Consider the following 115,343-nt stretch of genomic DNA (forward strand, 5'->3'; position numbering starts at 1 on the left):
GGGGGGGGGAGAGAGAGAGAGAGAGAGTTGGGTTAGCGGCGGATGTCGTCGAGGTGCTCCGCGATGCGGCCGATCGCCTCCGTGAGGACGTCCTCGTCCGGCAGGCACACGAGCCGGAAGTGGTCCGGCTCGAACCAGTTGAATCCCGTGCCATGCGTCACGAGGATGTGCTTGCGGCGCAGCAGGTCGAGGACGAATTCCTGGTCGTCCGTGATCCCGAACATCTCCGTGTCGAGCTTCGGGAAGCAGTAGAGCGCACCCTGCGGCCGCACGTTCGTCACGCCGTCGATCTCGTTGAGCAGCGTGTCCGCGAGCATCATCTGGTCGTAGAAGCGTCCCCCGGGGACGATGAGCTCGTTGATTGACTGGTAGCCGCCGAGCGCGGTCTGGATCGCGTGCTGCGCCGGCACGTTTGCGCACATGCGCATGTTCGCCATGAGGGTGAGACCCTCGAGGAAGTCCGTCGCGAGGTGCGTTGGGCCGGAGATCATGAGCCAGCCCGCCCGGTACCCGCACACGCGGTACGCCTTCGACAAGCCCGAGAACGTCAGGCACAGGACGTCGTCGCCCGCGAACGTCGCCGCATGGTGGTGCTTCGCCTCGTCGAAGAGGATCTTCTCGTAGATCTCGTCGGAGAAGATCACGAGGTCGTGGCGCCGCGCGATGTCGACGATGCCCTTGACGATCTCCTCCGAGTACACCGCGCCCGTCGGGTTGTTCGGGTTGATGAGGACGATCGCGTGCGTGTTCGCCGTGATCTTCGACTCGATGTCCTCAAGATCCGGGTTCCAGCCGTTCGACTCGTCGCAGCGGTAGTGCACGGGCGTGCCGCCCGAGAGCGTCACCGCGCCCGTCCACAGCGGGTAGTCGGGCGCCGGCACGAGGATCTCGTTGCCGTCGTCGACGAACGTCTGGAGCACCATCGTGATGAGCTCGGAGACGCCGTTGCCGATGAAGATGTCCTCGACGTGCGTGTCGACGAGCCCGCGCGACTGGTAGTACTGCGCGACGGCCGTGCGCGCCGAGTAGATGCCGCGCGAGTCCGAGTACCCCTGGGCCTCGGGCAGGTGCTGGATCATGTCCGCGAGGATCGTCGGCGGCGCCTCGAAGCCGAACGGCGCGGTGTTGCCGATGTTGAGCTTGAGGACCTTGTGGCCGAGCGACTCGAGGCGCTGCGCCTCGACGAGGATCGGTCCCCGCACGTCGTAGCGGACGTTCTTGAGCTTCTTGGACTGCGTGATCTGGCGCACCCCGCCATGGTGGCACAACGACGGCACGTCGTGGCAGGTCGCAGCGTCAGGTGCTGTGGACGTCCGTGCGGATCGCGTGGAGGTGAAACCTCAGCCGTCGAGCGGCTCGCAGCGCACGCCCGTCGCATGGACGGGGCAGTAGCCGTGCGGCACCTTGTGGAGGTACTGCTGGTGGTCCGCCTCCGCGAGGTAGAACGGCCCCGCGTCCGCGGCCGTCCGCACCTCCGTCGTGATCTCCTCGAAGCCCCGCTCCGCGAGGCTCGCCCCGAACGCCGCGCGCGTCCGCTCGGCGAGGTCCGCCTGCGCGGGCGTCGTCGTGAAGATCGCCGAGCGGTACTGGGTGCCGACGTCGTTGCCCTGCCTGAAGCCCTGCGTCGGGTCGTGGTTCTCCCAGAACGTCCGCAGCACGTCCTCGTCGCTCACAACCGCCGGGTCGAACACGACCCGCACCGTCTCGGTGTGCCCCGTCATGCCCGTGCACGCCTCCTCGTACGTCGGGTGCGGCGTCGTGCCGCCCATGTACCCGACGGAGGTCGAGATGACGCCCGGCAGCTGCCAGAAGAGCTTCTCCGCGCCCCAGAAGCAGCCGAGGCCGAGGAAGATCTCGTGCGCACCGTCGGGCAGCGGGTCCTCGAGCGGGGTTCCGAGGACCGCGTGCGTCGGAGGCACGTGGAACGCGCGGGCGGGCCGCCCCGGGAGGGCGTCGGCGGGGCTGACGACGGTCGTCGGGACGCGACGGCCGAAGAGGTTTTCGAGCACGGTGACCTCCGGTGGGGGCAGGAACGCCGGAGCGGTCGTGAACGCTCCGTGAAAAGGTGCAACGTCGCGCGTCCACCGAGTGTTCCACCGGCGCGCGCGAGCGCGCGCCGGTGCCGGTCGTCGTAGTCTGGCACGCGGGGCCGACCGCCCCGACACGGGCGTCCGACCTGCGCGGACGTGGGGGCTGGAAGGACGACGATGACGAGCCACGACATCACCCGGGACGACGCCGGGACCGCGACGACCGAGGCCGTGGGCGCTGACGCGCTCCACGGCGACTACGTCGCCTCCCGTTCCATCCCGCCGTCCGTCCAGGCCGCCGCAGCCTGGTCGTGGCGCCTGCTCATCATCGGCATCTGCGCAGGAGCCGTCATCTGGGTGCTGCGGCCCCTCGGCGAGCTCTTCGTTGCCGTCGCCGCCGCGCTGCTCTTCACCGTCCTCCTCGCGCCCCTCCACGGCTGGCTCGTCCGCACCCTGCGGTTCCCGCGCGCGCTCGCCGCCGTGACGTCCGTGCTCCTCCTGCTCGCCGCCGCGATCGGCCTCATCGTCATCGCGGGGCAGCAGATCGTCACCGGCATCGCCTCCCTCTCGACGCAGGCCCGCGAGGGCCTCGACCAGACGGTCGACTGGCTCTCGACCGGACCGCTCGGCATCGACACCGAGCGGCTCGAAGGCATGCTCAGCGATATCTCGACGACGATCGAGCAGAACCTCGGCACCGTCGTCTCCGGAGCTATGTCCGTCGGCTCGACCGTGACGAGCCTTGCGGCAGGCTTCGTCATCGCGCTGTTCTGCACGATCTTCTTCCTCTACGACGGCCGCACCATCTGGACGTGGATCGTCGGGCTCCTGCCGCGCGCCGCGCGCGACGACGTCCATCAGGCCGGCCGTCGCGGGCTCGTCACCCTCGCCGCCTACACCCGCACGCAGATCCTCGTCGCCGCGATCGACGCGACCGGCATCGCGATCGGCGCCGCAGCCCTCCAGCTGCCGCTCGTCGTGCCGCTCGGCATCCTCGTCTTCATCGGCTCGTTCATCCCGTTCGTCGGCGCGATCATCACGGGCGCGATCGCCGTGCTCGTCGCGCTCGTCGTCAAGGGCTGGGTGTGGGCGCTCGTCATGCTCGGCATCGTCCTGCTCGTCCAGCAGATCGAGGGGCACCTCCTCCAGCCCTTCCTCATGGGCCACGCCGTGTCGATGCACCCCGTCGCCGTCCTCCTCACCGTCTCGGGCGGCACGATGGTCGCCGGGATCGTCGGCGCCCTCTTCGCCGTGCCCATCGCGTCGGTCATCAATACCGTCGTCCTCTACCTCTCAGGTCACGACAAGTTCCCCGACCTCGGCATCGGCGACCGACTCACCTTCCGGCCCGAGGCGGAGGCCGAGGTGCGACGCCGCGCCATGGCGCTGCGCCGCGGTACGCAGGACGCCGACACGGACGTCGTTGTCGTCGAGGTCGGTGAGGGAGCGGTCCTCGTGGCCCCCGCCGACAGCCCTGCTGTCGAGACCGAGGCAGAGACCGCAGCCGAGACCGCAGCCGAGACCGCGGCCGACGAGCCGCCGTACGACGGTCCCGGCACGCAGCGTCGCACGCAGTCCGGCGACGACGCGTGACCGGCCTGCCTCTCGACCCCGCGGACCTCGCCGACGCCCGACGCCTCCTCGGGGGCATCGCCGCGACGACGCCCGTCGAGCACTCGCGCGCGCTCGCCGAGCTCACCGGCACCGCGGTCCACCTCAAGTGCGAGAACCTCCAGCGCACCGGATCTTTCAAGCTGCGCGGCGCGTACGTCCGCCTCGCCCGCCTCACCGCCGACGAGCGCGCGGCCGGGGTCGTCGCGGCGAGCGCCGGCAACCATGCGCAGGGCGTCGCCCTCGCGGCCCGCGAGCTCGGCATCCACGCGGTCGTCTACATGCCGTCCGACGCTGCTCTGCCGAAGATCGCCGCGACACGCGCCTACGGCGCCGAGGTGCGGCTCGTCGGGCACAGTGTCGAGGACGCGCTCGCGGCCGCGTACGAGCATGCGCGCGTCACGGGCGCCGTGCTCATCCACCCGTTCGACCACGCCGACGTCGTCGCGGGGCAGGCGACGATCGCCCTCGAGATCCTCGAGCAGGTCCCCGACGTCCGTACGGTCGTCGTCCCCGTCGGCGGAGGCGGCCTCGCCGCCGGGATGGTCGCCGCATTCTCGCAGTTCGCACCGCACGTCCACGTCGTCGGCGTGCAGGCCGAACGCATGGCCGCCTACCCCGGATCGCTGCGCACTGGGACGGCCGAGACCGTGCCGGTGCGCTCGACGATGGCCGACGGCATCGCTGTCGCGCGTCCCGGCGAGGTTCCTCTCGAACTCCTCCGCCACGGCAACGCCGAGGTCGTCACCGTGAGCGAGGACGAGATCTCCCGCGCGCTCCTCCTCGTCGCGGAGCGCGCCAAGCTCCTCGTCGAACCCGCTGGCGCGACCGGTGTCGCCGCTCTCATGGCCGAGCCCGACGGTTTCGACGGACCCATCGTCGTCGTCCTCTCGGGCGGCAACGTCGATCCCGTCGTCCTCCTGCGCGTTGTCCGCCACGGCCTCGCGTCCGCCGGCCGCTACCTCCAGGTGCGGGCCCTCCTCACCGACCGGCCCGGGATGCTCGCCGACCTCCTTCTCGCGATCGCGCGCGAGGGCGGGAACGTCATGCACATCGAGCACGTCCGCACCGGGCCGCACCTCGCGATCGACGAGGTCGAGGTCGTCCTCCAGGTCGAGACCAAGGGTGCCGAGCACCAGGACGCGCTCCTCACGCACCTCTGGGGAGAGGGCTACCGGCTCGCCCCCGGCGCCTGAACACCAGGCGCCCGAGCCGGTGAGCGACGCAGCCGTCGAGCGACGCAGCCGGTGAACGCCCGAGCGCAGCGAGCCCGAGCGCAGCGAGCCCGACGGCGCAGTGCCGGGGCCCGCAGGAACGACGGAGCGGGCCACCCCGCATGGGGTGGCCCGCTCCTCAGCATGTCGTGCGCGCGCTCAGCCGTCGTAGGGCACGGCCTTGAGGACCTTGACGAGACGCTCAGCACCGGTCGGCGTCGTGAACGTCACCTCGTCGCCCACCGAGCGGCCGAGGATCGACGCGCCGAGGGGCGACGCCTCCGAGAAGACGTCGAGCTCCGTCGTGCCGGCGATCTCGCGCGAACCCAGGAGGAACGTCATCTCCTCGCCCGCGAAGTCGAGCGTGACGATCATGCCCGGCTCGACGAGGCCGTCGTCCGGAGGCGTGCCGACCTGCGCGTTCTCGAGCTTCGCCTTGAGCTCGCGGACACGGGCCTCCTGCTTCGCGTGCTCCTCGCGGGCGGCGTGATAGCCGGAGTTCTCCTTGAGATCGCCCTCGTCACGCGCCTGCGCGACCCTCGCGACGATCTCGTCCCGGCCGGCGCCGGTGAGGTACTCGTACTCGGCCTTGAGCCTGTCGTACGCCTCCTGCGTCAGCCACGTGGTGGTCCCGGTCATTGTCGCTCCTTTCGGTCCACGTAGGACAGCGGCGCACGGTGGGAACCGTGCGCCGAGATGTGATGAAGAAGATGTGCCCCTGCCCGCCGGTGCGGCGCCCCCTCGCGTGTCACGCCGTCGACCACCCGTCTGAGGGGCCCGGCCGGGAGCGTGAACGAGAACGCGCTGCACGGTCGCCGAGCAGTGGTCGAAACACCCAGTATAGCCGCACAGGCCGCGAGGACGCGGACCCGTGACCTGCGACGCGCCGCCCGACCCGTCGTCGTGCGCGCCGGCCTCAGTCGTCGAGGCGCTCGCAGGACTCGACCATGCCCGTCGTCGCCAGCTCCGACGTCCGCACCTCGACCGTGAACGACTCCCGCTCGCCCGAGCTCGCCGGGATGACGACGTCGCGGTAGCCGACCTGGGCGTAGTTCTCGGCAAGCGCGACGACCTTGCAACGCAGCGTGAGGTCTGCGCGCTTCGTCACGTGGAACGTCACCTCGGTGAGCTCGGGGCCCTTGACCGAGTAGCCGACGGGCTTCGTCGTCCACGGCTCGCCGGCGACCATGCTCCAGCCCGCCCAGCCGGCGCCGACCGTCCCGAGCGCGATCGCCGCGGCCGCGGCTGCCTTGAGGCGGCGCGAACGGCGGGCGTCGGGCGTGAACCTGCCGTACCTGTCGTCAAGGTCCGTCCGCGCGGCAGGGACGGCGGGCGACGACGACGCCCCGTGGGCGGCGGGCGAGCCAGGAGCGGCGGGCCCCTCGGGAGTCTCGGGAGTCTCGGAGGAGGACATGCCCCCAGTGTCCCAGGCTCGTGCGGTCGCGGGAACCGGAGCGTGCGCGTCGTCGAACCTGCGCCGCCCGCACCTGACGGTCCTCGCGTGCCGTGCGGCCCCGCACGGGCGATACGGTGAGGGGTGGAGCCCAGCCCTGGGCCCGTGCACCGAGAGGACCACCGACGTGACGACGCCCCTGCGCCTCATGGCCGTCCACGCCCACCCCGACGACGAGTCGAGCAAGGGCGCCGCGACGACCGCCCGCTACGCCGCCGCCGGCGTCGAGGTCCTCGTCGTCACGTGCACCGGAGGCGAGCGCGGCTCCGTCCTCAACCCCAGCTACGGCCGAGAGCTCGCCGAGGGCGACGAGATCGCCGCCGTCCGCCGCAAGGAGATGGCCGCCGCGGCCGCTGCGCTCGGCGTGCGCCAGCACTGGCTCGGGTTCGTCGACTCGGGACTGCCCGAGGGAGACCCGCTGCCGCCGCTCCCCGAGGGCTGCTTCGCGCTCGTCCCGCTCGAGGAGTCCGCCGAGGCCCTCGTCCGCGTCGTGCGCGAGTTCCGGCCCCACGTCATCACGACATACGACCCGTCGGGCGGGTACCCGCACCCCGACCACATCCGCACGCACGAGGTGACGGCCGCGGCTTGGGAGGCCGCGGGCGACCCGGGTCGGTTCCCCGGCGCGGGCGCACCGTGGACCCCGCTCAAGCTCTACTACAACCACGACTTCTCGATGCGCCGCATCCGCACGGTCCACGAGGCGATGGTCGACGCAGGCCTCGAGTCGCCCTTCGGCGAGTGGGTCGAGACGCGCGCCGCGCGCGAGATCGTCGAGCGACCCGTGACGACACGCATCGAGGTCGCCGACCACTTCGACGCCCGCGACGCCGCACTGCGCGCGCACGCGACCCAGATCGACCCCGACGGCTTCTTCTTCGGCACCCCGCGCGACCTCGAGACCGAGGTCTGGCCGTGGGAGGAGTACGAACTCGCCGATGCCCGCATCGCCACCACGCTGCCCGAGGACGACCTGTTCGCGGGACTCACCGAGGAGCACCTGTGACTCTCTCCCTCGCCGCGCTCGCGGCGCTGCTGCCCGCAGAGACGCTCACGCCGTCGCCGTCGCCGTCGGACGTGCTGCGACCCGGCCTCGACCCCTACGACGTGTCACCCGGGCTCCTCGGCTTCCTCGCGATCTTCGCGGTCGCATCCGTGTGCGTGCTCGGCTGGTTGTCGCTCAACCGCAAGGTCCGGCGCATGCGCTTCGCCGAGCGGGCGGAGGGCGTGGAGACGGACGGCGCTGAGCCAGGTGGTGAGCCGGGCACGACCGCATCGGGCACGACCGCATCGGGCGGGACGGCGTCGGGCGTGGCCGAGCCGGACGGCGAGGCCGGGCACGCCGCGCCCGACGCCGCGGGCGACGACGCCCGGGGCTGACCGTGCGCGTCGGGCTCGCGCAGGTCGCCACCCCGCGTGACGCGGCGGCCGCTGTGCGCGTCGCGGCCGACGCCGTCGAGGCGTGCGCCGACGACGGCGCGCACCTCGTCGTCTTGCCCGAGTACGCGAGCGCGTTCGACCCGCGCGGCACCGGCCCCGGCGACGCCCAGGAGCTCGACGGCCCCTTCCTCACCGGCCTGCGGCGGGTCGCGCGCGACCGCGGCGTCGACGTCCTCGCGGGGGTGACGCTCACCGTCCCGGACGAGCAGCGGGCGAGCAACGCGGTCGTCCACGTCCGCGCCGACGGCATCCTCGGCGGCGACTACCGCAAGGTCCACCTCTTCGACGCGTTCGGGCAGCGCGAGTCGGACAGGCTCGCCCCCGGCGACCCGGCCGCGCCGCCGCTCGTCGTCGACGTCGGCGGGCTGCGCCTCGGCGTGCTCACGTGCTTCGACCTGCGCTTCCCTGAGTCCGCGCGACGCCTCGTCGACGCGGGCGCCGAGGTGATCGTCGTGCCCGCCGCATGGGCAGTCGGACCGGGCAAGGTCGAGCAGTGGACCGTCCTCGCCCGCGCCCGCGCGCTCGAGAACGTCGCGTGGCTCGTCGCCGTCGGCATGGCCGGGCGCGGCGTGTGCGGGACGAGCCTCGTCGTCGACCCCGTGGGGACCGTCGTCGAGCGTCTCGGGCCCGGGCCCGCGCACGTCGTCGTCGACCTCGATCCGGCGCGCGTCGCCGACGCGCGTCGCCGCAACCCTGCGCTCGAGCTCCGGCGCTACGAGGTCCGGCCCCGCTGACAGCGCGGCCCGGCCCGCCCGGGTCAGGAGATCTGCGCGACCGCGACCGCGACGGCCGCGAAGTGGCACCAGAAGCCGATGACGGTGCCGACGTGGAAGATCTCGTGGAAGCCGAACCACCGCGGGCTGGGGTTGGGGCGCTTGAGGGCGTAAACGATCGCGCCGCCCGTGTAGGCGAGGCCGCCGAGCGCGACGAGCCAGACGACGGCGGGGCCGCCCGCGTCCCAGAACTGCTTCATGAAGCCGACAGCGACCCATCCGAGCGCGATGTAGACGGGCGTGTAGACCCAGCGTGGTGCGCCGAGCCAGAGCATGCGTGCGGCGAGCCCGAGGAGGGCCCCGCTCCAGACGACGACGAGGAGGATCGTCGCGGTGCGCTTGTCGAGGAGGAGGATCGCCAGCGGCGTGTACGTGCCGGCGATGATGAGGAAGATGTTGGCGTGGTCCGCGCGCCGTAGTGCCGCCTGGGCGGTCGGGCCCCACGTGCCGCGGTGGTAGACGGCGCTCGTGCCGAAGAGGAGCACGGCGGTGATCGCGAAGATGAGGACGGCGACGCGCGGTGCGGTCGCGGGGGTGAGCGCCGTGAGGATCGTGCCGCCGATGACGGCGAGGGGCGCGGTGCCCGCGTGGATCCAGCCTCGGAGTCGTGGCTTGACGGCCTCGACGACGGCCTCCGTGGCAGCGTCGACGGTCTCTCCCACGGTGCGCGGGGGGGTGGTGCGCGACATGTGTCGCTCCTCGGGTGCGTCGGTGTGCGTGGCGGGGCGCGGCTGCGGCCGTCGTGTCTGACCAGCGTAACCTACGGGACCGTAGGTTACGGAACCGTAGGTTGTGGAGATCGGGTGTCGGGCCACGGCGATGACGAGGCTGCCCACGGTTCGACCCCCGCAGCGTCCCACGCGTCCGGTAGGTTGGCGACGTCGACGAAGTCCAGGTCACCCGAACGAGGTCGCAGTGCGCATCCCCACCCCCTTCTACGGGCTCTACGAACGCCAGCTCGCGCGCTCCCTCCCCGCCGACGCCCTGCCCCGCCACATCGGCGTCATCCTCGACGGCAACCGCCGCTGGGCCCGCTCCTTCGGCGAGTCGACCGCCGCCGGCCACCAGCGCGGCGCCGAGAAGATCCTCGAATTCCTCGGCTGGACCGAGGACCTCGGCATCGAGGTCGTCACGTTGTGGATGCTCTCGACCGACAACCTCTCGCGGCCCACCGCCGAGCTCGAGCCGCTCCTCGCGATCATCGTCCGCGCCGTCGAGGACCTCGCCGCCGCACGCCGGTGGCGCCTGCGCGTCATGGGTCGCCTCGACCTCCTGCCCGACGCCTCCGCAGCCGCGCTCCGCGCCGCCGAGGAGTCGACCGCCGACGTCGACGGGCTCTCCGTCAACGTCGCCATCGGCTACGGCGGACGCCACGAGATCGCCGACGCCGTCCGCGCCTACCTGCGCGAGCAGGACGCCCAGGGTCGCACGCTCGCCGAGGTCGCCGAGTGCATCGACGTCGAGGAGATCGGGGAGCACCTCTACACGCGCGGCCAGCCTGACCCCGACCTCGTTATCCGCACCTCGGGCGAGCAGCGGCTCTCCGGTTTCCTCCTGTGGCAGTCCGCACAGGCCGAGTACTACTTCTGCGAGGCCTACTGGCCGAGCTTCCGCCGCGTCGACTACCTCCGCGCCCTGCGCTCCTTCGTGACGCGCGACAGGCGCCTGGGGCGGTAACGCCACGCGGGGACCCTGCCGCACGGCCACGGTCACGGCGACGGACGACCGCCCACCCGCGCGACCGGGGACCGTGGGCGAGACGACGGTCCCTGTCCGTCATCTCGTCCACGGACCCCCGCCGCGTCGGTGGTCCCGCGTCAGTCCGTCACGTGGATCTTGCCCGTCGCGCCCTTCTCCGCGTCGCTCATGACGTGCGAGACGAACGGGTATGTGCCGGCCTCCGGCATGACGAGCTCGACGAACCCGCCCTGCGCGACGCTCAGCCCGAGCGCCTGCGACCCGCCGTGGGCCGCGTTGCCCGGCCGCAGCCGGTACGCGCCCTCGTGGAACACGGTGTCGAACTGTCCGCCGACGACGTGGAATGACGTCCCGACGTTCGGCCCCGCCGCGAGCACCCAGAAGCGCAGGCGGTCGCCCGTGCGGGCCTCGATCGGGTCGTACGCGTACTGGTGCGCGTAGCCGTTGAACGCGACGAGGTCGGGCAGCTGCGTCGCGATCTTGTCGACGTCGACCTCGCCGCCCTGCGCGCCGAGGTAGAACTCGCTCTGGACGAGCACGTAGCTCGCGTCGACCTCCGGCAGGTCCGGCGGTTCGATGACGACCGCGCCGAACATGCCGTTCGCGATGTGCGCGCTCATCGGCATCGTCGAGCAGTGGTACATCCAGATGCCGCTCATCGTCGCCGTGAACCGGTACGTGAGGGTCTCCCCGGGTGCGATCGTCCGCATCGGCTGGTCCGGGGCGAGCATGCCCGCGTGGAAGTCGATCGAGTGGCCGATCGTCCCGTCGTTGACGAGCGTCACGACGAATGTGTCGCCCACCCGTCCGTGGAGGGTGGGGCCGGGCGCCGAGCCGCCGAACGTCCACAGCTTCTGGCTCACGCCCGGCGCGACGTCCGCCGTGAGCTCGGAGACCGTGAGCGTCACCTCGCGCACCGTGCGGTCGTCGAGCGGGGGTAGGGAGGCGTCGCGTGCCTCGAAGCCCGCGGGCGGAGCTTGGTGGAGGTCGATGTCGTCGGCCGCGGACGGCCCCGTGGCCGAGCCGTGGCCCATCTCGCCGTGGCCCATGTCGCCGTGGTCCGTGCCGTCCGACGGCGCGTCGGTCGCGCCAGGGGCGGCGTCGCCCGACGCGGCGAGCCCCGTCGGCACAATGTCGAGCGTCATGCCCGACTGCCGGTGCCCGACGATCGTGCACCAGCCCTCGATCGCGCGGCCGACGACGCCGACGTCGAGCGTGGCCGACGCCCCGACCGCGAGCCGGCCCGTGAACGCACCCGTGTCGAGCGCGAGGTCGTGGACCGTCGTCGGGTCCGTGTTCCGCACGACGAGCACGAGCCGGTCGCCCGCGGGCACCTCGATGCGTGACGGCGTGAACCGCATGTCGCGCGCCTCGACCTCGACGGTCGTCGTGCGGCCCGTCGGCGTGACGGCCGCGCCCGCGGCGCCTCCCGCAACGTCGCCGCCGGGCATCGCCGCGAGGCGGAGGCCCGACGGGTCGAGCGCAGCCGCGCCCGCGACGACGAGCGCGAGCACAGCGACACCGGCCGCGAGCTGCGTCGCCCGCGCAGGGCCTCGCACGGCCTCGACCTGCGGTCCCTGAGGCGTGCCGGGCACGGGCGGCTCGGGCGCCTCGACCGTCGCCATGCGCCCCAGCCGTGCACGGCGGTGGTCCCACAGCGCGAGCGCGAGCAGCACGAGGAACGACACCCCCGCGCCGAGCGCCGCGATCGACGAGAGCGCGCGCAGCGCGCTCGAGCCCGGCAGGACGAAGACGAGGAGAGCACCGTTCGCGACAACGATGCGCGTGAGGGCACCACGCTCGAGCCGCGCCGCCGTCGTCCGCACGCCCGCCGGACCGCCGCCGAGCACGACCGGCACGAGGTACGTGAGCGCACCGAGCAGCACCTGCGCGGCGAACCCGCCGACGAGCGGCACCGTGAGCGCGCCCAGGCGCGCCTCGAGAGCCGTCCACGACGGCGTGACGACGAGCAGCACGACGACCGTGACGAGCGTCCCGAGCCACCACACGACCGCCGACGCGGCCGAGAGCGTCGCGAACGACGCGGGCGGCCGGCGTCGCGCCGCGCCCGCCATCGGCACGAGCGCACAGAAGACCCCCACGACGTACGCGACGACGCCCGCCGCCGCGAGCAGCCGCACGCCCGTGAGTGCGCCCACGACGCCGATTCCGAGCCCGCCGAGGGTCCACGCGAGCGTCGGCGTCACCGCGCGCACCGCGCGCGGGTCCATCGTCGTGCGCAGCATCGTCGGCCACAGCGTCACGAGCGTTCCGAGCACCGTGAGCCCCACAAAACCCAGGACGTTGAGCCCCGTGTGCGCAAGGACGAGCCGCGCGTGCCAGCCCGGCCCCGCGCCGCGCGCGAGCAGGACGCCCGCCGCCGCGCCGAACGGCAGCAGCCACGCCGCCGCGACGTAGAACCGCACGCACACCGCGAGCGGACCCGTGAGCGCCCCGCGCGTCGAACGCGCGAGCGCGGCCCCGTGCCACGCGACCGCGAGCCCCACGACGGCAGCGCCCGCGAGGGTGACGGGCCAGCGCGACGTCACCATGCCGACGACCGTCGTGAGCACCCCGACGTTGAGCACGACGAGCCGCACCGCCTGCCCGCGTCGCGCGCGACCGTCCGTGCGGCGGCGCAGCAGCGCGTCAGCGAAGTGCGCCGACCACACGAGGATCGCGTTCGTCACCGCACCGAGCAGCGTGAGGTGGACGAGCAGCCACGCCGACACCGCGACCTCGCGGTGGACGAGCGAGACGCCGAACGTCGCGAGCAGCCAGACGACGACCGGTGCGTTCGCGGCGAGGTGCCACGACGAGCGGGCGGACAGCGGCCGCGGCGCGCCCGAGGGCTGCGTCGGGCGCGGGGAGAGCGAGGTCATCGGGCGGAGGCTTCCTGGACGGGGGAGGGGAGTGCAGGCTCGGGGTCGCGCGTGCCGCGCGCGGCTCGCGCCGTCGGGGCCTTCCGCGACGCGACGACGCCGACGACGACGTTCGTCACGACGAACCCGAGCAGCGCGACGACATTGCCGACGCCGCCGATCGTCACGAGCGCCGGGACGTCGCGCGCGTCACCGACGGCGACGCGTAGGACGAGGGTCACGTGGAGGAGCGCCGCCGGGCCGTACATCGCCGGGTGGTAGGGGAGCGGGACCCGGAGCACCGCGGGCAGGATGATCGGGGCGTGGGCCATGATCATCGAGATCGTGAAGCCGAGGAACACGCTGTGGAGCACGGCGTCGTAGCCACGGCCCGCCAGCTGCGGGCCGCCGAGCAGCCAGATCCCCCCGGCGACCGCGAGCCACGCGTACGCCGCGAGAAGGCACGCGGCCGTGAAGCGCGGCAGGCCGCGCGAACGCACCGTGCGTCGGGCGACATCGTTGCCCGCGAGCCACGCGCACAGCGCAAGCAGCGCCGCACCGAGGACCGCGTGCCCGGGTCCCGGCCACGCCGTCGCAGCGGCCGCACCGAGGACGGTCGCGACGCACACGGCGAGGATCGCCGAGTCCGCGCGCGTGCGGTCGCCGGGCCGCAGGCCCGACATCGCGACGCGCGCGAGTTCGAGCCGTTCGCCCGCGATCGTCGTGACGACGAACGCGGTGAGCCACGGCACCGTCGCGGGCATCGGGGCCCCCGCCCACCACAGGAGCGCGCCGCACGCGGCGGCGACCGCGCCGAGCTGCTGGACGAGCACCGCGGTGTCGTGCGAGCGCCGGAAGAGCGGCACGTAGACGACGACGAGCACGACTGTGCCCGCCGTCAGCAGTCCCCGCCCGACGGTGAGGGGCAGCGGCGAGAGCAGCGCGAGCGCGCCGAGGCCGAGGAGGACTGGTGCGCCGAAGCCCCACCACCGGCGCAGAGCGACCGCGCGTTCGAGCGCGATGAGCGTGCCGACGAAGCCGAGGACCATGAGCATGCCGTGGACGTCGGGCAGCCGGTCCGTCGTCACGGGTGCGGGCAGGCCGAGCAGGAGGAGCGCGGCGTCGAGGCCCGCGAGGAGGCTGAGGCCGGCGAGCAGGAGGAGGGGGAGGCGGCGCAGCGCGCTCGCGGGGGCGGCCACGTTCACGCCTCCGGCGCGTCGAGGTGGAGGAGGCACGCGCCGGGCAGCGCGAAGGCCTCGAGCGTCGTGCGGTCCGTCGGGGCGCCGAGCGCGTCGAGCGCGCCGCGGGCGAGGCCCAGGTGGACCGCGCACACGACCTCGGGCGTGCGCAGCGCGGCGTCGAGGAGGGGGCAGCGGCGCAGCTCGATCGCGTTGTCCGTCGCGTCCGGGTTGGGGCCGAAGCCGAGGCGGTCGAGGAGGCGCACGACGGTGCGGCGTGCCTGCGGCGCGCCGTCGTGCCGCTCGTGCGCGACGAGGTCGCGGCCCCAGCGGGCGCCCGCAGCGAGCGCGTCGGCGCGTGGGTCGGGGCTCGTCCGGGCGATCTGGTCGGCGAGGACCGAGGCGAGGGCCGCGTACTCGCGGGCGCCGGGGTCGGTCGTGCTCGCGGGCAGTGCCTCGTAGAGGGTCCCGGGGCGGCCGCGGCCGGCGGGGCGGGCGGTCGAGCGGTCGGCGAGCCCAGCGTCCGCGAGGCCTTCGAGGTGCTCGCGGACCGTGTTCGTGTGCTGCCCGAGCTCGGCGGCGACGGTCGCGACGCTCGTCGGGACACCGCGGACGACGAGGAGGTCGAGGACCTGGCGGCGGGCGCGCGAGAGGTCCGCGGCGGGCGAAGGGCGCGGGACGACGGCGGCGGGGCCGTAGCCGGGACGCGGAGTTATTTCCACGGAGCCAAGTGTACTATTCTCGGGCGCAGCCGGACCGGACCTCGGTCCCGACCACGACCGGAGAACCCGATGGACGACCTGCTCCTCGCCTCGAACCTCGACGACGCCCGCGCGGCTGAGGACCTCGCCGGCGACCACACCGCGATGCGCGGCACGCTCCACGTGCTCGTCGACCAGCTCTCCCGCGCCGTCACCGGAGCCGACGCCCAGCTCGCGGGCGTCGCCCGCGAACGCCTCGCCCTGTGGGCGACCGAACGTCTCGTCCCGCACCTCGAGGCCGAGGAAGCGCACCTCCTCCCCGCCGTCCGCACCGTCACCGACGGCGGGCCCGCCGCCGCCATCGTCGTCCGCCTTCACACCGCCGTCCGCACGGCCGCGTCCGACCTCGCGACGACGACCCATCCCCTCGAGGCCGTCGGCGCCGCCCACGTCCTCGCGGCGCTCCTCGCCGTCCACGCCGACACCCTCGACCACGACCTCGTGCCGCTCGTCGCCCGCGACGCGCGCACCCCGCTCACCGGCCCGGCCGAGGAGGTCCGGGAGGTCCTCCGTGCCCCGGCACCCACGGGTCACGCGTGCGGCTGCGGTGGCGGAGGCTGCGGCGGGGGCGGCGCAGCCGCCGAGGTCACGCCGACGGAGGGTGCGCCAGCGTCGGACGCTCGAGCAGCGGACGCTGCGTCGGACGCAGGGACCGACACCTCGCCCGACACCCCGGCCGACACCAGTGCAGACGCCCGCGGCGACATGCCTGTCCTCGACGCGACCGTCATCCCGCACGCCGTGCGCCACGCGACGATCTTCGGCGCGCTCGACGCCGTCGAGGAGGGCGGCGGCCTCGTCCTCGTCGCCCCGCACGACCCGCTGCCCCTCCTCGCCCAGATCGAGGGCCGCCACCCGGGCCGCTTCACCGTCGAGTACCTCCAGCGCGGCCCCGAGACCTGGCACCTCGCGTTCACGCGCTGAGCGCGGGGCCGCGCAAGGTCCGGCCCTCGGGTGCACGTCGGGGGCCGACCCTGACGTCCCGGGGACGCACCGCGACCCCGGGACGTCGGTGGCCGTCGCTAGGCTCGCGGCATGATTCGCACGCTCGCCGTCTCGGGCTACCGCAGCCTCGTCGACCTCACGCTCGAGCTCGACCGGCTCACGGTCGTCACAGGCCCCAACGGGTCCGGTAAGTCCTCCCTCTACCGCGCGCTGCGGCTCCTCGCGGCGTGCGGGTCCGGGCAGGTCGTCGGAGCGCTCGCGCGCGAGGGAGGGCTCGGCTCCGCGCTCTGGGCCGGCACGTCGCAGGCTCCCGGCCCGCAGGGCCGCGTCGCCCTGAGGCTCGGCTTCGAGGGCGACGGCCTCGGCTACGCGGTCGACTTGGGCCTGCCCCAGCTGCCCGGCTCCTCACCGTTCGCGCTCGACCCCGAGATCAAGTCGGAGACCGTGTGGAGCGGCGGACCGCTCCGCGCCGGCTCGGTCCAGGCGCAGCGCAAGGGACCGCACCTGCGCGTGCGCGACGCGTCCGGCGCGTGGCGTGACGACCCCCGCGTGCTCGCGACGTACGAGTCGATCGTCGACGAGGTCGCCGACCCCGAGGGCGCTCCCGAGGTCGGGCTCGTCCGGCGGACGCTGCGCGGCTGGCGCTTCCACGACGATGTCCGCACCGACGCGGGCGCACCCGCACGCACCCCGCACGTCGGAACGCGCACCCAGGTGCTCGGGCACGACGGCGCCGACCTCGCGGCGGCGCTGGCGACGATCATCGACGCGGGTGGCGCGGACCTGCTCGATGCTGCGGTCGACGACGCGTTCCCCGGGTCCCGCATCCGCATCGACGCGGCGGCGGGGCTCTTCACGCTCCTCCTCGAGCAGCCCGGCCTGCGCCGACCCGTCACCGCGGCCGAGCTCTCCGACGGGACGCTGCGCTACCTCGTCCACGTCGCCGCGCTGCTCAGCGTGCGACCAGCAGGGCTCCTCGTGCTCGACGAGCCGGAGACGGGCCTCCACCCGGACCTTGCCCGTCCGCTCGGACGCCTCGTCCGGCGCGCGTCGGAGCGTGGGCAGGTGCTCGTCGTCACCCATTACCGTCCCCTCGCGGAGGGGCTCGCCGACGACGGCGCGGCGCACGTCCGGCTCACGGGCGGCGGCGGCAGAGAGACCAGCGTCCTCGACGGGCGCGAGGGCGCGCTCGACGGACCCGCGTGGGCGTGGCCGGGGCGGTGAGGGAACCTCTCAGGTGGTGCCGCGGACGACGAGCCGCGGCGGGAGGACGATCGACGTCACGCGCTCGTCGCCCGGCTCGGAGTCGATGAGCCGCAGGAGCTGATGGACGGCCGTCGCCGCAAGCTCGACGACCGGGTTGTGGAGCGTTGTGAGCGGGGGAGTCGAGGCCTGGGCCGCGTCGAGGTCGTCGTAGCCCACAATCGCGACGTCACCGGGGACGGAACGCCCGGCCGCCGCGAGGGCGCGCAGCGCGCCGACCGCGATCGTGTCCGACGCCGCGAAGATCCCGTCGACGTCCGGGTGCGCCGCAAGGAGTTCGGCCGCAGCGGTCTCGCCCGACGCCGTCGTGAACTGGGCGTGGACGAGCGCGTCCGCGGGAAGGCCGTGGTCGCTCAGCGCGTCGCGCCATCCCTTGACACGGTCGACGCCCGCCGTCATGTCCAGCGGGCCGGCGATGTGCGCGATGCGCGTCCGACCGCGCGCGACGAGATGCTCGACCGCGAGGCGGGCACCCGCGACGTTGTCGACGTCCGTGTAGATGAGCTCCCGCGGTGCGTCGAACGGCCGCCCGACGAACACCGCCGGGATCGACGACGCGGCGACGACGCGCTCGAGCTCGTCCCCCTCGTGGTGGGACGTGATGACGGCGCCGTCGACGTGCCCGCCCCGCAGGTAGCGCGCGATCCGATCCGCGGCCTCATTCTTGCGCGAGAGCAGCAGGACGAGCTGGAGGTCCGTGCGCGCGAGCGCTTCCCCGACACCCCGCAGCGTGCCGCCGATGAACGCGTCCGAGAGCAGCCGCTCGTCCGGCTCCGGGATGATGAGCGCGATCGAGTCGGTGCGCCGCGTGACGAGGGACCGTGCCGCACGGTTCGGCACGTAGCCCAGGCGGAGCGCCGCGTCGTCGACCGCAGCCTGGGCCGCCGGCGACACGCGCAGGCCGCCGTTGAGGGCTCGTGAGGCCGTCGAGCGCGAGACTCCGGCGGCCGCAGCCACCTCGTCGAGCGTCGGGGCCGCGGCATCCGTGCGCGGGGTGGTCTCGGGCATCGTCGGTCGTCTTTCGTCAGGGCAGCGGTCGGTGGCGGACCGCTCGTGAGATGAGAGTAGGCGAATCCGACACGCGGAGTGCGTTGTGGCACGCGATATGCCCGGACGGACGCCGTGGGCCCCGCCCTCGTCGGACGGGGCCCACGGGTGGCCGACGGGCAGGTAACGCGCCCGTGGCTGCCACCATCGACCTCGGGCCTCGACCTCCCGAGGCCCGGCGGCCCTCCGCAGAGGGCCGCCGGGTGGCAGACGGGGGACGGGTCAGCCCTTGACGGCGCCCGCCATGATGCCAGCGACGAGCTGCTTGCCGGCGAGGACGAAAATGATGAGCAGCGGGACGATGGACAGCAGCGCACCCGTGAGGATGAGCGGGTAGTCCGTGTAGTACTGCGACTGGAGGCCCTGGAGCGCGACCGGCAGGGTGCCGCTCGCGCGGTCGAGGATGACGTACGGCCACATGAAGTTCGTCCACGAGCCGACGAACGTGAAGAGGAAGAGCATCGCGGCGGCCGGGCGCGCGGCCGGCATGGCCACGTGCCAGAACGTGCGGATGAGGTTGCAGCCGTCGACGCGTGCGGCGTCGATGAGCTCGTCGGGCAGGGCATCCTGGAGGTACTGCGTCATCCAGAACACCCCGAACGCGGTGACGAGCCCGGGCAGGATGATCGCGAGGAGGTTGCCCTGGAGGTTGAGCTTCGTCACGACGAGGTAGAGCGGCACGATGCCGAGCTGCGTCGGGACCGCCATCGTCGCGATGACCGACACGAGCAGGCCCCGGCGACCCTTGAACCGCAGCTTGGCGAACGAGAAGCCCGCGAGCGTCGAGAGGAGGACGACGGAGACGGACGTCGACGTCGCCGCGACGAGCGAGTTGAGGGTCGCGCCCCAGAAGTTGATGTCGGACTCGAGCACCCGCCTGACGTTGTCGAGGAAGTTTGGGCCCGGCACGAGGTTGAGCGATCCCGAGAAGACGAAGTCGTTGTCCTTCGACCCGATGAGGAACGACCAGCGATCCCATGACTTTAAAACCGCAGGTCAGAGGTTCAGACGAGAGGAGCCCGTTGCGGAGTCGTTATGGGCTGTGACGGCGCGCCCGGGACGCGCTCGAGCGGGCCCGGGCCCGCCGACGCACTCAGGCAGGCGTGCCGTGCACGTCGACCCAGGCTTGCACGCGCAGCTCCTCCGCGGCGAGCGTCACCCGGACAGCCTCGGCCGCCGAGCGCTCGACCGCCGGGCCGAACAGCGGGATCGACGCCCGCACGTCACCGTCGTACCGGAGGATCGCGCCGTCGCCCGAGGGCACGAGCCCGACAGTGCCGGTCATGCGCACCGGCGTCCCCGTGATCTCGAGCGCAACCGTCCCGTGCCACGCACCGCCGCGCTCGCCCTCCCACGCCTCGACCTGGCGGATCTCGAGCTCCGACCCCACGAACGACCGCACCTGCGGGGGGATCTGCGCGGCCGAGACCGACCGCCGCACCGTCACCGTGAACGACTCGCCGTCCGCAGGCGTCACGATGACGTCGTCGACCCGCGCGCCCGGCACGGCTGTGCGGAAGCGCACGAACGTCTCGTCGCGCACGAGCGTCGCGTACGCAGCGGCAGAGAGCGGGACGGGGACGTCGATCGTCACGTGCATGCTCTGAGCCTAGCCGCGCAGCCGCGCGACGTCCCGGCCCGACGCACCCCGGTCCGCGTGCGACATGTCCCACACGCGGCGCAGCGGCCGCGCCGCCCGTGCGGTGCGGGCGCGGCCGGTGCCGCCACGTACCCTGGAGGCGTGTCCGTCATGAGCGAGCTCATCTCCCGCCACTCGAACCTCGACGCCGTCGACGCCGACTGGCTCCACCTCCTCGCAGGCGACTGGCAGGTGATCTCCGACCTCGCGTTCGCCGACCTCGTCCTCTGGCTCCCGACAGACGACGGCGAGCTCGTCGCGATCGCCCACTGCCGCCCGTCGACCGGTGCGACCGTCCACTACGACGACATCGTCGGCACCGTCGCGCCCACGGGACGACGTGCACAGCTGCTCCAGGCCTTCGACGACCGCCGCGTCCACCGTGAGCGCGAACCTCGCTGGCTCGGCGCCTACGCCGTGCGCGAGGAGTTCGTCCCCGTCGTCCGCGCAGGCCGGGCGATCGCCGTCCTCGTCCGCCAGACGTACCTCGGCTCGGGCCGCACCCCGAGCCGCCTCGAACTCAACTACGTCGAGGCCGCCGACGGCCTGCTCGGCATGATCTCGCGCGGCGAGTTCCCCCAGCCCGACTCGGCGACCGGGCCGCGGCGCGGCGCGCCCCGCGTCGGCGACGGCCTCCTGCGGCTCAACGCCGAGGGCGAGGTCCTCTACGCGAGCCCCAACGCCCTCTCGTGCTTCCACCGGCTCGGTGTCTACGGCCCGCTCGTCGGAGAGTCGCTCGTCGAGATCACCGCGGACCTCCTCGTCCAGCAGGCGCCCGTCGACGAGTCCCTGCCGGTCGTCATGATGGGCCGCGCCCCGTGGCGCACCGAGCTCGAGTCCGACCGCGTCTCGCTGTCGGTACGCTCGCTGCCCATCACCGAGGACGGCCGACGCATGGGTGCGGTGCTCCTGTGCCGCGACGTCACCGAGGTGCGCAGGCGCGAGCGCGAGCTCATCACGAAGGACGCGACGATCCGCGAGATCCACCACCGGGTGAAGAACAACCTCCAGACCGTCGCCGCGCTCCTGCGGCTCCAGGCCCGGCGCATGCAGATCCCCGAGGCGCGCGGCGCACTCGAGGAAGCCATGCGTCGCGTCGACACGATCGCGCTCGTCCACCAGGCGCTCTCGCAGACCCTCGAGGAGGAGGTCGAGTTCGACGACATGGTCGGCCGCGTCCTGCGGCTCGCCGCCGACATCGCGTCGGCCGACACAAGCGTGAGGACGATCTCCGAGGGGACGTTCGGCCTCGTCCACGCCGAGGATGCGACACCGCTCGCGCTCGTCCTCACGGAGCTCGTGACGAACGCGGTCGAGCACGGCTTCCCCGACCGCGCGACTGGCACGGTCCGCATCACGACGACGCGGGACGGGCACGACCTCACCGTCCACATCGTGGACGACGGCATCGGTCTGGCACCCGACGCCGGCCCGGGCGCGGGCCTCGGCACGCAGATCGTCCGCACGCTCGTCGAGAACGAACTCCACGGTTCGATCGACTGGGGCACGTCCGCCGACGGCGGGACCGACGTCACCGTCCGCGTCGTACTGCGCGACGCCCGCGGGCACCGCGCGGCGACCTGACCGCGGCCGCACGCGACGGGCCGGACGCGAGCGGCCGCACGCGACGGGCCGGACGCGAGCGGCCGGACGCGAAGGGACAGGCCGGATGCGACGAGGGCCGGCACCCGTGACGGGTGCCGGCCCTCGGCCGTACGTGGTGGTGCGTCAGCCGGCGCGGCGCGCACGAGCCGTGCGGCGCTTGAGCGCGCGACGCTCGTCCTCGGACATGCCGCCCCAGACGCCCGCGTCCTGGCCGGACTCAAGCGCCCACTTGAGGCACGTGTCGACGACGTCGCAGCGACGGCACACAGCCTTGGCGTCCTCAATCTGCAGGATCGCCGGGCCAGTGTTCCCGATGGGGAAGAACAGCTCGGGGTCCTCGGTGAGGCATGCGGCGCGGTGACGCCAGTCCATGGAAGTGCTCCTCGGTGGTCGAACATGACGGTTCCGCGCGCAGCGCGACGCGGCCGTTCAAGAAGGGGGGACTGTCCCTGAGGGACCACACAAGGTTCACACCTCACGGCCGGTTCCACAAGAGGTCACGAGAAGGTTTCGGCGCGGTGGCCCTGAGGTGATAGTCACAAGGGTGCAACCTTGACATCGCACGGCCGCCCGAAGGTCCTGCCGCAGGTCCCGTAGTCTCGGTGCGTGCCTCTCGATCTTCTCCGCCGTCCCGGTGTCGCGGCTCCGGGCCCCGGTCGCACCGTGCTCCTCGTCGTGTGCGGGCTCGTCGCGCTCGAGGCCGTCGGCCTCGTCGTTGCCGGCGGGTTCGCGCTCGCCGACGTCGTCCGCGGCGTCGGCTCGGGAGCTGCGGGCGTCCTCGCCGCGTTCGCCTGGGGTCTCGCTGCGCTGCTCGTCGGTGCGGCGCGCGGCCTCCTCGACGGCCGGCGTTGGGCGCGCTCGCCCGTCGTCACGTGGCAGCTGTTCCAGGTCGTCATCGCGGTGACGTGGCTCCAGGAGGGTGCGCACCCCGTGCCCGTGGTGCTCCTCGTCGTCGCGGTGCTCGTCGTCGCAGGCGTCGTCTCACCGTCCGTCGTCGCCCGCACGACCGCAGGCCGCCCCACGGGGGACTGACACCCCTGGCCACGGCTGCTCACGCCTCGGCACCGTTGACGTCGCTCCGCCGTGCGAGTCGGGCGGACGGCACTGAATGAGCTCGGCCCGCCCGTCGACGACGAGGGCGCCGCGGCCCGGCGCGCACGGCCCGGGTTCGACGACGTGAGCGACCTCGGTCGCGAGGACGTCCGCCGCACCCGGCCTGCCCGGGTCGAGCACGACACCGTGACGCGCCGCGCGCACCCGCGCCAGGAGGCCGCGGGACGCGAGCGTCGCCGAGGCGGTCGTCGCGGCGACGAGGCACCTCGCGACGCCCGGGAGCGTCGCGAGCCGGTCGTGCTCGACGGGCAGCAGCCGGGCGAGCACGTCGGCGTCGTCGACGATGAGCGTCCACCCGCCGCCGGCGACGAGGTCGGGGACACGGGCGAGTCCTTCGGGCGTCATCGGCACGACGACGGTGGCGTCGTCGGTGCCGCTGCTGCACCTGAGGGCGTCGCCGTCCTCATCCGCGGCCGGCCGACCTGCGGTGGGTGGAGGGCAGCTCCCGACGACGAGCACGGGCCCGAGCCGCGCTGCGTGGCGCGCGAGGATCCCGAGGACGGTCGACCGACCCGACCCCGGCGGTCCGACGACGAGCGTGTCGCGTGCGACGTCGAGCAGCCGAGGCCCCGCATCGTCACCGCCGTGGCCGGGCGGGGCGAGCCACGCGTGAGGAGCCTCGCGGGCCGCACTGTCGAGCTCCCGCAGCGCACGGTCGTCCGGAACCGTCGGCAGGGGCACGAGCCGCGGCGACGCCTCCGGACCGACCGGCACCTCGGAGGGCCGGGCATGCGTCGGAAGGAACGCCTGCGCGAGCCGCGCGGGACCGGCCCCCGTCCAGACGCCGCGGCCCGGCGGTCCCCCCAGTCCCGCGAGCACCGAGGGAACACCCCGGCCGAGGTCGGACGCGCGGTCGGTGCTCGTGAGGACGAGCCGCGGACCGACCGTCGACGCGAGCGGGCCCGTGAGCGAGCGGGCGCTCGCGAGCGCGAGCGCGACGCCGTGGGCCGCGGACTGCCGGGCGAGCGCGGCGAGCGTGTCGACGCCTCCACCGCGTGCGACGCGTCCGAGCGCCGCGAAAACCTCCTCGACGCCGTCGACGAGGACGAGCGTCGGCGACGGCGGGGGTGCGGCGAGGAGCCGTGCGAGCAGCTCGTGGACGCGGCGTGGATCCGTCGCCGGGGCGTGCGTCCCGAGCCACCGGGGGACAGGGGTGGGCCTCGTGCCGTGCCCCGCAGCCGCGACGAGCCCGTTGTGCTCGTCGTGCTCGACGAGCGCGTCGTGCCCGTCGTGCTCGACCAACGGGACGTGTGGATCGCGCGCGCCGTGCTCGACCAGAGGGTCGTCCGCGTCGTGCACGACGAGCGGGTCGGGGCCGAGCACGTGGACGTGCCAGCCGCGTCGGGCCGCCTCGAGGGCGACCGCGTGGAGGACGGTCGACCGGCCCGACCCCGGAGCGCCCTCGACGTGAAGGTGTCCGCGTGCGGGATCCCACGCGGCGATCGAGCGTCGCCGCTCGTCGGGCTCGTCGAGGAGCGCGACCGGGAGCGCGTCGGCCGCCGCGTGCTCCGGCACGCGCCCTGGCCAGGGCTCCGCGACGTCAGCCGTCGTGCACCGCAGCGGGAGCGGAGGCGCCCAGAGAGGGTGGGCACGCGCGGCCCCCGCGGCCGCGTCGGCCGCCGCGACGAGGCGGGCCGCGACGTCCTCGCCCCACACGGGCGCGGGCGTGCGTGCCGGTCCGGGCGTCCGTGGGACGCGCCGGACGCGTGCCGTCGCAGGCGTCGCCGGGGCGGACGCGAGCGCGCACCGCACCGTCCGGTGCGACGAGCCGCTCGTGAGGACGACCGCGAGCCCGGGGGACGACGCGGGTAGGGCGGCCGCGTCCGGGACGTCGACGACGTCGCGCGACTCGGCGTCCGACGCGACGCGGAGCGCGACCCGCAGCCCGACGTTCGCGCGCACGTCCGCGCTCACGGCTCCCGCGGGGCGTTGCGTCGCGAGGACGAGGTGGAGCCCGAGCGACCTGCCCTGCGCGGCGATCCGCAGGAACGACGGCACGAGGTCCGGGTCGTCGTCCGCGAGCGCTCGCAGCTCGTCGACGACGACGACGAGGCGTGGCGGGCACGCGTCCGGGTCCCGGGCGAGGAGCGCCCCGACGTCGGGGACGCCGTGGTGGGCGAGCAGCTCCTCGCGCGAGCGCAGCTCGGCGCGGAGTGCGGCGAGCGCCCTTCGGGCGGAGCCGGGCTCGAGGTCCGTCGCGACGCCCGCGACGTGCGGGAGGGTGAGGCACGGCCCGAAGCCCGCACCGCCCTTGTGGTCGAGCAGGACGAACGTCAGGCGCGCGGGCGGGTGCGTGAGGGCGAGGGAGAGGACGAGGGTCTGGAGGAGCTCGGACTTGCCGGCGCCCGTCGTGCCGGCGACGAGGCCGTGAGGTCCGTCGCGCACGAGGTCGAGGACGAACGGCGCCCCCGAGCCGTCGGCAAGCCTGCCGACGGGCGCGAGCGGACGCGTCGGCGCGGCGGCCCACCGAGCCGTCACCGCGTCTGCGACGGACGCCAGCGGGAGGGCCGGGTCGAGGCCGAGCAGATCGGCGAGCGGCACGGTCGCAGCACGGGCGAGGCCCCTGCTGCGCGCGACGGCAGGGGCGAGGGCACGCGCGAGCGACTCTGCGAGCCGGGGGTCGACGCCCGGCCCGTCGACGTCCGCCTCGCACCAGGCGGGTGCGTCGGCCAGGGGCGGGACGAGGAGCACGTGGGTGCCCGCGGGGGCGTGGGCCCACCACTCGCTCGTGCGACGCAGGGCGTCGGCGTCGTCGGGCGTGACGACGACGAGGCGCGGGGCGTCGTCCCCGGAGGTGGGGAGCGGGCCGGGGCGGGCGCCGAGCCACCGGACCCACTCCCACGCGCGAACGTCACCGCCGACGAGCGTCACGGGCGCACCCGGGCGGAGCGCCGCGAACGCGAGGACCGTCGCGCGCGCCCGGGCGTCGGCGGAGGGCCCCGCCGCGACGAGGGCGCGAGGGCCGGCGTCGCTCTGTCCCGCGTCCGAGGGCCCGTCCGCGGCCGTGCCTACGGGACCGGGCGCGGCCGTGCTCGCGGGCGTCAGGTCGAACCTGGACGGTCCCGCGAGGTCCGTCGCGACCCGTGTCATGAGCTCGACGGGCGACCGCGCGAGACCGTGCCACGTCGTCGGAGCCCCGACCTGGGCGGGCGGCGTGCGGCGCAGGCGCCGGATGAGCGCGGTCACCCCGAGCACGACGGGCCCGACGAGCCCGACGAGCGCGAACGCGGGACGGTTCGTCACGAGCGCGAGGGTCGCCGCGGAGACGAGCGGGACGACGAGCGTCGTCGCCGAGAGCCCCGGCCCGAGGCCGCGCGCCCGGGAGGGGGCGCGGGTGGCGTCGGCGGCGAGCGTGGCGCGCTCGTCCGCGACCCCGACGACGACGCGGCGCAGGGTCGTCGGCCCGATGTGGAGGACGTCGCCGTCGCGGACCCGGCGGCCGCGCAGCCCGAGCCTCACGGGGCGCCGTTGCGCGTGGTCACGGGCGAGCCGTGCCCGCACGCGCGGCGCACGGTCGTCGGTGCGCCGCTGCCGCGCCCGCCGGACGCGGACCGCCCGCGGGACGTCCGCGTCGCTCGCCGACGCGCGACGCGGACGCACCTCGACGACACGCCCGCGCGTCGCACGTCCGAGATCGACCTCGACCCGGCCAGCTCCCGGACCTGCGACGACCTCCCAGCGTGCGACCGCGCCGAACGCGTCACGTGCGCGTCCGACGGGGTCGTCGGGGAGGTCCGGGGCGCGGCGTCGCGGCACGTGCACGCGCACGTCCGCGCCCGGGACGAGCGGGCCGAAGCCCACGAGCGCGTCGTCGTCGAGCACGCGCGGGCCGACCGCGAGCGGCACTGCGAGCAGCTCGGAGCGGCCGAGGACCTCGGCGAGCCGGGGGCGCAGCGCGCCGAGCCGGGCCCCTCGCTCGATCTCGACGTCCTCGCCCGCGAGCGTGAGCCGGACGTGGCCGCCCGACGGGGCCGAGGAGGGGGTCGTGGGACGCATGCCCCGACGATGCCGCGTCATCGGCCCGCACGCGCGGGACGGCCCTGCGGCCGGGGAGAAGCTCCCCGTCCACAGGGCCGTCCGTCAGGTCGGCGCCGAGGGCGTCAGTCGACCGCGAGCGCCTCGACGGGCGAGGTGCGCACCGCGCGCCGCGCCGGCAGGACCGACGCGAGCAGGCCCGCGACGACCGAGACGACGAGCGCGAGCGCGATGTCGCGCCACGGCACTGCGTACGACACGTCGCCGAACGATCCGAGCACCGTCGCCGCGCCAGACCAGCCGTAGACGAGCCCGAGCACGACGCCGAGGAGCGTGCCGACGATCGCTATGAGCAGACCCTCGATCGCGAGGGTGCCGCGCAGCTGCTTCCGCGACAGTCCGATCGCGCGCAGCGTCGCGTTTTCCCGCTGCCGCTCGAGGACCGAGAGCGAGAGCGTGTTCGTCACGCCGATGAGGGCGATGACGACCGCGACCGCGAGCAGACCCACGACGACCGCGAGGAGGACGTTGATGACCTGCTCGAACATCGCGCGCTCCGCGACGGCGCCCGTGACCCACGCACCGAGGTCCTGGACCTGCGTCCGGATGTCGTCGACCGTGCGGACGGGGTTGTCGGAGTCGAGCCGCACGAAGAGCGTCGACGCGGTCGCGTCGGGCGCGATCTGCTTCATCGTCGTCGCCGTCACCATGTGCGTGCCGAGGCCGCCGGCGATGACCTTGACGCGCAGGTCGAGCGTCGTGCCGTCGGCACGCGTGACGACCGCGCCCGTCGCAGCGAGGTGGAGCTCTCGCGACGAGTCGACGAGGAGGACGCCGTCCTCGAGCCCGTCGACCTTGCGGGGGTCGTGGAGGACCGTGCGTGCTGCGGTTGGGTCGATGCCGCTCACCTCGGTGCTCCCGAGCGGGACCGGACCGTCGGGGAGCGTGAGCTCGATCTTGTCGACGTACGTCGACGTCACGGGCACGGTCGCGGCGACGCCGGGCACGGCGGCGACCTTCTCGCGCACCGTGTCGAGATTGCTGCTGCCGTCGCTCGAGCCGCTGGCCTCGACGAGGACGTCGACCGCGAATTGCGAGTCGAGCTGGTCGTTGAACGTGGCGCGCGCGCTCGCGGCACCGGTCGACATCATCGCGACGAGCGTCACGCCGATGAGCAGCGCCGTGCTCGTCGCGGCCGTGCGGCGCGGGTTGCGCAGCGTGTTGGCCGACGCGAGGCGCGCCGAGGCTCCCGTGCGGGACAGGAGCGCCCCGATGCCGGCCGCGACCGCGGGGATCCAGAACACGGACCCGACGATGAGCCCGACGAACGACAGCGCACCGCCCGGGATACCGAGGAGGAGGCCGATCTCCGGCTGCGGCTCCTCGCCGACGTTCGCGACGGCGATCCCGCCCGCGAGCATCGCCCCACCGACGACGGTGAGGACGACCGCGAGGACAAGCCGTGCCGTCGAGCCGCCGCGCACCGAGGGTGCGTCGGCGGGGCGCAGCGCTGCGAGCGGCGCGACGCGCGTCGCTCCGCGGGCCGGTGCGAATGCCGCGAGGACCGTGACGACGACGCCTGCGATGAGCGGCACGAGGACGACAGCGGGCGTCACCTCGATCGTTCGGGGGAGCGGCACACCGAGGTCGCGCGTGCCGAGGACGGCGAGGAGCGTCTGGACGCCGATCGCGCCGACGAGGATGCCGGTGAGCGACGCGAGCGTCCCGAGCACTCCTGCCTCGAGGAGGACGGACGCGCGCAGCTGCTTCTTCGTCGCTCCGACGCAGCGCAGGAGCGCGAGCGTGCGTGTGCGCTGCGCGACGAGCACCTGGAACGTGTTGGCGATGACGAGCCCCGCGACGATGAGCGCGAGGGCACCGAAGGCGAGGACGACGTACATGACGGTGTTGGTGTCGCCGCTCAGTTGGGCGATGCGTTCGTCGGCGTACTGCTGCTTCGTGAGCGCCCGGACCTGCGCGGCGTCCTCGTCCGACGTGCCTGCGGCGACGAGCTCCGCGCGTGCCGCGTCGGCGAGCGCCGGGAGGACCGTCGCCGGGTCGGCGCCGGCGTCGAGCATGACGAGCGCGCTCGTGACGAGCGAGCCGCCGTTCCACGCGAGCACGTCGGCGACCTGACCGACGAGAGCGCCGTCGAACGAGACGTACGCGCCGGACGGGTCGTCGAGGAGACCCGTGACGGTGACCGTCGTCGTCGTCTCCTCGCTCTCGCCCTTCGCCTCGTCGAAGGTGTACCCGACGATGTCGACGGTCCCGCCGACGGTCGCGCCGAGCCTCTCGGCGACGGCCGCGGGGAGGGCAACCTCGTTCGTCGCGGCGGGCCAGGCGCCGCTCGTGAGCTTCTGGGCCTCGAGGCGAGGGTCGGCGGCGGCGGAGACGGCGAGCGTCCCGACCTCGCGCTCACCGCGACGGACGTTGATGTAGGTCTGCACCTGCGGACTCACGACGGCGACACCGGCGGTCGCGTCGAGCGAGGTGATCGCTTCCGGGGAGAGTCCCACCGTCCCGACCAGGTCGAGGTGGGCGTCCGCGTCGGCGAGGGTCGCTGCGACCGAGTCGGTCGACGTCGACGTCATGATGTTGCCCGCGAGGAGCGTCGCGGCGACGAACGCCGTGCCGATCGCGATCGCGATGCCGGCCGAGACGAGCTTCCCGACCGACTTGCGCATCTGCGCGAAGGTGAGCCGGAACATCAGGCCTGCCCCCCGACCGGCGCCGTGACGGGCGTCGTCTCGAGCGTGCGGAGCGCGTCGAGACCGGCGAGGACCGACTCGGGCGTCGGGTCGGAGATGTCGCCCGCGATGCGACCGTCGGCGATGAGCACGACGCGGTCGGCGTATGCGGCGGCCGCGGGGTCGTGGGTCACCATGATGATCGTGCGGCCGAGCTCGCGCACGGAACGGCGCAGGAAGCTCAGGACCTCGGCGCCCGAGCGCGAGTCGAGGTTGCCCGTGGGCTCGTCCGCGAAGACGACGTCGGGCTTCGTGATGAGGGCGCGTGCGATCGCGACGCGCTGCTGCTGGCCGCCCGAGAGCTCGGCCGGACGGTGCGTGAGGCGCTCACCGAGACCGAGGGTCTGCACGAGCGTCGCGAACCACTCCTTGTCGACCTTGTTCCCGCCGAGGTCGAGGGGCAGGAGGATGTTCTGCTCGGCCGTGAACATCGGCAGAAGGTTGAACGACTGGAAGACGAAGCCGATGCGCGTGCGGCGCAGCTCGGTGAGGGCGTCGTCGCCGAGCGCCGTGATCTCGGTGTCGCCGATGCGCGACGAGCCGCTCGTCGCGGAGTCGAGGCCCGCGAGCAGGTGCATGAGCGTCGACTTGCCCGAGCCCGAGGGGCCCATGATCGCGGTGAAGCGGCCGGGTGCGAAGTCGACGTCGACGTGGTCGAGTGCGACGACCTGGCCAGCTCCCTTGCCGTAGACCTTCGTGAGGTCGCGGGCGCTGACCGCGCCCGTCGAACCGGGGGCGACGGTGGTGTTCATGGAGGTGCTCCTCGTACGTTCCGGGGGAGAGGCGGGCGGGGGCCCGCCGGCTCCTCCGACGCTACCGACGGCACCGTGTGCGGGTCGTCGTGCCCCGGTGGGGTCCGTGCGTCGCGCGAGGTCATCCCACGGTCGTACGCGCGTCAGCTCCCGGGGGTGACGAGACCCGTCTCGTACGACGTGACGACCGCCTGGACGCGGTCCCGCGCGCCGAGCTTCGCGAGGATCCGGCCGACGTGCGTCTTCACCGTCGCCTCGGCGACGAAGAGTTCCGCGCCGATCTCCGTGTTCGAGCGCCCCCGGGCCATGAGGACGAGGACCTCACGCTCACGCTCCGTGAGTGACGCGATGCGTGGGTCGGCGCCCGGGTCAGAGGCAGCGGGGGCGGGCAGCGCGCCCGCCATGTGCTCGATGAGGCGACGGGTGCTCGATGGCGCGATGACCGCGTCCCCGCGGTGGACGGTGCGGATTGCGGCGAGCATCTCCTCGGGCGGGGCGTCCTTGAGGAGGAAGCCGCTCGCGCCTGCGCGGATGGCCTCCATGACGTACTCGTCGAGGTCGAACGTCGTGAGGACGATGATGCGGGGCTGCCGGTCCGCGGGCAGCTGCGCCTGCCATGCCTCGGTGAGGCGCGCGGTCGCCGAGAGCCCGTCGAGCTCGGGCATGCGGACGTCCATGAGGACGACGTCGACGGGGTGGTCGACGAGGAGGCGGACCGCCTGCGCGCCGTCACCTGCCTCGAGCGTCACCGTGAGGTCCGGCTGGGAGTCGATGACCATGCGGAAGCCCGCTCGGACGAGCTGCTGGTCGTCGACGAGGGCGACGCGGATCGCGTCGGGCGCGGGCTCGAGGGTCACGCGGGCTCCTGAGGGGGTGGGGGCTGGACGGGCGAGGTCGCAGCGAGCGGGACGGGCGGTTGCGGGGAGCCCACGCCCGGCTGGGCGCTCCCGCCGGGAACCGCGCGCGTGCCGGGCAGCGGGATCTCGAGGTGGACGCGGAACCCGCCGCCGGGACGCGGGCCCGCCGTGAGGCTCCCGCCGAACATCGTGGCACGTTCCGTCATGCCGAGAAGACCCTGGCCCGCGCCGTCGCTCCCGGCGGACGCGCCGCGCCCGTCGTCGGAGACGTCGAGCGTGAGCGTCGTCGTCCCCCACGTCATGAGGACCGTGACCCGCGGGCCGGGGCCCGCATGCTTGAGGACGTTCGTGAGGGACTCCTGGCACACGCGGTACACCGCGAGCCCGACCCCTGGAGGGAGGGGACGGGGCGAGCCCATGCGGACGAACGACACGTCGAGACCGGTCGCGCGCACCTGCGCGACGAGCTGCTCGAGGTCGCCCGCGGCGGGCTGCGGGGCCGCATCCGCGCTCGCGACGGTCGGCGCGACGCCGACCGACCCGCCCGGAAGCGGGGCCGTCGGGCGCGCGGACTCCGGCTCGCGCAGCACCCCGAGCAAGCGGCGCATGTCGGCGAGCGCGTCACGGCCCGTCTCCGCGATCGTGCCGAGCACGCGCTCGCCCGCCGCAGGGTCCTGACGCACGACGTACCGGCCGCCGTCGGCCTGCGCGATGATGACGGAGAGCGAGTGCGCGACGATGTCGTGCATCTCGCGCGCGATGCGCGTGCGCTCCGCGGCGGTCGCGATGCGTGCCTGCTGGTCGCGCTCGCGCTCGAGCCGCTCGGCGCGGTCGATGAGGGTCGCGACCATGTCCTTGCGGGCGCGGCGGGTGAGCGCGAACGCCCACACCGCGAGCTCGGCGAGCACCATGAGCGTGAACGTGATGAACGCGCCGGAGAGCCCGTCGGGGCCGTAGCCGGTGTAGTTCGCCCACGCGACCGCCGACCAGAGCGCGGCTCCCGCCGCTCCCGCGACCATCGCGGTGCGGTAGGCCCAAGGTGGCCCGTGGACGGTCACCGAGTACAGAGCGGCGAGGACGGCGACCATCCCGGGGTTGCCGGTGTCTGTCCAGGCGCTCAACGTGTAGAGGAGCCCCACCGAGTAGACCGTGACGACGGACGTCACGGGGAAGCGGCGACGCACCGCGAGCGGTGCGATGAAGAGGGTCGCCCAGAAGCCGTACTCGGAGCTTGCGCCGCCGGCTACCCACATGAGGAAGAGGGCGAGCACCGTCCACGCGACGTCGATCTTCAGCGCGTTGCGCTCCCACGACTGCTGGAGGCGCTGCCACCAGGAGGTGGGGGGATCGAGGTCGGACACCCCGCAAGCGTAGGTGGTGGCATTCGGGGGCCGCGTCATCCTGCGGGACGAGCGGGCGGGTGCCGGGTCCGCCGGACGGCTGACGTCATGACGCGGCGACGTGACGCTCATGACACTCGACGGGTGGGAACCGCGAGTGGGCACGAACTTGGCAAGTCCATGACCTAGCATGGGGGAATGACGAACGTGCTTCTTGCCGAGGACGACCCGGCGATCAGCGAGCCGCTCGCTCGCGCGCTCACCCGAGAGGGCTACCACGTCATCGTCCAGGGGACGGGGCAGGGGGCTCTGGCGAGCGCGACCGACGTCGACCTCGTCGTCCTCGACCTCGGGCTCCCCGACATGGACGGTCTCGACGTCGCCCGCGCGATCCGCGCCCAGGGCCTCACGACGCCGGTCCTCGTGCTCACCGCACGGGCCGACGAGGTCGATCTCGTCGTGGGCCTCGATGCGGGCGCCGACGACTACGTGACGAAGCCGTTCCGTCTCGCCGAGCTCCTCGCCCGCGTCCGCGCGCTCCTGCGCCGCACGCACGGCGAGGTCGAGGCCGAAGACGAGATCCGCGCGCAGGACGTCCGGGTCGACGTCGCGGCGCACCGTGCGTTCCAGGCGGACCGCGAGCTTCACCTCACGACGAAGGAGTTCGACCTCCTGCGCGTGCTCGTCGCGAACGTCGGCACCGTCGTCGTGCGGGACACGCTCATGCGTGAGGTCTGGGGCTCCGAGCTCGTCGGCTCGACGAAGACCCTCGACATGCACGTCTCGTGGCTGCGCCGCAAGCTCGGTGACGACGCGAACTCCCCGCGCTACATCTCGACCGTGCGCGGCATGGGCTTCCGGTTCGAGACCGGCGCCCGCTGACGCGTCCTCGCTGACCGCCACCTGCTGAGAGAGCCTCCGGATGCGCCGCCGCCTCATCCTCGCGACCCTCTCCGCGGTCGCGGTCGCGGTGCTGCTCCTCGGCTTCCCGCTCGCATTCCTCGGCGCCCAGCTCGTCAAGGACAACGAGGTGCGCGAGCTGCAGATCCGCGCTCAGAACATCGCGCGCGCTGTCGACGGGCGAGTCGCGCGTGACGCCGAGCTCTCCGCGGACATGCTCGACGGCTACGTCGGCGGCAACGGCCGGCTCTCGGCCTACATCCACGTCATCGGCCCGGCGGGGGAGATCATCGACGCGGGCGAGCCCGTCACCGGCCGCGTGACGAAGACGCTCGCACTGTCCGACGCCAAGGCCATCGTCGAGGTCCGCGTCTCGTCGTGGGACCTCTACGTGCGCTCCGCGCAGATCATCGTCCTCGTCGGCGTCGCCGCCGTCGTCGCTGTCGGCGCGGGGATCGTCGTCGCGATCTGGCAGGCCAACCGGCTCGCCGCGCCTCTGCTCTACCTCTCCGCGTCCGCCGAGCAGATCGGCTCCGGGCAGACGCGCCCGCGCCTCGAACCGTCGGGCATCGAGGAGATCGACCTTGTCGCCGCCGAGCTGGCCCGCTCGTCGGACCGGCTCGCGAAACGGCTCGCCGTCGAGCGACAGTTCGCGTCCGACGCCTCCCACCAGCTGCGCACGCCGCTCACCGCCCTGACGATGCGCATCGAGGAGATGGCGCTTTCCGCGCCGGACAACGACGTCGTCCAGGAGGAGGCGCGCGTCTCGCTCGAGCAGATCGAACGCCTCGTCACCGTCGTCGACGACCTGCTCTCCCGGTCGCGCCGCTCGCTCGGGGGCAACAACGAGGCTGTCGTCCTCGCGGACGTCGTCGCCCAGCAGGTCGAGGAGTGGAGCCCCACGTACACGGCGCTCGGGCGTCGGCTCGTCGTCGACGTCGACGACGCGACGACCGTCCTCGCGACGCCGGGGAGCCTTGCGCAGATCATCGCGACCCTCGTCGAGAACTCGATCAAGCACGGCGGCGGCACGACGACCGTGCGGGCGCGTCCCGGCACGAGCGGCGCCGTCGTCGTCGAGGTGAGCGACGAGGGCCCGGGTGTGCCCGACGATCTTGCGCCCCACGTCTTCGAGCGCGAGGTGACCTCGGGCGCCGGCACGGGACTCGGGCTCGCGCTCGCACGCGACCTCGCGGCGGCCGACGGTGCACGGCTCGAGCTCTCCCAGCGGCGCCCGCCCGTCTTCTCGCTCTTCCTCGTCGGCGTGCCCAAGTCGCTCGACCCCGAGGTCGTCCTGCCCGTCGGGTCGGTCGTCTCCTCGGGCTGGAGCAGGCGGCGCAGACCACCGACGTGAGATGCGAGGTGACATGAGGGATCTCCCGCACTCCTCGCTCCACGCACGACGATAGGCTCACCGCATGCCAACGACCGTCACGTCCGTTTTCAGGACCCTGCGCGAGTTCGTCGTCTCCCGGTTCTGGGAGCTCCTGCGCTTCGGGTCGGTCGGGGGCGTGGCGTTCTTCGTCGACATGGGCGTCTTCAACCTGCTCGTCCACGGGCCCGGCGAGATCCTCGGGCACAAGCCGCTCGTTTCGCGCGGCATCGCGGTCGGCATCGCGACCATCGTCGCCTGGATCGGCAACCGGTACTGGACGTTCACGGCGCGCAAGACCTCCAACCGCGTGCGGGAGTTCGCCGGGTTCGCCGTCGTCAACGTCGGTGGCCTGCTCATCTCGGTCGGCTGCCTCGGCTTCTCGCGGTACGTCCTCGGGCTCTCGACCGTCGTCGCCGACAACGTGGCCAACCTTGTCGGCCTCGTTCTCGGCATGATCTTCCGGTACTTCGCGTACCGCACGTTCGTCTTCACGGAGGGCGCAGCAGCCGAGGCTGCAGCAGATGCGAGCGCGCCACCTCCTCCGGTCGACGCCGAGGCCCTCGCGTCCCGTGAGACGGTCACGCCCGGAACACCTTCCTAGCCTCGCGTACCCTTGGGGACCGTGAGCGCACCGGTAGTCGCAGTCGTGGGTGGGGGCCAGCTGGCCCGGATGATGGCTCCGGCCGCGGCCGAGCTGGGGGTGCACCTGCGCGTCCTCGTCGAGGCCTCGGACGGCTCGGCGGCGCAGGTCCTCGCCGACGCCCCTGTGGGGGCCGCGTCGGACGCCGACGCCGTGCGCGCGCTCGTCGCCGGCACGTCAGGGGCGCTCGCGACCGACGCGGGCCGGGCCCGCGCAGCCGTCCTGACGTTCGAGCACGAGCACGTGCCGTTCGCCCTCCTCGACGAGATCGCCGCGGACGGCGTGCCCGTCCACCCCGGCCCTGCGGCGCTCGTCCACGCGCAGGACAAGATCGTCATGCGCGAGCGCCTCACCGCGCTCGGCGTCCCGTGCCCCCGCTGGGCGCCGCTGCCGACCGAGCTCGCAGCGGGCCGCTCCGCGCTCGCCACGTTCCTCGCCGACGGCGACGGCACGGCCGTCGTCAAGACGAGCCGCGGCGGCTACGACGGCAAGGGCGTGCGTGTCGTTCGCTCCGCCGACGAGGTCGACGACTGGTTCGAGGCCGTGGTCGCGGGCGGGCCCGCGCTCCTCGTCGAGGAGCGCGTCCCGTTCGCGCGCGAGCTCGCCGCGCTCGTCGCACGACGCCCGTCGGGCGACGTCGCGACGTACCCCGTCGTCGAGTCCGTCCAGCGCGACGGCGTGTGCTCCGAGGTCATCGCCCCCGCACCGGGCCTGTCCGCCGAGCTCGAGGCCGAGGCCCGCCGCATCGCTGAGACCGTCGTCACGGGTCTCGGCGTCACGGGCGTCCTCGCCGTCGAGATGTTCGAGGTCGACGGCCGCGTGCTCGTCAACGAGCTCGCGATGCGCCCCCACAACTCCGGCCACTGGACGATCGACGGCGCCGTGACGAGCCAGTTCGAGCAGCACCTGCGCGCCGTGCTCGACCTGCCGCTCGGCGACACCTCGCCCCGCGCGCCCTGGACCGTCATGGCGAACGTCCTCGGGTCCTCGCTCGACGAGCTCACCGACGCCCTGCCCGCGATCCTCGCCGCCGACCCCGGCGCTCGCGTCAACCTCTACGGCAAGGCCGTGCGCCCCGGCCGCAAGCTCGGCCACGTCAACGTCTCGGGCGACGATCTCGACGACGTCCGTCGTCGCGCCGTCGCCGCAGCCGCGCTGCTGCGCGGCGAGTGAACCCGCCCGCCCCGTCCNCGCGCGTAAGGATTCGTCGGCAGCGTCAGATGTGTATAAGCGCCCGCTTCAGGAGACCCGCATGAGCACCACGCCCGCCCCCGTCGTTGGCATCGTCATGGGGTCCGACTCCGACTGGCCCGTCATGCGCGCGGCCGCCGAGGCCCTCGCCGAGTTCGACGTGCCCGTCGAGGTCGACGTCGTCTCCGCGCACCGCATGCCCACCGAGATGATCGACTACGGGCGCGAGGCCTCCGCGCGCGGCCTGCGCGTCATCATCGCGGGCGCCGGGGGAGCGGCCCACCTGCCCGGCATGCTCGCCGCCGTCACCGAGCTCCCCGTCATCGGCGTGCCCGTTCCCCTCAAGCACCTCGACGGCATGGACTCGCTGCTCGCGATCGTCCAGATGCCCGCAGGCGTGCCCGTCGCGACCGTCTCCGTCGCCGGCGCCCGCAACGCCGGGCTGCTCGCTGCGCGCATCCTCGGCGCGGGCACCGACGAGGCCTCCGAGGTCCTGCGTGCCCGCATGCGGGGCTTCCAGGAGGAGCTCCGCGACGTCGCCCAGGCCAAGGGCTCCGCGCTCCGCGAGGCGTACGCGCGCGGGGAGTAGCACCTCGACCGTCCCCGCTCTGCTCTGCACGGCCCGCCGAGCCGGCCTGCTCGGCGTGACCGCCGGGCCTGCAGGCCCGGCCTGCGCGGCTCGTCGCGCGGGTGCTGACAGCGCGATCTCAAAGGTCGGACGAATCCTGGACGGCCCTAGCCGGCGTGGTGCTGCCGCCGTATGGTCGATCCATGCTCCACGACACCCAGCACCGAATGTGCGACCTCGGCCGGCCCGCGCGCCGCGCCGAGGAGTGTCGACGCTTCGAGCGCTGTTGCCGTAGCACTCGCTGACGTCCCCGGCGCGCACGCGCCGGCCTGAGTCCGCGACGCGGAACGGTCCGCCCAAGGCGGTGTGCGTCGCCCACCGACGCGACCTGCTCACCCGCTCCTCTGCCGACGGTCCCAGGACCGACCCGCGACGACCCTCGCACCTGCCGGCCCTGATGACCGTCGCGCGAGGTGCCGGGCAGGCATGGCGTCGTCCGACCTACGGGTGAGCCCGCACGTACCAAGCCCTCGCCCCGGGACCGCGCAGCAGCGCGACCACCTGCGATCGGCCCCACCCGCACGTCCACCTTCGTCACGCCGTCGCACCCCGTGCCCGGCGTCGCGCCCTCGCGTCCGTACATCCCCAAGGAGAGATCATGACCACCACCCCTGACACGTCGCCCGAGACCGCGGCGCCCGACAAGCGCCGACGCGCCACGCTGCTCACCGCGATCGTCGTCGTCGTCCTCGCCGTCGCCGCCGTCGGCGGCTGGCTGCTCTTCGGCGGCTCGAAGGCCGAAACCACAGGGGCACGCACCGTCGCTCAGATCAAGGACTCCGGCAAGGTCCGCATCGGCGTCTTCTCCGACAAGGCGCCGTTCGGCTCGGTCGACTCCTCGGGCACCTACGTCGGCTACGACATCGAGTATGCGAAGCGCGTCGCGAAGGACCTCGGTGTCACGCTCGAGCTCGTCCCCGTCGAAGCGGCCGCGCGGGTCGAGTTCCTCACGAGCGGCAAGGTCGACATCATCCTTGCCAACTTCACGGTGACCGACGAGCGTGCGCAGAAGGTCGACTTCGCCAAGCCGTACCTCAAGGTCTCGCTCGGCGTCGTCAGCCCCGACGACGCCCCTGTCACCGACATCGCCCAGCTCGACGGCAAGGACGTCCTCGTCGTCCGTGGCACGACCGCCGAGACCTACCTCGAGGCCAACCACCCCGAGGTGAAGATCCAGAAGTACGAGCAGTACACCGAGGTCACCAACGCCCTGCTCGACGGCCGCGGCGCTGCCTGGGTGACCGACAACACCGAGGCGCTCGCCTGGGCGAAGAACAACGACGGCTTCTCGACCTCGATCGCGTCGCTCGGCCCGCAGGACACGATCGCGGCCGCCGTCCAGAAGGGGAACACAGACCTTCGCACCTGGCTCGACGACCAACTCGTGACGCTCGGCACGGAGAACTTCTTCCACGCCGCGTACACAACGACGCTCGAACCGGTCTACGGCACGGACGTCTCGGCCGACGAGCTCGTCGTCGAGGGCGGCGTCGTCAGGTGACCCCACGCCCCGCCGTCGGCGCGGCCCGCCCCCACGGGCCGCGCCAACGGCGCGTCCGCGTCCGGGAGCCTCGCCCGTGAGCCCCGACGTCCTGCTCGAGCACGCGCCGCTGTTCGCGCGCGCGGCCGTCGTCACCGTCCGCATCGCGGCTCTCGGGATCCTCGGGGCTCTCGCCGTCGGTCTCGTGTGCGCGGCCGTCGAGCACTTCCGCGTGCCCGTCGGCCGACAGGCCGTGCGCGCCTACGTCGAGCTCGCACGCAACACCCCGCTCGTTGTGCAACTGTTCTTCCTCTACTTCGCGCTGCCCAAGGTCGGCGTCGTGTGGTCGGGGGAGGCGTGCGCGATCATCGGGCTCACCTTCCTCGGCGGCGGCTACATGGCCGAGGCGCTGCGCTCGGGCCTCGACGCCGTCGACGCGAGCCAGGTCGACGGGGCGCTGAGCCTCGGCATGTCTCGCGGCGCCGCACTGCGGCACGTCGTCCTGCCGCAGGGCGTCGCGGTCGCCGTCCCCGCGCTCACCGCGAACGTCATCTTCCTCGTCAAGGAGACCTCGGTCGTCTCTGTCGTCGCGCTGCCCGACCTCATGTACGTCGCCAAGGACATCATCGGTTCGAGCTACGACACCCGCGAGGCGCTTACCCTCCTCGTCGTCGCCTATCTCGTGATCCTCCTGCCCGTCGCGCTCGGTGCCCGGGCCCTCGAGGGGAGGTGGCGCCGTGCCGGTCTCGGGTCTTGAGGTCCTCCTCGAAGGACGCAACCTCGCGCGGCTGCTCGAAGGACTCGGCACGACCGTCGGGATCGCGCTCGCCTCCCTCGCGGTCGCGCTCGTCTGCGGCGTCCCGCTCGGCCTCGCGATGACGCGCCGCGGCGCGCTCGTCCAGGTTCTCACGCGGGGCTACGTCGAGACGATGCGCATCGTCCCGCAGCTCGTGCTGCTCTTCGTCGTCTACTTCGACCTCGCCCGCCAAGGGCTCGTCTCGCTGTCCGGGGCGGCGACCTCGATCCTCGTCCTCGGAGCCTGGGGCGCGGCCGAGATGGGCGACCTCGTCCGCGGCGCCGTGACGTCGATCCCCGCCCACCAGGTCGACAGCGCCCGAGCGCTCGGGCTCGCGCCCGCTCAGGTCCAGCGGCTCGTCGTCCTGCCGCAGACGCTGCGGCGCCTCGCGCCGCTCACCGTCAACCTCACGACGCGCCTCGTCAAGACGACGTCGCTCGTCGTGCTCATCGGCGTCGTCGAGGTGCTCAAGGTCGCCCAGCAGATCATCGACGCCAACCGCTTCGAGCACCCCGAGGCCGCCTTCTGGGTCTACGGCCTTGTGCTCGGCCTCTACTTCGTCGTGTGCTACCCGGTCTCGGTGCTCGCACGACGCCTCGAGACCCGATGGGAGTCACGATGACCACCACGACCGACGCGCCAGTGCTCGAGCTGCGCGACGTCCGCAAGACCTACCCCGGGGGCGTCACAGCGCTCGACGGCGTCGACCTCACCGTCCGACGCGGGGAGGTCGTCGTGATCGTCGGCCCCTCGGGCTGCGGCAAGTCGACGCTGCTTCGCACCGTCAACGGCCTCGAACCGCTCACCGGCGGCGCGATCGCGCTCGACGGCAGCCAGATCACCGGCAGCGGCACCCGGTGGGAGACGGTGCGCCAGCGTGTCGGCATGGTGTTCCAGAGCTATGAGCTCTTCAACCACCTCACGGTCCTCGGCAACCTCACGCTCGCGCCCGTGAGGGTTGCGGGGACGCCGCGCGCCGAGGCCGAGCGGCGTGGCCTCGAGCTGCTCGCGCGCGTCGGGCTCGCCGACAAGGCGGGCTCCTACCCCCGCGAGCTCTCGGGCGGGCAGCGTCAGCGGGTCGCGATCGTCCGCGCGCTCGCCATGCAGCCCGAGGTCCTCCTGCTCGACGAGATCACTGCGAGCCTCGACCCCGAGATGGTGCGCGAGGTCCTCGACGTCGTCGTCGAGCTTGCCGACAGCGGTATGACGATGCTCGTCGTCACGCATGAGATGGGGTTCGCGCGTGCCGTCGCCGACAGGGTCGTCCTCATGGACCGCGGCCGCGTCGTCGAGGAGGGAGAGCCCGAGGAGTTCTTCACGAACCCGCGCAGCGACCGTGCCCGAGCGTTCCTGCAGACCTTCACGTATACGCGCTCGACCCGCAGGACTGGGCCCGACGACAGTGCCGAGCCGCCTGCGGAGGACTGACCGCGCGGCGCGTCGGGCCTCGATGCGCCGCGCCGGGAGCGAGGTGCGGGAGCCGAGTCCTAGTTCTTCTCGTCCTCGACGCGGCCGTCCCCGTCGTAGCGGCCCGGCTCGAGTGACCCGTCACGGACCGCGTCCCAGAAGGCGGGAGCGGTGTCCGGGTCGAGCAGCACGGTCGAGCCCGCGCCGCCGCCCGGGCGGTAGTCGACGTTCGCGACCGGCGGCGTACCCGTGACGCCGCCCTCGCCCGTCGCGGCCCGGAACGCGAGGGCGAGCCGGCCGAGGTCGACGATGCTCGTGCCGTCGTCGGCCGCGATCGCACCGAGGCCCGCGTCGATGAGGTCGACCTGCTTGCCCGGGTTGATGACCGTGCCGAAGTTCGCGGCCTTCTTCGTCACCGCGCCGATGAGCTGACGCTGACGCTCTGCGCGACCGAGGTCGCCCTTCGGATCCGCATAGCGCATGCGGACGAACGCGAGCGCCTTCTTCCCGTCGACGTCGTGGCAGCCGGGGTTCCACTTGAGCCCCGACCTCTTGTCCCGCACCTTGTAGTCGAGGCACAGGTTGACGCCGCCGACCGCGTCGACGAGACCCTGGACCCCACCGAGACCGATCTCGACGTAGTGGTCGACCGTGAGGCCCGTGAGACCCTCGACGGTCGAGACGAGGAGCTCGGGCCCTCCGTACGCGTACGACGCGTTGAGCTTGCGGCCGCCGTGGCCTGCGATCTCGGCGAACGTGTCGCGCGGCAGGCTGATGAGAGCGTTCGGACCGTCGTCGGGCACGTGGAGCAGCATGATCGTGTCCGTGCGGGCGCCCGCCGTGCCGTCGTCGTGGATCGCACCGTCCTCGCGCGAGTCCGAGCCCGCGAGCAGGTACGTCGTGCCGTCCGTCGCGGCCGCGCCCGAGAGCGCGGCGACGTGCGTGATCTTGCCGTTCGCCCACAGGCCCAGCCCGACGGGCCACGCGATGAGCCCCGCGAGCGCGAGGACTGCGACGACCGCCGCGATCCTCCCCGGGCGCAGCCGGAAGCTGCGCGACGGGCCGCCGTCCTCCCCGGGACCGTCGGCGTCGAGGTCGAGCGGGCCGGCCGCGGCAGCCCGCGCAGGCGAGGGACGTGACGCGACGGGCCGGACCGACGCGGGTCGCGCCTCACCCGGACGAGCAGCAGCCGGACGGCTCGCAGGCCGTGCCGCTCCGGGCGTCGACGACACCGTGCGGCGGGGCCCCGACGTGCCCCCCGCAGCCGCGCTGGACGGCGCAGCACCGCGCGGGCCCGCACCGGGCTGCGGCGTGCCCGCCGGACGAGCACCCTCGACGGACGGGCGCCCCGACGACGTCGTGCGCGGCGGGACGGACGCCGGCCGGCCAGCGGGCTCGCCTGATCGCGTGGCACGCGGGGTGCCGCCCGTCGTCGGCCGGCGCGTCGGGCGTGCAGGGACGTGGGTGACGGGCCCGTTCGCACCGCCGACGGGGACCGCGCCGTCGTCCGAGGACGGACGCGACGCGCCCGCGCCCTGCGGCGAGAAGCTGGGAGGCGGCGAGCCCTGCGGGCGGCCGGACCGGTCCGTCATGCGTGCACCGCCGACGGGCCGGCGGCGTCGCGCGAAGCGGGGCTGGGGGCACGGAACGGGCAGGTCACCCGTCGATCCTAGGACGGACCCCCGAGGAGGGGCGGGCGGGTCCGCGACCGGTGGGTGAGAGAACTGTGGAGATGGCCGTTCAGTCGTCGCGCGGGTCGTCCGACGACACTGCGGGGCTGCCCAGGGTCGGAGCGTCGGGCCCCGCCACGTCTGGGACCACGCCCCTGTCGACGAGCGCAGCCCGCGCGAGCGTGAGTTCGCGCGCGAGTGCCGTGAGCTGCGACTGCATGCGGCTCATGCGCCGGAACGACGTCGCGATGAAGCTGAGGAACGCGATGACGAGGCCGTAGAGCAGGAGGTCCGCGCCACGACCCACGCCGATGAGGTTCGCGAGCCACGAGAGGATCGACGGGAAGAGCACCGACGCGGCCGCCCCGACGATGAACGCCACGAGCAGCAGCCGACGGATCGCCTGGTGACGCGCATCCGCCGTCGACCGGTTGAGGACGACCGCGACCCAGCCGATCGCGACGAGAAGGATGACCTGGATGAGCACGACGCCGCCTTACCGGAACACGAGGTCGACGAGGATGTTCACCGAGTTCCACAGCGACTGGCCCTTGCCGCGCGAGTAGTCGGTGTAGAGGACGTGCACCGGGTGCTCACGCCACGGCAGGCGTGTGCGCCCCAGCTGGAGGACGATCTCGCTCGCGTGCGCCATGCGGTCCTGCCGCAGCCGCACGCCCCGCGCCGCGTCCGCCCGCATGACGCGCAGCCCGTTGTGCGCGTCCGTGAGCCGCAGGCCCGTCGACTGGTTCGTGAACCACACCGCGACCTTGAGGACGATTCGCTTGAGCAGGCCCGCGTCCGTACGGTCGTCGAGGAAGCGAGAGCCGAAGACGATCGCGACGTCCTCGCGACGCGCGAGGTCGACCATGTCGGCAGCATCCTCGACCCGGTGCTGGCCGTCCGCGTCGAACGTCACGACGTACCGCGCGCCGCGCGAGAGCGCATACGTGATGCCCGTCTGCAGAGCCGCACCCTGACCGAGGTTCACGGGGTGCTCGAGCACCCGCGCGCCCGCGGCGCGCGCGACCGCGGCCGAGCCGTCCGACGAGCCGTCGTCGACGCACACGACGTGCGGGAACGTCGGCAGGACGCCGCGCACGACGTCACCCACGACCGCCGCCTCGTTGAAGAGGGGGACGACGAGCCACGCATCGTCGACGGGAGGGCGGCTCATGCCCGTCATTGTGGCATCCCGCGAGGTCCCGGCGGACGATCGTCCTCCGGAAGAGCCCTCCGCGGCGGTAGTCTGACCGAGGTCGGCACCTCGACCGGCGCGCGAGCGCGCCCCCATGTCACCCCTGGACGGAGCTGGAATGGCAGTGCGCATCGCGCCGAGCGCGGACGTGTCGGACGAGGCCACGATCGGGGAGGGCAGCTCGGTGTGGCACCTCGCGCAGGTGCGCGAGCAGGCCGTCCTCGGCGAGGGCTGCATCGTCGGCCGCGGCGCCTACATCGGCACCGGCGTCCGCCTCGGTGACCACTGCAAGATCCAGAACTACGCGCTCGTCTACGAGCCCGCCGAGCTCGCCGACGGAGTCTTTGTCGGCCCCGCCGCAGTCCTCACGAACGACCAGTACCCGCGCGCCATCAACCCCGACGGGTCCCTCAAGGACGCGTCCGACTGGGAGGCGGTCGGCGTCACCGTCGGGCGCGGCGCCTCGATCGGCGCGCGCGCCGTCTGCATCGCCCCCGTGAGCATCGGCGCCTGGGCGACCGTCGCCGCAGGCGCCGTCGTCTCCCGCGACGTCCCCGCGCACGCGATCGTCCGCGGCGTGCCCGCGCGCCAGGTCGGCTGGGTCGGCCACGCCGGACACCCCCTGGTCGCCGAGGGCGACCGTTTCCGCTGCCCCGCGACCGGCCGGCTGTACGAGGCCGCCGGCGACACCATCAGAGAGGTCGAGAACGCATGAGCGAGCTGGAGTTCATCCCCCCGGCGAAGCCGATCATCGGCGACGACGAGCGGGCCGCGGTCGACCGCGTCATGCGGTCCGGCATGGTCGCGCAGGGCCCCGAGGTCGCTGCGTTCGAGCAGGAGTTCGGCGCCCACATGGTCCAGGGCCGTGAGTGCGTCGCCGTGTCCTCGGGGACCGCGGGCCTCCACCTCGGCCTCCTCGCCGCGGGCATCGGCCCCGGCGACGAGGTCCTCGTGCCGTCCTTCACGTTCGCCGCGACCGGCAACTCCGTCGCCCTCACCGGCGCGACGCCCGTCTTCGTCGACATCGAGCCCGACACGTTCGCCATGGACCCGGCCGCCGCCGCGGCCGCCATCACCGAGCGCACCGCCGGCATCATGCCCGTCCACCTCTACGGCCACCCCTTCGACGCCCCCGCGTTCCAGAAGCTCGCCGCCGACCGCGGCGTCCAGCTCTTCGAGGACGCCGCGCAGGCCCACGGCGCGAGCCTCGACGGCGCGAAGGTCGGCACGTTCGGCTCGTTCGCAATGTTCAGCCTCTACCCGACGAAGAACATGACGTCCGGCGAGGGCGGTATGGTCTCGTGCGCCGACGCGGACGTCGCCCGCAACGTGCGCCTCCTGCGCAACCAGGGCATGGAGAAGCAGTACGCGAACGAGGTCGTCGGCTTCAACAACCGCATGACCGACATCCACGCCGCGATCGGCCGCGTTCAGCTCGGCAAGGTCGACGCGTGGACTGCCCAGCGCCAGGCCAATGCCGCGTTCCTCGACGCCGGCCTCGCCGCCGTCGCTGGCGTCGTCGTGCCGCCCGTCCGCGAGGGTGCCGTGCACGTCTACCACCAGTACACGATCCGCCTCGACGGCGCGACGGGCGCCGAGCGCGACGCCGTCGTCGCCGCGCTCAAGGCCGAGCACCAGGTGGGCTCGGGCGTCTACTACCCGATCCCCAACCACCGCCTCGCCTCCCTCGAGCACTTCGCTCCGGGGCTCGAGCTGCCCGAGACCGAGCGCGCCGCGCGCGAGGTCATCTCGCTGCCCGTGCACCCCTCGCTCACCCCCGAGCACCTCGACCGCATCGTCGCCGCCGTCGCGGCCGTCGTCGGGGCAGGTGCGTGATGGCGAACCTTCGCGCAGGCGTCATCGGCATCGGCGCCATGGGGCGCCACCACGTGCGTGTCTTCCGCGAGATGGACGGCGTCGACCTCGTCGCCGTGGCCGACCCGGGCGGCGACCCGTTCCGGGTCGCCGGCAAGCTCGAGGTCCTGCCCGACGCGGCCGCGCTCGCGGACGCGGGCATCGACCTCGCGGTCGTCGCCGTGCCGACCCGCTTCCACGAGGAGACCGCGCTCACGCTCGCCGCGGCCGGCGTCCACACGCTCGTCGAGAAGCCCGTCGCGGTCGACTCCGCCGCGGGCGAGCGCATGGCGAAGGCCTTCGACGACGCCGGGCTCGTCGGCGCCGTCGGGCACATCGAGCGGTACAACCCCGCGATCCAGGAGGTGCGTCGCCGCATCGCCGACGGGCAGCTCGGCGAGGTCTACCAGATCTCGACGCGCCGCCAGGGCCCCTTCCCCGCACGCATCGCGGACGTCGGCGTCATTCTCGACCTCGCGTCGCACGACATCGACCTCACGGCGTGGGCCGCGCAGTCGACGTACACGACCGTCTCGGCGCAGACGTCGTTCCGCTCGGGCCGCGAGCACGAGGACATGGTCCTCATCACCGGCCGCCTCGCGAACGGCGTCAACGTCAACCACACGGTCAACTGGCTCTCGCCCATGAAGGAGCGCCTCACGGTCGTCGCGGGCGAGCGCGGCACGCTCATCGCCGACACCGCGACGGCCGACGTGACGTTCTACGAGAACGGCCGCGTGCAGACCGAATGGGACGCCGTTGCGGCGTTCCGCGGTGTCGCCGAGGGCGACGTCACGCGCTACGCGATCGCCAAGCGCGAGCCCCTGCGCACCGAGCTCGAGGCGTTCCGCGACGCGGTGCTCGGCGGCGAGAACCGCACGGTGTCGATGGCCGAGGGTCTTGCGACGCTGCGCGTCGCCGAAGCCGCCAAGCGCTCCGCGCAGACGCAGGAGACCGTCCGCCTGTGACGGTTCCCGCGCGCGACGATGGCACGCACACCGACGGCACGGGCGCCGCACCCTCGGGTGCGGCGCCCGTCGGCGCCCCCGCGTCGGGCGGTGCGCGTCGCCGCGAGGTCCGGCGGCACACCGTGCTCGCCACGCGGATCTTCGCGCCCGAGCCCGCCGCCGCGTCCTTCCGGCTCGAGGCGCTCGCGCGCGCCCTCGGCTCCCCGGACCCGGCCGCGCCCGACGAGCGCCACGCCGTCACCGTGCTGACGACGTGGGCGCGGCGCTCCGAGCGCGAGCGTGCGCGCGACGCCGACGAGGACCTGCGCGGCGCGCGCGTGCGCGTCGAACGCGCCCCCGTGCTGCGCGACCGCACGGGCTACGTGCGCGGCTACCTGCCGTACCTCTCGTTCGACGTGCCGCTGCTCGTGCGGCTTCTCGCCGTGCCACGCCCCGACGTCGTCGTCGCCGAGCCCCCGCCCACGACCGGCGCGATGGTCCGCGTCGCGTGCGCCGTCCGACGCCTCCCGTACGTCTACTACGCCGCCGACGTGTGGTCCGACGCGACCGCGGGCGACGGCTCGGTTCCCGGGCTCGTCACGCGGCTGCTCGCGGCGGTCGAGGGCTGGGCGATGCGCGGGGCGCGCGGAGTCGTCGCCGTCTCGCCCGACGTCGCCGAGCGCGTCGAGGCGCTCGTCGCAGGCGGTGCGACGCGTCGTCGAGCGCGGCATCCCGAGGTCCTCGTCGTCCGCAACGGCGGCGACACGGACGTCTTCCGGCCAGGGCTGCCGCGCCCGCAGGGCGCCCCCGGACGCTACCTCGTCTACGCGGGCACGACGTCCGCATGGCAGGGCGCCGACGTCTTCGTGCGCGCCCTCGCCGACGTCCGCGAGACCGTGCCCGACGCCGAGCTCGTCATCCTCGGCCAAGGCTCCGACTTCGAGACGCTGCGCGCCCTCGCCGACGAGCTCGTGCCCGGCGTGGTCCACCTGCATCCCGTCGTTCCCGCACCCGAGGCCGCCGCATGGATCGGCCACGCCGCCGCCGCGCTCGTCTCCGTGCGTCCCGGCGTCGGCTACGACCTCGCCCTGCCGACGAAGACGTTCGCGGCCGCCGCGTGCGGCACGCCCGTCGTCTTCGCCGGACCCGGACCCGCCGTCCCCCTCGTCCGCGAGCACGAGCTCGGGCAGGCCGTCGCGTACGACGTCGAGGAGGTCGCGACCGCGATGATCGCCGCGCTCGAGGCCCCCGCCAGCGGCGAGCGCGCCGCGGGCCTCGCCGCGTGGGCCCGCGAGCACGCGAGCGTCGCCCACGTCGGGGCGACCGTCGCCGCCCACGTGCGACGATGGCGCGACGGCCGCGCACCCGGCGCGCCGGGCGAGGACGGACGTTCGTGAAGCTCATCTGGCGCACCTGGCGGCGGCTCGTGCCGCTCCTGCCCGGCCGGGCGCAGCGGTTCCTGCGCACCTACATGGTCGCCAACGCGTGCCTCTCGCTGCTCGACGTCGCCGCGCTCGCACTTCTCGCGGTCTCGCTCGCGCCGATGCTCGCGGGGGACGACGCGTCGCTGCCGCTCGTCGGGGCGCTCGGGAACGTCGCCGTCATCGGCATCGTCTCCGGGCTCATCCTCCTCAAGGGCGTGCTCTCCGTGACCCTCCAGTGGATCGTCACGCGGCGCTTCGCCGTCTACGAGCTCGAGATCGGCGACCGCCTCTTCGACGCCTACATCCGCGCGCCGTGGACCGACCGGCTCTCACGCTCGACGTCGCAGCTCGTGCGGCTCGCCGACGTCGGCATCGCCAACGCGACCGCCGGCTTCCTCCTGCCGGTCGCGGGACTGCCCGCGCTCGCCGCGACGTTCGCGTCCGTGCTCCTCGTCCTCGTCGTCACCGAGCCCGTGACGGCCGCGATCACGCTCGTCTACCTCGGGCTCGTCGGGCTCCTGCTCTACCGCGTCGTCTCGCGGCGCTCCGTGCAGGCCGGACGCGTCAACCGCGACTACTCTTTCCGCGTCGCGCGCCTCATGACGGAGATGGTCGGCGCACTCAAGGAGATCACGCTGCGCGACAAGGCCGGCGAGGTCGCCGACGTTGTCCGCGCCAACCGCGCCCACACCGTCCGTGCCCGCGCGAACCTCTCGTTCCTCGCGGCCGTGCCGCGCTACGTCGTCGAGACCGCGATCGTCGGGGGGTTCCTCCTCGTCGGCGGAGCGGCCTACCTCATGGACGGGCCGGGCGCCGCGTTCGGGGCGCTCGCGATGTTCGGCGTCGCCGGCTTCCGCATGGTCCCCGCGATCACGGGCTTCCAGGCCGTCGTCGCGACGACCGCCGCGAACATCCCCAACGTCACCGCCGTCATCGGCGACATCGAGGCCGCTGAGGGGTACCTCCGCGCCGCCGAGACCGGCGGGCGGGAACCGCTCGCGGGCGAGCCTGCGCGCCTCACGCTGCGTGGCGTCGGCTTCACGTACCCCGGTTCGCACACCGAGGCGATCCACGACGTCGACCTCGACCTGCCGCTCGGCTCCTCGCTCGCGCTCGTCGGCTCGTCGGGCGCCGGCAAGTCGACGCTCGTCGACGTGCTCCTCGGCCTCCTCGTGCCGCAGTCCGGCACGATGCGCGTCGACGACCAGGACCTTGCCGACGTCCTCGCGGCATGGCGGGCCCGCGTCGGCTACGTGCCCCAGGATGTCGCGCTGTTCGACGGGAGCGTCGCGCAGAACGTCGCCCTCACGTGGACCGACGACCTCGATCGCGACAAGGTACGCGCATGCCTCGCGAGCGCGCAGCTCCTCGACGTCGTCGAGGCGCGCGCGGGCGGGCTCGACGCCCGCATCGGCGACCGCGGCATGGCGCTCTCGGGCGGGCAGCGGCAGCGCCTCGGCATCGCGCGCGCCCTGTATTCCGACCCTCTCGTCCTCGTGCTCGACGAGGCAACGAGCGCCCTCGATACGCAGACCGAGGCGTCCGTCGCGGCCGCGATCGCCGGACTGCGGGGCAAGGTCACGCTCATCTCGGTGGCGCACCGGCTCTCGACGATCCGGCACTCCGACCTCGTGTGCTTCATGGCCAACGGTACGATCGCGGCGCGCGGGACGTTCGACGAGCTCGTCGCGGCGGTGCCCGACTTCCAGGAGCAGGCGGCGCTCGCAGGCCTCGCGGCCCTGCCCACAGCTTCGGCCGAGGACGACGGTGGCGGCGTCCGGCAGGATGGGTGACGTGCACGCGTCCACCTTCGTTCCCGCGGTCGACCTCATCATCGCCGTCCACGACGCCCGGCGACCCGTCGCGCGCGCCGTGCGCAGCGTCCTCGACGGCTCCGAGGGGCTTGTCCGCGTCACTGTCGTCGCGCACGACCTCGGCATCGCCACGGTCGAGGACGCCCTCGCGCTCACGCCCGACGAGCGCCCGCACGTGCGTGTCCTCGGGTACTCCGACCACGTGCGCAGCCCCGCAGGCCCCTTTAACCACGGCCTCGCGCACGCGCGCGCCGAGTACGTCGCCGTCATGGGATCCGACGACACGCTCGAGCCCGGCGCGGTGCGCGCCTGGCTCGACGTCGCGCGCGAGCGCGGCTCCGACGTCGTCCTCGCGCCGCTGCGCCAGGGCGGCCAGGTGCTCCGCAACCCGCTCGTGCGGCGCGGCACGGGCCGCCCCGGCCCGCGCGCGACGACGCCGCTCGACGCCGTCTCCGATCGGCTCCTCTACCGCTCCGCGCCGCTCGGGCTGCTGCGGCGCTCGACGCTCGCGCGGCTCGGCCTGACGTTCACCGAGGGCCTCGCGACGGGGGAGGACCTCGAGCTCTCCGCGCGCCTGTGGTGCTCGGACGCGCGCATCGACATGCTGCCGTCGGCCCCCGCGTACGTCGTCGGTGCGGACGCCGCCGACCGTGTCACGGGCGCCCGGCGGCCCGTCGCCGACGAGCTCGCCGCGGTGACCCGGCTGCGGACCGTCGGCCTGCCCGGCGAGCTGCGTCCCTCGCAGCGGCGCGCGCTCGCGATCAAGGTGCTGCGCGTCCACGTGCTCGGTGCGCTCGGGCGTCGGCAGTCAGCCGACGCCTGGGACGACGACGGCCCCGCTGCGCTGCGCGCCGAGGCACGCGCGTGGCTCGAGGCCGCGCCGACCGCGCTCCACGCCCTCGCGCGCGCCGACCTCGCTGCACTGCGCGTCGTCGCGGGGCGCGCCTGGGTCGCCCGGACCGGCGACGACGAGCGCCTGCCCGTCGGCAGCGACGACGGCGGCCCCGCAACCGCGGGCGGGTTCGCGGCCGCAGCCGTCGCGCGCGCCCGCGCCGGACGCCTCACGACGCTCGTGCCCCGCGACCTGCCCGACCTCCTCGACCCCGAGTCGACCGCGACCCGCTACGTGAGATACCGACTCCCGTGGTGAACCTCCCTCCCGCCCTGTCGCGCGTCGCCGCGGCCGTCGTGCGCCGCGCGCCCGACGGGCTCGTCCGTGCCGTCGCACCGTCGCTGCGGCCGTGGGCACCGGGCGACGTCCCCGCGAACCCGCCCGTGCCCGGCGCGCCCGTGCGGCTCTATGTCGGCCCCGCGAACTACGCCGGGCAGGGCACCGCGTGGGCCCGTGCGGCCGAGCTCCTCCCCGGCGTCGGCGCCGTCGCCATGACCGCCGAGCCCCCTGCGGGCTTCAACTTCCCCACCGACGTCCGCGTACCCCAGGCCGTCTACACGGGCTCGCACCGCTGGCAGACCGCGCAGCGGCGCTACGTTGGCCGCTTCAGCCACGTCCTCGTCGAGGCGTGCCGGCCGCTCTTCGGCACGCTCGACGCGACCGCGCGCGAGCCCAACGGCGTGTGGCGCGAGATCGCCGACCTGCGGGCGTCGGGTCTCGTCGTCGGGAACGTCGCTCACGGCAGCGACGTGCGCGACCCCGCGCGGCACCTCGAGGCGACCGCGTGGTCACCGTTCCGCGACACCGCGTGGGAGACCGGGCGTCTGCTGGCGATCTCCGCGCCCGAGCACAACCGACGTCTCGACGAGCTCGAGGCGAGCGGCGTCCCGACGTTCGTCTCCACGCCTGACCTCCTGCGCGACCGCCCCGCCGCGACGTGGCTGCCGCTCGTCGTCGACCCCGACCTCTGGGCGACCGACGCGCCGCCGCTCGCACGTCCCGTGCCCGTCGTCGTCCACGCGCCGACGAACGGACCCGTCAAGGGCACCGCCGCGATCGAGCCCGTGCTCGAGCGGCTCGCCGCGCGCGGCACGATCGACTATCGGCGCGTCACGGGTGTGCCCGCCGCACGCATGCGCGACGTCTACCGGGACGCGGACGTCGTCCTCGACCAGTTCGCGCTCGGCTCCTACGGCGTCGCGACGTGCGAGGCGATGGCCGCCGGTCGCGTCGTCGTCGCGCACGTCACCGACCAGGTCCGCGAGGCGGTCGAAGCCCGCGCGGGGCGTGCGCTCCCGGTGCTCGAGGCGACCCCCGACACGCTCGAGGACGTGCTCACGCACGTGCTCGACGAACGCTCGACGGTCGCGGAGCGCGCGTGGACCGACGGCCCCACCTTCGTGCAGGCCCTGCACGACGGGCGCGCGAGCGCCGAGGCGCTCGCCGGATTCTGCGGCGTCGCGGCGGCCGCGGACGCGTGAGCGTGACGACGTCCCCCAGGGGCGTGGGGTCCCGTCGAGGTGCGTCACCCGGTCGTCACCCGTCCCGCGCGCTGTGCTGAGAGACTAGGTCCCGTGCCCCGCACCTCCCTTCTCATCCTCTCGTTCTCGCCGATCGCGTCCGACGCACGCGTCCTCAAGCAGGTGCGTCTCTTCGCGGAGCGGTACGACGTGACGACGTGCGGCTTCGGCCCCGCCCCGACGGGACCGGGTCTCGACGGCGTCCGGCACGTCGAGATTGCCGCCGAGCACGCGAGCCTCGCGCTCGACGGCCGCCTCATCACGCTCCGCGCGTACTCGCTCGTCGAGCGGCGCACGCCCGCCGTCGTCGGCGCGACGCGCGCGCTCGCGGAGGCCGGTCTCGCCCGTGGCGCGTTCGACGTCGTCCTCGCGAACGACGTCGAGTCCGTGCCGCTCGCGCTGCGGCTGCGGCCGCGCCTCGGGGTGCATGCGGACCTCCACGAGCTTTCGACCCGCCTGCACGACGAGAGCCCTGCGTGGACGCGTCGGATCGCGCCCTACGAGCGGTGGCTCGCCCGGCGCTTCGTCTCCCGCGCGCGCTCTGTGACGACCGTGAGCGAGGGCCTCGTCCGCGGCTACGCCGAGGACGCGGGGCTCGAGGCGAGCGTCGTCGTCAACGCGACGCCCTTCGCGGACCTCGAGCCGACGACGGTGGCCGACGACGCCCCGCTGCGGCTCGTCCACTCGGGCGCGGGCCTCGCCAACCGGCACCTCGAGATCCTCGTCGAGGCAGTCGCCCTCACCCGCACCCGCGTGACGCTCGACCTCTTCCTCACCGCCAACGACCCGGCGTACCTCGCGCGCCTGCGCGTGCTCGCGGCTGACATCCCGGGCGTCACGCTGCGCGACCCCGTGCCCTACGAGGACCTCGTCGCGACGCTCGCGGGCTTCGATGTCGGCGTGTTCGTCCTGCCGCCCGTCAACGCGTCCTACGCGCGCGCCCTGCCGAACAAGCTCTTCGACTTCGTCCAGGCACGCCTCGGGATCGTCGTCTCGCCGAACGAGGAGATGGCGGCGCTCGTGCGCCGCCACGGGCTCGGAGCCGTTACCCCCGGGTACACCGCGCGCGACCTCGCCGACACTCTCGACGCGCTCACCGCCGCGGACGTCCGGAGATGGAAGCAGGCCGCGCACGCCGCGGCCGGGCCGCTGTCCGCCGAGCAGCAGACCGCGGGCTGGGTGCGTGCCGTCGACGCGATCGCGGCGCGTGCCGCAGGAGGTGCCCGATGACCCGCCCGTCGCTCCTCGTCCTCTCGTTCTCGCCCATCGCGTCCGACGCGCGCGTCCTCAAGCAGGTCCGCCTGTTCGCGGACCGCTACGACGTGACGACGTGCGGGTACGGTCCGGCGCCCGAGGGCGTCGTCCGGCACCTCCAGGTGCCCGACGAGGCCGTGTACTGGCGCAAGGACCCGCTCGCACTCCTCACGTTCCGGCACGCGACCGTGCTCGCGCGCAACGCGGCCGTCGCGGCCGCGCGCCCGCTGCTCGCGGGCCTGACGTTCGACGTCGTCCTCGCCGACGACGTCGACGCCGTGCCGCTCGCCCTCGAGGTCGCCCCGCGCCTCGCGTCCGGGCGCGCCGCCGTGCACGCCGACCTCCACGAGTACGCGCCCGCGCAGAACGAGGAGCTGATGCGCTGGCGGATCTTCGTCGCGCCCTACGTGCGCTGGCTCCTGCGCCGCTTCGTCACGCAGGCCGCGTCCGTGACGACCGTCGCTCCCGGCATCGCCGAGGCCTACGAACGGGAGTACGGGCTCACGACGGGCGTCGTCGTCAACGCCGCCCCCTACGCCGAGCGCGAGCCCGGGCCCGTGCACGCCCCCGTGCGCCTCGTCCACTCCGGCGCAGGGCTCGCCAACCGGTTCCTCGACCACCTCGTCGACGCGGCCGAGCGCACGCGCCTCGACTGCACCCTCGACCTCTTCCTCGTGCGCAACGACCCCGCCTACGTCGACGACCTGCGCGCCCGCACCGCAGGCTCGGCGCGCGTCACCGTGCACGACCCCGTGCCGTACGCCGAGCTCGGCGACACCCTCGCCGCGTACGACCTCGGCATCTACGTCCTGCCCGAGGTCAACCGCAACAACGCGATGGCGCTGCCCAACAAGATCTTCGACTTCGTCCAGGCGCGCCTCGGCCTCGTCATCGGGCCCAACCCGGAGATGGCGCGGCTCGTGCGTGAGCACGGTCTCGGCGCGGTCGCGTCCGCGAACACCGCGGAGGCGCTCGCGGCCGCGCTCGACGACGTGACGCCCGACGACGTCGCCCGCTGGAAGGCGGCCTCGCACGCCGCGGCGCGCGCGCTGTCCGCCGAGGAGCAGTCGGGCGCGTGGGCGCGCGCGGTCGACGCGATCGCGGCGGCGCCGCGCTGAGAAGGGCCGTGCCGAGCAACGCCCCTCCGAGCATCGTCTGACCTGCGCTGTCGTGTCGCGAGACTGCGACACGCTCGCCACGCGCGTGCGACATCTCCTTCCTAGGATCGAGACATGACGAAGCGCACCGCCCTCGCACTCGCCCCGTTCCTCGCGTTCGCGCTGGTCGGGTGCTCGGCAGGAACCTCCACCCAGGAGCCGGGCACGTCGTCGGGCACGATGCCGACGGTCCCGGTCGCGGCGTCGGCAGCCTCTTCCACCGCGACGCCGGACGCACCGACGCCGGACGCGACGTCCACGACCGCCCAGCAGGGCGCGAACGTGCCCGCCGTGCCCGGCTACGCGGCCGGTGAGATCCCGCCCGTGCCGCTCTTCGTCCTCCCGGACCTCTCGCTGCTCGACACGTCCGTCCCGGACGTCACGGCCGAGCTCGCACGCGCCGTCGCCGAGATCCCTGGCGTCACCGCCGAGGCCGCACGTTGCGACGCCGCGGGCGACGTCGTCGTCGGGGACCGGACAGCCCGCCTCTACGGGGACGGGTCCGGGAACTACGTCGGTCCCGACGGAGCGGTGCGCAACTACGGCGACGGCTCCGGAACCGTCACCGACGGGGGCCGCCGCCTGCGGTCCTACGGCGACGGCGCCGGGGAGTACACCGACGGCGAGGTCACCGTGCGCGCGTACGGTGACGGCACCGGCGAGTACACGGACGCCCGCGTCAACGTGCGGATCCTCGCCGACGGCGCCGGGTCGTGGACCGACGGCAGCACGAGCATCCGCAACTACGGCGACGGCGCCGGCCTCCTCGCGGACGGCACCGTGACGATCCGCAACTACGGTGACGGCTCGGGGGAGTACCGCGACGCACACCTGACGATCAGCAACGACGGCGACGGCGAGGCCGTCGTGACGACCGCCGACGGCGGCCCCGTCACCGTGCCGGCCGAGCCGCTGCCCCCGGTCGCACCGCTCGGTGCGTTCCCGCCGCTCGGGGTGCTCGCCCCCATCGAGTCGTGCGGCGTGACGCTGACGTTCGACGCGGCCGTCCTCTTCGACTTCGACCGCAGCGACGTCCGCGCCGACGCCGCGGACGCGCTCGACACCGTCGCGACGGCGCTCACGACGGCGAAGGTGCCCGGTGCGGTCGTCGCGGGGCACACGGACGCGATCGCGTCGGAGGACTACAACCAGCGGCTCTCGGAGGCCCGCGCCGACGCGGTCGTCGCCGCGCTCACCGGCCGCGGCGTCACCGCAGACCTCACCGCGACCGGCTACGGCGAGACCCGCCCCGTCGCGCCCAACCCGCTCGACGGTGCCGACAACCCCGCCGGACGCCAGCTCAACCGACGCGTCGAGATCTTCGTGCCGTCGTCGTGAGGAGGCCCGCGCTCGGCCCGCGCCGGACCCGGCCCGGCCTGCGCCGGACCCGCCTCGGCCCTCATCAGACCCGCCTCAGTCCCGCTCTGCCGCCCGTCAACTTTCCCTCGACCGGAGGACCCACCATGCACCGCCACCTCACCGACCGCCGCGCCACGCGCCCCGCCGTCCGCGCCCTGCCGTTCGCTCTCGCAGGACTCCTCCTCCTCGCCGGATGCGGCGTCGAGGTCACCGACGGGGCCGCTCCCGGCCCGTCGTCGACGGTGCCGGCAGCCGGCACGGCGACGTCCGGGCCGACGGAGCCCGCCGCGCCGAGGGCATCGACCGCGACCCCTGACCCCGCGACCCCTGACCCGGCGACCCCTGACCAGGCGACCCCTGACCCGGCGACCTCCGACGACCCGACAGGGCGGGGCGAGGCCCCCGCCGTCACCGACCCGGACCTTGCGGCCGAGCGCGACGACATCCTCAGCAAGGTGACGACGACCGTCGCGTGCGACGGGACGCGCGTTCTCGACACCGACGGCGCGTACGTCCGCGTCGAGGGGCCGTGCGACCTGCTCACTGTCCAGATGGACGCGGGCGTTGTCGTCGCCGACGACGTCACCGAGCTCCGCGTCCTCGGCACGGGCGTCACCGTCTTCACGGACACGCTCACGACCCTCAGCGTCTCCGGCGACATCAACTGCGTGTACTGGGCCGGGACGACGCCCGACGTCACCGACGTCGGCACCTCGAACGTCGTCGCACGCTGGTGAGCATGGACCGCCCCTGCATCCTCCTCGTCGACGACGACGCCGCGATCACCGACGCGCTCGGCCCCTACCTCGAGCGCTCCGGCTTCGCGGTGCGCGTCGCGGCCGACGGCCAGGCGGCTCTCGACGCGGTCGCGCACGCTGTTCCCGACCTCATGGTCGCCGACGTCATGATGCCGCGGCTCGACGGCCGCGAGCTCGTCCGGCGCGTGCGCGCGCGCCGGCTCACGCTGCCGATCATCCTGCTCACGCAGGTCGGGGAGTCCTCCGAGCGGTCTGCGGCGCTCGACGAAGGTGCCGACGACTACCTCAACAAGCCCTTCGACCCGCACGAGCTCGTCGCCCGCATCCGCGCGGTCCTGCGCCGCTCGGCGGCGACGCCCGGGCTTGCGGGTGCGCGCACGCTCACGGCGCGCGACCTCGTGCTCGACCGCACCGCGCGACGCGTCCACCTCGCCGGCCGCGAGGTCGTCCTCACACCCAAAGCGCTCACCCTGCTCGAGCACCTCATGCTCAGGCCCGGGGAGGTCCACACGCGCGAGCGGCTGCTCGCGACGCTCTGGGGCCTCGACTTCGCGACGCCGAGCCGCGCCGTCGACCACCGCGTCGCCGAGCTCCGCCGCGAACTGCACGACGACGCGTCCGCGCCGCGGTTCCTCGAGACCGTGCCGTCCGTCGGGTACCGGTTCGTCGCGCCCGTGGGGTCGGCATGAGCGGGGCGACGGCGTCCCCGCACGACGGGCCTTCGGGTGGTCCGTCGGACGGTGCCGGTCCGTGGCCCACCGCCCCGCGTCCCGCCGACCCGCATCCCGCCGACCCGCGTCCTGCTGTCTCGGTCGACGGACCCGCCCGGCCTCGTGCCGTCACCGTCGCGTGGGCGCTCGCGGCCGTCGCGCTGCTCGCGGCCGCCGTCGTCGGCCTCACGCTGCGCGGCGACACGCGCGTCGTGCGCCTCACCGTCGCCCTGCCCTGGGCCCTCGCTGCGTGCGCGCTCACGGTCGGCCTGGTCGCCGTCGTCGTCGCACTCACGGTGCGCGCGAGCAGCCACCGTCGGGCACGTGACCGTGCGCGCGACGACGCGCACGCGCGCGAACTCGCCGCCGCGCACGACGCCGCCCGCACCGCGGGTCGCGACGAGCAGCGTGACCAGCACCGGCGCTTTCTCGCGCGGCTCGACCACGAGCTCAAGAACCCCGTCACCGCGATCCGCGCCGTCGCGGCGTCAGGGGCTGCGGGCGCACCGACGCCCGACGCCTGGGCGAGCATCGACGCCCAGTCGCGCCGCCTCGCGACGCTCGTCCGTGACCTGCGCAAGCTCGCCGAACTCGAGACACGACCCCTCGAGCTCGAGAGCGTCGACCTGCCCGGGCTCGTGCGCGAGGCCGTCGACGCGCTCGCCGCGACCGACCCGGGGCTCGCCGCACGCCTCAGCCTCACCGTGACGACCGTGCCGTGGCCAGTGCCCGACGTCGCCGTCGACCGGGACCTTCTCGCCGTCGCGGTCGACAACGTCCTCGCCAACGCCGCGAAGTTCTCGACCGACGGCGCGATCGAGGTGCGGCTGCGCGAGCACGACGGCCGCGCCCAGATCGAGGTCGCCGACGCCGGGCGTGGGATCCCGGCCACCGAGCTGCCGCACGTGTGCGACGAGCTCGCGCGCGCCGCCAACGCGCGCGACGTCCCGGGCTCGGGCCTCGGGCTCGCACTCGTCGCGACCGTCCTGCGGCGGCACGGCGGGACCGTCGTCGTGAGGTCCGTCGAAGGGACGGGGACGTCGGTGACGCTCGCGCTCCCGACGGCGACGGAGACGTCGGGCCCCGACGCCTGAGCGGGGCGGACGCCTGAGCGTGGCGGGCGCCTGGGCGCGGCCGGCGCCTGAGCGGGGCGGGCGCCGAGGCATGCTGCGCGCTGGACGGGGGCCGCGGCCGCGCCGCGGACCTGAGACGATGGGATCGTATCCATAGCCCCGGCGCGAGCCCGCGCGGCGTGGGACCACGCGCCCGGGCCGGTCGTCCACGCCGGTCCCTGATCGCTGCACCGCAGCCGCACCGGAGGTTCGCATGACCAGCACCACCCACGCACCCCGCGTCACCGTGACGGGCGACATCCCCGCCTGGCGCGACGCCGTCGTCCGCGGCGGCGGAGAGCTCACCGAGCTCGGTCCCGACACCGAGGTCCTCGTCTGGCACGGCGGACCTGCGACCGAGCTCGTCCCCGTGCTCGCTGCCGCCCCGAACCTGCGGTGGGTCCAGCTGCCGTCCGCGGGCGTCGAGGCGTACGTCGCCGCGGGCGTCTTCGAGCGCGACGTCGAGTTCACGTCCGCCAAGGGCGCGTTCGCGGAGCCCGTCGCGGAGCACGCGCTGCTCCTCACGCTCGCCGCGCTTCGGCACGTCCCGCGCCGGGCGCGTGCGACGTCGTGGGGCACGCCCGCGGGCATCAGCCTCTACGGCCTCACCGTCGGGATCCTCGGCGGCGGCGGCATCACGACCGAGCTGCTGCGACTTCTCGCGCCGTTCGGTGTCCGGACGATCGTCGCGCGCCGCTCGACGTCGCCGCTCGAGGGCGCGGACGTCACGACCGACCTCGACGGGTTCCGGGAGCACCTCGGCGAGATCGACGTACTCGTCGGCGCGATCGCGCTCACGGACGCGACGCGTGGCTGGGTCTCCGCGGAGGTGCTCGCGGCGCTGCCGTCGTCGGCCGTCGTCGTCAACGTCGCGCGCGGGGGCCTCATCGACACCGCCGCGCTCGTCGCGGCGCTCGACGCGGGCGAGATCGCAGGTGCGGGTCTTGACGTCACCGACCCCGAGCCGCTGCCCGACGGGCACGCGCTGTGGGGCCGGGACGACGTGCTCGTCACGCCGCACACCGCCGACACCCCGGAGATGGTCGAGGCGATGATGGCCCGCCGCATCGAGCACAACGTCCGCGCGTGGCACGCGGGCACGCCCCTCACGGGCGGCGTCGACCGCGCAGCGGGCTACTGACCCCTCGCACCACCCCTCTGATCGCGAGATAGCGCTCCTGGGTCGAGATAGCGCGCGTTGCGTGCTATCTCGACGCGGGAGCGCTATCTCGCGGGACGGGGAGCGTCAGCTCACCGTGAGGGGGAGCTTCTTGCCCGCGAGTCCGCGGCCTCGCGTCGCGAGGGTGCGGGCGACCGCGCGGAGCGCCTGGGCCGCAGGCGAGGTCGGGTCCGTGAGGACGACGGGCGTGCCGCCGTCGCCTGCCTCGCGCAGCGCGACGTCGAGCGGGACCTGCCCCAGGAGCGGCACGCTGACACCGAGCGACTCCGAGAGCGACGCCGAGACGCGCTCGCCGCCGCCCGAGCCGAAGATCTCGAGGCGCGAGCCGTCAGGCTGCTCGAGCCACGACATGTTCTCGACGACGCCCACGACGCCCTGGTTCGTCTGGCGCGCGATCGAGCCCGCGCGCTCCGCGACCTCCGCGGCCGCCGACTGCGGCGTCGTCACGACGACGATCTCCGAGCCCGGAAGCAGCTGCGCGACCGAGATCGCGATGTCACCCGTGCCGGGCGGAAGGTCGAGCAGCAGGACGTCGAGGTCGCCCCAGAAGACGTCGCCGAGGAACTGCTGCAGCGCCCGGTGGAGCATCGGCCCGCGCCACACGACCGGCTGGCCCGGCGGCACGAACATGCCGATCGAGACGACCTTGACGTCGTGCGCGATCGGCGGGAGGAGCATGTCGTCGACCTTCGTCGGCATCTCGCGCGCGCCGAGCATGCCCGGGATCGAGAAGCCGTAGATGTCGGCGTCGACGACGCCGACGCGCAGACCGTCGGCTGCCATCGCGACCGCGAGGTTCGCGGTGAGCGACGACTTGCCGACGCCGCCCTTGCCCGACGCGATCGCGTACACCTTCGTGAGCGAGCCCGGCTGCGAGAACGGGATGACGGGCTCGCCGTCGCCACCGCGCAGCTGCTTCTTGAGCCGCACCCGCTGCTCGGGACTCATGACGCCCATCTCGACGGACACCGACGCGACACCCTCGACCGCCGACGCGGCCGCCGTGACGTCCTCGACGATCTTCGCCTTGAGCGGGCAGCCCGCCGTCGTGAGGTCGATCGCGACCGTCACCTCGCCGGCACCCACCACCTCGACCTCCCGCACCATGCCGAGCTCGGTGATGGGACGGCGGATCTCGGGATCGATGACGGTGGCGAGCGCTGCGCGCACGGCCTCGACGAGGGTCGGCTGAGTCATGGGACCATCCTAGGTCGCCCCGGCCGGGAGACGACCAGGACCGTGGGATGTGTCACCAACCGGACGTGCGGATCAGTGCGCCGGCTCGTCTGGCTCGGACGCGTCACGCCCCGCAGCCTCGCGCCCCGCCTCAATCTCCTCGAGCAGGTTCCTCAGTTCCGAGCGCACGAAGTCGCGCGTCGCGACCTCGCCGAGCGCGATGCGCAGCGCCGCCATCTCCCGGGCGAGGAACTCCGTGTCCGCAAGATTCCGCTCCGCACGCTGCCGGTCCTGCTCCGCCGAGACACGGTCCCGGTCGTCCTGCCTGTTCTGCGCGAGGAGGATGAGCGGCGCCGAGTACGACGCCTGCAGCGAGAGCATGAGCGTCAGCAGCGTGAAACCGATCGCGACCGAGTCGAACCGCAGGTGCTCCGGCCCCCACGTGTTCCACGCGAGCCACACGACGCAGAAGATCGTCATGTAGACGAGGAACCGCGGCGTCCCCATGAACCGCGCGATGCCCTCCGAGGCCCGCCCGAACGAGTCGTCGTTGCGGCGCGGCAGGAACCGCTCGCGCAGCGACGTCCGCTTGCCCTTGGGCTGGTCGAGCCGCTCAGCCACGTCGCTCACCACCCACGGGGGCGTCGGGCACGTGGTCGTCCTCACGCCAGTCCTCAGGGAGCATGTGGTCGAGCACGTCGTCGACCGACACCGCGCCGAGCAGGCGACGGTCCGGGTCGAGCACCGGCAGCGCGAGAAGGTTGTACGTCGCGAGCAGGCGCGTCACCTGCGCGAGCGGCGCCGACGGGCCCACGTGGTCGACCGCGTCGAGGACGTCGCCGAGAGACTGGTGCGGAGGCTCGCGCAGCATCCGCTGGAAGTGCACGACGCCGAGGAAACGTCCCGTCGGCGTCTCGAGCGGGGGCCGCACGACGAACACCATCGACGCGAGTGCAGGCGGCAGGTCCGCCCGACGGATGTGCGCCATCGCCGCCGCGATCGACGTCTCCGGGGCGAGGACGACGGGCTCGGTCGTCATGAGACCGCCGGCCGTGTAGTCGTCGTACGCGAGAAGACGCTGGACGTCCTTCGCGTCCTCAGGCTCCATGAGCCCAAGGAGCTGGGACGCGCGCGCATCCGGCATCTCGTGGAGGAGGTCCGCCGCGTCGTCGGGCTGCATCGCCTCGAGGACGTCGGCTGCCCGGCCCGGCTCGAGCGCCGACATGATCTCGACCTGCGTGTCCTCGGGCAGCTCCTCGATGACGTCGGCGAGACGCTCGTCGTCGAGCGCGCGCGCCACCTCGATGCGCCGCTCCTGCGAGAGGTCGTGGAGCGCCTCGGCAAGGTCGGCGGGCTTGAGGTCCTCGTACGCCGCGAGGAGGAGGGCCGCGCCCTGGTTCTGCTCGATCGACGCGAGGGAGAGCAGGTCGGTGACGTTGACGACCTCGCCCTGTCCGCGCCGACGGATGCCGAGCGTGCTGCGTGTCGGTTGCGTGCGCCGCACGAAGAGCCGGTCGACCATCCAGTCGCCGTTGCGCTGCTTCTCGATCGAGACGTCCTCGATCCGGGCGGACCCCGAGCCATCCGCGAACGCGACGACACGGTCGAAGAGTTCGCCGACGACGAGGGACTCCATGCGCCGCTGCTCGAAGCGCCGCATGTTGACGAGACCTGTCGAGATGACCTGGCCCGCGTCGATGCTCGTGATGCGGGTCATCGGCAGGAAGACGCGGCGTCGGCCGGGGACCTCGACGACGAGCCCCACGGCGCGCGGCGCCCCCTTGGGGCGCATGAGCACGACGACGTCCCGCACCCGCCCGACGCGGTCCCCGAGCGGGTCGAAAACAGCGGTCTCGGCGAGCCGGGCGACGAAGACTCGGGTTCCGACAGCGCTCACGGGCACAGCCTATGCGCGCAGCTCGGCTCGCGGGCGACCGTCCGCGCCCGCGGTGCGGCATGATCGTCGTATGAGCAACCCGATGCTTCCTGCCGCCGGGCGTGGACCGGTTCCCGCGGTGCCGACGCTGCCCGAGGGGACGGCCGTCGCGTCCTTCCGCACGTACCTCGAGGCGCAGAAGGCCGTCGACCACCTGTCCGACGAGGCGTTCCCCGTCCAGTCGCTGACGATCGTCGGCGACGACCTGCGCATGGTCGAGCGCGTGACGGGCCGCCTCACGTACGGCCGCGTCGCGGCGGGCGGGCTCATGTCGGGCGCGTGGTTCGGACTCTTCATCGGTCTGCTGCTCTCGATGTTCTCGAGCGACGGCTCGGGGTTCCCAATCCTCGCGGCGGTGCTCATGGGCGCCGCGTTCACGACGATGTTCTCGCTCATCTCCTACGCACTGACGCGCGGCAAGCGTGACTTCACGTCGCAGAGCCAGATCGTCGCGACGCGCTACACGGTGCTGTGCCGCACCGAGCACGCGTCGCGTGCGCGCGAGATGCTCGCCGCGGCGGGTATCCGCTCGACCGCAGGCGGCCCGACGGTTCCGGCGGGGCCGGACGTCGTCCACGGCTTCCCGGCGCCGGCGGTGCCGCCGCGCGGCGCTGACGTGGCGGTGGTGCCCGACGGCCCTGCGGCGCCGGTCGCGCCGACGGGCCAGCCGCGTCCGTCGTCGATCTCGTCGCAGTACGTGACCCCCGACGGCCGCCCGCGCTACGGCGTGCGCCACGAGGACCTCCAGCCCGACGGCACACCGAGGCCGGAGGCGGTCGCATCGGAGCCGGACGCCTCGTCGTCGGACCCTGCGTCGTCGTCGGACCCCGCGTCGTCGTCGGACCCCGGGTCGCCGTCGAGCCCCTCCTCGTCGTCGGAACCTGCGCCCGACCCGTACCGCCCGCCAGCACCACCCACCGAGTGACGCCTCACCGCCGCTGACTCGGAGGTCCCCAGCACCATCGAACGGTGCTGGGGACCTCCGAGTCGGGAGGCAGACCGGCGAGGGCCCCTGCACCGTTGCACGGTGCAGGGGCCCTCGGTTCTCGCGGGGTCAGCGCAGGCTCGCCATCCATGCCTCGACCTCGTCGGCCGTGCGCGGGAGCGCCGCCGTGAGGTTCTCGTTGCCGTCGGCCGTGACGAGCACGTCGTCCTCGATGCGCACGCCGATGCCCCGGTACTCGGCGGGCACGAGCATGTCGTCCGCCTTGAAGTACAGGCCCGGCTCGATCGTGAAGATCATGCCCGGCGTGATCGTCCCGCCGACGTACATGTCACGACGCGCCTGCGCGCAGTCGTGGACGTCGATGCCGAGGTGGTGGCTCGTGCCGTGGACCATCCAGCGGCGGTGGTGCTGGCCCTCGGGCGACAGCGCGACCTCGGCGGTGACACCCTCGGGCAGCAGGCCCCACTCGGCGACCTTGCGGGCGATGACCTCCATCGCGGCGGCGTGCACGTCGGAGAAGATGTTGCCCGGCACGGCGGCCTCGAACGCGGCGTCCGCCGCCTCGCGCACAGCCTCGTACACCTTGCGCTGCACGTCCGTGAACGTCCCCGAGACGGGCAGGGTGCGCGTGACGTCGGCCGTGTAGAGGGAGTCGACCTCGACGCCCGCGTCGACGAGGATGAGCTCGCCCTCGCGGACCTTGCCGTCGTTGCGGATCCAGTGGAGGGTCGTCGCGTGGTCGCCCGCCGCCGCGATCGTGTCGTAGCCGACCGCGTTGCCCTCGATGCGGGCGTTGCCGTCGAACACGGCCTCGACGACGCGCTCGCCGCGCTCGTGCGCGACGGCGCGCGGCAGGGCGCGCACGATCTCCTCGAAGCCCGTGACCGACGCGGCGACGGCTGCGCGCATCTGCGCGATCTCCCACGCGTCCTTGACGAGACGCAGCTCCGAGGCCGCCTCGGCAAGACGAGCGTCGTCGGCCTCCTCGACCCCGGCCGCGGCGCGCACGGCCTCGACGAGCGCCGTGACGTGCTCGTCTGCCTCCGCGACGACGAGCAGCTCCGTGCCCGCACCGACGTCCTTCGAGATCGCGTCTTCGAGCGCGTCGAGGTGCTGCGTCTCGACGCCGAGGACGACGGCGAGGTCCTCGAGCGTCGGGCGCGGCCCGACCCAGAACTCGCCGTACCGCGAGCTCGAGAAGAACTCGTCCGTGTCGCGGCCCGAGGCCGGACGGAAGTAGAGGACCGCGTCGTGACCGCTGTCGGCGCGCGGGTGCAGCACGAGCACGGCGTCGGGCTCCTGGTCCGTGCCGAGCCCCGTGAGGTGCGCGAACGCGCTGTGGGGGCGGAAGCGGTAGTCGGTGTCGTTCGAGCGGACCTTGAGCGGCCCGGCCGGCACGACGAGGCGCGCGCCCGGGAACTGCGCGGAGAGCGCGTCGCGACGGGCCTGCGCGTAGTCGGCGACCTCGGCGCGCTCGGGCGCGGTTCCGGTGCGCGGGCCCCAGCCGGACATGACGAAGTCGCGGAACGCCGAGGAGTCGGGGCGCTGCGAGCGCTGCTCGCCGCGAGCCGCGAGCGACTGGTCGGGGGTGTCGGTGCCCGTCGCGTCGGGCGTCAGGTCCTGGTTGCCGGGGGTGAGGGCGTCGGTGCTCATACCTCCATCGTCCCACCCTCCGCGCGCGAGCGTGGGTGACCGTCGTCTCCCTAGGTCCCGGAGCGCTGAGCCTAGAGTGGGGTGTGCTCATCGACCTCCACACCCACTCGCACGTCTCGGACGGGACGGACGCGCCCGCGGCGCTCGTCGCCGCAGCGGCGGGGCGGGGCTCCGCGTCGGCGCTCGCGGACGGCGTGTCACGGCTCGACGTCGTGGCGCTCACGGATCACGACACGGTGGGCGGCTGGGACGAGGCCGCGGCAGCGGCGCGTGAGCATGGCATCGACCTCGTCCTCGGCACGGAGGTCTCCGCGCGTGCCGAGGGCATCTCGGTGCACCTTCTGAGTTACCTCCACGACCCGCAGGACGTGGGGCTGCTCGCCCTGTTCGACGCCGTGCGGACGTCGCGCGACGGGCGGGCGCGGGCCATGGTCGATCGGCTCGGGGCCGACTTCCCGGTGTCCTGGGACGACGTCGTCGCCCAGACGCAGCCCGGTACGACGATCGGCCGACCCCACATCGCTGACGCGCTCGTCGCCGCAGGTGTGTGCGCGTCGCGGGACGTCGCGTTCGCCGACCTGCTCCACACCGGCTCCCCGTACTACGTGCGGCACGCGGTGCCCGACGCTCCCGACGCGGTGCGCGCGATCGTCGCCGCGGGAGGAGTCGCCGTCATGGCGCACCCCGGTGCCCACATGCGGGGACGGATCGTCTCGGATGCCGTCATCGAGGAGCTCGCGGCCGCCGGACTGGCAGGCTTGGAGGTCGCCCACCGGGACAACGACGACGCGCAGCGCGCGCGCCTCGACCGGCTCGCGCAGCGCCTCGGACTGCTGACGACGGGCTCGAGCGACTTCCACGGTGACGGCAAGCCCAACCGCCTTGGGGAGAACCTCACCTCCAGCGAGGCGCTCGCCGAGATCGAGCGCCGTGGCACGACAAGAATGGTCCGCGCGTGAGCGACATCGTCAACCTGCGCCTCCTCACCGAGGTCTTCATCACGCTCTTCGTCATCATGGACCCGCCCGGGATCGTGCCGATCTTCCTCGGCCTCACGGGTGCCATGACAGCCAAGGAACGGCACCGCGCCGCGCGTCAGGCCGTGCTCGTCGCCGCGGGCGTCATCGTCGCGTTCGCGCTCTTCGGGCAGAGCCTGCTCGACTACATGCACATCTCGCTGCCCGCGCTGCAGGCGTCGGGTGGTCTCCTGCTGCTGCTCATCGCGCTCGACCTCCTCACGGGCAAGATGGAGGACCCCGCGGCGCCCAACGGCAACGTCAACATTGCGATGGTGCCGCTCGGGACGCCGCTGCTCGCCGGGCCGGGTGCGATCGTCGCCGCGATGCTCTTCGTGCAGCGGGTCGACGGGACGTCCGCGGACTGGCTCGCCGTCGTGCTGGGGTTCGCGGGCGTCGTCCTGTCGATGTGGGTCGCGATGCGGTTCGCGGGTGTCATCCTGCGGATCCTCGGCGAGTCGGGGACGCTCCTCGTCACGCGGATCGCAGGCCTGCTGCTCGCGGCGATCGCGGTGCAGCTCGTCGCGGACGCGGTGACGGCGTTCATCCAGACGGCGTAGCGCGGCCTGCTGCTGGTGAGGCGGCTCGATAGCCCATCCGTGCGCTTCCCGTGTACGGATCTGCTACCGAGCGTGCTTCGGAGGCTGGGCTGGCGACGACGTCGGCCGTGAGGTGGCTCGATAGCCCATCCGTGCGCTTCCCGCGTACGGATCCGCTATCGAGAGCGCATCGGAGGCTGGGCTGGCGACGACGTCGGCCGTGAGGTGGCTCGATAGCCGATCCGTGCACGCGTGGCGCACGAATCGGCTATCGGGGAGAGGCCGCCCCCGGTCGATAGTGGATCGGTACGTGGATGGTGCATCGATCGGCTATCGAGCCACGAGGGTGGTGCACCACTGCGCGAAGGCTCCGTCTCTCCGTCGGGAAGCCGGTCGACGCGGGAAGGCCCCGTCACGCTCGTCGGGACGAGCGTGACGGGGCCTTCCGTCATCGATGCTGCCGAGCCTCAGGCCTCGGTCGCGGGTGCCTGACCTTCGACGGGCGAGCCGCCGCGGGTCCGGCGACGACCGCCGCGCGACCGGCGACGCTGACCGCCCTCGACCTTCTCGCCGTCCTCACGCGGGGCACGGTTCGCGTCAGAGGCGCGGTTGGCAGCTGCGCCGTCAGCGCGCTCCGCACGGCCCTCGCCGCGGCCACGGCCGCCGTCGCGCCGCTCGCCGTCACGACGCTCGCCGCGACCGGCGCCACGCCCACGACCGCCGTCACGACGCTCGCCGCGACCGCCGTCACGACCCGCGCCGGCAGGCTTGCCGCCGCGCTTGCCGGTCTCGCCGAGGTCCTCGAGCACCTCGCCCGCGAGGCCCTCGAGCACCTGCTTTGACTTCGGCAGGCGGCCCTTGGTGCCCTCGGGGATGTTGAGGTCGGTGTAGAGGTGCGGGCTCGACGAGTAGGTCTCGACGGGCTCGGGCACGCCGAGGCCGAGGGCCTTGTCGATGAGCGACCAGCGGGGCACGTCGTCCCAGTCGACGAACGTCACCGCGGTGCCCTTGTTGCCCGCGCGGCCCGTGCGGCCCGTGCGGTGGAGGTAGGTCTTCTCGTCCTCGGGACACTGGTAGTTGACCACGTGCGTGACGTCGTCGACGTCGATGCCGCGCGCCGCGACGTCGGTCGCGACGAGCACGTCGACCTTGTTGTTGCGGAAGGCGCGCAGCGCCTGCTCGCGCGCGCCCTGGCCGAGGTCGCCGTGGAGCGAGCCGGCCGCGAAGCCGCGGTCGACGAGCTCGTCGGCCACCTTGGCGGCGGTGCGCTTGGTGCGCGCGAAGACGATCGTGCGGCCGCGGCCCTCCGACTGGAGGATGCGCGCGAGGACCTCGACCTTGTCGAGCGCGTGCGCGCGGTAGACGACCTGCTTGATGTCCTTCTTCGTGAGGCCCTCGTCGTCCGGGTCCGCGGCGCGGATGTGCGTCGGGTGCGACATGTAGCGGCGGGCCATCGCGACGACGGCGCCGGGCATGGTCGCCGAAAAGAGCATGGTGTGGCGGTTCGCCGGGGTGCGCGAGAGGAGCGTCTCGACGTCGGGCAGGAAGCCGAGGTCGAGCATCTCGTCGGCCTCGTCGAGGACGACGCACTTGACGTGCGAGAGCACGAGGTGACCCTGCTTGAGGAGGTCGATCATGCGTCCGGGCGTGCCGACGACGACGTCGACGCCGTTGTTGAGGGCCTCGATCTGCGGCTCGTACGCGCGACCGCCGTAGACCTGGACGATGCGGACGGAGCGCTTGCGCGACGCGGTCGCGAGGTCGTTCGCGACCTGGACGGCGAGCTCACGCGTCGGCAGGACGACGAGCGCCTGCGGCTTGCCTGCAAACGGGAGCGTGTCGTAGCCCTCCTCGCCAGGGGCGATGACGCGGTGGAGCAGCGGGACGCCGAAGCCGAGCGTCTTGCCCGTACCGGTCTTGGCCTGGCCGATGATGTCGTGGCCCTGCATGGCGACGGGCAGCGTCATCGCCTGGATGGGGAAGGGGTGGGTGATGCCGGCGTCGGCGAGGGCCTCGACGATCTCCGGACGGACGCCGAAGTCACCGAAGGTGACGTCGGCGGAGGACTGGACGCTCGCGGCGACGGCCGCGGGCTCGGTGGTGGACTCGGTGGGCACGGTGCCTCGTTCTGTGTGCGAGGTGCGGACGGCGCTCGCCAGCGTGGGGTCCGCGCGGCGCGGAGGCGGGCTGGGCCCGTGCCCGCGGCGAGACGCTCTCGGCGGCCGGCGCGTCCGCGCCGGATGTGGCCGGAAGCCGATCGCGCAGTTCTTCCGGTCGCACGCCTCCGCCGGGGCGGGCGGTGCGGCCGGGAGTCGTCATGATTCACAAGGTGTCGAGACGACCGGGCATCCGATGTACCGGGCCAGGATATCTGACGCGGTCAAGGACCGGCGGGACGCGGCCGCCCGCGCGGGGCGTGAGTCCTACGATGGGGGGATGCCGACCTCGTCCGAGACCCCTGACCTCACGCCTGCGACCTCGTCCGACGCCGCGCACGACGCGGGCGACGTGCTCGCGCTCGTCGCCCAGATGGAGACGGTGGCGTTCCTGCGGTTCGCGGGCGCGGCCGCGGAGACGACGGACCCTGAGCGTCGGCTGCAGCTCGCCCGCCTTGCGGGGGCGTCGCTCGCCCGGCAGGAGCGGGTGCTCGACCGGGCGGGGGAGGTCCTCGGGACGTCCGAGGCGGCGCTTGCGTTGTACGTCGCGTTCGAGGGCGCGTTCGACGAGTTCAACGCCCGGACGCGTGCGAGCGGCTGGTGGGAGGAGCTCGTCAAGGGGTATGTCGGCCATGGGGTCGCGTACGACTTCTGCCGGATCGTCGCCGGCGCGCTCGACCCCGCGTCGCGGGACATCGTCGTCGATGTCATTGACGGGGAGTTGACGTCGGAGTCGGCGATCACGCTCGTCGACGAGGCGACGAACGACGACGAGCAGCTCGCGTCGCGGCTCGCGCTGTGGGGCCGTCGGGTCGTCGGTGAGGCGCTGAGCGTCGTCCAGGTCCTGCTCACGGACAACGCGTCGCTCCAGCGGCTTCTCGCGCGCGCGGTCGCGCTGCGGTTCGAGGGGACCGACGACGAGGTGCCGGCAGCGCCGTCCGCGTGGCTCTTCGGTCAGCTGACCGCCGAGCATGCGCGGCGCATGTCGCGCGTCGGGCTCGCGGCCTGACAGGCGTCCGCGGGTACGACGACGCCCTCCTCGCCGTGGCGGGGAGGGCGTCGTGCTGCGCGGACGCGTGTGTCAGATGGTGCCGAAGCCGACGCGTCGCTGCTCCTCGGCGCCGATCTCGACGTAGCCGATCGTCGCGGTCGGCACGAGGACACGACGGCCGCGGTGGTCGGTGAGGTCGAGGACGGTGCCGCCGTCGAGGGCCTTGGCGACGGCCGCGGCGACCTCCTCGGCGCTCGCGTCGGTCTCGACGACGATCTCGCGGGTGAGGTTCTGCACGCCGATCGTGATCTCCACGTCGACCTCCTTGGGTTCGGACGGACCGGTTCTCGGTGCCAGCATCCCACCTCGTGCGGGGCGTCGTGGGCGTGTTCGCCCAGCGCGCACAGGGCAGGTGCGGCACGCGGTTCGCGTCGGCCCGGGGAATGTCGGTGGCTCGTGATGAGATGCGAGGCATGAGCAACGGACCGGTGGACTGCGGGGTGGAGGCGTGAGGGCGCGGCTCGCCCCGGCGGACGCGCCGCTCGTCCTTGTACCGGACGCGGCGCAGGACACGGCGGTCACGCGTGCGCGCACGGCGCGCGCGCTGCTCGTCACGGGAGCCCCGGGCACGGGCCGCACGACGACGGCGCTGCGGATCGCTGCCGACCACCTCGCACCGGACGACGGCCGTGCGCCGCTCGATCCGGCGCGCGTGCTCGTCGTCGCGGCGTCACGGCGTGGCGCGGGGCTGATCCGTGACCGGCTCGCGGCGCTCACGGGCCGGACGGTCGGGGCGCCCCTCGTGCGGACGGCGCCGTCGGTCGCGCACGCGATCCTGCGCCGCCGCGCGGCGGCGCTCGAGCTGCCGGCGCCGACGCTCATCTCGGGCCCCGAGCAGGACCTCGTGCTCGCCGAGCTCCTCGAGGGGCACCTCGACGGCGAGGGGACGGACCTCGTCCTGCCGCCCGGGGTGCCGCCGGAGGCCCTGCGCACGCGCGGGTTCCGGGACGAGCTGCGTGACGTCGTCATGCGGGCTGCGGAGCGCGGGCTCGACCCGGTCGCGCTCGACGAGCTCGGCGTCGCGCGCGAGCGGCCCGCGTGGCGGCTCGCCGCTCGGCTCATGGAGGAGTACCGCGACGTCATGGCGCTGCGGACCCTCACCCCGGACCTCGGTGAGCGCGTCGACCCGGCGTCGGTCGTCCATGAGGCCGTCGAGGCCCTGCTCGCGTGGGACGACGAGGTGCCGGGGGCGGCGAGGCCGCGCTGGGACCTCGTCGTCGTCGACGACTACCAGGAGGCGACGCAGGCCCTCGCGCGGCTGTGCGACCTGCTGCTCGACGACGGGGCGCGGCTCGTGCTGCTCGGCGACCCCGACCTCGCGGTCCAGGGGTTCCGCGGGGCTGTGCCGGGGCTCGTCGCGCAGGCCGCTGCACCGCGCGCGTCCGGCACGGCAGCGTTCGGCGCCGAGCACGTCGTCCTCGGCACGGTGCACCGGCACGGGCTGGCGCTGCGCGAGGTGACGACGCGCGTCGCCTCGCTCGTCGGGGCGGTGGGCACGGTGGCGCACCGCAAGGCCGAGGCCGCTGACACCGCGACGCCCGGCACGGTCCGTACCGCGATCCTCGACGGTGCCGCTCAGGAGCACGCGTACGTCGCGCACGCGCTGCGCTCGTGGCACCTGCACGAGGGGTTGCCGTGGTCGGAGATGGTCGTCCTCGCACGCTCGGGAGGGCAGGTGGCCGCGCTGCGGCGCGCGCTCACCGCGGCGTCCGTGCCGGTGACGGTGCTCGGGTCTGAGGGGCCGCTGCGGGACGAGCCCGCGGTGCGTCCGCTGCTCGACGCGGTCGAGGTCGCCTCGGGCGCGGAGCTCGATGCCGACCGGGCGGTCGCGCTCCTCCTCTCGCCGATCGGTGGGCTCGACGTCGTCGGGCTGCGCCGGCTCCGGCGCGCGCTGCGCGCCGACGAACTCTCGAGCGGCGGCACGAGGACGTCGGACGCGCTTCTCGTCGAGGTGCTCGCGGACCCGGTGAGGGCGGAGGTGTTGCCGTCGGCCGTCCGACGCGCTCCCGCCCGGGTCGCGCGTGTCCTCGCACGTGGCCGGGAGGCCGCCGCGCTCTCAGGCGCCGATGCGCAGACCGTCCTCTGGGCCGTGTGGGACGCAACCGGGCTTGCACCGCTGTGGCGGGACGCGGCGCTCGGCGGGGGCGCCGCGGGCGCCCGGGCGGACCGTGACCTCGACGCCGTGCTCGCCCTCTTCAAGGCAGCGGAGTGGTTCGTCGAGCGCAATGCGCGCCGCACCCCGGGGATGTTCGTCGACCACGTGCGCTCGCAGGAGCTGCCCGCGGACTCGCTCGCGCAGCGTGGCGGAGTGACGGACGCGGTGAGCGTCCTCACGCCCGCAGGCGCGGCCGGCCGGGAGTGGCGCGCCGTCGTCGTCGCGGGCGTCCAGGAAGGGGTGTGGCCTGACCTCCGGCTGCGGGACACGCTGCTCGGGGCGCAGGCTCTCGTCGACGCGGTCGCGGGTCAGGACGTCGCCGACGGCGACCCGGAGCGGCTCGCCCGTGCACGTCGGGCGGTGCTCTCCGACGAGGTCCGCGCGTTCCTCGTCGCCGTCTCGCGGGCGCGCGAGCACCTGCTCGTCACCGCGGTGAGCGACACCGAGCAGTTGCCGTCCGTCCTCCTCGACCTCGTCGAACCACCCGGTCCGGACGTCGACGAGGACGCGCCCGACCCGCGTCGCCGTGAGGCGCCCGTCGCGCTCGACCTGCGGGGCCTCGTCCTCCGGGCGCGGCTGCTCCTCCAGACCGGGAGCACGGCCGGACTGGTCGGCGGTGAGCGCGTCGCCACGAGCCCCGGAGGAGCCGCGCACGAGGCCGCCCAGGCCGAGGCTGCCGACGTCCTCGCGCTCCTCGCCGACATGGGCGTGGGCGTCGCCGACCCCGCGGGCTGGTACGGCACGCACGACGTCTCGAGCACCGCGCCCGCGTGGGGCCCGGACGACCGCGTGCGCGTCTCGCCGTCGAAGGTCGAGCAGGTGCACCGCTGCGCGCTGCGCTGGGCGCTCGAGGCCTCCGGGGGGCGTGCGGCGGACGCCGTGCAGCAGAGCCTCGGCACGCTCGTCCACGCGATCGCGGAGACGTACCCGTCGGGCAGCTTCTCGGAGCTCGTCGGCGAGCTCGAACGGCGCTGGCCCGAGCTCGGGCTGCGGCCCGGCTGGCCTGAGACGGTCGCCCGGACGAGGGCCCGCACGATGATCGACCGCCTCGCGCAGCACATGGCCGCGAGCGGGGAGGTCCTCGCGACGGAGGCCCGCTTCGCCGCGGAGATCGGACGGGCGGATCTCGTCGGGAGCGTCGACCGCCTCGTGCGGCAGCCCGACGGCTCGGTCGTGGTCGAGGACCTCAAGACCGGCGCGGCAGGCAACGCCAAGGACGCCGAGGTCAACCCGCAGCTCGGCGCGTACCAGGTCGCTCTTGAGGCCGGGGCGTTCGCCGACGTCCCCGGCGTCGGGGAGGCCCCGGTGAGCGGCGGGGCACGGCTCGTCCACGTCGGCGGGACGTTGAAAGGCCCCTCGCTGCGCGAGCAGCCCCCGCTCGCGGACGCCGAGGATCCCGGGGGGGCTCGCGAGCTCGTCGAGGGCGCCGCCACGGCGATGGCCGCGGCGACCTTCACCGCGACACGCAACTCGATGTGCGACTTCTGCCCGGTGCGGCGCTCCTGCCCGCTCCAGGAGGAGGGACGCACCATGGGAGGGACCACCGCATGAGCACCACCAGCACGACGGTGAGGTTCTCCGCGGCGGACATCGCCGACCGGCTCGGCCAGTTCCGTCCGACGGACGAGCAGACGGCCGTCATCGAGGCGCCGCTCGAGCCCGTGCTCGTCGTCGCGGGAGCCGGGTCGGGCAAGACCGAGACGATGTCCGCGCGCGTCGTCTACCTCGTCGCCAACGGCCTCGTCGCCCCCGACGAGGTCCTCGGCCTCACGTTCACGCGCAAGGCCGCGGGCGAGCTCGCGGAGCGCATCCGGCGGCGCCTGCGGACGCTCGCCGCGGCCTCCCGTGCCGACGGTGAGGCCGTGCCGTGGGCTGCGGCAGCCGACGACGACGCGGGGGCCGCGCTGCTCGGTGCGCTCGCCCGCCCGGTCGTCGCGACGTACAACTCCTACGCATCGGGGCTCGTGCGGGAGCACGGACTGCGGCTCGGCATCGAGCCAGGGGCGCGGCTCCTCGGTGAGGCGAGCCAGTGGCAGCTCGCGCACGACATCGTTGAACGCTGGGCGGGAGAGCTCACGCTCACGTCCGCGACGAGCACCGTCGTCGACGCGGTCCGCAGCATGTCGCAGGCGCTCGCCGAGCACCTCGTGCCGACTGACGAGGCTCGCGTCCGCATGCAGGGCATCATCGACGCGCTGCTCGGTGCCCCCGAGGTCGCCAAGGGACGCAAGGGCGTCCGTGCCCCCGTCCGGGATCTCGCGATGCTGCTCGGGCACCGCATCGAGCTGCTCGACCTCGTCGACGAGTACCGCCGTCGCAAGGCCGCGACCGACTCGCTCGACTTCTCCGACCAGGTCGCGCTCGGCGCACGCCTCGCTGAGGACTTCGGCGAGGTCGGCGCGGGGGAGCGGGCCCGCTACAAGGTCGTGCTGCTCGACGAGTACCAGGACACGTCGTACGCGCAGGCGCGCATGCTCGGCGCGCTCTTCGGCGACGGGCACGCCGTCACGGCCGTCGGTGACCCGCACCAGTCGATCTACGGCTGGCGCGGTGCGAGCGCGTCCGGCCTCGCACGCTTCGGCGAGATCTTCCGCGCCGGCACGGGGCTCCACCACCTGTCGCTCTCGACGTCGTGGCGCAACGACCGCGCCGTGCTCGACGCCGCGAACACCATCGCTGCGCCCCTGCGCCGCGCGCACGAGGGGACCGGCCTCGAGGTGCGCACGCTCGGCACGCGTCCGGGCGCGGGGACGGGCACGGTGACGAGCCTCTTCACCGTGACGGAGGAGGACGAGGCGGCCGCGGTGGCCGAGGAGATCGCCGCACGCTGGCGCCCCCGCTCACACCCCGACGGCCCGCGGAGCGCGGCCGTGCTGTGCCGCGCACGCAAGCAGTTCGGCCCGCTCGAGGTCGCGCTGCGCAGGCTCGGCGTGCCCGTCGAGGTCGTGGGGCTCGGCGGCCTGCTCGACGCTCCCGAGGTCGTCGACCTCCGGGCGCTGCTCGAGGTCATCCACGATCCCTCGCGCGGAGACTCGCTCATGCGTCTGCTCACCGGACCGTGGGTCGACCTCGGCGTCGCCGACCTCCTTGCGCTCGCCGACCGTGCGCGGGACCTCGCTCACCGCCACCGGCTCGCGCGCCGTCCGTCGCCGAGCGAGACCGAGGAGCACGGGGGTGCGGGGACGGACGAGCCGACGACACCCGGTGAGGTCGTCCCGGAGTCCGACGCGAGCGACGAGACGACGATCGTCGACGTCCTCGACGAGCTGCCTCCGGCAGGGTGGACGAGCCACGACGGTCGCGCCCTCACGCCCGAAGGTCACGCGCGGCTCGTCCGGCTCGCGGGCATCGTCGAACAGCTCCGCTCGCGGACGTACCTCTCCGTGCCGGAGCTCGTCGTCGAGTGCGAGCGCACCATGGGCCTCGACATCGAGGCGGGGCTGCTCGGCCCCGGCCACGCGGGCCGCGCCCGCGCGAACCTCGACGCCTTCCGGGACCTCGCGCTCACCTTCGTCGACGGCTCCGACCTGCCGACCCTCGGGGCGTTCCTCACGTGGCTCGACGCGACGGCGAGCGCGAACGAGCGGATCGACGGCGCGCTCACGGACCCCGACCCGGACGCCGTCCAGATCGTCACGGTCCACGCGGCCAAGGGCCTCGAGTGGGACGTCGTCGCGGTCGCAGGGCTCACCGACGGCAAGTTCCCGTCGACCGCGACGCAGGTCCTCGGCAAGGCCGGCGAGCCTCAGGCCCCGACGGACTCGGCGTGGCTCACCGGCCTCGGCACGCTGCCGTACCCGCTGCGCGGCGACGCTCCCGACCTGCCGCGGCTCGCGTACGAGTCCGCGGAGGACCATGCCGACATGGTCGAACGCCTCAAGCTCTTCAAGGAGGACGCCGGCGAGCACCAGGTCGCCGAGGAACGCCGTCTCGCGTACGTCGCCTACACCCGGGCGCGCGAGCACCTGCTGCTCACGGGCTCATGGTTCCGCGGCGAGGCTCAGAGGCCGAACCCGCCGAGCACTTTCCTCGTCGAGCTCGCCGAGGCCGGCCTTCTCACGACGACGGGCTGGGCGGAACCGCCCGAGGGGGAGAACCCGACGCTCGCCGCCGAGCACACGGCCGTGTGGCCGCGCAGCGAGGCCGTGCCCGAGGCGCTCGCCCGGGCTGCGCTGAGGGTCGAGGAGGCGCGCGCTGCGCGCCGGGCACGCGAAGGCGTCCGGCCGGTCGCGGACGACGAGTCCGCCCGGCTGCACGTGGACGATGGAGGCACTTCGACCACGGACGGGCCCGGCGCAGGCCAGGACACTGCCCCCGTCACCGATCTCGCCGCGACCGCCGCGATGCTCCTCGCGGAGCGCGAGCTCCGCAGCCGGCCCGTCACCGAGGTCGACGTGCCGACGCACGTCTCGGCGTCCGCGATGGTGCGCATGGCGACGGACCGTGCCGAGTACGCGCTCGCGCTGCGCCGCCCGGTGCCGTCGGCGCCTTCCGTGCACGCGCGACGGGGCACGACGTTCCACGCGTGGGTTGAGCAGCACTTCGCGGCGCCCGCGCTCATCGACGTCCTCGACCTCGACGACGCGGACGACGAGGCACCGGACGGCGAGCTCGACGCGCTCAAGGCGACGTTCCTCGCGACGCCGTGGGCCGACCTCGTGCCGGTCGCGATCGAGGTCGACGTCGAGACTCCGCTCGCGGGTGTCATGACGCGCTCGCGCATCGACGCGGTGTTCCCCGACCCCGAGCATCCCGGCACGGACCGGGTGGTCGTCGTCGACTGGAAGACCGGACGTGAGCCCCGCGACGCGGACGCCGCGGCGGCGCGGGAGGTCCAGCTCGCGGTCTACCGGCTCGCATGGGCGAGGTGGACGGGACTACCTCTCGACAAGGTCGACGCGGCGTTCTGCTACGTCGGCTCAGGCACGACCGTCCGCCCCGGGCGGCTGCGCGACGAGGCCGAGCTCGAGGCGCTCCTGCGCGGAGAGGGGTGACGCGTCGGCGTCAGCCGCGGCCCGGACCGTCCGGGCCGTCGCCGACCGCTTCCGCGGAGTCATCGTCCGGCGAGTCGTCGCTCAGCATGTCGTCGCTCAGCGTGTCGTCGTTCAGTGCGTCGGCGCTGAGCACGTCCGCCGCGGGCGTCGGCTCGTCGTCAGCCGCTGATGCGGGCGACACGACCCAGTCGGAGCCGTCGGACCCGCGCACCGCGATGACGTCGTCGGGGTCGACGTCCTCGTACGAGGCCCAGGCGGCACGGGCGTCCGCGATGTCGATCGCCTCAGTCGCGGCTGTCGGAACGAGCGGCGCCGAGGCCTGGGTGGTGGCACCGCCGACGGTCTCGACCGCGCCCGTGACGGCGCTCCCGGCGCTGAGCGCGCTCGCCGCGCTCACCCCGGACGAGGCGCTCACCCCGGACGAGGCGCTCACTCCCGACGCCGTGCTCCTACTGCTGACGATCGCCGTGCCGTCGGCCACCTCGGTTGCCTCGACCGGCACTGCGTCGGCGAGCGTGACGCCTGCGGCGACGCCCGCGCTCACGCGGACGCTGCCGGTCGCAGGCGACTCTCCGGCGGGGTGGAGGGCCTCGTCGAGGTCGAGCATCATCTCGACCGCGTCGGCCTGGATCTGCTCGTCGCCCTGGTGGACGCCGTGGAGGAGCCAGCGGACGAGCGCAAGCTCGCTCACGAGGTGCGCGCGGTCGACGAGGTGGGTGTCGGACAGCTCCGTGCGAGCCTGGCGGTAGGCCTCGAGCACGGACTCGGCGGCGTCCTCGGGTGCAGCGACGAGGAGCCATGCGCGGTCGTCGGCAGGGTCTGCGACCTGGCAGGACGACCAGTCGACGATCCCGTTGACGGTCTGCTGTGCGACGAGCACGTGGTCGGCACCGAGGTCACCGTGAGTGACGACGGGCCGGTAGCGCCATACGGCGACGTCCTCGAGCGAGGCCTCCCAGCGGCGCAGGAGCCGCACGGGCACGCGTCCGGTCGCGGCGGCCTCGTCGAGCTCGGCAAGGCGCCGGCGACGGTAGTCGTCGGCCGTGTACGAGGGCAGGCCTGCGTCCTCGACGAGCGAGCTCGGAAGCTCGTGGAGCGCGGCGATCGCCTGGCCGACGGCCCGCGCGAGGCCGGGGCCGGGCCGGAGCTGCTCGAGGGGCAGGGGGTGGCCCGGGATTTCGGGGTAGACGACGGCGCGGCCGCCCTCGTCGAGCTGGGCGAAGCCTGCGGGCGCGGGGACGGCGAACGGCAGCCGGCCCGTGTCGACGTAGGCGCCGAACGAGCGCAGGAGCGCCATCTCGGCCTCGAGGCTCGCGCCGGCGACGGTGTCGCGCGGCGAGCGGACCATCCAGCGGCGCCGCTCGTCGTCGACGACGAGCGCGACGTCGTCGTCGCCGTCGGACACGACCGCGGCGACCTCGACGGCGCGCAGGCCGGGGACGGCGGCGGTCGCGAGGGCGGCGAGGGCGAGGTCGGAGCGCTGCATCGCTCCACGGTACGGCGCGAGGGCCCGCGAGGCGGTGAGGGCACGCCCTGCGTCGTGCGAGACGCGTACCGTGAACGTCGTGACGATGCCGACCGACTGGTCCTCCCTGCCGCTGTCCCGCACGGGCACCGATCGTGCCGGGGCGCGGCGCGACGCGCCTGACAACCTTGCGCGTCTGCTCGCGGCAGCGACGACGCGCGTGCTGCTCGTGCGTGGTGGCGAGCTCGCGCTCGAGCCGGGGGAGGGTCATCGTCTTGCGCTCGTCCCGGCGTCGGAGGCCGTGGCGGCGGCCGCGCGCGGGCTCGTGTGCGACCTGGGGCGGTCGTCGCGTGACGGTGGCTCGGACGTGCTGGCGCTCGTCCTCCCGGCGACGCGGCCTGCGGTCGACATCGAGGGTGTCGAGGCACCGACGCCCCGCGAGGAGCTTGCGGCGGGCCGGAGGTGGGGTGCGTTGCGGGACGTCGGGCACCTACTCGACGGGCACGATGCGGGCCTTGCGACGGCGGCGGTCGCGCTCGCGGCGTGGCACGCGCGGGCGCCGCGCTGCCCGTCGTGCGGCGAGCCGACGGTCGCGGTGAGCTCGGGTTGGGCGCGGCGCTGCGAGGACGAGGGGGTCGATCACTACCCGCGGACGGACCCTGCGGTCATCATGGCGGTCGTCGACGCGGACGAGCGGCTGCTGCTCGGGCATGCGGCGCACTGGCCGGAGCGTCGGTTCTCGACGCTCGCGGGGTTCGTCGAGGCGGGCGAGGCCGCCGAGGCGGCTGTGCGGCGGGAGGTGCTCGAGGAGACGGGCGTCGTCGTGGGACGCGTCGAGTTCCGGGCGACGCAGCCGTGGCCGTTCCCGGCGTCGCTCATGCTCGGCTTCGTCGGGCATGCGGAGACGACGACGGTGACGACGGACGACGTCGAGGTGACGGACGCCCGCTGGTTCACGCGGGACGGCCTCGCGGCCGACGTCGCTGCGGGGCGTGTGCTGCTGCCGATGCGGTCGTCGATCGCGCGGGCGCTCATCGAGGAGTGGTTCGGCGGAGAGATCGTCGAACCGGCGTGACGCTGTGCGTCGGGCGGCGTGACGCTGTGCGTCGAACCGGCGCGGCGGAACGGCTGAGGGGTCCCGGTGGTGGCCTGCGGGGCGTAGGATCTGCTTGTCCGTGCGCGCTGCGGACGATGACCGCGCCGCGGCCTGCGGACGGAGCAGGTCGTGCCTGGCGGTGCGAGGACCCGTGGCGGGAGACGCCCCGGCCGGACGCGTGAGCGGCCGCGCACGCCGGGCCGTGCCACCGGGCCGCCGGTCCGTGCCGTGCTGACGGCCGGGTCTGCGGTGGCAACCGGCCGCCGCGCGGTGCTGTGCGTCGAGCGCGGCGACGTCGAGCGCGTAATTGTGGTGACGAACGAAGGAAGTGCTGTGGCACGAGCAGGCACCGGCCGGTCCGGACACTCCCGCGGAGGCTCGGGCGGCTCGGGTGGTTCCGGCGGGCAGCGTCGGCGTGCCCGGGACGAGGGTCTTGCCGGGGTGCTCGCGGGGATCGCGCGCGAGATCGACGCCGCGGTTCGCAAGTCTCCGACGCGGCCTGCTGTGCGCACGAAGTTCCAGGTCGTCGCGCTCCTCGTGCGCGAGGAGCGGGCACGCGTCCAGGGCGACGAGTCGCTCACGGCCGCGAAGCGCACGCACGAGCTCAAGCGTCTTGACGGAGTCGCGACGTCGCTCGCGAAGATTGCGGCCCGTGACACGTCTCTTCTCACGCTCCTCGGTGAGGACGCGAGGGTCTCCGGCGCCGCACGCACCTACCGGGCGACGGTGCTGCGTGCTGCGGGCGTCGAGGTGCCCGACGACGTCGTCGAGGAGGTCGAGCCCGAGCCTGTCGTCGAGCGGACCGCCCCGCACCGCGTGGTGCCGCGGTCCGCCGTCTCGCGCCGCATGGCGAACCCCTTCCTCGCCCCGGACTTCGAGGCGGCGGCCGAGCGTCAGGCCGCGCGTCCGCGACGGCTCGCGGGCTGGGAGCTTCTCGAGCCGCTCTTCCGTTCCTTTGAGGTGGCGGGGACGGGCGAGGTCGCGTGCATGCCGCTGCCGGACGGGTCGATCGCGTCGGCCCCGCCCGGCCGCCAGCTCATGCACCACCAGGCGCAGGTCGTCCACGCGGCGGCGCGCGGGCACCGCACGTTCCTCCTCGCGGACGAGCCGGGGCTCGGGAAGACCGCGCAGGCGCTCCTCGCCGCGCAGGCCGGAGGCGCGTTCCCGCTTCTCGTGGTCGCGCCGAATGTCGTCAAGACGAACTGGGCCCACGAGGCGCGGCTCTGGGTCCCGCACCGGAGGGTCACGGTCATCCACGGCGACGGCGACGGCAGCGGTGACGGCGATCAGGTCGATGCGTTCGCCGACGTCATCATCGTCAATTACGAGATCCTCGACCGGCACGTCGACTGGCTCGGTGATCTGGGCTTCCGCGGGATGGTCGTCGACGAGGCGCACTTCATCAAGAACAGGTCGTCGCAGCGTTCGCGCAACGTCCTTACTCTCTCCAAGCGGATCCGGGAACGTACGGCGAAGCCGCTGCTCGTCGCGCTCACGGGAACACCTCTCATCAACTCGGTCGAGGACTTCCGCGCGATCTGGCAGTTCCTCGGGTGGATCGACGAGAAGCTGCCGGTCGGCGGTCTCATGACGGCGCTCGAGGACACGGGGCTCAGCCCGGGGGAGCCGGGGTTCTACGCGGCAGCGCGCCGCGCCGTCGTCGACATGGGCATCGTGAGGCGCCGCAAGGTCGAGGTTGTCGCGGACTTCCCGGCGCGGCGGGTCGCGGACCTTCCCGTCGAGATCGACGGGGCGCTGGGACGTTCGATCCGCGCGTCGGAGGCGGCCCTCGCTCGGCGCATGGTCGAGCACTACCGGTCGGCGCTCGCGCACCGGTCGGGCGACGTGGTCGAGGGTGTGGACCTCGCTCTGGCGCGCCGTGTCGCGGCGGCCGAGCTCAAGGACTCGACGTCGAAGGCTCAGGGCGAGAACATCTTCACGATGGTGCGCCGGCTCGGGCAGGCGAAGGCAGGGCTCGCCGCCGACTACACGGCGCAGCTCGCGCGCAACGTCGGCAAGGTCGTGTTCTTCGCGAAGCACGTCGACGTCATGGATGAGGCCGAGCGGGTCTTCGCCGACCGTGGCATCGGGTACGTCTCGATCCGTGGCGACCAGACCGCCCGTGCCCGGGCGCACGCGGTCAAGGCGTTCACGGAGGACGACGACGTGCAGGTCGTCGTGTGCTCGCTCATGGCGGCGGGCGTCGGCCTCAACCTCCAGGTGGCGTCGAACCTCGTGCTCGCCGAGCTGCCGTGGACGGATGCGGAGCAGACGCAGGCGATCGACCGTGTCCACCGCATCGGTCAGGACGAGCCGGTCACGGCGTGGCGGGTGGTCGCGGCGCAGACGATCGACGCGAAGATCGCCGAGCTCATCGACGCGAAGTCGGGGCTTGCCGCGCGCGCGCTCGACGGTGCTGACATCGACGACGAGGCGTCGTCGACGGACGTCCAGCTCGAGGCTCTCGTCGCGCTGCTCGTCGAGGCGCTCGGGGGCGCGGCGTCCTGACGCGGCGCCGCGACGTGCGGTCCCGTGCCTGTCGGCGGAATGCCGGGCGGTGGGGGATCGTTATGCTGCGGCAGGGCCACATGGCCCGCTGCCCTTCCCGACGCCTGCACGTCCGACGCTCCCGGAGGAGACCCGTGACCCTTGCCGCACCGCACGTCCCTGAGGCCGGTTCCGTCGTCATGTACTCGACGACGTGGTGCGGCTACTGCACGCGCCTCAAGGCTCAGCTCGACTCGGCGGGCATCGGCTACACCGAGGTGAACATCGAGGAGGTGCCGGGGACGACCGACTATGTCGCGTCGGTCAACGGCGGCGACTGGATCGTGCCGACCGTCGTGTTCCCGGACGGTACGTCCGCGACGAACCCGTCGCTCGCGCAGGTCAAGGCTCGCCTGGCCTGAGCCGGGCCTCGCCCGACGACCGCCGCGCGAGCGCGCGGCGACCGATCCGAGAGGGGGACGACCATGTGGACCGTCGTGCACTGGGTCGCGCTCGTGTGGGCCGTGGGGAGCGCGATCTACGTCGGGGTGGCGTGGTCCCGCAAGGTCGGGGCGCGCCGCGCGCCTGACGCCGCTGCGCAGCCGAGCACGTTCCTCCTCGCGCGGGTCGGCATGATCGCGGTGCTTCTCGCCCTCATGGTCGACGAGGATCCTTCGGTCGGCCCGTGGTGGCTCCGGGTGGGCGGGCTCGTCGTCGCGCCGATGGCGCTCGCGTTCGGCGCCTCGTGGACGCACGAGCGCGCGCGGAGCAGCACCGACTCGGCCTGAGCCCCGCGTGCCGAGGCCCGCGTCGTCCCCAGGGGCGGTGCGGGCCTTCGTCGTCCCCAGGTGAGGGGGCGGGTTCCGTGGATGTCGGTGGCGCCTGGGATGATCGACGACGATGACTCCCGACGAGATCCTTGACGCCCTCGACCCCGACCAGCGCGCCGTTGCTGAGGTGGTCCACGGGCCCGTCGTCGTGCTCGCGGGCGCGGGGACGGGCAAGACGCGCGCGATCACGCACCGCATCGCGTACGGCGTGCGGGCCGGCTACTACCCGGCGACGTCGGTGCTCGCGGTGACGTTCACGGCGCGTGCGGCGGGGGAGATGCGCGGGCGGCTGCGGGCGCTTGGCGTCGGCGGGGTCCAGGCGCGCACGTTCCACGCTGCGGCGCTGCGGCAGGTCGGGTACTTCTGGCCGAAGATCGTCGGCGGGGCACCGCCGCGCATCGTCGAGCAGAAGGCGCAGATCGTCGCGCACGCCGCGACCGGGCTCGGGATCTCGGTCGACAGGCTCGCGGTGCGGGACATCTCCTCGGAGATCGAGTGGGCGAAGGTCTCGCTCGTCCCGGCCGACGGCTACGCGGAGGCGGTCGCGGCACTGCGGCGCGAGCCTCCTGCCGGGCTCGAGGCTCAGACGGTCGCGCGTCTGCTGCGGGCGTACGAGGACACGAAGAACAACCGCGCGCTCATGGACTTCGAGGACGTGCTGCTCTACCTCGCGGACATGATCGCTTCGCACACGTCGGTCGCCAACGAGATCCGGCAGCAGTACCGGCGTTTTGTCGTCGACGAGTACCAGGACGTCTCACCCCTGCAGCAACTCGTCCTCGACCAGTGGATGGGCCCGCGCCGCGACCTGTGCGTCGTCGGCGACCCCTCCCAGACCATCTACTCGTTCACGGGTGCGACCCCGCGCCACCTGCTCGAGTTCCGCAAGCGTTTTCCGGACGCGACCGAGGTGAGGCTCGTGCGCGACTACCGCTCGACGCCGCAGGTCGTGGGGGCTGCCAACGCGCTGCTCGCCGACCCGCGCGCACGGACGTACGCGGGTCTCGAGCTCAAGGCGCAGCGTCCTGCAGGGCCGCCCGTCGGGCGTTCCGTGCACGACGACGACGAGGCCGAGGCCGCGTTCGTCGCAGGGCGTGCCGCGCGGCTCATCGCCTCGGGGGTCCGCGCGAGCGAGATTGCTGTGCTCTTCCGCACGAACGCGCAGTCGGCGGTCCTCGAGAACGCGTTCGCGGACGCGGGGGTGCCGTACCTCGTGCGCGGCGGCGAGCGCTTCTTCCAGCGCAAGGACGTCCGGGACGCGCTCGTCCTCCTGCGCGGCGCGGCCCGCGCCGTCGAGCCGGGCGTCGCGCTCGGCGAAGCGGTGCGCGACGTCCTGCTCAACGCAGGCTGGGCACCCGAGCCGCCCGCGGCGCGGGGCGCGGTGCGCGAACGCTGGGAGGCCATGCAGGCGCTCGTCGCGCTCGCGGACGACCTCGCGACCCGCGAGGGCGCTGACATCCGGATGCTCGTTGCCGAGCTCGACGAGCGTGCCGCGGTGCAGCACGCGCCGACGGTCGAAGGTGTGACGCTCGCGTCCCTCCACGCCGCGAAGGGTCTCGAGTGGGACGCGGTGTTCCTCGTCGGGCTGAGCGAGGGCCTCATGCCGATCTCGCTCGCGACGGACCCGGCCGCGATCGCTGAGGAGAAGCGACTCCTCTACGTCGGCATCACGCGTGCCCGCGAGCACCTGCACCTGTCGTGGGCGCGCTCGCGCGGCGGCTCGGGCCGAGCTTCGCGCACCCGCTCGCGCTTCCTCGAGCATCTCGGCGCCGACGCCACGAAGGGTCGGCGGAGCACCGTCGTCCACGATCGCAGTGAGGGCCCCGACCCCGTGCTCCTCGACTCCCTGCGCCGGTGGCGCGACCTGCGCGCCGAGGACATCGGCCGGCCCGTGCACGTCGTCGTCACCGACGTGACGCTCGAGGAGATCGCGACGCTCCGGCCGACGACCCTCACCGAGCTCGCCGACGTCCGCGGGCTCGGCGCAGACCGACTCGACCGCTACGCGGATGACCTGCTGAGGCTCCTCGAGCAGCACCGTAGCTGAACCGAAGATCACGAACAGGTCACGATCGCGACGGGTCCACGATAAAGAGTTGGCCACCGCGCGAGACCCCGGTCTACGGTGGTCGAGTTCCTGACGGCAGTGCCCACGACGCGATGCGTCGCAGGCCGAGAAGAGAGAGGGGTGAGCAGCATGAAGAACTTCCAGACCATGACGACGTCGATCGTCGATACGGGCACGGCCCGCGGTCGCACCATGCGCGCTCACCTCGCCGGAGCACACCGTCTGCTCCCCAGCAAGGCGCATGCAGCGCCACTGACGTCCTCGTCCGGCATCTGACGCCACCCGCGTCCACCCGACGACCGTCGCACCCGCCCGCAAGGCGGAACACCTCGCAGAACGCACCCTCGCGCAGCCGGTATCGCAGCCGGACACGCGAGGCGGACCGCAGCGAGGCGCACCCTCTCTCTTGCACCAGCTCGGAACACCCCGGAGGCCACCGTGCGGCCCAGCATGCTTCTCGCACCGTCCACCCAGCGTGACGACCTCGTCGTCGCCCCGATCTCCCGACCCACGACGGTCACCCCGACCACGCCTTCGCCCGTGCAGCGGACTGCCACGCCCTCGACCCGGGAGGAGCGCGCCGAGTTCGACGCGCTCCTCGCCGCGGTCGTCCCGTGCCGCACCGAGGACCCCGAGCTCTGGTTCGCGGAGCGCACCGCAGACGTCGAGCGCGCCAAGGCCCTGTGCCGCGAGTGCCCGCTCGCCGTCGGATGCCTCGCTGGCGCGATCGAGCGCAACGAGCCCTGGGGCGTCTGGGGCGGCGAGGTCTTCGTCGACGGGCAGGTCGTCGCCATGAAGCGCGGCCGCGGCCGCCCGCGCAAGGTGCGTCCCGAGGACGCGCAGGTCGCATGATGCACAGCGACCGTCCCCGGGACGCGCAGGTCACGACGTGACCGCCGTCCGCCCGGCACCAGTCCGGGCCGCAGCACCGCAGGCCGGTGCACCCGCCGCGCGGGTGCGCCGGCCTTCGGCGTTCCTGGGCGCGGTCAGGCGCAGCCGCACGCCGGATGGACCGGCCAGTACTCGACCGTCGGTGTGAGGTCCGGCAGCGTGAGCCTCGTCGTGCGCGCGAGTCCGCGCGTCGACGGTGCCGGCACGAGGAGCTCGAGGGTGCGCGCCGCAGCGAGGCCGGCCCCCGTGACGGCGAGCACAGGATCCTCAGCGCCGTTGCCCACGTGCCTGCCCCGCGCGGGAGGCACGTGGTCGTCGACACGGTGCAGATCGACGCAGCGCAGGCACGCGGTGCGACCAGGGACGACCCCGGGCCCGACCTCGAGCCAGCCGTTCCCCCACGTGACGAGGAGGTGAGGCACGCCCTGCGCGACGAGCCGCCACGTGCACGCCGGGTCGATGCGCTCGTGCGTGACGATGACCGCCGCGGCGAGCGTGCCCGGGTCGTGCCCGTCGAGCACCCCCGGCGACACCGCCGTCGAGGTGAGGAGCGAGCCGGCGAGCACTCCCGCGGCGGACACGGGCCGGGGACGTCCGACGTCTCCGACGCGATAACCGCCGATGCCGACGTCGTCGTGCGCGACGGACGCCGCGTCGTCGAGGACGAGGCGGTGCGCGCCGAGCGACGCGAGCGTCCGGGCGAGCTGCAGCCCGAGCGGACCGAGGCCGAGCACGCCGACGGTGCTGCTCTGGAGGGCTGCCACAGCGGCACCGTGAGCCGCCACGGCAGGCGCCTGGCTGTCGGGTCGCGGAAGCGTCTGGATGGTCACGCACCGAGGATGGCAGTGGACAGTGTCTCGTGGGACTTGTCCACAGGGTCGGCGCGTGCGGTCCCGTCCGCACGCGGGTCACGGTACGGTCGAGCCATGAGCGAGGGGGCTGACGCGACCGGGGCCGCTGTCGAGGTGCGCCGCAGCCGGCGCCGCACCCGTACGGTGAGCGCATACCGCGAGGGTGGACGCACGATCGTCGCGATCCCCGCACGCTTCACTAAGACCCAGGAGCGCGAGTGGGTCGAGCGCATGCTCGAGCGCCTCGCCGCGAAGGAGGCCCGGCGCAGGCCGTCGGACGCACAGCTCCTCGAGCGCGCGATGGAACTCTCGGCGCGCTACCTCGACGGTCTCGCGGTCCCCGCGAGCGTTACGTGGTCCGCTCACCAGGAGCGGCGCTGGGGGTCGTGCACGGTCGACGACCGCACGATCCGCATCTCGACACGAGTGCGCGGCCTGCCGTCGTGGGTGCTCGACTACGTGCTCGTTCACGAGCTCGCGCACCTGCTCCAGGCGGGTCACGGCCCCGGCTTCTGGGAGCTCGTCGAGCGCTACCCGCGCACCGAGCGTGCCCGCGGGTTCCTCGAGGGGGTCGCGTTCACGCACGACCACGGCGACACGGGCGACCACGTCGACTGACGTACCCGCCGCCGCGGCATGCTCGCTGCCGCCACGTGCTCGCCGAGGCGACGCGGCCGCTCAGGCCTTCGGCTCAGGCCTTCGGTTCCGTCCCGTCGTCGCCCTCGGCTTCCGCGAGAAACGCCTCGATCGCACGGTCGACGTCCGCGAGCTCGGCGTCCGTCGTCGCGCGGCGCCCCGCGAACCCGGTCGGATCGTCGAGGTCCTCACCCGTCGGCAGGAGGTCCGGGTGGTCCCACACGGCGTCGCGGACGGCGAGCCCTGACTGCTCCGCGATGAGACGCCACAGCGCCGCGGCCTCGCGGGACCTGCGCGGCCGCAGCTCGAGCCCGACGAGCGTCGCGAACGTCTGCTCGGCCGGCCCGCCGGCGGCGCGCCGGCGGCGCATCATCTCGCGCAGCGGCATGGCGTGCGGCAGGTGGGGGAGCGCGGCGGTCGTCGCGACCTCGTCGACCCAGCCCTCGACGAGCGCGAGCGCGGTCTCGAGGCGTTCGAGTGTCGCCCGCTGCTCGGTCGTCTGGCCGATGCCGAAGAACCCGCCGCCCGCGAGGGCCGAGCGGAGCTGGTCGGGGTCCGACGGGTCGACGTCCCGCACCGCGTCGTCGAGTGCGTCGACGTCGATCGTGATGCCGCGCGCGTACGCGTCGAGCAGGCCGAGCAGGTGGCCGCGGAGCCACGGGACGTGCGTGAAGAGACGCGCGTGCGCGGACTCGCGCAGCGCGAGGTAGAGGCGGACCTCGTCGAGCGGCGCGTCGAGGCCCTCGGCGAACTCCTCGACGTTCGCGGGCAGGAGCGCGGTCATGGGCTCGGCGACGAGCGGCACGCCGATGTCGGTGAGTCCGAAGACCTCGCGCGAGAGCGTGCCGGCTGCCTGGCCGATCTGCATGCCGAACATCGCGGAGCCGAGCCGCTCGAGCAGGGCCGATGGGTCCGCGAGCGAGCCCGGGGGCAGGACCGCGGCCATGCCGGGCGGCAGCACTCCCTCCATGTCCTCGGGGAGACGCTCGCCGAGGACTCCTCCGAGCGCGGCGACGAGGTTCGTCGCGACCGGCGCCGCGAGCTGCGACCAGGCGGGCAGCGTGCGCTCGACCCATTCCGAGCGGCTCCACACGACGCGTGACCCGCCCGCGGGCGCGAGCTCGGTCGCGGTGTCGAGCCAGAGGTCGGCGACGCCGAACGCGTCGAGCGCAGCGCGACGCTGCGCGTCGCCGACGCTCGGGTCGCCGCCTGCGGCAGCAGCCTGACGTGCGACGTCGTGCGCGACGTCGCGGTTGACGGGGCCCGAACCGGTCGACAGCAGCGACCTCACCTGGGCGAGCACTTGGTCGATGAGCCGCGGGTCGTCGGCGATGCCTGCCGCGGCGTTGAGCGCGTCGACGTCCATGCCGCGTGCTCTGAGCTGCGCGATCGCCTCGTCGGCGTCGGGTCCGAAGACCGAGCGCAGCAGGCGCTCCCAGGGCTCCTCCGGGGTGTTCCCGCCGGGGAAGTTCTCCGTCATGGGTGTCTCCTGGTGCCGTGGTGGGTGCGACCGGGCGGCCGGACGTGGGAACATCCACGGTAACCGTCACGACGACCGGGGGAAGGGGCTGCAGCCATGTCGGAGGGTGAGGTTCGCTCACGGCGCACTGTGCTGCGCGGGCGCGGCCCCGTCGTCGACACGCTCGCCCGGTTCCTCGACGCGGAGCCGGACGCACCCGTGCTCGGGGGCGTCGACGTGGTCGTCGTCGTCGACGGCGGCGCGTTTGACCCCATGCCGCCGTCCCGGGTCGCGGCCTGGCTTGCGGAGCACGACGCCGAGATCGCACGCGAGGTCGCCGAGTTCCGGCCGGGTTCTGTCCACCGGGTCGTCATCGTCTCGTCGGCCGCGGTCCTCGGGGCACTCCCCGGGGGCGGCGTCCACGGCGACGACGCGGTCCCGCTCACGGAGCCTGAGGGCACCGCGGCGCTCACCGCCGCACTCGAGACGCACGTCGTCGACGCGGCGACGGAGCTCGGGGTCCCCGTGACGGTCGTCCGGACTGCGCCCGTCGTCGGCCCGGGAGTCGACACGATGATCACGCGTCACTTCGAGATGCCGTGGCTGCTCACGCTGCGCGGCGTGGACCGCGAGTGGCAGCTGCTCCACGTCGAGGACCTCGCGACCGCGGTGCGGACGGTGCTCGAGCACGACGTCGACGGCTCCGTCGTCGTGGGGACCCCCGGCCCTCTCTCGACCGATGCGGTCGTCGCCGCGTCGGGGATGCGTCGCGTCGACCTGCCCGCGCAGACGGCCTTCGGCATCGCCGAGCGGCTGCACCGCGCGGGGCTGCTGCCCGCGTCGGCCGCCGATCTCGCGCTCGTCGTCCACCCGTGGACGGTCGCTCCCGAGCGTCTTCTCGCGCTCGGCTGGGAGCCGACCCGGTCGAACGACGAGTGCCTGCGGGAGCTGCTCGCGGGCGTCGAGGGGCGGACTGCGCTCGTGGGGCGTCGCGTCCACGGGCGTGACGCGGCCGCGTTCGGCGCGGTCGGCGCCGCCGTCGCGTTCCTCGGCACGGCCGCCGTGATGCGGCAGGTGCGCCGCCGCTGAGCGGCGACGGGGTGAAACCTGTGCGCCGCTCCCAGCGACGTCGGGGATGATGGACGACGTGCGCCACGATACTCCGCTCGACGAGCTCCCCGAGGACGCCCGGTCCGGTGCCGAGCCGCCGCAGCCGCCGCTCCTCACCCGACGCGTCCTCACGCAGACGATCGCGCTCGTGACGGCCGCGCTCGCGATCGCGGCGATGGTCGCGCTGCCGACCGGATACGTCGTGCGGATGCCGGGGCCGACGTTCGACACGCTCGACACGACGGGCACGCCCGTCATCGAGGTGACGGGCGCGGAGACGTTCCCGTCGGCGGGGCAGCTGCGTTTCACGACCGTCTCCGCGCTCGGCAACCGTGACGCTCACGTCCCTGTGCTGCGACTCTTGCGCGCGTGGATCGACCCCGACGAGGGTGTCTACCCGGTCGAGGCGCTCTTCCCCGCGGGAACGACGACCGAGGAGACGACGCAGCAGAGCCAGGCCGAGATGGTGACGAGCCAGGAGTCGGCGACCGTCGCGGCGCTGCGCGCTCTCGGCCGGACCGTCGACGAGACGCTCACGGCCGTCGCGACGGACCCGAAGATGAAGGCGCAGGGTGTCGTCGAGGTTGGCGACGTGCTCGTCGCGCTCGACGGCACACCCATCACGTCCTTTGAGCACCTCGGCGAGATGCTCGACGCGATCGCGCCTGGCACGACCGTGACGCTGCGCGTTGAGCGCGCCGGGACGCCGACGGACCTCGAGGTCGTCACCTCGCCCGCGCCCGCGGGCTCGCAGGGCGGCGCCGACAGGTCGTACCTCGGCGTCTCGGTCGACCGTGCCTTCGAGACCGACCCCGTCGTGACGATGCACATCGACGATGTTGGCGGACCGAGCGCGGGCATGATGTTCGCGCTCGCGATCATGGACATGCTCACTCCCGTCGACGAGACGGGCGGTCAGATCATCGCGGGCACGGGGACGATGAGCACTGACGGGAACGTCGGCCCGATCGGCGGCATCACGTACAAGATGCGGGGCGCGTCCGACGACGGCGCGGACTGGTTCCTCGTGCCGTCGGGCAACTGCGTCGAGGCCGCGGGCCACGTGCCGGACGGCATGACGGCGGTCGAGGTCCGCACGCTCGAGGGCGCGTACGACGCGGTCGTCGCGATCGGCGAGGGCCGCGGGGCCTCGCTCCCAACCTGCTCCTGACGGCGCTCGACCGGCCGGACCGGGCGGGGCGACCTCGCCCGGACCGACCGGGGCGCGTCAGTCCTCGAACGTCGCGGTGAGCGCTGCGACGAGCCCCGGCACGAGGTCGGGGCCGAGCGCGACCTGCGTGGGGTCGTCGTTGCGTCGCGTGCGGATCGCGCACCACGACGGGCCGTCGCGCAGGACCGCGACCGCGAGGCGAACGTCCTCCCGCTCGGGGTGCTCCGCGAGGTAGGAGAGCGCCTCGTCGGGGTCCGACGGCATCCCGACCTCGGCCTCGGGCGGGACGATGACCCGCTCGACGACGAGCGCCGCTCCGTGGACGGTCGGGGGCCAGGCGAGCGAGCCGAGCAGCTCCTCGAGCGTGTCCGCGGGAGGCAGGTCCTCCTGCTCGATCGAGAGCATGGCGAACTCGTTGGCCTCGACCTGCGCCGGCAGCTCGGGCATCTGCTGCGCGAGCTCGGGGGACGACTCGAGCGCCTCCTTCGTGCGGATGATCGCGAAGACGCGTGGCGGACCGTCCCAGCCGCCGCCTGCGACGTGCTGCTCGATCTCGCGGATGGTCTCGGACAGCGTCAGCTCCTCGAGCGTGTGCTCGCGTGCTCCCTCGGTGGTCATCGCTCCAGTCTGCCGGACGCGTCGGGAGCCTGCCGAACCGGGTGGGAACCTCCGCGCGTCCTGGGGCGTTGGGCGAGGGAGAACGTCTCTCGTCAAGAAGGTAGAAACTGTGGCATTCACACGTCCACCTGCTGATCGTCGTCCCTCCTCGCCGGGCGAGCGTCGCAAGGTCAGCCCGCTCGGCGTCACCGTCGGCGTCATCGCCGCGATCGTCGCGGTCGTCGTCCTCGCAGCCCGCTTTTGGACCGAGGTCCTGTGGTTCGACCAGCTGGGCTTCGAGCGTGTCCTGCTCACGGAGTGGGGCATGCGCGTCGGACTCTTCGTCGTCGGCTTCCTCCTCATGGCGGTGACGGTCGGGCTCAACCTCCACCTCGCGTGGCGCAACCGTCCCGTGTACGCGCCGTCGACGCCCGAGCAGGCGACGCTCGACCAGTACCGCGAGGCGGTCGAGCCGCTGCGGCGGCTCGTGACGTTCGGCGGCCCCGCGCTCCTCGGTCTCTTCGCGGGCGGCGCGCTGTCGTCCCGCTGGGAGACCGTGCTGCTGTGGTTCAACGGCCAGTCGTTCGGCGTCAAGGACCCTGAGTACGGGCTCGACGTCTCCTTCTACACGTTCACGCTCCCGGGCCTGCGCATGGTCACCTCGACGCTCCTCGCGATCGTCGTCGTGAGCCTCCTTGGCGCGGCCGCGATGCACTACCTCTACGGGGGCATCCGCCTCGGTTCCGTCGGAGGCGACTCCCGCACGACGCGCGCGGCGCGCGTGCACCTCTCGGTGCTCGCCGCGATCGGGATGCTCCTGCTCGCCGCGAACTACTGGCTCGACCGCTACTCGATCCTCCTGAGCTCGAGCAAAAGCATCACGGGTGCGACGTACGCGGACGTCAACGCGGTCATCCCGGCGCGTGCGATTCTCGCGGGGGTCGCGGTGCTCGTCGCGATCCTCTTCGTCATCACGGCGGTGCGGGGCAACTGGAAGCTGCCCGCGATCGGCGTGGGGCTCATGATCGTCTCCGCCGTCGCAATCGGCGCGATCTACCCGGCCGTCGTCGAGCGGTTCCAGGTGCGCCCGAACGCGCAGGAGCTCGAGTCCGAGTACATCCAGCGGAACATCGACGCGACGCGGAAGGCCTTCGGCATCGACAAGGTCGAGGTGACGGACTACGACGCGAAGACGACGGCGACAGCTGGCGCGCTGCGCGCGGACTCCGAGACCACGGCGTCGATCCGACTCCTCGACCCGGCGATCGTCTCGCCGACGTTCACGCAGCTCCAGCAGAACCGTCAGTACTACTCGTTCTCCCGGTCTCTCCAGGTCGACCGCTACGAGATCGCGGGCGAGAAGCGCGACACCGTCATCGCGGTGCGTGAGCTCAACCAGGCGGGCCTCGGCGAGGCGCAGCGCAACTGGGTCAACGACCACACCGTCTTCACGCACGGCTTCGGGGTCGTCGCGGCGTACGGCAACGCGGTCAACAAGGACGGGCAGCCCTCGTTCTTCGAGGGCGGCATCCCGTCGGTCGGCGAGCTCGGCGAGTACGAGCCGCGCATCTATTTCGGCCAGAACTCACCCACGTACTCGATCGTCGGGGCGCCCGAGGGCACCGGGAACTGGGAGGTCGACTACCCGGACAACGAGGCCGGACAGGTGATGACGACGTTCCCGACCGACAAAGTCAAGGCGGGCCCGTCGATCGGCAACCCGATCAACAGGCTCCTCTACGCGGTGCGCTTCGGTGACGAGCAGCTGCTCTTCTCGGGTCGTGTGACGTCGGAGTCGCAGATCCTCTACGACCGGGACCCGCGCGAGCGCGTCCAGAAGGTCGCGCCGTACCTCACGCTCGACTCGCGCGTGTACCCGGCGGTCGTCGACGGCCGGGTCAAGTGGATCGTCGACGGGTACACGACGAGCTCGCAGTACCCGTACGCGACCCAGCAGTCGCTCGAGGACGCGACGGACGACACGCTGGCCCGCAACAACCTCGTCGCCGAGGTCGTGCCGCAGACCGTCAACTACATCCGTAACTCCGTCAAGGCGACGGTCGACGCGTACGACGGCTCCGTGACGCTCTACGCGTGGGACACCGAGGACCCGGTGCTCAAGACGTGGCAGAAGATCTTCCCAGCGTCGTTCACGCCGGTGAGCGAGATCTCGGGCGACCTCATGAGCCACATCCGTTACCCGGAGGACTTCTTCAAGGTCCAGCGTGCGCTCCTCGCGAAGTACCACGTCACGGACTCCACGGCGTTCTTCTCGAGCGCCGACTTCTGGCAGACGCCCAACGAGCCGACGTCGAAGGCGGAGACCAACGCGCCGCTGCAGCCGCCGTACTACCTGACGATGCAGATGCCGGGGCAGGACACCCCGTCGTTCTCGCTCATGTCGACGTTCATCCCGGGCGGCACGACGACCGGGCAGCGGCAGGTGCTCACGGGCTACCTGGCGGCCGATGCCGAGGCCGGTGACCAGCCCGGCGTCATCGGCGAGGGCTACGGCACGCTGCGCCTGCTCAACCTGCCGAAGGACAACGCGGTGCCCGCACCGGGCAACGTGCAGAACAACTTCGACACGGACGCGCGGATCGCCGACGCGATCACGGGTCTGCGGGTCGGTAACGCGACGGTCGTCTCGGGCAACCTGCTGACGCTGCCGGTCGGCGGCGGTCTGCTCTACGTCCAGCCGATCTACGTGCAGTCGTCGTCGGGCACGAAGATCCCCCTCATGCGCAAGGTCCTCGTGTCGTTCGGTGACGAGGTCGGGATCGGTGACACGCTCGCGCAGGCGCTCGACGACGTGTTCGGCGGCAACTCCGGCGCGGAGACCGACGAGGAGGACCCGGGGCCGACGGCTCCGCCGACGGACGTGCCGACCGGCGAGCCGACGGACGCGCCGACGGACGCGTCGACCGACGAGCCCACGGGCGAGCCGACGACCGCGCCCGCTCCGGGAATGCCCGCGGAGCAGCTCGCGACGGCGCTGTCGGACGCTGAGAAGGCCATCACGGACGCCGACGCGGCGCTCAAGGGCGGCGACTTCGCGGCGTACGGCGAGGCGCAGAAGCGGCTCGAGGATGCGATCTCGCGAGCGATCGCGGCGCAGAAGGCCGGCGCCTGACGGGCGTTCGTGCACGACGGCGAGGGCCGGTCGTCCCGTACGGGGCGGCCGGCCCTCGCCGTCGGTCGACGGGGAGTGCGCGTCGTCACAGCACCTCGATTTGGCCCCGCGGACACCGTGACGTAGAGTAGAGATACCGACGCGGGGTGGAGCAGCTCGGTAGCTCGCCGGGCTCATAACCCGGAGGTCGCAGGTTCAAATCCTGTCCCCGCTACGAAAGAAGGGCCCCTGGCCTGGGAGAATATCCCAGCCAGGGGCCCTTCGGCTTGCCCGGAACGAGGTGGGTCCGTCTCGCGGCGCGACCCACGTCACACGTCCTCGCCACAGGTCGGGAGGAGAGAGGGCTGGACGGGCGGGGGAGGGTCGGGCGTAGGATCGAAACGTTACGACCCGCAGTGCCGTCAGTCCTCGACCAGCCCGGCAGCACGTCGGAACGGCGCAGCCGCCGACCGACGGACCGGAACCGTACCGCTCCTCGCCCCGCACACCCCGTTCCACCGGAGTCTTGTCATGTCCAAGGCGCTCACCGCCGGCACCCCCTGGCGCGTCATCCTGCTCTTCGCGCTTCCGCTGCTCGTCGGCAACGTCGTCCAGCAGCTCTACCAGGTTGCCGACGCCTGGATCGTCGGACGCGAGCTCGGTGTCGACGCTCTCGCCGCCGTCGGCTCGACCGGCGCGTTGACCTTTCTCCTCCTCGGCTTCGCGTGGGGCATGACGTCCGGCTTCGCGATCCCCACGGCACAGGCCTTCGGCGCGGGCGACGCGGCCGCCGTCCGCCGCTCCGTCGGCGCAGGCGTCGTGCTCACGGGCGCCGCGACCGTCGTCGTCATGATCATCGGCGCGTTCCTCTCGCGCCCCCTCCTCACGCTCATGCAGACGCCCGCCGAGCTGCTCGACGACGCCACCACGTTTGCCGTCGTCAGCTTCCTCGGCGGCTTCGCGACGATGTACTTCAACTACCTCGCCGCGATCATCCGCGCGCTCGGCGACTCCCGCACGCCCCTCGTCTTCCTCTCGATCGCGTGCGTCCTCAACATCGGGCTCGTCTACGTCTTCGTCGCCCTCCTCGACGGCGGCGTCGCTGGCGCAGCCCTCGCGACCGTCGCCGCCCAGACGTTCTCCGTCGCACTGTGCCTCGACCACGTGCGCCGCCGCATTCCCGCGCTCCACATCACGCGCGCTGACCTGCGTGCGTCGCGTGCCGACCTCCTCGAGCACCTGCGCATCGGCCTGCCGATGGGCTTCAACGCGTCGATCATCGCGATCGGCGCGCTCGCCGTGCAGGTGCGGCTCAACACCATGGGCGCCGACGCCGTCGCCGCCTGGACGACCGCCGCCCGCGTCGACGGGCTCGCCGTCGCGTTCCTCGCCTCGATCGGCCTCGCCGTCTCGACGTTCGCCGCCCAGAACTACGGGGCCGGGCTCTCCGACCGCATCCGCCAGGGCGTCCGCGAGGGCACTCTCATGTCGATCTGCGTCTCCATCGTCCTCGCCAGCATCCTCATTACCGCTGGCGCACCGATCATCCGGTCGTTCGTCGGCGACGGCGAGGAGCAGGTCGTCGCGCTCGCCCACCAGTTCCTCGTCATCAACGGCGCGTTCTACTGGGGGCTCGGCGTCCTCTTCACGCTGCGCGGTGCGCTCCAGGGCATGGGGCGCACGCTCGTGCCGACCGTGACGGGCGTCATCGAGCTTGTCATGCGCGTCGCCGCAGCGATTGCCCTCGGCGGGATGTTCGGCTTCGCGGGCGTCGCCTGGGGCAACCCGCTCGCGTGGTTCGGCTCCGTCGCACTTCTCGTACCTGGCTGGTTCGCGCTGCTCCGGGCGCTGCGCGGCGACGAGCTGTCGCCGTCGCGCCCGATCTACGCGCCCGACGCCGACACGCGCTGCGACGAGGCCGTGAGCGCCTGAGCATCTGCGCTCGGAAGTCCGACGCCCCGTACCCGTGGCGCGGGGCGTCGTGCGTGAGGCAGGGTGGTGGGACGGTCGCGCCGCGACCAGGAGGAGGGACGATGCAGATCCTTGTCGCCGGGGCGTCCGGCATGATCGGTGCGCGGCTCGTCGCGCGCCTCCGGGCCGAGGGCCACGACGTTCGCACGCTCGTCCGACGGGACCCGCGGGCCGCGGACGAACGGCGCTGGGACCCAGATGCGGGCCACGTGCCCGACGACGAGATCGCCGCGTGCGACGCTCTCGTCAACCTCGGGGGCGCGCCGCTCGCGCAGCTGCCGTGGACCGACGCCCGACGGACCGCGATCCTCGAGTCGCGCGTCCTCACGACGACCCTCCTCGCCGACGCGGTCGCCGAGAGCCCGAGCCCGCCGACCGTGTGGCTCAACGCGTCGGCCGTCGGGATCTACGGCGACCGACCGGGGGAGCGGCTCGTCGAGGACTCCCCGCGCGGTGCGGGCTTCCTCGCGGACGTCGTCGACGCGTGGGAGGCCGCGACCGCCGGAGCCGCCGGGACGACGCGGGTCGTCCTCGCGCGCACGGGGCTCGTCCTCGGCCCGGGCGGGGCGCTCGCACCACTGCGGCTCGCGACACGGCTCGGTGCGGGCGCGCGCATCGGCGGCGGGCAGCAGCGGTGGCCCTGGATCTCGCTCGACGACGAGGTCGGAGCGATGATCCACCTCCTTACGTCGTCGACGCTCGCGGGGCCCGTCAACCTCGTCGCCCCCGCAACCTCGACGAGCGAGGACGTCACGCGTGCTGTCGCCCGCGTGCTCCACCGCCCGCACCTTCTCGTGCTGCCGCGGCCCGTGCTGCGGCTCGCGCTGCGCGACGCGGCTGACGACCTCCTCCTCGCCGACCAGGACGTCGCACCGGACCGGCTTCTTGCGGACGGGTTCGTCCCCACACACCGCGACCTCGATCGCGCGGTCGCGGCGGCGCTCGCGCGGGGGTGAGCGCCCGCCCCTCACCCGCAGGGACGCGCACCGTGGCGGAACCCGGACGTTGCCCGGAGACGGCACCGTCACGCGTACCATCGGCGACGACAGGGTGCGCTCGACGCGCCGCAGGGGGCGACACAGGGTGGGACGGACATGGCAGGATCACGTCGACGGACAGGCATGCGAGCTGAGACACGAGAGAAGCGCGTGCGCATCCTCGACGCAGCGCTGCGCACGTTCGGGGCGAAGGGCTACTCCAACGCCTCGCTCGCGGACATCGCCGAGCAGGTCGACATGACTCACGCGGGTGTCCTCCACCACTTCGGCTCGAAGCACGCCCTGCTCCTCGAGGTCCTCCAGCACCGGGACACCGACGACGTCGTCGACCTGCCGGACCAGCACATTCCCGACGGGGCCGAGCTCTTCCGTCACCTCGTCCGCACCGCGTTCGTCAATGCCCGCCGCGCGGGGATCGTCCAGGCGTACGCCGTGCTCTCCGCGGAGTCCGTCACAGAGGGCAACCCCGGACGCCCCTACTTCACGAGCCGATTCCGCACCCTGCGCGACGACACCGTGCGGGCCTTCGAGACGATGTGCGCCGAGCAGGGCACCGAGGTCCCCGAGGACGTCGAGCTCGCGGCCGCCGCGATCCTCGCTGTCATGGACGGGCTCCAGGTGCAATGGCTCCTCGACCCCGACCGCATCGACCTCGGCCGCGCGAGCGCGCACGCGATCGAGGCGATCGTCGCTTCGGTCCTCGGGCCCCGCACGGACGTCCTCGGCCCGTGGGAGACATGGGCGCCCGAGCTGCTCGAGCTCGAGGACGAGCAACGCTGAGCGGAGTCCTCCCGCGCGAGTGCCGTTCGACGTAGGCTCGGGCCATGGCACGCTACGTCGAGGTCCACCCGCACGATCCCCAGCCGCGCGCGATCGCCCAGACCGTCGCGCTCCTGCGCGACGGTGGCATCGTCGCCTACCCGACCGACTCGGGCTACGCGCTCGGCGCCGCGATCGGCAACCACGAGGGCGCCGACCGCATCCGGCGCATCCGCCACCTCGGCGAGGGGCACCACTTCACGCTCGTGTGCTCCGACTTCGCCCAGCTCGGCCAGCTCGTCCACCTCGACAACGCGGCCTTCCGTGCCGTCAAGCATGCGACGCCCGGCCCGTACACGTTCATCCTCCCCGCGACGAAGGAGGTGCCGCGCCGCCTCGCGCACCCGCGTAAGAAGACCGTCGGCGTGCGCATCCCCGAGCACCCTGTCGTCCGCGCGCTCCTGCGCGAGCTCGGTGAGCCGCTCCTCTCCTCGACCCTCCTCCTGCCGGACCGCGACGAGCCGCTCACGCAGGGCTGGGTCATCAAGGACGAGCTCGACCACGAGCTCGACGCCGTCCTCGACGACGGCGAGGAGACCGAGGCCCGCCCCACGACGGTCGTCGACCTCTCCGACGGCGCGCCGGTCGTCGTCCGCGTCGGTTCGGGCGACCCGACGCCCTTCGAGTAGCGCGTGCGCACACCAACGGCGCCGTCCCTACCCTGCGGGGGACGGCGCCGTCGGCGCGTGCTCAGGACTTCTGGAGCGCGATGATCGTGCGGATTGTCGCGACGATCTCCGCGCGCACGTCCTCGTGGACGATCCCGAGCACACCCTGCGTGACCGCGGGATCCGTCACCGCGGCACGGTCCTGGAAGATCGCGGCATCGACGAGGTGGATGCCGTGCTCCTTGCCGGCGGCCGCCGTCGCGACGTCGTACTGCTCCATCGCCGGAAGGACTGCCTCGAGCGGCACCGTCACGACGTCGGACACGTCGCGGCCGAGCTCGGCGCAGATGATCTCGTTGAGCTCGCGGTAGGAGAGGTCGTAGTCGTTGATCGCGTAGCGACCGCCGTGCTCGCCCTGCTCCATCGCGCCGACCGCGGCCTGCGCGACCTGGCGGACCGTCACGGCAGACGTCGAGCCCTGCTGGACGTGGACCGCGCCCTCGGTCGCCGCGACCCGGTTGACGAACATCTCCCACAGCGGCATGCGGCCGGGCATCTGGCCGAAGATGTACGGCAGACGCAGCGTCATGACCGCCATCGCACCGTCGCCCTCGAAGTACGCGACCTCCTCCTGCGCGAGGCGCGTCCGCGGGTAGCCGTTGCGGGTGCGGTAGCCGAGCTCGGGCCACAGCTCGCCGAACTCGGCGGTGTAGGAGCCGTAGAGGACGAAGCGCTCGACGCCCACCCGGCGGGCGGCGCGGGCCACGCGCTGCGTGGGGCGCACGTTCGCGTTGTAGAAGTAGTGGGCCGACGGGGCGTCGGGCACGACGCGCTCGTCGGCGCCGGCCGCGTAGAAGACCGCGTGCTTGCCAGCGAGGAGGTTCGCGAGCTCGCCATCCGACATCTCGGTGATGTCGCCGAGCAGCTCGACGACGGGCTCACCGCCGAGATCGTCGAAGAGGCCGTCCGCCGGCACCGGCGGGAGCGACAGCGAGGTGACGCGGTAGCCGCGGCGCACGAGCTCCCGCGCGGTGTGGTAGCCGAGGAGGCCCGTGCCTCCGATGACGAGGACGTCCAGCATCGTCCTGCCCTTCTCTGAGCCCTGTGGTTCTCTCACCTCCAGTTATTCCACCCCGCTCGCGGGGAGAGCGGGCCGATGGTCCCCGCGCTCCCAGGCCGTTGGTCCCCGATTCGTGCGGGTGACACGTGTCCCCGCGGGTGTGGCAGCGCGTCCGGACGTCTTGGTGTCAAGAGAGTCGACGTCGAGGGGTGCGTCAGCCGGTGATCGTCATGACCATGCCGGCCTCGCGGTGCCCCGTGACGGCGCACCACGCGTCGAGCGTGCCGTCGACGACCCCGACGACGAGGGTCGCAGTCTCTCCCCGGGGCAGCAGCGGCGTCTGCAGCCCGCTCGCCGTCACGAGGTCGTGCGGCATGCCGTCGACGTTCTTGAGCTCGATGACGAGGCTGCGACCTTCGGGCACCGCGATCTCCTGCGGGTGGAACCGCATGTCGCGCGCGAGCACGGGCACGTGGTAGCTGCCGTCGTCCGCGACGTATGGGGCGGCCGGCTCCTCGGACGCCTGCGGGCCGCACGCGGCGAGGGCGAGGGCAGCGGTGAGGACGACGGCGGCGCGGCGCGGGGCGGGACGGCGAAGGCTCTTCACCCGTCGACCCTAGCCCCGCACACGCTCGAGCGGCCCGCCGGTGCGGGCGGGGTGCGAGGATGGCCTCGCACGTCCACGACGATGAGGAGGCAGCGCATGGCAGCGGCGAAGGTCGGGATCCTCGGCTACGGGCTCGGTGGGGCCGCGTTCCACGCGCCGTTCGTCGCGTCGACCCCGGGGCTTGAGCTCACGGCGGTCGTCACGGGCCGCGCGGCGGCCGCCGAGGAGATCGGACGCCGCTACCCCGGGACGCGCGTCCTGCCCGACGCCGACGCCCTGTGGCGGGCGGGCGTCGACGTCGTCGTCGTCACGACCCCCAACCGCACGCACGTACCGCTCGCACGTGCCGCGCTCGAGCGAGGCTTCGGCGTCGTCGTCGACAAGCCGGCGGCGCCCGACGGGGCGACGCTGCGACGCCTCGGTGAGCTTGCCGACGCGCGCGGCGCCCTTCTCACCGTGTTCCACAACCGTCGGTGGGACGACGACCACCTCACGCTGCGCCGCCTCCTCGGCGAGGGAGCGCTCGGGGAGGTCCTCCGCTACGAGGCCCGGTGGGAGTCGTGGCGGCCCGTGCCGCGCGGCGGCTGGCGCGAGTCCGCCGACCCGGCGGACCTGCCGGGGCTGCTCCACGATCTCGGCACGCACCTCGTCGACCAGGCGCTCGACGTGCTCGGTCCGGTCGCGACGGTCTACGCGGAGACCGACGTGCGCCGCGCGGGCGTCGGCGCGGACGACGACGCGTTCGTCGCGCTCACGCACGTCGGCGGGGCGCGCTCGCACCTCGCCGTGAGCGCGCTCGTGCCGGTGCCCGGGCCGCGGCTGCGTGTCGTCGGCGCCCACGGCCAGGCCGAGTCGTGGGGCCTCGACCCGCAGGAGGTCGCGCTGCGGGCCGGCCGCCGCCCCGTGGGCGACGGCCTCACGGACGACGGCACGCTGTGGGGTGCGCGCACCCCCGCGGGCACGATGACGCTCACGGCGGGCGGTCCCGACGGGACCACGACGAGCGACGTGCCGCTCGTCCCCGGCGACCACGGCGCGTTCTACGCGCAGCTCGCCGAGGCCGCCGCGGGACGCGGGCCCGTCCCGGTGAGCGTCGAGAGCGCGGCGGTGACGCTCGACGTCGTCGCGGCCGCGCACCGTGCGGCCGCGACGGGCCAGGTCGTCACGCTCGGCACGCGCTGAGCCTCGCGCGGGACATCAGGGGCGGGGGAGCGTCTCGAGGTGCCGGCGGAGCCGCCCGTCCTCGGACACCGCCATGACCACCCCGACGACGAGGATCGGCGCGAGCGAGAGCCACGCGAGCGTGAAGCCACGGTCGGAGAACAGCGCGGGGCTCGTCTCTCCCACGAGGTCGAGGACGACGCCGAGGACACCCATCGCGAGAAGGTTCGCGACGAACGCGCCCGCGTTGACCATGCCGGTTGCGACGCCCTGCGAACGCAGCGGCACGGTCGTGCGCGCCTGGTCGAGCCCGATGAGCGACGCGGGCCCCGAGACGCCCATGACGACGACGAGCATGACGAGAACGCCGGCCGGCACGGGCCCGGGCCAGCCGAGCACGACGGCCCAGGCCGCGACCTGCACGCTGACGGCGCCGAGGACGAGGCGCAGGCGCCGTTCGGCCCAGCGGGCGGAGAGGAGGCCGACGAGCGGGCTCACGACGATGACCGAGGCGACGTACACGGAGAGGATGCTGAGCGCGGTCTCGTCCGACAGTCCCTCGGCGCGTGTCATGTAGGGGAAGCCCCACAGGAGCACGAACGTGTACGCGGGCATCGCGGAGACGAAGTGGAGCCAGAACCCGGCGCGGGTTCCGGGGTCGAGAAGCGTGCGGCGCAGCGACGGGGCGTCGGGCGTCGGTGCGACGACCGCGTCACGCAGCACGGGCGGGGCCTCGTCCGTCGTCCGGTCCGTGCCGGACCCCGGATCTCGGTCCGTGAGGTCGATGTCAATCGAGACGGGCCGTGCGTCGCGCACGACGAGGACGACGAGGACCGCGGCGAGGAGGGTCACGGACCCGGCCGACGCGAACGCGGCCGTCCACCCGTGGAGGGCGACGAGCGCGACGAACGGACCGAGCGAGAGCAGCTGGCCGAGCTGGCCGACGAGACCCGTCACCTGCGTGGCGACGGGGACGGTGCGCGCGGGGAACCAGGCGGGCAAGAGGCGCACGGCCGGGATGAAGACGAACGCGTCGCCCGAGCCGACGAGCACGCGGGCGGCGACGGCGCCGGGCACGGAGTCGGCGAGGCCGAGGAGGATCTGGCCGACGCCGATGAGCGCGCAGCCGACCGTGAGCGAGAGGCGGGGACCGAAGCGGTCGAGGAACGAGCCGACGGGCACCTGGAGTCCGGCGTAGACGACGAGCTGGAGCACTGCGAACGACGACAGCGCAGACGAGGTCGTGCCGAAGCGGACGGCGGCCTCGACGCCGGTCGCGGACAGCGACGAGCGGGCCGCGACGGCGAGGACGTAGGCGAGGAGCGCGACACCCCAGACGACGAGAGCGCGCCTCGTGATCCGGTCGATCGGGCGAGGGGTGTCGTGGTGGCCTGCCGGGCCGGGCTGCGGCACTGGGGGTTCCTTCCGCGGAGGTCCGGCCCGTCGGGGCCGGGGAGGGTGGGCGCTGAAACATCCTACCTTTAGGGTGCCCCTGTGGTCCGGGTGTCTCACCGCGGTGTTCCCGGCGCTCGCCCGGCCCACGTGGAACGGCGCCCGCACCGTTCCTTCCCGAGACGACGACGCGGGGCCGCGCATGTGCGCGACCCGGCGTCGATGTGCCGTGCAGGAGGCTCAGCCCGTGTTCTGGAGACCGGCAGCCACACCGTTGAGCGTGATGAGCAGGAGCCGCTTGATCCGCGCGATCTCCTCCTCCGACCGGTTGTCGTCGAGACGCAGCGACCGCAGCGCGCGCACCTGGATGAGCGAGAGCGCGTCGACGTAGGGGCTGCGCATCTGCACCGCCCGGCCGAGCACGCGCATGTTCGCGAGCATCCGATCCTTGCCCGTCGTGCGCAGCACCCACTCCTTGGTGAGCGCCATCTCCTCGAGCACGAGCGCCGCGAGGTCCTCACGGTCGCCGAGCGCGAGGTAACGGGCCGCGATGCGCTCGTCCGTCTTCGCGAGCGACATCTCGACGTTGTCGATCATCGTCGAGAACAACGGCCAGCTCTCGTACGCGCGGCGCAGCTCGTCGACGTCGCCCACGGCCGCGAGGGCCGTCCCGAGGCCGAACCAGCCCGTGAGGTTGATGCGCGCCTGCGACCACGCGAAGACCCACGGGATCGCACGGAGGTCGTCGAGCGAGTTGATCGACAGACCACGCTTCGCAGGGCGCGAGCCGAGCGGCAGCAGCCCGACCTCCTCCTGAGGCGTCACCTGCGCGAACCACGCGGGGAATCCGGGGGAGTGGACGAGGTCGAAGAACCGCTTGCGCGACGCCGTGTCCATGACCGCGGCGATGCCCGCGAAGGCCTCCGCAGCCTCGGAGTTGCGCTGCTCGTTGCTCGGCGCGGACGCGAGCAGCGTCGCGGCTGCGACCTGGTCGATGTGCCGGGCCGCGATCGCCGGGTCGCCATACCGCGCCGCGATGACCTCGCCCTGCTCCGTGAGCTTGAAACGGCCGTCGACCGAGTGGGGCGGCTGCGCGAGGATCGCGCGGTTCGCCGGGCCGCCACCACGGCCGAGCGCGCCGCCACGTCCGTGGAACAACGTGAGCGTGATGTTGTTGCGCTGCGCCCAGTCGGCGATGCGCTGCTGCGCGTCGTAGAGCGCGAGCGTCGCCGACACCGGGCCGACGTCCTTCGAGGAGTCGGAGTAGCCGAGCATGACCTCGAGACGACGCTCCGTCGCCGCGAGCCGCTCGACGACCTCGGGCTGAGTGATGTACTCCTCGAGCACATCGACCGACGCCTCGAGGTCCGCGAACGTCTCGAAGAGCGGGATGACGTCGAGCACGGGCAGGTCTGCGTCCTCGCCGAGCGCGTGACGTGCGAGCTCGTAGACGTTGCCGAGGTCCTCCGCCGACGTCGTGAACGACACGATGTAGCGTCGCGCGGCCGGAACGCCGTAGCGGTCCTGGACGAACGCGATCGCCCGGAACGTGTCGAGCACCTCGACCGCACGCTCCGAGAGCGGACCGTCGACCCCATGCTCCGCGATCTCCGCGAGCGTCTCGCGGTGCACCTGCGAGTGCTGCCGCACCTCGTGCTCCGCGAGGTGGAAGCCGAACGTCTGCACCTGCCAGATGACCTGCTGGAGGTCGCCGTACGCGACACGCGTCGCACGCGCCTCGACGAGCGAGCGCTGCACGACGAGAAGGTCCGCGAGAAGTTCGTCCGACGTGCGGTAGGCGAGGTCCGCGTCACGACGACGCGTCGCGCTCACACGCTCCGCGACGACGAGCAGCACCCGACGGTGCGGCTCGTTGGGCGACCGCACCGCGATCTCCCGCGTGAGCTCCTCAGCCATGCGCGTCTGCGTGCGCCACAGCGCCGTGAGCTCGGCCGAGCCGGGCGTCGAGTCGCCGTCGTGCGTGAGGCTGCGCCCCAGCTCCGCGACGACGCGCTCGAGCGCGACGAGCACGTGCTCGTTCGCGATCGCCGCCGCCTGCTTCGTGATCGCGGCCGTGACGTTAGGGTTGCCGTCCCGGTCCGCGCCGATCCACGTGCCGAGCCGCACGAACGGGGCGACCCGCGGCTCGACGAGCCCCGCGTCCTCACCGTTGAGCAGGTCGTCGAAGCGACGGTAGACGACGGGGAAGGTCTCGAAGAGCGTCTGGTCGAAGACGTTCATCGCGGTGCGGACCTCGTCGAGCGGCGACGGCTTCGACGAGCGCAGTGGCGCCGTGCGCCACAGCGTGTCGATCTGGCCGAGCAGACGACGGTGGTTGTCCGCGAGCGTGATACCGCCGATCGCCTGGACGTCGCGCTCCGCGAGGAGCTCCGTGATCCTACGGATCGCCGCGGCCACGGCACGACGACGGGCCTCGGTCGGGTGTGCCGTGAGCACGGGCCGGAACTCGAGCGCACGGATACGCCGCGCAGTCTCCTCCGCGCCGACCTCGTCGCGCAGCCGCGCGACCGCCGACTGCACGTCGTCGTTGACGGCCGACACCGCGCCCGTGTCGGCCTCGCGACGCCGCAGGATGCGCACGCGGTGGTGCTCCTCGGCGAGGTTAACGAGGTGGAAGTAGCACGTGAACGCTCGGGCGACCTGCTCGGCACGCTCGAGCGAGAACGTCTCGATGAGAGCCTCGGCCGCCTCGATCGACGCGGAGCCGTCCTCGTCGTACGCGGCGATCGTCAGCGAGCGCAGACGCTCGACGTCGTCGAGGAGGTCCTCGCCGACCGACTCCGTGAGGATCTGACCGAGCATGCCGCCGAGCAGACGAACGTCCGCGCGCAGCTCGTCCGGCATCTCGTGCCGTGCCGTCCCGCGCTCGTCCGGCTGTGTGGGGGTGGATTCCTGATGGGTCACGTCCCCGACCATAGGACCTTCGTCGCGCCCGGCGCGCGTCTGTTCGTCATGCGGTCCCGTGCGCGGACCGTGACGGACGTCTCAGTCGGGCGCGCCGAGCGTCGGCGGGACGTGCGCTCCCTCGCCGCCCGCACGCAGCGCGGCGCGCACCCGCTCCATCGCGTCGTCGAGCTCGTCGGCCGGCACGTCCGACCTCGCGTGCGCGAACGACAGCTCTGCCTCGCCCCACGCAGGCAGCACGTGAAGATGCAGGTGAGGGACCTCGAAGCCGGCGACGAGGAGCGCCGCGCGCGGCGCCTCGAACGCCACCTCCTGCGCACGCCCGATCGCGGCCGCGACCCGGGACAGGTGCGCGAGCAGACCGTCGTCCGCGTGCGTGAACGACGCGACCTCCGCCCGGGGGACGACGAGCACGTGCCCAGGGGTGATCGGAGCGATCGTCGCGAACGCCACCGCGACCGGGTCCGACCACACGAACCGTCCAGGGATCTCGCCGTCGATGATGCGTGTGAAGAGCGTCGCCATGCGAGCAATCTACTGCGCTATCTTGACCGGGGCAGGCACGCGCGCGGACCGCGCGCACGAGGGAGGGGCCGTCATGAACCCGCAAGGAGCTCCGAGCACGTCGCAGAAGTTCCGGGAGTCGCTCCTCGACCTGCTGCGCGCACGCCACCCCGTCGTCCTCGTCGAGACGCATGAGACCGAGCGCGTCATGGCGGCCGTCGTCTCGATCGCGCAGGACCCCACCGCGTTGCGCACTCAGCGCCAGGTCCTCGCCTACTCCCTCTCCCGCGGCCTCCACCACCCCGGCGACCCCGGCCGCGCCCAGGTCCCCGAGGACGCGCTCACCGCCGCGATGTCGACGCCCGTGCCGACGATCTTCGTCTTCAACGACCTCCACCACTTCCTCGGCGGCAACGGTCGTGAGGTTGACCCGATCCTCGTGCGCGCGCTCCTCGACGTCGCAGCCGCGTTCAAGGCGGGCGACGTCGCCCACACCCTCGTCATCGTCTCGCCGTCGCTCCAGCTGCCGACGGACCTCGAGAAGGTCGTCTCCGTCGTCGACCTGCCGCTTCCCGACACCGATGAGCTCGGCGAGGTGCTCGACGCGATCTGCGACGCGAACGCGGGCGGCATCCGCGTCGAGCTCACGTCGACGGACCGCGAGAACCTCCTCCAGGCCGCGCGCGGCCTCACCCGCTGGGAGGCCGAGAACGCGTTCGCCCGGGCGATCGCCGGCGACCGGGTCCTCTCGCGCGACGACATCGCGCGCGTCGTCGAGGAGAAGCGTCAGACGATCCGCAAGTCCGCGCTCCTCGAGTTCGTGCCGCCGTCCGGCACGATCGAGGACGTCGGGGGGCTCGACAACCTCAAGCGGTGGCTCGTCACACGCCAGGGGTCGTGGCTGCCGCAGGCCGCCGGCTGGGGCGTGCCCGCGCCCAAGGGGATCCTCATCACGGGCGTGCCGGGCTGCGGCAAGTCGCTCACCGCGAAATGCTCGTCGACGCTCTGGGGCCTGCCGCTCCTGCGCCTCGACGTCGGCAAGGTCTTCGCCGGCTTCGTCGGGTCGTCCGAGCAGAATATGCGCGAGGCGCTCCGCCTCGCCGAGGCGGTCGCGCCGTCGATCCTCTGGATCGACGAGATCGAGAAGGGCTTCGGCTCCGCGGGCCAGTCGCAGTCGGGGGACTCGGGGACGAGTCAGCGCGTCTTCGGCACGTTCCTCACGTGGCTCCAGGAGAAGACCGCGCCCGTCTTCGTCATCGCGACCGCCAACAAGATCGACGCCCTGCCGCCCGAGTTCCTCCGCAAGGGACGCTTCGACGAGATCTTCTTCGTCGACCTGCCCACGCCCACGGAGCGCGAGGAGATTTGGCGGCTCCACCTCGACCGGCGGCTCGCCGCAGGCCATGAGCTCGGCACTGCGGCCGCCCCGACGGCCGGTCTGCTCCGCGACCTCGTCGCCGGCTCCGAAGGGTTCTCGGGGGCAGAGATCGAGCAGGCCGTCGTCTCCGCATGCTTCGACGCGTACGCGGGACGACGCGCGCTCACGGTCGACGACGTGCGTCGTGCCGTCGTCAACACCGTCCCGCTGTCCGTCACGCAGGCCGAGCAGATCGCGCGCACGCGCGAGTGGGCGGCCTCGCGGGCCGTCGCCGCGAGCCTCGTCGACGAGCCCGGGGTTCCCCTGCACCCCGAGCTCGCACCCGACGACGTCCGTGGGCGGAGGGTGGCCTACTGATGGCGTTCGACCGCGTCCGCAGCGCCGAGGACCGGCTCGCGGACAGCACATGGCACAGGGGCGAGCGCGTGGGTTTCTGGCTCACGGTCGCGACCCTCGGCTGCTTCACCTTCGCGTGGTTCGGCATCCACGCGCTGCGCCAGTTCCACACCGCGCGCCGCTCGGTCGACGAGTCGTGGGCCGTCGTCTGGGGCATCGCCGCCGGTGTGTCGATGAGCTTCGGCGGTGGGCTCGACTTCTCGACGGACGCCGCCGCCGGGATCTCCGTGCTCGTCTGGGCCGTGCGGCTCGGCTCGTTGTTCCACGTCTACGTCGATCACACGGCGCGCATGCGCGGCCTCGCCGACGGCGAGGCCGCGCGCGAGCGCTCGATGATCGCGAGCGTCCTCGGCGGCCCCGGTGGTCCCGGCGGTCCGACGGCGCAGGGCCGGCCCGGCCCCGCGGTCGGCGGTCGCTTCGAGGTCCCGGCGAGCGACCCGTTCGCCGCGGGCCTGCCCACCACGCCGACACCGCCCCCTGCCACGCCGAGGCCGCCCGTGCGCGGACGCTCGTGGGGGCGCCTCGGTCACGGGGATCCCGACCCGGACAGCGGCCGACGGCTCGAGTCGCCTGCACCACCACCCGGACCCCGAGCCACGGCCGGTGCGCCCGCCGACGGCACACCGGACGCCCCCGTGTGGGTTCCCGGGCTCGAGCCGCTCGACCCGCGCGACGCCGTCCGCGGCCGGCGCGACGGGCGCGGCGACCCTGCAGCACCGCCGAGCGGACGCGTCCTCGACCTCTGAGCGTCGGCCCGCTCGCAGCACCCGTCGCAGGCCCGGGCCGTCGTGCGAGCAGCCTCGACGACGGCTGCGGCCGCTGTGACGCGCGCGGCCGTGCGTGGGGGACCTCAGGCCCAGCCTCAGGCGGACGACGTGGGAAACACTGGACGGACGGAGTGCGAGGGGTCGTATCCATCCGGCAGTCTGCAAGGAGACTCACATGTTGGTTCTGGTCGCGGTGGCGTCACGCCATGGCAGCACGCTCGAGATCGGCGAGCAGATCGGTGACGTCCTGCGTGGCGCGGGCCTCGGCTGCGACGTCCGCCCGGCGGGCGAGGTCGCGTCGCTCGACGGCTACGACGCGGTCGTCGTCGGCTCGGCGGTCTACACGGGCCGCTGGCTCGCGGACGCCCGGGACCTCGTCGACAAGCGCGCCGCTGAGCTGGCTGCGCTGCCCGTGTGGCTATTCTCCTCGGGGCTCGCGGACTCGCCGGCCAAGGCGTCGAACCGCCCCGCCGAGACCGTCGACCGCATGAACGTCACGGGGGCCGTCGCGCACCGGCACTTCCCCGGCAAACTCGACTTGAGCGTCCTCAACTTCTCCGAGCGCGCGATCATCGCCGCGGCTCGCGGCAAGCAGGGCGACCGCCGCGACATGGCCGCGGTGCGCGAGTGGGCGAGCACGATCGCGGCGCACCTCGTCGGTTCCCCCGAGCGCACGGACGCCTGACCCGCCTCCGCCCCCAGCGGCCCGATAGCCGATCGGACCACGTGACGTGGGCGGATCGGCTATCCACCCAGGGGCGCGTGCGCTCGATAGCGGATCCGTACGCAGGACGCGTACGGATCCGCTATCGGCTGCGCCAACGGCTACGGAGGGCAGAGCCCGTGAGGGGCAAGCTGTCCGGCCAGGGTCAGGCCGTGTGAGTCCAAGGTCAGGCCAAGGTCAGTCCAAGGTCAGGCCAGCGGCGGGCGGCGGTCCTGCCAGCGGTGGATCTCCTCGAGCCACAGCGCGAGCGCGAGCAGCTCCGCGTCATGACCGAGGCGGCCGCCGAGCTGCACGCCGATCGGTAGCGTCGTCCCGTCGACGTCGAGCTGCGCGACCGGGAGCGACACCGCCGGACGTCCCGTGAGGTTCCACACGCTTGTCCACGGCGTGAAGCGCGTCTGCGCCGCGAAGTCCGCGGCAGGGTCCGCGTCGTCGCGTAGCGCGTCGGGACGGACGGGCGGTTGCGCGAGCGTCGGCGTGACGACGACGTCGAGGTCCTCCCACGCCTGCCCGACGGCCCGCACGAGCCGCTGGTGAGCGACGACCGCGTCGGCGTGCTCGACGCCCGTGACGCGCCTGCCGTTCTCCCGCAACCAGCGCGTGAGGGGTCGGAGCATGCCTTCGGCCTCGGGCGGCACGGGGACCTGCAGGGCCATGACCGACCACAGCGCGGCGAACGCGTCCCACGCCTCGGCGGCGAACGGCACCGGCGCCTCGACGACGTCGTGGCCGAGCGACGCGAGGTCGTCCGCCGTCCGCTCCGCCGCTGCGACGCACGCCGGGTGGACGACGGCGTCGGCCGTGATGAGCGGCGTCGTCAGCAGCCCGACGCGCAGCCGACGCGGGCGCGCGTCGAGCGCCGCGAGGAAGCCGCCCGCGGGGCGACGCGTCTCGACCATGTCTCCCGGCCACGGGTGCGCGAGGACGTCGAGGAACGCGGCCGTGTCCCGGACGTCGCGCGTGAGCACCCCGTTGCTCGCGAGACCCGCCCCGTCCGTGCCCCACGGGCCCGGGCTCACGAGCCCGCGGCTCGGCTTGAGCCCGACGAGCCCGCACGCGCTCGCGGGGATGCGGATCGAGCCACCGCCGTCGTTGCCCTGGGCGACCGGGACGATGCGCGCCGCGACCGCGGCGGCCGCTCCGCCGCTCGAGCCGCCAGCCGTGCGCGTCGTGTCCCACGGCGTGCGTGCCGGGGGAGTGCCGTCGGGCTCGGTGTAGCAGGGCAGGCCGAGCTCGGGCGTCGTCGTCTTGCCGAGCATCACCGTGCCCGCACGAGCGAGGAGCGTGGCGACGCCGTCATCGACGTCCGCGACGTTGTCCGCGAGGAGCGCGGACCCCGCCGTGAAGCGCACGCCCGCGACCATCGTGAGGTCCTTAACGGGGCACGGGACGCCGAGCAGCGGTGGGAGGCTGCGCGCGTCGTTGGCGGCAGCGAGGACCCTCTCGGCCTCCGCGGCCTCGGCGAGCGCCCGCTCGGGCGTGAGCGTGACGAACGCGCCGACCTGCGGGCCGAGACGCTCGGCGCGGTCGAGCGCATGGCGCACGACCTCCGTCGGGGAGGTCTCGCGACGGCGGATCGCCTCCGCGGTCTCGAGGGCTGTGAGGTCGTGGAGCTCGCTCATGCTCCGAGCCTAGGCCCGGTGTGCGCCCGGAGTTCGGCGCGTGTTCGCCCGCCCCTCTCTTCCCCGACGAACGACACCGCTGTAGTTTGGCTGTGACGGACGACACACCGTCGTCCGGCGCCCCCGGGCCGACCACCCAGGCCGGCCCCCAGCGCAGGGAGCCTCGCATGAACCCCACGAGCACGACGGTCACCCGGACCACGCGCACGGAGGGAGGTGAGGGTCCCGTGCGGACGTTCGTCGTCGACACCTCCGTCCTCCTCGCCGACCCCGCCGCCCTGCGACGCTTCGCCGAGCACGACGTCGTCCTGCCCCTCACCGTCGTCACCGAGCTCGAGGCCAAACGCCACCACGCCGAGCTCGGCTACTTTGCCCGCGCCGCCCTGCGCGCGCTCGACGACCTCCGGGTCCGCCACGGCGGCCTCGACCGCCCCCTGCCGCTCGGCGCAGGCCTCGGCACCCTGCGCGTCGAGCTCAACCACATCGACCCGGCCGTCCTCCCCGCGGGCTTCCGGCTCGGCGACAACGACTCCCGCATCCTCGCTGTCGCCGCGGGCCTCGCCGCCGAGGGCGCCGACGTCACCGTCGTCTCCAAGGACCTGCCGATGCGCATCAAGGCGTCCGCGTGCGGCCTCACCGCCGAGGAGTATCGCGCCGAGCAGGCCACCGAACCCGGCCACACCGGGATCGCCGAGCTCGACGTCCCCGAGGCGACGATGGCCACGCTCTGGGAGCACGAGTCCTTCCCGCTGAGCGACCTGCCGCCCGCAACCCTCACCGCGTTCCAGGAGACGACGACGCCGCACGTCCACACGGGCCTCGTCCTCCACTCCCCACGAGGCTCCGCCCTCGGCCGCATCACCGCCGACAAGCACGTCCAGCTCGTCCGCGGTGACCAGGAGGTCTTCGGGCTGCGCGGCCGCAGCGCGGAGCAGCGCATCGCGATCGACCTCCTCGCCGACCCGTCGATCGGCATCGTCTCTCTCGGCGGACGCGCCGGCACCGGCAAGTCCGCGCTTGCACTCTGCGCCGCCCTCGAGGCCGTCCTCGAGAAGCGCGAGCACCGCCGCATCATGGTGTTCCGGCCGCTCTACGCGGTCGGCGGCCAGGAGCTCGGCTACCTGCCCGGCACCGAGGCCGAGAAGATGAACCCGTGGGCGGACGCCGTCTACGACACCCTCGGCGCCGTCGTCGCCAAGGAGGTCGTCGAGGAGGTCCTCGCCCGCGACCTCCTCGAGGTCCTACCCCTCACGCACATCCGCGGACGCTCCCTCCACGACGCGTTCGTCATCGTCGACGAGGCCCAGTCCCTCGAGCGCGGCGTCCTCCTCACCGTCCTGTCGCGCATCGGGCAGAACTCGCGCGTCGTCCTCACGCACGACGTCGCGCAGCGCGACAACCTGCGCGTCGGACGGCACGACGGCGTCGCGGCGGTCGTCGAGCAGCTCGCCGGCCACCCGCTCTTCGCGCACGTCACTCTCACCCGCTCCGAGCGGTCGCCCGTCGCGGCGCTCGTCACCCAGCTCCTCGAGGACGTCACGGCGTAGGCCGGCTGGGCGCGGCACGACGCGGGCTGCGCGGCGCGGACACCGTTGTCCGTGCTGACGCGACGTGGTTAACCTGCACCGTGAGCCACGACCCCCACGCCCCCACGACGCCCACCCCCACGACGCCCGCGCCCACGACGCCCACGCCGACGCCGCCCGCGCCGACGGTGGCCCTCGTCGACCTTGGCGGACGCAGCCCGTGGAGCATCCTCCCGGCGCTCTGCCTCGGCTTCTTCGTCATCATGGTCGACACGACCATCGTCAACATCGCGGTCCCGACCCTCCAGACAGCGTTCGATGCGACCCTCACGACCGTCGGCTGGGTCAACAGCGCCTACCTCCTGAGCTTCGCGGTGCTCCTCCTCGTCACGGGCCGCCTCGGTGACCGTTTCGGGCCACGCCCCGTCTTCGTCTGGGGGCTCGTCGTCTTCACGCTCTCGTCGCTCGCGTGCGGCCTCTCCGGGCTCGCCGGGTCCATCGAGCTGCTCGTCGCCGCGCGTGCCGTCCAGGGCGTCGGCGCGGCCCTCATGACACCGCAGACGATGTCGATGATCACGCGCGTCTTCCCGCGCGAGCGTCGCGGCGCCGCCATGGGCGTGTGGGGCTCGGTCGCGGGCCTCGCGACGATCGCCGGGCCGCTCCTCGGCGGGCTCTTCGTCGAGACGATCGGCTGGGAGTGGATCTTCTACGTCAACATCCCTGTCGGCATCGTCGCGCTCGTCCTCGCCGTCCGCAGCTTGCCGACGCTTCCGACGCACTCGCGGTCGTTCGACATGCTCGGCGTCGTCCTGTCCGTCGTCGGCCTCTTCCTCCTCGTCTTCGGGATCCAGGAGGGGCAGAGCTTCGGGTGGGGGCGCGTCATCGGGCCCGTGACGGTCTGGTGGATCCTCGGTGCGGGAGCCGTCGTCACCGCGGCGTTCCTCGCCTGGCAGAAGCGGCGTGGGCCGGACGCGCTCCTGCCGCTCACGCTCTTCACGCACCGGACATTCGCGCTCGCGAACGTCGGCGGAGCCGTCGCGTCGTTCGCGATGATCGGCATCTTCTTCCCGCTCACCCTGTTCCTCCAGCAGGTGCTCGGCCTCAGCGCGCTCCACGCGGCGCTCGTCAACCTGCCGGGATCGGTGCTCTCCGGCATCGTCGCGCCGTTCGCGGGACGGCTCGCGGACCGGGTCCCCGGCAAGTGGGTCGTCGCGGCAGGCTTCGGTTTCCTCGTGACGTCCGTCGCGTGGGTCGCGCTCGTCGTCGAGCCCGGCATCTCGGTGTGGCGCGTCTACCCGCCGATGGCCCTCTTCGGCGTCGGCACCGGCATGCTGTTCTCCCCGCTCGCGGCGCTCGCGACGTCGGGCCTGGCCCCCGCGACGGCCGGAGCCGGCGCGGGCGCGTTCAACATGAACCGCCAGGTGGGTGGTGTCATCGGCTCCGCCGTCATTGTCGCGACACTCACGTCGCGCATCGCCGTCGAGATCCCCGCGGCGCTCGCCCGCGCGTCGGAGGGGCTGCCCGACGACGTGCGCGAGGTCGTCGGGAGCCTTGCGCCGTCGCTCAGCAGCGGGCTCGGTGCGGCGGGTGCGTTCGCCCCCCCCGCGGGCGTGCCCGCCGACGTCGCCGCGCAGGTGCGGGAGGTCGTGCTCGGCGCGGTGCACGCAGGCTTCGCTACGGCCGTGGGTCAGACGATGCTGCTCGCGGCGGGAGTGCTCGCGGTCGGCCTCGTCGCGGCCCTCGCGATGGAGAAGAACCCGCACTGAAAACCGCGTGGAGGTCGGAAGAGCAGCCGGACTCTGCCCCGGACGCGGCGTCGGGCTCGCCCCGGACGCAACGCAGCCCCGGACGCCGTGAGGAGTCCGGGGCCGCGCGCACCAGCAGGTCAGGCCTGCGGCGGGCGCGTCATGCTCATGACGTCG

At 73.5% G+C, this 115,343-nt stretch carries 97 protein-coding genes and 1 tRNA gene (1 of these 98 running past the window's edge); 61 read left to right on the forward strand and 37 right to left on the reverse strand.

Annotated features, from left to right (window positions below):
• Nucleotides 1-32: 32 nt before the first annotated feature.
• Entirely contained in the window at nt 33-1,250 is a 1,218-nt protein-coding gene (locus C1729_RS12725) for a pyridoxal phosphate-dependent aminotransferase (protein ID WP_102510270.1), read from the reverse strand.
• A 90-nt stretch (nt 1,251-1,340) separates the two neighbouring features.
• Nucleotides 1,341-2,009 carry a peptide-methionine (S)-S-oxide reductase MsrA gene (gene msrA, locus C1729_RS12730; RefSeq protein WP_102510271.1) on the reverse strand — a complete coding sequence of 223 codons (669 nt, stop codon included), beginning with the start codon at nt 2,007-2,009 and terminating at the stop codon, nt 1,341-1,343.
• 198 nt (nt 2,010-2,207) lie between these two features.
• Here msrA and C1729_RS12735 point away from each other — a divergent pair, with 198 nt between their 5' ends.
• Both C1729_RS12735 and ilvA read left to right on the forward strand, forming a co-directional pair.
• On the forward strand, nt 2,208-3,623 hold the full coding sequence (locus C1729_RS12735; protein ID WP_102510272.1) for an AI-2E family transporter: 1,416 nt from the start codon (nt 2,208-2,210) through the stop codon (nt 3,621-3,623).
• On the forward strand, nt 3,620-4,837 hold the full coding sequence (ilvA, locus tag C1729_RS12740; RefSeq protein ID WP_102510273.1) for a threonine ammonia-lyase: 1,218 nt from the start codon (nt 3,620-3,622) through the stop codon (nt 4,835-4,837). The genes C1729_RS12735 and ilvA overlap by 4 nt, the downstream gene beginning before the upstream one ends.
• A gap of 177 nt (nt 4,838-5,014) precedes the next feature.
• Here ilvA and greA read toward each other — a convergent pair whose 3' ends face one another.
• Nucleotides 5,015-5,494: a transcription elongation factor GreA gene (gene greA / locus C1729_RS12745; RefSeq protein WP_102510274.1), complete on the reverse strand. Its 480-nt coding sequence runs from the start codon at nt 5,492-5,494 to the stop codon at nt 5,015-5,017.
• A 277-nt stretch (nt 5,495-5,771) separates the two neighbouring features.
• Complete coding sequence (locus C1729_RS12750) at nt 5,772-6,269, reverse strand: DUF4307 domain-containing protein (RefSeq protein ID WP_102510275.1); 498 nt, start codon at nt 6,267-6,269, stop codon at nt 5,772-5,774.
• Between the two features lie 187 nt (nt 6,270-6,456).
• Here C1729_RS12750 and mca point away from each other — a divergent pair, with 187 nt between their 5' ends.
• From mca to C1729_RS12765, 3 genes are read left to right on the forward strand one after another with little or no spacing between them, the layout of a single operon-like run.
• Nucleotides 6,457-7,314: a mycothiol conjugate amidase Mca gene (gene mca / locus C1729_RS12755; RefSeq protein WP_102510685.1), complete on the forward strand. Its 858-nt coding sequence runs from the start codon at nt 6,457-6,459 to the stop codon at nt 7,312-7,314.
• Entirely contained in the window at nt 7,311-7,688 is a 378-nt protein-coding gene (locus tag C1729_RS12760) for a hypothetical protein (protein ID WP_242493835.1), read from the forward strand. Before mca ends, C1729_RS12760 begins: the two co-directional genes overlap by 4 nt.
• A gap of 2 nt (nt 7,689-7,690) precedes the next feature.
• Complete coding sequence (locus tag C1729_RS12765; protein ID WP_340637953.1) at nt 7,691-8,482, forward strand: nitrilase-related carbon-nitrogen hydrolase; 792 nt, start codon at nt 7,691-7,693, stop codon at nt 8,480-8,482.
• Between the two features lie 23 nt (nt 8,483-8,505).
• On the opposite strand, the gene trhA is transcribed toward C1729_RS12765, so the two are convergent.
• Nucleotides 8,506-9,210, reverse strand: a complete 705-nt coding sequence (gene trhA, locus C1729_RS12770; RefSeq protein WP_102510277.1) for a PAQR family membrane homeostasis protein TrhA — start codon at nt 9,208-9,210, stop codon at nt 8,506-8,508.
• Nucleotides 9,211-9,436: 226 nt separating this feature from the next.
• On the opposite strand from trhA, the gene C1729_RS12775 reads away from it, so the two are divergent.
• The gene (locus tag C1729_RS12775; protein WP_102510278.1) at nt 9,437-10,198 is read left to right on the forward strand and encodes an isoprenyl transferase; all 762 of its coding nucleotides are present in this window, start codon (nt 9,437-9,439) and stop codon (nt 10,196-10,198) included.
• A 140-nt stretch (nt 10,199-10,338) separates the two neighbouring features.
• On the opposite strand, the gene C1729_RS12780 is transcribed toward C1729_RS12775, so the two are convergent.
• Genes C1729_RS12780 through C1729_RS12790 form a run of 3 tightly spaced genes read right to left on the reverse strand, consistent with a single transcriptional unit; the run spans nt 10,339 to nt 14,980 of the window.
• Nucleotides 10,339-13,101, reverse strand: coding sequence for a multicopper oxidase domain-containing protein (locus tag C1729_RS12780; protein ID WP_102510279.1), 2,763 nt, complete (start codon nt 13,099-13,101; stop codon nt 10,339-10,341).
• Nucleotides 13,098-14,279, reverse strand: coding sequence for a hypothetical protein (locus tag C1729_RS12785; RefSeq protein ID WP_207204618.1), 1,182 nt, complete (start codon nt 14,277-14,279; stop codon nt 13,098-13,100). Before C1729_RS12785 ends, C1729_RS12780 begins: the two co-directional genes overlap by 4 nt.
• 2 nt (nt 14,280-14,281) lie before the next feature.
• A complete protein-coding gene (locus C1729_RS12790) occupies nt 14,282-14,980 on the reverse strand; it encodes a helix-turn-helix transcriptional regulator (RefSeq protein WP_207204619.1) in 699 nt (232 codons plus the stop codon).
• 69 nt (nt 14,981-15,049) lie between these two features.
• Here C1729_RS12790 and C1729_RS14380 point away from each other — a divergent pair, with 69 nt between their 5' ends.
• Together C1729_RS14380 and C1729_RS12800 are read left to right on the forward strand one after the other, a co-directional pair.
• Nucleotides 15,050-15,943: a DUF2249 domain-containing protein gene (locus C1729_RS14380; RefSeq protein WP_129590757.1), complete on the forward strand. Its 894-nt coding sequence runs from the start codon at nt 15,050-15,052 to the stop codon at nt 15,941-15,943.
• A 111-nt stretch (nt 15,944-16,054) separates the two neighbouring features.
• Nucleotides 16,055-17,188 carry an AAA family ATPase gene (locus C1729_RS12800; RefSeq protein ID WP_102510280.1) on the forward strand — a complete coding sequence of 378 codons (1,134 nt, stop codon included), beginning with the start codon at nt 16,055-16,057 and terminating at the stop codon, nt 17,186-17,188.
• Nucleotides 17,189-17,197: 9 nt separating this feature from the next.
• Here C1729_RS12800 and C1729_RS12805 read toward each other — a convergent pair whose 3' ends face one another.
• From C1729_RS12805 to C1729_RS12815, 3 genes are all read right to left on the reverse strand, one after another.
• A complete protein-coding gene (locus C1729_RS12805) occupies nt 17,198-18,235 on the reverse strand; it encodes a LacI family DNA-binding transcriptional regulator (protein WP_102510281.1) in 1,038 nt (345 codons plus the stop codon).
• A 261-nt stretch (nt 18,236-18,496) separates the two neighbouring features.
• Complete coding sequence (locus tag C1729_RS12810) at nt 18,497-19,147, reverse strand: carbohydrate ABC transporter permease (RefSeq protein ID WP_340637954.1); 651 nt, start codon at nt 19,145-19,147, stop codon at nt 18,497-18,499.
• A gap of 220 nt (nt 19,148-19,367) precedes the next feature.
• Nucleotides 19,368-19,874, reverse strand: a complete 507-nt coding sequence (locus C1729_RS12815) for a DUF2505 domain-containing protein (RefSeq protein ID WP_102510283.1) — start codon at nt 19,872-19,874, stop codon at nt 19,368-19,370.
• A gap of 150 nt (nt 19,875-20,024) precedes the next feature.
• Here C1729_RS12815 and C1729_RS12820 point away from each other — a divergent pair, with 150 nt between their 5' ends.
• Nucleotides 20,025-21,497, forward strand: a complete 1,473-nt coding sequence (locus C1729_RS12820; RefSeq protein ID WP_102510689.1) for a sensor histidine kinase — start codon at nt 20,025-20,027, stop codon at nt 21,495-21,497.
• A 144-nt stretch (nt 21,498-21,641) separates the two neighbouring features.
• Here C1729_RS12820 and C1729_RS12825 read toward each other — a convergent pair whose 3' ends face one another.
• Nucleotides 21,642-21,890, reverse strand: a complete 249-nt coding sequence (locus tag C1729_RS12825; RefSeq protein ID WP_102510284.1) for a WhiB family transcriptional regulator — start codon at nt 21,888-21,890, stop codon at nt 21,642-21,644.
• A gap of 234 nt (nt 21,891-22,124) precedes the next feature.
• On the opposite strand from C1729_RS12825, the gene C1729_RS12830 reads away from it, so the two are divergent.
• A complete protein-coding gene (locus C1729_RS12830) occupies nt 22,125-22,550 on the forward strand; it encodes a hypothetical protein (protein ID WP_242493836.1) in 426 nt (141 codons plus the stop codon).
• Here the strand turns inward: C1729_RS12830 and C1729_RS14795 are convergent.
• From C1729_RS14795 to C1729_RS12860, 5 genes are all read right to left on the reverse strand, one after another.
• Nucleotides 22,500-26,627: an FtsK/SpoIIIE domain-containing protein gene (locus C1729_RS14795; protein WP_207204620.1), complete on the reverse strand. Its 4,128-nt coding sequence runs from the start codon at nt 26,625-26,627 to the stop codon at nt 22,500-22,502. The two genes, C1729_RS12830 and C1729_RS14795, sit on opposite strands and share 51 nt — an antisense overlap.
• Nucleotides 26,628-26,731: 104 nt before the next feature.
• Complete coding sequence (locus C1729_RS12845) at nt 26,732-29,317, reverse strand: ABC transporter permease (protein WP_102510286.1); 2,586 nt, start codon at nt 29,315-29,317, stop codon at nt 26,732-26,734.
• Nucleotides 29,317-30,108 carry an ABC transporter ATP-binding protein gene (locus tag C1729_RS12850; RefSeq protein ID WP_102510287.1) on the reverse strand — a complete coding sequence of 264 codons (792 nt, stop codon included), beginning with the start codon at nt 30,106-30,108 and terminating at the stop codon, nt 29,317-29,319. The genes C1729_RS12845 and C1729_RS12850 overlap by 1 nt, the downstream gene beginning before the upstream one ends.
• A gap of 143 nt (nt 30,109-30,251) precedes the next feature.
• A complete protein-coding gene (locus C1729_RS12855; RefSeq protein ID WP_102510288.1) occupies nt 30,252-30,965 on the reverse strand; it encodes a response regulator in 714 nt (237 codons plus the stop codon).
• Complete coding sequence (locus C1729_RS12860) at nt 30,962-32,326, reverse strand: sensor histidine kinase (protein WP_242493837.1); 1,365 nt, start codon at nt 32,324-32,326, stop codon at nt 30,962-30,964. Before C1729_RS12860 ends, C1729_RS12855 begins: the two co-directional genes overlap by 4 nt.
• A gap of 177 nt (nt 32,327-32,503) precedes the next feature.
• Here C1729_RS12860 and C1729_RS12865 point away from each other — a divergent pair, with 177 nt between their 5' ends.
• The 9 genes from C1729_RS12865 to C1729_RS12905 all read left to right on the forward strand — a co-directional run bounded on the left by C1729_RS12865 (nt 32,504) and on the right by C1729_RS12905 (nt 40,743).
• The gene (locus tag C1729_RS12865) at nt 32,504-33,187 is read left to right on the forward strand and encodes a response regulator transcription factor (protein WP_102510289.1); all 684 of its coding nucleotides are present in this window, start codon (nt 32,504-32,506) and stop codon (nt 33,185-33,187) included.
• Nucleotides 33,188-33,227: 40 nt separating this feature from the next.
• The gene (locus C1729_RS12870) at nt 33,228-34,559 is read left to right on the forward strand and encodes a sensor histidine kinase (RefSeq protein ID WP_102510290.1); all 1,332 of its coding nucleotides are present in this window, start codon (nt 33,228-33,230) and stop codon (nt 34,557-34,559) included.
• A gap of 64 nt (nt 34,560-34,623) precedes the next feature.
• A complete protein-coding gene (locus tag C1729_RS12875; RefSeq protein ID WP_102510291.1) occupies nt 34,624-35,181 on the forward strand; it encodes a GtrA family protein in 558 nt (185 codons plus the stop codon).
• Between the two features lie 21 nt (nt 35,182-35,202).
• Entirely contained in the window at nt 35,203-36,393 is a 1,191-nt protein-coding gene (locus C1729_RS12880; RefSeq protein ID WP_102510292.1) for a 5-(carboxyamino)imidazole ribonucleotide synthase, read from the forward strand.
• Between the two features lie 79 nt (nt 36,394-36,472).
• Nucleotides 36,473-37,000, forward strand: coding sequence for a 5-(carboxyamino)imidazole ribonucleotide mutase (gene purE / locus C1729_RS12885; protein WP_102510293.1), 528 nt, complete (start codon nt 36,473-36,475; stop codon nt 36,998-37,000).
• Nucleotides 37,001-37,637: 637 nt separating this feature from the next.
• Entirely contained in the window at nt 37,638-38,540 is a 903-nt protein-coding gene (locus C1729_RS12890) for a cysteine ABC transporter substrate-binding protein (protein WP_102510294.1), read from the forward strand.
• A gap of 76 nt (nt 38,541-38,616) precedes the next feature.
• Nucleotides 38,617-39,276: an amino acid ABC transporter permease gene (locus tag C1729_RS12895; protein ID WP_102510295.1), complete on the forward strand. Its 660-nt coding sequence runs from the start codon at nt 38,617-38,619 to the stop codon at nt 39,274-39,276.
• Entirely contained in the window at nt 39,257-39,937 is a 681-nt protein-coding gene (locus C1729_RS12900) for an amino acid ABC transporter permease (protein ID WP_102510296.1), read from the forward strand. Before C1729_RS12895 ends, C1729_RS12900 begins: the two co-directional genes overlap by 20 nt.
• Complete coding sequence (locus C1729_RS12905; RefSeq protein WP_102510692.1) at nt 39,934-40,743, forward strand: amino acid ABC transporter ATP-binding protein; 810 nt, start codon at nt 39,934-39,936, stop codon at nt 40,741-40,743. The genes C1729_RS12900 and C1729_RS12905 overlap by 4 nt, the downstream gene beginning before the upstream one ends.
• A 59-nt stretch (nt 40,744-40,802) precedes the next feature.
• Here the strand turns inward: C1729_RS12905 and C1729_RS12910 are convergent, their stop codons facing one another.
• The 3 genes from C1729_RS12910 to C1729_RS12920 form a co-directional block, all read right to left on the reverse strand.
• Nucleotides 40,803-42,314: an LCP family protein gene (locus C1729_RS12910; protein ID WP_102510297.1), complete on the reverse strand. Its 1,512-nt coding sequence runs from the start codon at nt 42,312-42,314 to the stop codon at nt 40,803-40,805.
• A 148-nt stretch (nt 42,315-42,462) separates the two neighbouring features.
• A complete protein-coding gene (locus tag C1729_RS12915; RefSeq protein ID WP_102510298.1) occupies nt 42,463-42,879 on the reverse strand; it encodes a DUF2304 domain-containing protein in 417 nt (138 codons plus the stop codon).
• Nucleotides 42,880-42,888: 9 nt separating this feature from the next.
• Entirely contained in the window at nt 42,889-43,566 is a 678-nt protein-coding gene (locus C1729_RS12920; RefSeq protein WP_235977480.1) for a glycosyltransferase family 2 protein, read from the reverse strand.
• 139 nt (nt 43,567-43,705) lie between these two features.
• On the opposite strand from C1729_RS12920, the gene C1729_RS12925 reads away from it, so the two are divergent.
• From C1729_RS12925 to C1729_RS12990, 14 genes are all read left to right on the forward strand, one after another.
• The gene (locus C1729_RS12925) at nt 43,706-44,302 is read left to right on the forward strand and encodes an acyltransferase (protein WP_102510300.1); all 597 of its coding nucleotides are present in this window, start codon (nt 43,706-43,708) and stop codon (nt 44,300-44,302) included.
• Nucleotides 44,299-45,423: a DegT/DnrJ/EryC1/StrS family aminotransferase gene (locus C1729_RS12930; RefSeq protein ID WP_102510301.1), complete on the forward strand. Its 1,125-nt coding sequence runs from the start codon at nt 44,299-44,301 to the stop codon at nt 45,421-45,423. The genes C1729_RS12925 and C1729_RS12930 overlap by 4 nt, the downstream gene beginning before the upstream one ends.
• The gene (locus C1729_RS12935; RefSeq protein WP_102510302.1) at nt 45,423-46,409 is read left to right on the forward strand and encodes a Gfo/Idh/MocA family protein; all 987 of its coding nucleotides are present in this window, start codon (nt 45,423-45,425) and stop codon (nt 46,407-46,409) included. The genes C1729_RS12930 and C1729_RS12935 overlap by 1 nt, the downstream gene beginning before the upstream one ends.
• Nucleotides 46,406-47,785: a glycosyltransferase gene (locus tag C1729_RS12940; RefSeq protein ID WP_242493838.1), complete on the forward strand. Its 1,380-nt coding sequence runs from the start codon at nt 46,406-46,408 to the stop codon at nt 47,783-47,785. Before C1729_RS12935 ends, C1729_RS12940 begins: the two co-directional genes overlap by 4 nt.
• Nucleotides 47,782-49,605: an ABC transporter ATP-binding protein gene (locus C1729_RS12945; RefSeq protein ID WP_102510694.1), complete on the forward strand. Its 1,824-nt coding sequence runs from the start codon at nt 47,782-47,784 to the stop codon at nt 49,603-49,605. The genes C1729_RS12940 and C1729_RS12945 overlap by 4 nt, the downstream gene beginning before the upstream one ends.
• Before the next feature lies 1 nt (nt 49,606).
• Complete coding sequence (locus tag C1729_RS12950) at nt 49,607-50,776, forward strand: glycosyltransferase (RefSeq protein ID WP_165375506.1); 1,170 nt, start codon at nt 49,607-49,609, stop codon at nt 50,774-50,776.
• A complete protein-coding gene (locus tag C1729_RS12955; protein WP_129590759.1) occupies nt 50,773-51,999 on the forward strand; it encodes a glycosyltransferase family protein in 1,227 nt (408 codons plus the stop codon). Before C1729_RS12950 ends, C1729_RS12955 begins: the two co-directional genes overlap by 4 nt.
• Before the next feature lie 93 nt (nt 52,000-52,092).
• Entirely contained in the window at nt 52,093-53,268 is a 1,176-nt protein-coding gene (locus tag C1729_RS12960) for a glycosyltransferase (RefSeq protein ID WP_102510305.1), read from the forward strand.
• Nucleotides 53,265-54,410 carry a glycosyltransferase family protein gene (locus tag C1729_RS14385; protein WP_129590760.1) on the forward strand — a complete coding sequence of 382 codons (1,146 nt, stop codon included), beginning with the start codon at nt 53,265-53,267 and terminating at the stop codon, nt 54,408-54,410. The genes C1729_RS12960 and C1729_RS14385 overlap by 4 nt, the downstream gene beginning before the upstream one ends.
• A gap of 114 nt (nt 54,411-54,524) precedes the next feature.
• Nucleotides 54,525-55,787: an OmpA family protein gene (locus tag C1729_RS12970; protein WP_102510306.1), complete on the forward strand. Its 1,263-nt coding sequence runs from the start codon at nt 54,525-54,527 to the stop codon at nt 55,785-55,787.
• A 125-nt stretch (nt 55,788-55,912) separates the two neighbouring features.
• The gene (locus C1729_RS12975) at nt 55,913-56,545 is read left to right on the forward strand and encodes a DUF3060 domain-containing protein (RefSeq protein WP_102510307.1); all 633 of its coding nucleotides are present in this window, start codon (nt 55,913-55,915) and stop codon (nt 56,543-56,545) included.
• A gap of 2 nt (nt 56,546-56,547) precedes the next feature.
• Nucleotides 56,548-57,255, forward strand: coding sequence for a response regulator transcription factor (locus C1729_RS12980; RefSeq protein ID WP_102510308.1), 708 nt, complete (start codon nt 56,548-56,550; stop codon nt 57,253-57,255).
• Nucleotides 57,252-58,370, forward strand: a complete 1,119-nt coding sequence (locus C1729_RS12985; RefSeq protein WP_102510309.1) for a sensor histidine kinase — start codon at nt 57,252-57,254, stop codon at nt 58,368-58,370. The genes C1729_RS12980 and C1729_RS12985 overlap by 4 nt, the downstream gene beginning before the upstream one ends.
• Nucleotides 58,371-58,602: 232 nt before the next feature.
• Nucleotides 58,603-59,529: an NAD(P)-dependent oxidoreductase gene (locus C1729_RS12990; RefSeq protein ID WP_102510310.1), complete on the forward strand. Its 927-nt coding sequence runs from the start codon at nt 58,603-58,605 to the stop codon at nt 59,527-59,529.
• Nucleotides 59,530-59,634: 105 nt separating this feature from the next.
• Here C1729_RS12990 and C1729_RS12995 read toward each other — a convergent pair whose 3' ends face one another.
• The 3 genes from C1729_RS12995 to C1729_RS13005 all read right to left on the reverse strand — a co-directional run bounded on the left by C1729_RS12995 (nt 59,635) and on the right by C1729_RS13005 (nt 62,641).
• Entirely contained in the window at nt 59,635-60,765 is a 1,131-nt protein-coding gene (locus tag C1729_RS12995) for an Mrp/NBP35 family ATP-binding protein (RefSeq protein ID WP_102510311.1), read from the reverse strand.
• Nucleotides 60,766-60,837: 72 nt separating this feature from the next.
• A complete protein-coding gene (locus C1729_RS13000; RefSeq protein ID WP_102510695.1) occupies nt 60,838-61,365 on the reverse strand; it encodes a DUF1003 domain-containing protein in 528 nt (175 codons plus the stop codon).
• Complete coding sequence (locus C1729_RS13005; RefSeq protein ID WP_102510696.1) at nt 61,358-62,641, reverse strand: magnesium transporter MgtE N-terminal domain-containing protein; 1,284 nt, start codon at nt 62,639-62,641, stop codon at nt 61,358-61,360. The genes C1729_RS13000 and C1729_RS13005 overlap by 8 nt, the downstream gene beginning before the upstream one ends.
• A 70-nt stretch (nt 62,642-62,711) precedes the next feature.
• On the opposite strand from C1729_RS13005, the gene C1729_RS14800 reads away from it, so the two are divergent.
• Nucleotides 62,712-63,605: a YflT domain-containing protein gene (locus tag C1729_RS14800; protein ID WP_242493839.1), complete on the forward strand. Its 894-nt coding sequence runs from the start codon at nt 62,712-62,714 to the stop codon at nt 63,603-63,605.
• 129 nt (nt 63,606-63,734) lie between these two features.
• Here the strand turns inward: C1729_RS14800 and C1729_RS13020 are convergent, their stop codons facing one another.
• The gene (locus C1729_RS13020) at nt 63,735-65,279 is read right to left on the reverse strand and encodes an aminopeptidase P family protein (protein ID WP_102510312.1); all 1,545 of its coding nucleotides are present in this window, start codon (nt 65,277-65,279) and stop codon (nt 63,735-63,737) included.
• 83 nt (nt 65,280-65,362) lie between these two features.
• Here C1729_RS13020 and C1729_RS13025 point away from each other — a divergent pair, with 83 nt between their 5' ends.
• Nucleotides 65,363-66,238: a PHP domain-containing protein gene (locus C1729_RS13025; protein WP_102510313.1), complete on the forward strand. Its 876-nt coding sequence runs from the start codon at nt 65,363-65,365 to the stop codon at nt 66,236-66,238.
• A complete protein-coding gene (locus tag C1729_RS13030; protein ID WP_102510314.1) occupies nt 66,235-66,855 on the forward strand; it encodes a MarC family protein in 621 nt (206 codons plus the stop codon). Before C1729_RS13025 ends, C1729_RS13030 begins: the two co-directional genes overlap by 4 nt.
• 446 nt (nt 66,856-67,301) lie before the next feature.
• Here the strand turns inward: C1729_RS13030 and C1729_RS13035 are convergent, their stop codons facing one another.
• Nucleotides 67,302-68,951, reverse strand: a complete 1,650-nt coding sequence (locus C1729_RS13035) for a DEAD/DEAH box helicase (protein ID WP_242493840.1) — start codon at nt 68,949-68,951, stop codon at nt 67,302-67,304.
• Nucleotides 68,952-69,270: 319 nt separating this feature from the next.
• Between C1729_RS13035 and C1729_RS13040 the strand changes: the two genes are divergently transcribed.
• Complete coding sequence (locus tag C1729_RS13040; protein ID WP_102510316.1) at nt 69,271-69,999, forward strand: ferritin-like fold-containing protein; 729 nt, start codon at nt 69,271-69,273, stop codon at nt 69,997-69,999.
• A 72-nt stretch (nt 70,000-70,071) separates the two neighbouring features.
• On the opposite strand, the gene C1729_RS13045 is transcribed toward C1729_RS13040, so the two are convergent.
• Nucleotides 70,072-70,296: a DUF3107 domain-containing protein gene (locus tag C1729_RS13045; RefSeq protein ID WP_102510697.1), complete on the reverse strand. Its 225-nt coding sequence runs from the start codon at nt 70,294-70,296 to the stop codon at nt 70,072-70,074.
• Between the two features lie 193 nt (nt 70,297-70,489).
• Here C1729_RS13045 and C1729_RS13050 point away from each other — a divergent pair, with 193 nt between their 5' ends.
• Both C1729_RS13050 and C1729_RS13055 read left to right on the forward strand, forming a co-directional pair.
• A complete protein-coding gene (locus C1729_RS13050) occupies nt 70,490-73,747 on the forward strand; it encodes an ATP-dependent helicase (protein ID WP_102510317.1) in 3,258 nt (1,085 codons plus the stop codon).
• Nucleotides 73,744-77,190: an ATP-dependent helicase gene (locus C1729_RS13055; protein WP_102510318.1), complete on the forward strand. Its 3,447-nt coding sequence runs from the start codon at nt 73,744-73,746 to the stop codon at nt 77,188-77,190. The genes C1729_RS13050 and C1729_RS13055 overlap by 4 nt, the downstream gene beginning before the upstream one ends.
• Nucleotides 77,191-77,200: 10 nt before the next feature.
• On the opposite strand, the gene C1729_RS14805 is transcribed toward C1729_RS13055, so the two are convergent.
• Nucleotides 77,201-78,676 carry a phosphotransferase gene (locus C1729_RS14805; RefSeq protein WP_207204621.1) on the reverse strand — a complete coding sequence of 492 codons (1,476 nt, stop codon included), beginning with the start codon at nt 78,674-78,676 and terminating at the stop codon, nt 77,201-77,203.
• A gap of 85 nt (nt 78,677-78,761) precedes the next feature.
• Between C1729_RS14805 and nudC the strand changes: the two genes are divergently transcribed.
• The 7 genes from nudC to C1729_RS13090 all read left to right on the forward strand — a co-directional run bounded on the left by nudC (nt 78,762) and on the right by C1729_RS13090 (nt 85,988).
• On the forward strand, nt 78,762-79,730 hold the full coding sequence (gene nudC, locus C1729_RS13065; protein ID WP_102510698.1) for an NAD(+) diphosphatase: 969 nt from the start codon (nt 78,762-78,764) through the stop codon (nt 79,728-79,730).
• 354 nt (nt 79,731-80,084) lie between these two features.
• Nucleotides 80,085-82,259 (forward strand): DEAD/DEAH box helicase, encoded by a 2,175-nt coding sequence (locus C1729_RS13070; RefSeq protein WP_102510319.1) that lies wholly within the window; start codon nt 80,085-80,087, stop codon nt 82,257-82,259.
• A 179-nt stretch (nt 82,260-82,438) separates the two neighbouring features.
• Nucleotides 82,439-82,660 carry a mycoredoxin gene (locus C1729_RS13075; protein WP_242493900.1) on the forward strand — a complete coding sequence of 74 codons (222 nt, stop codon included), beginning with the start codon at nt 82,439-82,441 and terminating at the stop codon, nt 82,658-82,660.
• Nucleotides 82,661-82,723: 63 nt separating this feature from the next.
• Nucleotides 82,724-83,026 carry a hypothetical protein gene (locus tag C1729_RS13080; protein ID WP_102510320.1) on the forward strand — a complete coding sequence of 101 codons (303 nt, stop codon included), beginning with the start codon at nt 82,724-82,726 and terminating at the stop codon, nt 83,024-83,026.
• A gap of 112 nt (nt 83,027-83,138) precedes the next feature.
• On the forward strand, nt 83,139-85,115 hold the full coding sequence (locus C1729_RS13085; RefSeq protein ID WP_102510321.1) for an ATP-dependent helicase: 1,977 nt from the start codon (nt 83,139-83,141) through the stop codon (nt 85,113-85,115).
• Between the two features lie 141 nt (nt 85,116-85,256).
• The gene (locus C1729_RS14675; protein ID WP_165375507.1) at nt 85,257-85,412 is read left to right on the forward strand and encodes a hypothetical protein; all 156 of its coding nucleotides are present in this window, start codon (nt 85,257-85,259) and stop codon (nt 85,410-85,412) included.
• Nucleotides 85,413-85,586: 174 nt separating this feature from the next.
• The gene (locus C1729_RS13090; RefSeq protein WP_102510322.1) at nt 85,587-85,988 is read left to right on the forward strand and encodes a WhiB family transcriptional regulator; all 402 of its coding nucleotides are present in this window, start codon (nt 85,587-85,589) and stop codon (nt 85,986-85,988) included.
• Between the two features lie 134 nt (nt 85,989-86,122).
• Here the strand turns inward: C1729_RS13090 and C1729_RS13095 are convergent, their stop codons facing one another.
• A complete protein-coding gene (locus C1729_RS13095) occupies nt 86,123-86,857 on the reverse strand; it encodes a hypothetical protein (RefSeq protein WP_102510323.1) in 735 nt (244 codons plus the stop codon).
• A 96-nt stretch (nt 86,858-86,953) separates the two neighbouring features.
• Here C1729_RS13095 and C1729_RS13100 point away from each other — a divergent pair, with 96 nt between their 5' ends.
• Nucleotides 86,954-87,496, forward strand: coding sequence for a M48 metallopeptidase family protein (locus C1729_RS13100; RefSeq protein WP_102510324.1), 543 nt, complete (start codon nt 86,954-86,956; stop codon nt 87,494-87,496).
• Between the two features lie 73 nt (nt 87,497-87,569).
• Here C1729_RS13100 and C1729_RS13105 read toward each other — a convergent pair whose 3' ends face one another.
• Entirely contained in the window at nt 87,570-88,994 is a 1,425-nt protein-coding gene (locus C1729_RS13105) for a zinc-dependent metalloprotease (RefSeq protein WP_102510325.1), read from the reverse strand.
• A 96-nt stretch (nt 88,995-89,090) separates the two neighbouring features.
• Here C1729_RS13105 and C1729_RS13110 point away from each other — a divergent pair, with 96 nt between their 5' ends.
• Together C1729_RS13110 and C1729_RS13115 are read left to right on the forward strand one after the other, a co-directional pair.
• Nucleotides 89,091-90,062: an NAD-dependent epimerase/dehydratase family protein gene (locus C1729_RS13110; RefSeq protein ID WP_102510326.1), complete on the forward strand. Its 972-nt coding sequence runs from the start codon at nt 89,091-89,093 to the stop codon at nt 90,060-90,062.
• A 58-nt stretch (nt 90,063-90,120) separates the two neighbouring features.
• On the forward strand, nt 90,121-91,254 hold the full coding sequence (locus C1729_RS13115) for a YlbL family protein (RefSeq protein WP_242493841.1): 1,134 nt from the start codon (nt 90,121-90,123) through the stop codon (nt 91,252-91,254).
• Nucleotides 91,255-91,311: 57 nt separating this feature from the next.
• Here C1729_RS13115 and C1729_RS13120 read toward each other — a convergent pair whose 3' ends face one another.
• Complete coding sequence (locus C1729_RS13120; RefSeq protein WP_102510328.1) at nt 91,312-91,872, reverse strand: PPA1309 family protein; 561 nt, start codon at nt 91,870-91,872, stop codon at nt 91,312-91,314.
• 109 nt (nt 91,873-91,981) lie between these two features.
• Between C1729_RS13120 and C1729_RS13125 the strand changes: the two genes are divergently transcribed.
• The 6 genes from C1729_RS13125 to C1729_RS13150 all read left to right on the forward strand — a co-directional run bounded on the left by C1729_RS13125 (nt 91,982) and on the right by C1729_RS13150 (nt 99,380).
• Nucleotides 91,982-94,984: a UPF0182 family membrane protein gene (locus tag C1729_RS13125; RefSeq protein ID WP_242493842.1), complete on the forward strand. Its 3,003-nt coding sequence runs from the start codon at nt 91,982-91,984 to the stop codon at nt 94,982-94,984.
• A gap of 140 nt (nt 94,985-95,124) precedes the next feature.
• Nucleotides 95,125-95,198: transfer RNA gene (locus C1729_RS13130), tRNA-Met, on the forward strand.
• A gap of 296 nt (nt 95,199-95,494) precedes the next feature.
• On the forward strand, nt 95,495-96,895 hold the full coding sequence (locus C1729_RS13135; protein WP_102510330.1) for an MATE family efflux transporter: 1,401 nt from the start codon (nt 95,495-95,497) through the stop codon (nt 96,893-96,895).
• A gap of 101 nt (nt 96,896-96,996) precedes the next feature.
• Nucleotides 96,997-97,890 (forward strand): TIGR01777 family oxidoreductase, encoded by an 894-nt coding sequence (locus C1729_RS13140; protein WP_102510331.1) that lies wholly within the window; start codon nt 96,997-96,999, stop codon nt 97,888-97,890.
• Nucleotides 97,891-98,028: 138 nt separating this feature from the next.
• On the forward strand, nt 98,029-98,712 hold the full coding sequence (locus C1729_RS13145) for a TetR/AcrR family transcriptional regulator (RefSeq protein WP_102510332.1): 684 nt from the start codon (nt 98,029-98,031) through the stop codon (nt 98,710-98,712).
• Between the two features lie 44 nt (nt 98,713-98,756).
• The gene (locus C1729_RS13150; RefSeq protein ID WP_102510333.1) at nt 98,757-99,380 is read left to right on the forward strand and encodes an L-threonylcarbamoyladenylate synthase; all 624 of its coding nucleotides are present in this window, start codon (nt 98,757-98,759) and stop codon (nt 99,378-99,380) included.
• Between the two features lie 61 nt (nt 99,381-99,441).
• Here C1729_RS13150 and C1729_RS13155 read toward each other — a convergent pair whose 3' ends face one another.
• Nucleotides 99,442-100,440 carry an NAD-dependent epimerase/dehydratase family protein gene (locus C1729_RS13155; RefSeq protein ID WP_102510334.1) on the reverse strand — a complete coding sequence of 333 codons (999 nt, stop codon included), beginning with the start codon at nt 100,438-100,440 and terminating at the stop codon, nt 99,442-99,444.
• Between the two features lie 193 nt (nt 100,441-100,633).
• A complete protein-coding gene (locus C1729_RS13160; protein WP_102510335.1) occupies nt 100,634-101,026 on the reverse strand; it encodes a cupredoxin domain-containing protein in 393 nt (130 codons plus the stop codon).
• A gap of 96 nt (nt 101,027-101,122) precedes the next feature.
• Between C1729_RS13160 and C1729_RS13165 the strand changes: the two genes are divergently transcribed.
• Nucleotides 101,123-102,208 (forward strand): Gfo/Idh/MocA family protein, encoded by a 1,086-nt coding sequence (locus C1729_RS13165; RefSeq protein ID WP_102510336.1) that lies wholly within the window; start codon nt 101,123-101,125, stop codon nt 102,206-102,208.
• Between the two features lie 15 nt (nt 102,209-102,223).
• Here C1729_RS13165 and C1729_RS13170 read toward each other — a convergent pair whose 3' ends face one another.
• The 3 genes from C1729_RS13170 to C1729_RS13180 all read right to left on the reverse strand — a co-directional run bounded on the left by C1729_RS13170 (nt 102,224) and on the right by C1729_RS13180 (nt 107,029).
• Entirely contained in the window at nt 102,224-103,600 is a 1,377-nt protein-coding gene (locus C1729_RS13170; RefSeq protein ID WP_165375508.1) for an MFS transporter, read from the reverse strand.
• A gap of 219 nt (nt 103,601-103,819) precedes the next feature.
• Entirely contained in the window at nt 103,820-106,444 is a 2,625-nt protein-coding gene (locus C1729_RS13175) for a phosphoenolpyruvate carboxylase (protein ID WP_102510700.1), read from the reverse strand.
• Between the two features lie 141 nt (nt 106,445-106,585).
• Nucleotides 106,586-107,029 (reverse strand): HIT family protein, encoded by a 444-nt coding sequence (locus C1729_RS13180; RefSeq protein WP_102510338.1) that lies wholly within the window; start codon nt 107,027-107,029, stop codon nt 106,586-106,588.
• 73 nt (nt 107,030-107,102) lie between these two features.
• On the opposite strand from C1729_RS13180, the gene C1729_RS13185 reads away from it, so the two are divergent.
• The 3 genes from C1729_RS13185 to C1729_RS13195 all read left to right on the forward strand — a co-directional run bounded on the left by C1729_RS13185 (nt 107,103) and on the right by C1729_RS13195 (nt 110,234).
• Nucleotides 107,103-108,743 (forward strand): AAA family ATPase, encoded by a 1,641-nt coding sequence (locus tag C1729_RS13185; protein WP_102510339.1) that lies wholly within the window; start codon nt 107,103-107,105, stop codon nt 108,741-108,743.
• Nucleotides 108,743-109,528, forward strand: coding sequence for a hypothetical protein (locus C1729_RS13190; protein ID WP_102510340.1), 786 nt, complete (start codon nt 108,743-108,745; stop codon nt 109,526-109,528). Before C1729_RS13185 ends, C1729_RS13190 begins: the two co-directional genes overlap by 1 nt.
• Before the next feature lie 196 nt (nt 109,529-109,724).
• A complete protein-coding gene (locus C1729_RS13195; protein WP_102510341.1) occupies nt 109,725-110,234 on the forward strand; it encodes a flavodoxin domain-containing protein in 510 nt (169 codons plus the stop codon).
• 227 nt (nt 110,235-110,461) lie between these two features.
• Here C1729_RS13195 and C1729_RS13200 read toward each other — a convergent pair whose 3' ends face one another.
• A complete protein-coding gene (locus C1729_RS13200; RefSeq protein ID WP_102510342.1) occupies nt 110,462-111,895 on the reverse strand; it encodes an amidase in 1,434 nt (477 codons plus the stop codon).
• Nucleotides 111,896-112,062: 167 nt separating this feature from the next.
• Here C1729_RS13200 and C1729_RS13205 point away from each other — a divergent pair, with 167 nt between their 5' ends.
• Together C1729_RS13205 and C1729_RS13210 are read left to right on the forward strand one after the other, a co-directional pair.
• A complete protein-coding gene (locus tag C1729_RS13205; RefSeq protein ID WP_102510343.1) occupies nt 112,063-113,442 on the forward strand; it encodes an RNA 5'-3' helicase PhoH2 in 1,380 nt (459 codons plus the stop codon).
• 80 nt (nt 113,443-113,522) lie between these two features.
• Complete coding sequence (locus tag C1729_RS13210; RefSeq protein WP_340637955.1) at nt 113,523-115,187, forward strand: DHA2 family efflux MFS transporter permease subunit; 1,665 nt, start codon at nt 113,523-113,525, stop codon at nt 115,185-115,187.
• A 119-nt stretch (nt 115,188-115,306) separates the two neighbouring features.
• Here the strand turns inward: C1729_RS13210 and C1729_RS13215 are convergent, their stop codons facing one another.
• Nucleotides 115,307-115,343, reverse strand: the 3' end of a protein-coding gene (locus C1729_RS13215) for a class II fumarate hydratase (protein ID WP_102510344.1). It continues 1,400 nt past the right edge of the window; 37 of the gene's 1,437 nt are visible here — the last part of the coding sequence; its start codon lies beyond the right edge, outside the window — the gene reads right to left on this strand; the stop codon is at nt 115,307-115,309.

It is taken from the genome of Sanguibacter massiliensis (genome assembly GCF_900240335.1).
GTDB lineage: Bacteria > Actinomycetota > Actinomycetes > Actinomycetales > Cellulomonadaceae > Flavimobilis > Flavimobilis massiliensis.

Excerpts from the sequence above, each read along its gene's own strand:
- C1729_RS12735 (WP_102510272.1), top strand. The coding sequence starts at position 2,208 with ATGACGAGCCACGACATCACCCGGGACGACGCCGGGACCGCGACGACC.
- greA (WP_102510274.1), bottom strand. The coding sequence starts at position 5,494 with ATGACCGGGACCACCACGTGGCTGACGCAGGAGGCGTACGACAGGCTC.
- C1729_RS12750 (WP_102510275.1), bottom strand. The coding sequence starts at position 6,269 with ATGTCCTCCTCCGAGACTCCCGAGACTCCCGAGGGGCCCGCCGCTCCT.
- mca (WP_102510685.1), top strand. The coding sequence starts at position 6,457 with ATGGCCGTCCACGCCCACCCCGACGACGAGTCGAGCAAGGGCGCCGCG.
- trhA (WP_102510277.1), bottom strand. The coding sequence starts at position 9,210 with ATGTCGCGCACCACCCCCCCGCGCACCGTGGGAGAGACCGTCGACGCT.
- C1729_RS12780 (WP_102510279.1), bottom strand. The coding sequence starts at position 13,101 with ATGACCTCGCTCTCCCCGCGCCCGACGCAGCCCTCGGGCGCGCCGCGG.
- C1729_RS14380 (WP_129590757.1), top strand. The coding sequence starts at position 15,050 with ATGGACGACCTGCTCCTCGCCTCGAACCTCGACGACGCCCGCGCGGCT.
- C1729_RS12800 (WP_102510280.1), top strand. The coding sequence starts at position 16,055 with ATGATTCGCACGCTCGCCGTCTCGGGCTACCGCAGCCTCGTCGACCTC.
- C1729_RS12805 (WP_102510281.1), bottom strand. The coding sequence starts at position 18,235 with ATGCCCGAGACCACCCCGCGCACGGATGCCGCGGCCCCGACGCTCGAC.
- C1729_RS12815 (WP_102510283.1), bottom strand. The coding sequence starts at position 19,874 with ATGCACGTGACGATCGACGTCCCCGTCCCGCTCTCTGCCGCTGCGTAC.
- C1729_RS12820 (WP_102510689.1), top strand. The coding sequence starts at position 20,025 with ATGAGCGAGCTCATCTCCCGCCACTCGAACCTCGACGCCGTCGACGCC.
- C1729_RS12825 (WP_102510284.1), bottom strand. The coding sequence starts at position 21,890 with ATGGACTGGCGTCACCGCGCCGCATGCCTCACCGAGGACCCCGAGCTG.
- C1729_RS14795 (WP_207204620.1), bottom strand. The coding sequence starts at position 26,627 with ATGCGTCCCACGACCCCCTCCTCGGCCCCGTCGGGCGGCCACGTCCGG.
- C1729_RS12845 (WP_102510286.1), bottom strand. The coding sequence starts at position 29,317 with ATGTTCCGGCTCACCTTCGCGCAGATGCGCAAGTCGGTCGGGAAGCTC.
- C1729_RS12850 (WP_102510287.1), bottom strand. The coding sequence starts at position 30,108 with ATGAACACCACCGTCGCCCCCGGTTCGACGGGCGCGGTCAGCGCCCGC.
- C1729_RS12865 (WP_102510289.1), top strand. The coding sequence starts at position 32,504 with ATGACGAACGTGCTTCTTGCCGAGGACGACCCGGCGATCAGCGAGCCG.
- C1729_RS12870 (WP_102510290.1), top strand. The coding sequence starts at position 33,228 with ATGCGCCGCCGCCTCATCCTCGCGACCCTCTCCGCGGTCGCGGTCGCG.
- C1729_RS12875 (WP_102510291.1), top strand. The coding sequence starts at position 34,624 with ATGCCAACGACCGTCACGTCCGTTTTCAGGACCCTGCGCGAGTTCGTC.
- purE (WP_102510293.1), top strand. The coding sequence starts at position 36,473 with ATGAGCACCACGCCCGCCCCCGTCGTTGGCATCGTCATGGGGTCCGAC.
- C1729_RS12890 (WP_102510294.1), top strand. The coding sequence starts at position 37,638 with ATGACCACCACCCCTGACACGTCGCCCGAGACCGCGGCGCCCGACAAG.
- C1729_RS12905 (WP_102510692.1), top strand. The coding sequence starts at position 39,934 with ATGACCACCACGACCGACGCGCCAGTGCTCGAGCTGCGCGACGTCCGC.
- C1729_RS12910 (WP_102510297.1), bottom strand. The coding sequence starts at position 42,314 with ATGACGGACCGGTCCGGCCGCCCGCAGGGCTCGCCGCCTCCCAGCTTC.
- C1729_RS12920 (WP_235977480.1), bottom strand. The coding sequence starts at position 43,566 with ATGAGCCGCCCTCCCGTCGACGATGCGTGGCTCGTCGTCCCCCTCTTC.
- C1729_RS12925 (WP_102510300.1), top strand. The coding sequence starts at position 43,706 with ATGGCAGTGCGCATCGCGCCGAGCGCGGACGTGTCGGACGAGGCCACG.
- C1729_RS12930 (WP_102510301.1), top strand. The coding sequence starts at position 44,299 with ATGAGCGAGCTGGAGTTCATCCCCCCGGCGAAGCCGATCATCGGCGAC.
- C1729_RS12935 (WP_102510302.1), top strand. The coding sequence starts at position 45,423 with ATGGCGAACCTTCGCGCAGGCGTCATCGGCATCGGCGCCATGGGGCGC.
- C1729_RS14385 (WP_129590760.1), top strand. The coding sequence starts at position 53,265 with ATGACCCGCCCGTCGCTCCTCGTCCTCTCGTTCTCGCCCATCGCGTCC.
- C1729_RS12970 (WP_102510306.1), top strand. The coding sequence starts at position 54,525 with ATGACGAAGCGCACCGCCCTCGCACTCGCCCCGTTCCTCGCGTTCGCG.
- C1729_RS12975 (WP_102510307.1), top strand. The coding sequence starts at position 55,913 with ATGCACCGCCACCTCACCGACCGCCGCGCCACGCGCCCCGCCGTCCGC.
- C1729_RS12980 (WP_102510308.1), top strand. The coding sequence starts at position 56,548 with ATGGACCGCCCCTGCATCCTCCTCGTCGACGACGACGCCGCGATCACC.
- C1729_RS12985 (WP_102510309.1), top strand. The coding sequence starts at position 57,252 with ATGAGCGGGGCGACGGCGTCCCCGCACGACGGGCCTTCGGGTGGTCCG.
- C1729_RS12990 (WP_102510310.1), top strand. The coding sequence starts at position 58,603 with ATGACCAGCACCACCCACGCACCCCGCGTCACCGTGACGGGCGACATC.
- C1729_RS12995 (WP_102510311.1), bottom strand. The coding sequence starts at position 60,765 with ATGACTCAGCCGACCCTCGTCGAGGCCGTGCGCGCAGCGCTCGCCACC.
- C1729_RS14800 (WP_242493839.1), top strand. The coding sequence starts at position 62,712 with ATGAGCAACCCGATGCTTCCTGCCGCCGGGCGTGGACCGGTTCCCGCG.
- C1729_RS13020 (WP_102510312.1), bottom strand. The coding sequence starts at position 65,279 with ATGAGCACCGACGCCCTCACCCCCGGCAACCAGGACCTGACGCCCGAC.
- C1729_RS13040 (WP_102510316.1), top strand. The coding sequence starts at position 69,271 with ATGCCGACCTCGTCCGAGACCCCTGACCTCACGCCTGCGACCTCGTCC.
- C1729_RS13055 (WP_102510318.1), top strand. The coding sequence starts at position 73,744 with ATGAGCACCACCAGCACGACGGTGAGGTTCTCCGCGGCGGACATCGCC.
- C1729_RS14805 (WP_207204621.1), bottom strand. The coding sequence starts at position 78,676 with ATGCAGCGCTCCGACCTCGCCCTCGCCGCCCTCGCGACCGCCGCCGTC.
- nudC (WP_102510698.1), top strand. The coding sequence starts at position 78,762 with ATGCCGACCGACTGGTCCTCCCTGCCGCTGTCCCGCACGGGCACCGAT.
- C1729_RS13075 (WP_242493900.1), top strand. The coding sequence starts at position 82,439 with ATGTACTCGACGACGTGGTGCGGCTACTGCACGCGCCTCAAGGCTCAG.
- C1729_RS13080 (WP_102510320.1), top strand. The coding sequence starts at position 82,724 with ATGTGGACCGTCGTGCACTGGGTCGCGCTCGTGTGGGCCGTGGGGAGC.
- C1729_RS13085 (WP_102510321.1), top strand. The coding sequence starts at position 83,139 with ATGACTCCCGACGAGATCCTTGACGCCCTCGACCCCGACCAGCGCGCC.
- C1729_RS13090 (WP_102510322.1), top strand. The coding sequence starts at position 85,587 with ATGCTTCTCGCACCGTCCACCCAGCGTGACGACCTCGTCGTCGCCCCG.
- C1729_RS13100 (WP_102510324.1), top strand. The coding sequence starts at position 86,954 with ATGAGCGAGGGGGCTGACGCGACCGGGGCCGCTGTCGAGGTGCGCCGC.
- C1729_RS13105 (WP_102510325.1), bottom strand. The coding sequence starts at position 88,994 with ATGACGGAGAACTTCCCCGGCGGGAACACCCCGGAGGAGCCCTGGGAG.
- C1729_RS13110 (WP_102510326.1), top strand. The coding sequence starts at position 89,091 with ATGTCGGAGGGTGAGGTTCGCTCACGGCGCACTGTGCTGCGCGGGCGC.
- C1729_RS13120 (WP_102510328.1), bottom strand. The coding sequence starts at position 91,872 with ATGACCACCGAGGGAGCACGCGAGCACACGCTCGAGGAGCTGACGCTG.
- C1729_RS13135 (WP_102510330.1), top strand. The coding sequence starts at position 95,495 with ATGTCCAAGGCGCTCACCGCCGGCACCCCCTGGCGCGTCATCCTGCTC.
- C1729_RS13140 (WP_102510331.1), top strand. The coding sequence starts at position 96,997 with ATGCAGATCCTTGTCGCCGGGGCGTCCGGCATGATCGGTGCGCGGCTC.
- C1729_RS13145 (WP_102510332.1), top strand. The coding sequence starts at position 98,029 with ATGGCAGGATCACGTCGACGGACAGGCATGCGAGCTGAGACACGAGAG.
- C1729_RS13150 (WP_102510333.1), top strand. The coding sequence starts at position 98,757 with ATGGCACGCTACGTCGAGGTCCACCCGCACGATCCCCAGCCGCGCGCG.
- C1729_RS13155 (WP_102510334.1), bottom strand. The coding sequence starts at position 100,440 with ATGCTGGACGTCCTCGTCATCGGAGGCACGGGCCTCCTCGGCTACCAC.
- C1729_RS13165 (WP_102510336.1), top strand. The coding sequence starts at position 101,123 with ATGGCAGCGGCGAAGGTCGGGATCCTCGGCTACGGGCTCGGTGGGGCC.
- C1729_RS13175 (WP_102510700.1), bottom strand. The coding sequence starts at position 106,444 with ATGCCGGACGAGCTGCGCGCGGACGTTCGTCTGCTCGGCGGCATGCTC.
- C1729_RS13180 (WP_102510338.1), bottom strand. The coding sequence starts at position 107,029 with ATGGCGACGCTCTTCACACGCATCATCGACGGCGAGATCCCTGGACGG.
- C1729_RS13185 (WP_102510339.1), top strand. The coding sequence starts at position 107,103 with ATGAACCCGCAAGGAGCTCCGAGCACGTCGCAGAAGTTCCGGGAGTCG.
- C1729_RS13190 (WP_102510340.1), top strand. The coding sequence starts at position 108,743 with ATGGCGTTCGACCGCGTCCGCAGCGCCGAGGACCGGCTCGCGGACAGC.
- C1729_RS13195 (WP_102510341.1), top strand. The coding sequence starts at position 109,725 with ATGTTGGTTCTGGTCGCGGTGGCGTCACGCCATGGCAGCACGCTCGAG.
- C1729_RS13200 (WP_102510342.1), bottom strand. The coding sequence starts at position 111,895 with ATGAGCGAGCTCCACGACCTCACAGCCCTCGAGACCGCGGAGGCGATC.
- C1729_RS13205 (WP_102510343.1), top strand. The coding sequence starts at position 112,063 with ATGAACCCCACGAGCACGACGGTCACCCGGACCACGCGCACGGAGGGA.